Here is a 103154-nt window from a genome sequence, read left to right as displayed (position 1 = left end):
CCGCCGCCCGCCCGCCCGCCGCCCGCCCGCCCGCCGGCTGCCCGCTGCGTGGCAGGCCCGCTATCGGCTGACGCCGTGGTGGGGCAAGGTGATCGTGGTCTGGGCGCTGTCGCGCGTGGTCACGACGAGCCTGGTCCTCATGCTGGCGAGCGTGCAGGGCCCCAACGCCTGGACCGGCGCGAGCCCGAAATACACCGACTTCGCCAATATGTGGGACGGCAACTGGTACAACATCGTCGCCGTTGTCGGCTACCCGAGTGTGTTGCCGGAAACCTCGACCGGCCAGATCGGCGAGAACGCCTGGGCGTTCATGCCGGGGTCCCCGGTACTGGCGCGCCTGCTTATGGAACTGACCGGGTTATCCTGGGCGCCGGTGGCGGTGTTCGTCTCGGTCGCCTTCAGCCTCGGCACCGCGCTGCTGTTCTACCGGCTGATGGCCCGGGTTCAGTCGCCGGCCACGGCCCTGTTCGCGGTCGTTCTGTTCTGTGCCGCCCCGCTGTCGCCCATGCTGCAGTTCGCCTACGCCGAGTCGATGTACCTCTTCTTTCTGACCCTCGCGCTCTACCTGCTGCTCGAACGCCGCTACTGGCTGCTGTTTCCGGTGATCGCGGTGATGGCCCTGACCCGGCCGAGCGGGCTGGCCTTCGCGCTCGCGCTCGGGCTGCACGTGATCTATCGCTTCGTCACGCGCGCGCGTGATCCTTTTGCGCCTCGAGAGCGGATGCTGGCGGCATCCGTTACCCTGTTCAGCGCTCTGATGGGACTGGCCTGGCCGCTCGCAGCGTGGGCGGCGACCGGCGACCTGATGGCCTATACCGACACGGAACTGGCTTGGCGAGCACCGTACATCGGCTATCAGGAGCTCGTGCCGTTCACGGCCTGGTTCCAGAGCGGCGTCTGGTGGCTCGGCAGCCCGTTGGGTATCGTCGTGGTGACCGCCCTGATTCTGGCCTTCGCGCTACTGCTGTTCACCCCCGCCGTGCGACGTCTCGGCGTTGACTTGCGGCTCTGGCTGGCGAGTTACGCCCTATACCTGCTTGCGGTGTTTTTTCCGCAGTCCAGCACGTTTCGGCTGCTCATGCCGATGTTTCCGCTGCTCGGCGCGGCCGCGATGCCGCGTAACCGGACCTACCGCGTGGCGATCGTTCTGGTCTGCGTGGCCGGGCAGTGGGGCTGGCTGCTGATCTGCTGGGGCGTCGACGGCTACGACTGGACACCGCCTTAAACGACCGCGATCAGGCCCTAATTTACGTCTCGGGCCGAGATAGTCGATAATGGATATACAAAGACGAATGGAAGGGGAGTTCATGGCGGCCATGAAGCCACGAACCGGAGACGGTCCAATGGAGGCGGTAAAAGAGGGGCGCCTGATTATCGTGCGTGTACCGCTCGAAGGTGGGGGTCGGCTCGTTGTATCAGTCAACGACGCCGAGGCCAAGGAACTTCACGATGCACTCGCAGGGGTTGTCGCTGCGGCGAAGTAGCGTTCCTCTAGTTCGAAACAGAAAAGAACGGCTGCTCGCGCAGCCGTTCTTTTCTATGTGCGGTCGGTTAAGCGCTCAGCTTGGTGATCTGCAGCAGCCCATCGCCGACGGGGGAGAGCGCGCTGATCACGGCACTCGACCCGGCGATCTCGGTCAGCAGCGTGCGAAAACCGGTGGCCACGTCGTCGCGCTGCGCCGGGTCGGCGACGCGGCCGCGCCACAGTGCGTGCGCCACGAGTACGGTTCCGCCCGGTCGGGCCAGGCGCAGGCCGTGTTCAACGTATTCGATGACCGACTGCGGGTCGGCGTCAACGAACACAATGTCGTAAGAATTCTCGTTCATGCGGGGCAGCACCTCGCCGGCCTTGCCTGTGATCAGGCGAACCCGGTTGGCCGGAATCTTCGCCTCGGCGAAATTGGCTTTGGCGTGCTGTAGATGATCGACCTCGGTATCGATCGAGGTCAGGGTAGCGCCGGGCGCGCCGGTGAGCAGCCAGATCCCCGATACTCCGGCCCCGGTACCGACCTCGAGGATGCTGCGGGCCCCGGTGGCGGCGGCGATCACGGCGGACTGTGCGCCCACCGAGGGTGCAATCGCGTCGATCCCGAGTTCGAGGGATTGTTGACGCGCGCGCGCGATGGCTTCGGATTCGACGACACAGTCGTCGGAGAACTTCCAGTTTAATTCAATGTCAGACACAAATAACTCCAGTAGATGATTAGCTCAAGACTAGGGCCGAGGTGGACTGGTCCATGGATGCCCCGCCGGGCAGATATTCTAGGGACATGTTTGGGCTGACGTTCGAAAAGATTCTGCTGATCGGGATCATCGCTGTCTTCTTGCTTGGCCCAGACAAGTTGCCGCACTACGCCGCCCAGCTTGCTCGCCTGGTACGCCAGCTGCGCGACATGGCCAATGGTGCCAAAGATCGCATGCGCGACGAGATGGGTCCGGAGTTCGACGATCTGGACTGGAAAAAACTCGACCCACGCCAGTACGATCCCCGCCGCATCATTCGGGAAGCCCTCGCCGATGAAGACCCGGTCAAGGAGCAATCCGCGTCAATTTCCCGGGCCGAGCCGAACCCCGACGGCGCCTATTTGAAACGCAAACGTGCCAGGGAAGCCGCCCTGGCCGCGCTCGAGCCGGCCCCGTTCGACTCTGAGGCGACGTAACGCTCCAAGGAGAACGGATGAGCGAGTTGAAGCAGCCCAAGCGAGTAAAAAAGTCCATCTACGAGACCGAACTCGCCCGGCTGCAGGCCGAACTGGTCACGATGCAGCAGTGGGTGAAGGCATCCGGTGCCCGCGTCGTGGTGATCTTCGAGGGCCGCGATGCTGCCGGCAAGGGTTCGGCGATCAAGCGCATCACCGAATATCTCAATCCCCGGGTGGCGCGCATCGTCGCGCTGCCGATGCCGACCGAGCGCCAGCGCGGCCAGTGGTATTTTCAGCGCTACATCGAGCACCTGCCCTCGACCGGCGAGATCGTGCTGATGGACCGATCCTGGTACAACCGGGCTGGCGTCGAGCGGGTGATGGGCTACTGCACTTCCGATGAATACCGTCGGTTTCTGCACCAGGCACCCCTGTTCGAACGGATGCTGGTCGAAGACGGAATTCTGCTGGTCAAGTACTGGTTCTCGGTGTCTGACCTGGAGCAGGAACGACGGTTTCGCTCCCGGCTGAAAGACCCGATGCGGCGTTGGAAGCTCTCCGAAACGGATGTGCTGTCGATCACCCAGTGGGTCGAGTATTCCAAGGCGAAGGATGAGATGTTCGTGCACACCGACATCGCCGAAGCGCCCTGGTGGGTGGTCGAGAGCGAGGACAAGCGGGCCAGCCGGTTGAACGTGATCAGCCATCTGCTCTCGCTCGTGCCGTACGAGAAAACGGACCCGCCGAAGGTGCACATTCCGCCCAGGCCGCCGGCTTCGGACTATGAACGGCCGCCGCGGGAGGAGAACCACCAGGTTCCCGACCATGCCGCGACGCTGGTGAAGCCGAAGGAATAAGGATTCCCGGGCGGTTTCACCGGGCCGGCTAGCGCGGTGTGAGGCCCAGGCTGAGGCCGGCCAGTCCGCGGGCCCGCGTCTTCATACGGTGCGCGAGCTCCAGAATGGCGCGAGCGGCCGGGTCGTCGGGCGCGCCGAGCACGACCGGGAGCCCGGCATCACCGCCGCTGCGCAGGGCCAGGCTTAGCGGAACCTGCGCTAGCACCGGCACCGGCGCGGGCTGCCCGACGGAGAGGCGCCTGGCGACCTCGTCGCCGCCGCCCGAACCGAACAGCTCGAGCAAGCTGCCGTCGGGCTGCACCATCGCCGACATGTTCTCGATCACGCCGTAGACGCTCTGCCCGATCTGGCGGGCCACGACGCCGCTGCGTTCGGCCACATCGGCCGCTGCGGACTGCGGCGTGGTCACGACGATGACCTCGGCGTGGGGGAGCAGCTGGCCGACCGTGATGGCGACGTCGCCGGTGCCCGGTGGCAGGTCGAGCAGCAGCACGTCGAGGTCGCCGAAGTACACATCGGTGAGAAACTGCTTGATCGTGCGGTGCAGCATCGGTCCGCGCCAGGCGACCGCGGCCGACGCGTCGTCGATGAACATGCCGATCGAGATGACCTTCACGTCGTGCGCGATCGGCGGCAAAATCATGTCGCCGACCTGGGTTGGTTTGACCGCGAGGCCCTCGTGCACCAGGCCGAGCAGGCCGGGAATGCTGAAGCCGTGCACGTCTGCGTCGACGATTCCCACTCGCAGGCCTTCACCGGCCAGCGCCACGGCCAGGTTCGCGGTGACGGTGGACTTGCCGACGCCGCCCTTGCCGCTCGTGATCGCGTAAACGCGGGTGAGTGACTCCGGGCCGAACTGCACACTGCGTGCCACCTGGCCGCCGCGCAGCTTCTCAGTCAGCGCGGTGCGTTGCTCGCGGGTCATGATCGCCACCTCGACGCTCGCGCGCCCCGGCCCGGACACCGACTCGGCGGCGGCGAGAACGTCGCTCTCGATGTGCTGGGCGGCCGGACAACCGGCAATGGTCAAGCGGATGCCGACGCTCACTTGACCGTCATCGCTCACGCTCACCCCGGACACCATGTCGAGGTCGGTGATGGGCTTGCGAATCTCGGGGTCGGTCACCCGTGATAGGGCGGTGAAGACGCGGGAGCGGATGCTGTCGGGCTCTGGAGTCAGAGGGGCCGGAGGAAAAGGTGTAGAAGTCATGCGGTGGGGCGGCTTTCGTCGGTGCTGTCTGGGGCTGCTCGTTCGTCGCTGCGCTCATCACTGCGCTCATCCAGATGCTCGAGCAACGCACGCAGTTCCGCGCGGATGAAGTCTTTCGAGGCCATGTCCTTGATCGCAATGCGCAGGGCCACGACCTCACGGGCGAGATATTCGGTGTCAGCGAGGGTGCGTTCTGACCGCTGGCGGTCCTGCTCGAACTGCACACGATCACGGTCGTCCTGACGGTTCTGCGCGAGCAGAATCATCGGCGCGGCATACGAGGCCTGCATCGAGAGCACGAGGGTCAGGGCGATGAAGCCGAGCGCGACGGAGTCGAATCGCCAGGCAACCGGGGCGAGCGTGTTCCAGGAGATCCAGGCGACGGCGAACAGGGTGAGTCCGAGCAAAAACCAGGGGGTTCCCATGCCGCGGGCGATGGCCTCGGTGAAGCGGCCGAACCGGTCCCGGCTGTGGCCGCCGTTGCGCCCGAGACCCACGAGGTTGCCGGTTCGCAGCCCCTTGGGCGCATCGAGGCGCAGGTCGGCGCGATTATTGCGGGCCACGAGTCGTCCTTTGCGCTCCGGGGAGCGGGATGCTGCCGGTTCTCAGCTCGCTGCGGGCGGCGGCGCGGCGACGCACATCATCATTGCCGTCGTGGCTGCGCCAGTCGTCGGGCAGCAGGTAATCGAGCACGTCATCAATCGTCACCACCCCGACCAGTCGGTAATTCTCATCGACCACGGGCACCGACACAAGGTCGTAGCTCGCCAGAATACGGCTGACTTCGGCGGCCGACGTGTCGGCGGTCACCGGATCCAGACCTGCGTCGAGCAGCGTGCCGAGCCGCTCGTGGGGCGGGTAGCGCAGCATCCGCTGAAAATGCACCATGCCCAGAAAACGACCGGTGGGAGCTTCGTAGGGGGGCAGGGTCACGCAGATCGCCGCACCGAGTGCCGGGGCAAGATCATGACGACGGATGCGCGCGAGCCCCTCGGCGACGGTGGCATCGGCCGAGACGATGATCGGCTCGGTCGTCATGAGGCCGCCGGCCGTGTCGGGAGCGTAGGAGAGCAGAAACCGCACGTCTTCGGCTTCTTCGGGCTCCATCAGGTCGAGCAGCTGCTCGCCGCGCTCCTCGGGCAGCTGGGCGATGAGGTCGGCCGCATCGTCGGGCTGCATCTGATCGAGCACATCGGCGGCGCGGGCATCGCCGAGGCTGGTCAGAATGCCGACCTGATCGGTCTCTGGCATCTCTTCGAGCACGTCGGCGAGGCGATCGTCGGGCAGCTCGCCTGCCACCTCAAACATGCGCTCGCGCGGCAGGTCGAGCAGGGTATTGGCGAGGTCGGCCGGTTTCAAATCGGAATAGGTCGCGATGAGGTGTTCGGCGGACTGCGCCTGGCCTTCGGTCGCTTTCTCGCGCACCTCTGCCCAGGTTGCAAAGGTCGTGACGCCCTTGACGAAGGGGGAGGCGCTGGTCTTGGGGCGACGCACGAACAGCTGGCTGATCGCCCAGTCGGCCTCCGTGCCCTCCTTGATCGCGACGTCTTCAATGGTGGCATCGCCCGAGCCGTCGGTGAAGAGCACCTTGCGGCCGAGGAGTTCGGCGATGACGCGCACCTCGCCGCCGCGCTGCTCATAGCGGCGAACATTGATGAGGCCGGTCGTGATGATCTGGCCGCTGCCGATGCTGGTGACCCGGTTGATCGACACGAAGACGCGTCGTTTACCGGGGATCTCCACGATCAGGCCGACGACGCTGGGCGGGTCGTTTTTTCGATACACCACGAGAACATCGCGCACCTTGCCCACGCGGTCGCCCGCGGGGTCGAAAACGGTGCACCCGGCCAGTCGGGCGACAAAAACTCTGGTGGCACTCACAATATAAATGTAGGCCACTGGCCCGACATTGGTGGCCCGGCACGACTTCCCGTGTCGGGCACCAGCCCGACGATGGTGACCAGGCACGAATTGCCGGCACGGAATAGGGTTGCGCTCATGACCGTTTGCGAACTTGCCCATGATTCCCGACAAAAGTTCACTGCGCGGTGCTCGGCCGGGCCCGCTTTCCGGGCGCAGGGCGAACGTTGAGCTTTCCGGCGAAGGACGGCATTCCGCCGGCGAGGCGAGCCGTGCAATTGATCTGGAGCGGAGTGGCACCCGACTACGGCAAAGTCAAAGACAGCGCCGCCGCCGGCCGGGCGCTCACCGGTCTCCTGAACGCAGCGCACGACATCCTCGCCTATCGGCAATTATCGGTCAAGGCCGAATCAATCCACCTGGTCTCCGGCGACCGGATGAGCTACCTGAAATTTGCGGTCGCAACCGATCGCACCGCGGGCAATGCCGTTTCGCTGTCCCACCTCCTGGCGGTCAACGCTGAGGAGGCACGGGGTCTCGGCGACCTGATCGGCGGGAACCCGCCGTTTCGCTCGCTCCGAATCGTCATCCTCTCTTTGGAGGGCGACTTCGCCATCAACCGGCTCGACCTGGACCCCGAAAGCCCGGGCGGTGTCTCGTGGTACGGCCCGTTCGACCGCGAGCTCTTCAAGGACATTGCTCTGGGCTTTGCGCTCTTCGTCACCCACATGGTGGCCAATGTCTTTGACGACGACGACGGTGAGGAGACGTTCGCCGAGTCCATTGAATGGATTACCTGAGGTGGCACGATCGGGCATGTCAACAGGTCTGCGTGAAAGAATACCGGAATGAGCAACCAGAGTCTGTTTCCCCGGCGTCGCCCAGTTTTGCCTCCCGTGTTGCCGCGCGGAGAGGTGCTCGCGACGTACAGCACCTACGCCGATGCGCAGAGCGCGGTCGACACGCTCGCCAAGGCGGACTTTCCGGTGAAGCAGCTGGCGATTGTCGGCAACGACCTCAAGAGTGTCGAGCGAGTGACCGGCAAACTCACCTACGGCCGGGTCGCGCTCGCTGGCGCGGCATCCGGTGCCTGGTTGGGAATTTTCTTCGGGATTCTGTTCTTTTTGTTCTCGCCGACCGGATCGAGCCTACCGTTCGTCTTCGCCGCCCTGATTATGGGTGCCGGATTCGGCATGCTGCTCGGTATTGCGAGCTACGCGATCAACCGCCGCCGCCGCGACTTCACCTCGACCATGCAGGTCATCGCGACCAACTACCAGATCATCGTCGACGTCGAACTGGTCAACCGGGCCCGCAACCTGCTCTCGGGATTCCGCGAGGCCGAGCCAACAGCGCCTGCTGCGCCCCCGGTAGATCCTCCGATCCCCTCCGAATAGTCACGCGAGAGCGCAAAAAGTGCCCGATTGGGAGTCCCAATCGGACACTTTTTGCGCTCTCGCGAACCTGTTTAGCTTTGCTTCGCGGCGATCCAGGCTTCAACTTCATTCGCGGTGCGGGGAATAGCTGCGGAGAGGTTTTCGGCTCCGGTGGCGGTCACCAGGATGTCGTCTTCGATGCGCACGCCGATGCCGCGGAATTCGGCCGGCACCGTGAGGTCGTCGGGCTGAAAGTACAGGCCGGGTTCGATCGTGAAGACCATGCCCGGTTCGAGCACGCCGTCCATATACATGTCGCGGCGTGCCTGCGCGCAGTCGTGCACGTCGATGCCGAGGTGGTGGCTGGTACCGTGCACCATGTAACGGCGGTGTTGGCCGTTGTCCGGAAGAAGGGCCTCCTCCGCGGTGACCGGGAGCATTCCCCACTCCGCGGTGCGCCTCGCGATGACCTGCATCGCGGCGGCGTGCACGTCGCGAAAGATGGCACCGGGGCGAACGACGGCGAGGGCGGCATCCGCTGCCTCACGCACGGTTTCGTAGACCTGGCGCTGGACGTCGCTGTAGACGCCATTCACCGGGAGGGTGCGGGTAATGTCGGCGGTGTAGTAGCTGTCGAGTTCGACGCCGGCGTCGATGAGAATGAGGTCACCGGCGGCGACAACGCCGTCGTTGCGGGTCCAGTGCAGAATGCAGGCGTGCGGGCCCGAAGCGGCGATGGTGTCGTAGCCGACCGTGTTGCCGTCGCTGCGGGCGCGGGTGTTGAACACACCCTCGACGAGGCGTTCGCCGCGGGCATGCTGGCTGGAGCGGGGGAGGTCGGCGATGACGTCGTCGAATCCGCGGGCGGTGGCGGCGACAGCGAGGCGCATTTGCGCGATCTCCCAGGCGTCCTTCACGAGGCGCAGTTCGGACAGATCCCGGGCCAGGCCGGCGTCGGGCTCATGCTCGGCATTGATCTCGATGCTGAACGGAGAGTCGGTGGCGTTGCTGCTGAGCACCCGCTCGGCGGCGAAACGCAGGCGGGCCTCGTCGACCTGCTCGGTAAAGGTCGGATCGGCTTCACGCAACACGAGGGTTTCGCTGTCGACCGCCTTCAGCACTGCGGCGAAGTCGGCGATGCCGCGCACCGCGACGGCGAGGTCGCTGGCGACCTGGGCGACGGATGGACGCGGTCCGATCCAGAATTCGCCGATGTCGGGGTTGGCGTAGAACTCGTCGGAGTCGCGGCCGGCCCGCTCGCGAAAGTACAGGGTCGCGTCGTGGCCGACAGCGGCCGCTGGTTCCAGCACGAGCACGGCACCGGGTTCGCTGTCGCTGCCCCAGCCGGTGAGGTGGGCGAAGGCCGAGTGGGCGCGGAAGGCGTAGTCAGTGTCGTTGGAGCGCTGCTTGAGGCGGCCGGCCGGAATGATCAGTCGCTGGCCCGGGTACTGCGCGGATAGCCGGGCGCGACGTGCGGCGGCGAACGGTGCCTGCTCGCGAGCTGGCGGCAGAACGTCGGTGCGTTCGGCCCATCCGCTCGCGATGAAAGCTTTGAAGCCGGTAGACCCGGGAGTGGTCGAACGGTTCTCGTTCGAACGCGCGGCAGGAATAAGTGCGGGAGCAGTAGTATCAGCCATTCCCCCATTCTCACACCGCACTCTGGGCGGCGCCCGATCGGGTGCTGCAGATGCTGCGACGAGCGGATGCTGCGCGGCTGTCCGAAACTAACTGGCCGGCGTCAGCGTCGCCACGATCGGTCGGTGATCGCTTCCTGCCTCGTCCAGTGACTCGATCACCTGCAGGCCCAAGACCCGCCAGTTCGGGGTGGCCATCACATGATCGATCGGGCTGCCGAGCAGCGCGGGCATCGCGGTCGGCCACGTGCCGACGGATGCCGCACCGATTGACAGGGCAGCATCCGAGCAGTTGCCGAGAACCGAGCCGCCGCCGCTCGCGCGCCCCGCCATATGGTCGAGCGTGGAATTGAAGTCGCCCGCCATGATCACGTCGTCGCTCAGGCACTGGGTGGCGAGCCAGTCGAGATCGCTGCGCCAGTTCGACATCTCATACTGAATCGGTGCAACGGCATGCACCGCCACAATGGTCGGGCCGGTCCCGTCGACCGGTTCGGCCACCACGGTCGGCAGCACGTTGGTGTTGCCGGGCGGCCCGGACCCGGCCGCGTTGGTGACCGTGTAGTCGCCCAGGTCCGGGCTGATCAGCACGGTGGTGGAGCGGGCCTTGGAGACCAGATCGAAGGCCAGGGTGTGCACCCACATTGGGCGGCCGGCGTCGCGCATCGCTTCGGCGATCAGAATGCCGGTCTCTTCCGTCGTTTCGGGCAGGGTCACGACGTCGGCGTTTTGGGCCAGCGCTTGCGCGGCGATGACCGCGGCGCCGGGAGCGTCTCCGAGCGTGTTCCAACTGAGTACGGTGACGGAGTCGGCATCCGCTTCGGCGCTGAGCTGACCCTGGGTGGGCGAAACCGTGGTCGTGAAACCGCGGGAGGCCAGAATGCCGACGTTGGCGATACCGAACAGGGCGAGCAGCACCATGGTCATTCCCAATGTTCGACGCAGCGGGCGAATAAACCGCAGTACCCCGAGCAGGACGAGCCCGACGACCGCGCCGATGACGGCCACGGCGCGAAAGGACACCAGATGGGCGACGACCCAGCTGTTGTGCAGGCCGAACGCCTGCGGCCAGGTCACCACCAGCAGGATGACGGCGGCACCGATCAGAATCAGTGCCCGAAGGAGTCTGGAGAACATTGTTCTGAACCCTAGATCAGTATTCTGGGGAATCCCCAGTGCCGTGGTCAGCAATGAACGGGCGCAGGTGTCCAACTAGCATGGGAGCATGGCAGTCGCGCGGCAATTTCGGGGTCCGATCGACCTTCACGCACACTCGAGCGTGTCGGACGGCACCGAGACTCCGGCGGAGCTCGTGCACGCCGCAGCCGTGGCCGGGCTCGGCACGATCGCCCTCACCGACCACGATTCGACGGCCGGCTGGGCCGAGGCTTCCGCGGCCGCACGCACCGAGCACCTGACACTTATTCCGGGAATGGAATTCAGCACCCGCGTGCGGTACGCCAGTGTGCACCTTTTGGCATATCTTTTTGACCCTGACGATTCGGCGCTGCTGGCGGAGATGACCCGCGTGCGCGCAGCCCGGCTCAGCCGGGCCGAGCAGATGGTCGCCCGCATCGGCGTGGACTACGACCTGAGCTGGGACGATGTGCTCGCCCAGACCACCCCTGAGGCCACGGTCGGCCGGCCACATATCGCCGATGCCCTCGTGGCCCGCGGGCACGCCCTCAATCGCAGCGCGGCCTTCGCCGACATTCTGCACTGGAAGGCCGGCTACTTTCAGCCGCACTACGCTCCCGATCCGGTGCGAGCGATCGAGCTCGTGCGCGCCGCCGGGGGGGTGCCGGTCATCGCCCACCCCGCCACCCGTGGCATCGGCGACGTCGTCGCCGAATCCAGCTTGAAGACGATGGTTGAGGCCGGACTGTTCGGACTCGAACTGGAGCATCGCGAGAATAATCCGGAACCCACCAAACGGCTGTACGAGCTCGCCGCCAAATTCGGGCTGTCCGTCACCGGTTCGAGCGACTATCACGGCACCGGCAAGCCCAACCTGCTCGGCGAGAACACCACAGCCCCCGACGTTCTCGACCGCATCATCGCCGAGGGCCGCGGCGCGGCTCCGGTTTACGGTTGATCCCCTGAAGCGGATGCCGCAGCTCTGAACGCAAACGCGCCCGACCTCCGAGGCTGCCGAAGCCGAAGCGAGGGCAGCCCGGGTGCCGGGCGCGAGCGGTGCTGAGCAGCTATTAGATCGCGCTGCCGGTCTGCGGTGAGCGACGACGGGTGCGGCTGCGACGCAGCGGGGCGTTGTTTCCGTCGTGGTGCTCGGCTCCGCCGCCATCGTGCGTGCCGGCGGCCGGAGTTGCCGCCGGGGCGTCCGGGTTCGTGCTGGAGCCGACGCGGGTGCGCGACCGGGCGGGGCGACTGGCGTCGTCGGCAACCGGGCTCGTCGCTGGCCGGTCAGAACCGGTGCGCGCAGAGTCGCCACGGCCGGAGCCACGACCGCCCTCGGAGCGCCCGCTCTCCGAGCGACCAGAGCGTGCCGCGCCGGATCGGCTGCCCGCTCCGGCGGAACGCGACCCGCCGGTACGTCCGGCCCCGCCGGTGCGAGCGTCCCCCGCGGTGACCTCCTTCACCGGGGTGGCGCGCAGGCGGCCCTTGGAGCCGGCTGGAATGTTCAGGTCGGTGTAGAGGTGCGGTGACGAGGAGTACGTCTCCATCGGTTCCGGCTGGCCGAAGTCCAGGGCCTTGTTGATGAGCGACCACTTGTGCAGGTCGTCCCAGTCGACGAAGGTGACGGCGATTCCGTTCTTGCCGGCGCGACCCGTGCGGCCGACGCGGTGCAGGTACGCCTTCTCGTCTTCGGGGATGGTGTGGTTGATCACGTGGGTGACGTCTTCCACGTCGATGCCGCGAGCGGCGACATCCGTTGCAATCAGAATCTCTTTCTTGCCGCTCTTGAAGCTGGCCATGGCGCGTTCGCGCTGTTCCTGGTTCAGGTCGCCGTGCACGGCGGTGGCGTTGAAGCCACGGTCGCCGAGTTCTTCGACGAGCTTCGCGGCGGCACGCTTGGTGCGGGTGAAGATGATGGTCTTGCCACGGCCCTCAGCCATGAGGATGCGGCCGATGACCTCATCCTTGTCCATGTTGTGCGCGCGGTAGACCAGGTGTTCGATGTTGGCCTGCATGAGGCCTTCGTCGGGGTCGGTCGCGCGAATGTGAATCGGGCGGTTCATGAAGCGGCGGGCCAGGGCAACGATCGGTCCGGGCATCGTCGCCGAGAACAGCATTGTGTGGCGGGTCGCCGGGGTCTGCGCGAACAGCTTCTCAATGTCGGAGAGGAAGCCGAGGTCGAGCATCTTGTCGGCCTCATCGAGCACCATCTCGCGCACGTTGGCGAGGGTGAGCAAACGCTGGCCGGCGAGGTCGAGCAGACGGCCGGGGGTGCCGACGACGATCTGAGCGCCAGCCTTGAGCTGTTCGATCTGACCCTCATAGGCCTTGCCGCCGTAGATGGAGACGATCTTTGTATTACGGTTCGCCGCGGCGAGTTCGAGGTCTTCGGAGACCTGCACGCACAGTTCGCGCGTCGGAACGACGATGAGCGCCTGCACACCGGGCTCCGGGTCGAGTCCGAGGCGCTGAATCACCGGAAGCCCGAAGCCGAAGGTCTTTCCGGTGCCGGTCTTGGCCTGGCCGATGATGTCCTGGCCGGCGAGAGCGAGCGGGATGGTCTGGGTTTGAATGGGGAACGGTTCGAGGATGCCCTTGTCAGCAAGGGAGTCGACCATGTCCTGGTCAATATTAAGTTCGGAGAAAGTCACGAATGTATGCCTGTCATTAACTGGAAGCGAAGTGCGCCCGTTTTTGCGTCTCGGGCAGCGGCCGCCGATCCTTGTCGGCGACGTAATTCCACCTTACTGCCCCGTCTGGACAGCGGCCACAGGCGCGCTGTTCTAAGCTAAGCCCGTGGTCACGTGGTTCGGTCGGCGCCCGCAGCGCAATGAAGCTCCGAGGCTTTCGGCCCGCGGGGCACCCCAGCCAACCGAAAAAGTGGACATCAGTTCGCTCGCGCCGGGCGTGCAGCATTTTCTTGGTCAGGCCGCGTACAGCGAGCTCGGCGAATTCGAAAGCCTCGCCCGTGCGGTGGCGACCGCACCGAACCTCTTCGTTAAAGAAGGCCTCAGCTCCGCTGCCGGTCGGGCGCTTAGCAAGCACCACGGACTGATCACCGAGATTCGTCGCCGCGGCCACGAGCCGGCCGTTGAGATGGCCCCGTTCGTCGTGAGTCTCGATGCGTTCCGCGCGAAGACCGCCGGTGTCAACTGGCACGAATTACTGCTGACCTGCTACCTCGTCGGTGGCTTGCTCGATGACTTCTTCATTCGGCTGTCCGACGGCCTGCCGCGGGATATCGGGCCTCGCGTCGCGCAATTGCTCGGCGAGGATTCCGGTACCGACGTGCTCGTTCACGAGCTCCAGACCGCGATCGAAAACGACCAGGCGCTCGGCTCACAGCTGGCGATGTGGGGCCGTCGGCTCGTCGGTGACACCCTGCTCGTGGCCCGGTCGGCCATGCCGGCCACGGATCCCACTAATGGCCGCGCGGGCAGCAATGAGTCACGCATCGAACCGGTCTTCACCGAACTCATCGCGGCGCACACCCGTCGCATGGATGGCCTCGGCCTCACGGCTTAAGAATGTGAGATTAGGCCGTGCCGGTTTTGGCCAGGGCCTGCAGCATCCGCTGATCGGCATGAATGCGTTGCCGGCTGATCATAAGATTCAGCACAACGGATGCAGCGACGGCGGCACCGAGAGACATCCACCAGATCCACCCCCCGGCCCAATTCCAGCCGAGCCAGGTCAGCCCGACCCAGACCAAGGATGCCGCGGCCGTTCCGATCGCGGGGACCAGCACCGAGCCCTGGGTTGAGCGTCCGGGCAGGAAGTACCGTGCGCCGAGGCCGATGAGCGTGCCGAACAGCGCGACGAACAACAGCTCCATGGCGTTTTAGGCGACGAAGCCGACGCGGCGCGATTCTTCGCTGCCGAGTTCGACGTAGGCGAGCCCCACGGTCGGAACGATGTAGACGCGACCCTTGCTGTCGCTGAGCTTCAGATAGCCGGTCTGACCGGAGAGGGCCGCCGCAACGGTCTCCTCAATCTCGGTCGCTGGCTGCGAAGTCTCAAAACCGATCTCACGGGGAGAGTTGAAAATACCAATGCGAATATCCACCGAACTGCCTTTCGTAGCCTTGCGCCCAGATTACGACAGAACGCGCCCTCGCCCTGACCGATTTCACTGTCGGCGCAACCCGTTACCGTTGAAATGTGACCAACCACGACCTCGACGCCGACCAGCAGGCTGTTCTCGATCTCCCCGACGCGGTGAGCGCCGCCGTCATCGGCGCGCCCGGCTCCGGCAAGACCAGTACGCTCGTCGAACTCGTCGCCGACCGGGTGTTGAACCGGGGGTATTCGCCGAGCGCGGTGCTGGTGTTGGTGCCGACGCGCGCCGGTGCCACCGCGCTGCGCGACCGGATCGCGCTGCGCCTGGCCGTGCCGACCAACGGGCCACTCGCCCGCAGCGCCAACTCCGTGGCCTTTCAGATCGTGCGCTCCGCGGTCGCCCAGGCCGGTGGGCCCACTCCGACCCTGCTCACTGGCGGCGAGCAGGACCAGATTATCGCCGAACTGCTGCAGGGCCACCTGGACGACGAGACGGCCGGAGCGCCGAGCGGCCCGGTCTGGCCAGACACCCTGGGCGCCGACGTACGCCAGTTGCGGGGATTTCGTACCGAACTGCGCGATCTCATGATGCGCGCCGTGGAATATGGCGTCACTCCGGAACAGCTGGAGCGTTTCGGCCTCGGGCGGCCGGAGTGGGTGGCCGCTGCCGAGTTCATTCGCGGTTACGAAGAGGCCAAGGACCAGGCCCGCCCCGGGCAGTATGACTCCACCGAGCTGGCCCGCTATGCTGCGGCGATCGTGGCCGGAGCCGAGGTAGGCCCGGCCGGGGCGGCGACGCTCGGTACCCTGGCCGGACTGCGCCTGATCGTGCTCGACGATGCCCAGGAAGTCACCCAGGCCACGCTCACTCTGCTGGCCCAGTTTCAGGCGCGCGGGGTCGCGATCATCGCCGTCGGCGACCCGGATATCAGCACCGGATCATTCCACGGTGCGCATCCGGATGCCCTCGGTCGCCTCGGTCAGTACCTCGGCCTGGGCCCGGTCGGGGCGCCGGTGGGGTCATCGGCCGGCCCCGCGGCGGCTTCGCCGTCCGGCGGGATCGCACCGCCGATCGTACTCGGCACCGTCTACCGACACGGCGCGGGCATCCGTCAGGTGATTCAGCGGATCACGAGTCGCATCGGCGCGGCCGCGGCCGGCACCCAGCGTGCGGCGGGCAGCGCGCAGGCCGAACCCGACGCGGTGAGCGAGATTGCTTTCGACGGCTCCGATGATCCTGCGCTCTCGGCTCCTAGTGCCGTGACCGCGCCCGAGACGCTGACCGCGCCGGACGCCGTCCCCGAACCGTCAGTGCACACCGTCATCGCGACCAGCCCGGCCGACCAGCTCGCGGTGATCGCCCGGCTGCTGCGCGAACGCCACGTGATCGACGAAACTCCGTGGTCGCGCATGGCCGTGATCGTGCGCACCGGTTCACTCGTTCCCTCGATCTCCAAGGGGCTCGCCGCGCTCGAAGTGCCGACCCAGGTGTCGACCGCGAGCACGGCCCTGCGCGACGAGTACGCGGTGAAAGCGTTCATCGTAGCCCTCGAGGTCACCCTCGGACGCAAAGCGCTCGACTCCCAAGCGGCGATTGAGCTGCTGCGCGGTCCGCTCGGCGGCCTCGACCCGATCACCCTGCGTCGGCTGCGCGCGGCACTGCGTCAACAGGAATTGGCCACCGACACGCCCGCCCCGCGCAGCGCCGATGACCTGCTCGTCGCAGCTTTGTATGACCCTGAGCTGCTCGCCACCATCGACAACCGCACCGCCCGCCGCGCGGCCGGTTGCGGAGCGAGCCTGCGCCAAGCCGCCATCGAGTACGCGGCCGGCGCCACCATCGAAGAACTGCTCTGGGGCCTCTGGCAGCGCAGCGGTCTCGACCGCGAATGGAAGGAGCAATCCACCGGCACCGGAATCGTCGTCGACGAGGCCAACCACAACCTCGATGCCGTCGTCGCCCTGTTCTCCGCCGCCCAGCGTTACGTCGAACGCACCCCGTCGGCCCCGCCGGTATTGTTCCTTGAACACCTCGTCGACACCGACGTGCCCGAAGACACCCTGGCGCCGCGCGCCCTCGGCGCGGCCGTCACCGTGTCCACGCCGAGCGGCACCATCGGGCGCTCCTGGGATGTCGTCGTGCTCGCCGGTGTGCAGGCCAACGTCTGGCCCGACCTGCGCATTCGCGGGTCCCTGCTCGGTGCCGGCGACCTCGCCCTCATCGCTTCTGGGCAAGACGCATCCGGTACCGACGCCCGCACCGCGGTGCTGCACGACGAACTGCGCATGTTCGCTCAGGCGGCCAGCCGGGCCACGACCGAACTACTCGTCACCGCCGTCAACAACGAAGAGAACGAACCATCGGTGTTCTTTCGCCTGTTGCCGCAGCCTGCTCCCACTCTGGGCGCCGACGACCCCGCCCACTACCCCGTGTCGCTTCGCGGTCTGACCGGAAGGCTGAGGCGCGACCTGACCCGCGCCATCCACTCGCCGGGTCGGGTCGACTCCGCCACCCGGGCAGCGGATGCCGCAGCCACGCTCGCCCGGCTCGCCGACGAAAACGTGCCAGGTGCCTCGCCCGACGAATGGTACGGCCTGGCCGACCCGAGCACCGTGCGCCCACTCAACGACCCGGAGGCCGGCGACCAACCGGTGCGGGTATCGCCGTCGCGCATGGCAGCCTTTGAAACCTGCCCGCTGCACTGGCTGATCGGTCAGGTCGGTGGCGGCGATTCCAACACCGCAGCCAACCTCGGCACGATCATCCACAAGGTCATGGAAGACGCCACCGATCGGCGCCCAGAAGCCCTGTGGCAGGGGGTGGAGGCCCGCTGGAACGAGCTCGACTTCGACGCCGACTGGCAGTCCCGGGTGCAGAAAGTTGCAGCCAGGGAGCTCACCGATCGGCTCGCCTCCTACCTGCTGGATTTCGAGAACGGCGGCGGAGAGCTGTTGAGCGCCGAGGGCACCTTTCAGCTCGAAGTGAGCGGTGCCGTGCTGTCGGGCACCATCGACCGGGTCGAACGCCAGGCCGACGGCCGGGCCGTGATCGTCGACCTCAAAACGGGCAAGGGCGATGCGACGAGCGATACCGGAGTCGCGGAGCATCCGCAGCTCGGCGCGTACCAGCTGGCCTTTCAAGAAGGCGCCATCGACGGTGTGTCCTCGGACATGGCCCTGGCCGGTGCACGATTGGTCATCGTCTCCTCGGGCACCGTCAAGCAGAACTATCGCAATCCCACCCAGCCCGCTTTCACTCCGGAGCAGCTCGAGGCCTTTCGCACCCGCGTCGGTGACGATGCAGCCGGCATGGGCGGCGCCACCTTCATCGCCGAAATCACCTCGCACTGTCTCGACCCCAGATCCCACGGGTCCTGCCGCATCCACGTCATCAAGCAGGTCAGCTCATGAGTCTTCTCAGCACCGCCACCACGGTCTCCGCCCTCGATATCGCGGCGGCGCTCAACATGTTTGCGCCGACTATCGAGCAGCAGGCGGTCATTGAAGCGCCGCTCACGCCGACCCTCGTCGTCGCCGGAGCCGGCAGCGGCAAGACCGAGACCATGGCCAACCGGGTGCTTTGGCTGCTCGCCAACGGCCACGCCCGCCCCGACCAGATTCTCGGACTCACCTTCACCCGCAAAGCCGCCGGCGAGCTCAGTGAGCGCATCAACAAACGCATCAGCGATCTCGAAACGGCCGGCCTCATGCCGATCGCCGCCGACCCCAACTCCGCCCATGGCACGGCCGCCGAGTCGTCCGACCTGTTCAACACCCCGAGCGTGTCCACCTACAACTCCTTCGCCAGCCGCCTGTTCACCGACAACGCCCTGTTGCTCGGCCGCGAACCCGAGTCGGTGCTGCTGAGCGAAACCAGCGCCTGGCTCCTGGCCCGTCACGTCGTCATCGACTTCGGCGACGGGCGGCTCGTACCTTTCGGCAAAAGCCTCGACCTCGTCACCGATGCCGTGCTGCAGCTCAGCCGTGCCCTGGCCGAGAATCCGCCGGCCGTTCACCTTGGTCAGCCCGGAGCTCCCCACGACCTCAGGGCACTGGTCGACAGTTTCGGCTACCTGCCCGATTTGCCCTACGGTAATCCGCGCAAGAAGACACCGTACGGGTCGGTCACTGACTCCCTGGCCGCAGTCGCCCCGCTTCCGGTGCTGGCCGAGTTGGCCGCTCGCTACAGCAGCGAGAAGCGTCGCCTAGGACTCATTGAGTTCTCCGATCAAGTAGCCCTGGCACTGCAGGTCTGCCAAAAGGTCGACGCCGTCGTCGACCGCTACCGTGACCAGTACCGCGTGGTGCTCCTCGACGAATACCAGGACACCTCGGTCCTGCAAACCGAGCTGTTGCACACCCTGTTTCGCAACCACCCGGTGATGGCCGTCGGTGATCCCCACCAATCCATCTACGGATGGCGCGGCGCCAGCAGTGCAAACCTGCTCGGCTTCGGCCGAGACTTCAACACCGGAGACTTCAGCCCAGCAGCAGCCCCGACCATGTCGCTGTCCTTCACCTGGCGCAACCCGGCGCTCGTCCTCGACGCTGCCAACGCCCTCGTCGCCCCGCTGAGCGCCGCGCTTCGCGCAAAACCGGGCGGAATCCAGGTCGAAACGCTCAAGGTTCCCGCTGGCACCCGGCCCGGCGCGGTCGACGCGCTTATGGCTGAAACCATCGCTGAGGAGGCCGGAGCCATCGCCGACTGGTTCGCCACCCGTCTGGTCGGCGAACACAGCGGCGCGATGCTGTTTCGGGCCCGCCGCGAGATGGAATACTTCGCCGAGGTACTACGGGCGCACGGCGTGCGTGCCCACGTGCTCGGACTCGGTGGGTTGCTCTCCACCCCCGAGGTCGCCGACGTTGTGAGCGTGCTGCGAGTGGTGCACGACCCCGCCGCCGGCAGCGAACTCGTGCGTCTACTCAGCGGTGCCCGCTACCGTGTCGGTGCGCGCGACCTGCAAACGCTCGCCGACGTGGCGCGCTGGCTGGCCGGGCATGACTGGGCCCAGAAAGCGATCTCGGCCGATCTGCGCGGCAAGCTGCGGGCATCCGTCGCCGGCGATGAGGGCAGCTCGCTCGTGGATGCACTCGACTTTCTCGGGTCAGCGCCCGACTCGCACGGCCAGCTCGCCGGGTTCAGCGATATCGGCCGGGCCCGGGTGCAGTCCGCCGGCCGTCAGCTGGCCTGGCTGCGCTCCCGCGCTGGCCTGCCTCTGCTCGACTTTGTACGCCTGATCGAGCAGGAATTTCGGCTCGACGTCGAGCTGATCGCGAACGAGGCCAACGACCTCGGCCTGGCCAACCTGTATTCCTTCCACGACACCGTCTCGGCCTTTCTCGACAGCGACGAGCAGGGCACACTGGCGAGCTTTCTGCGCTGGCTCAAACGGGCCGAACTGCAGGACGATCTCGGCCCGCGCGCTGAACTGTCGGAGCAGGGCACCGTGCAGCTGCTGACCGTTCACGGCGCCAAGGGCCTCGAATGGGATTTCGTCACCATTCCCAACCTGACCGAGAAGAGCCTGCCCGCCGCCTCTCGCGATACGAGCGGATGGTTGCGCTTCGGCGAACTGCCTTATGCGTTCCGCGGCGACCGGTCCGAGCTGCCCGATCTCGATATCGTCGGCCACGACACCCAGTTCGACTTCGACCTGGCGTTCCAGGCCTACAAGGCTGAGCTGGCCGACCGGCACGACGACGAGGAGCGCCGCCTCATCTACGTCGCGACCACCCGCGCCAAGCACGAGCTGCTGCTGACCGGCTCATTCTGGGGCCCCGGAGTCACCGCTCGCAAGCCCAGCCGTTACCTCACGGAACTCGCCCTGGCCGGGCTGATCGCGAAGATCCCCGACGCGCCCGCCGAGTCTGAGAAACCCGTCTCGGCGTCCAGTGGCACCGAACTGTGGCCGTTCGACCCACTCGGCGGCCGACGGGCGCTGGTCGAGGCTGCCGCAGAGAGGGTGAGCGCGAGCGAAACGGATGTCCCCACTCGCTGGTCGCACGCCGTCACCCTGCTGCTTACGGAGCGAGCCCTGCGCCTCACCGGCGGCGCGGGTGCCCCGGTGCCCACCCGCATCCCGGCCTCCCGGTTCAAGGACTACGTCGACGATCCAGCCGGTGTCGCGGCGGAGCTGCGCCGCCCAATGCCGCAGCGTCCGTACCGGGCCACTCGGCTCGGCACGCTGTTCCATTCCTGGGTCGAGCGTCGGGCGGGAGGAGCCACCGGCACCGATCGCGTCGATGCCAGCCTGTTTGACCTCGATCTGACAGACGAAGACCAGGGCACCGGCACACTCGAGCAACTTGACGTGCCGGAGCAAGAGCAGTTCGCGGTTCTCCAGGCCACCTTCGAACGCTCCGAATGGGCCGAGCGCAAACCCGTCGACGTGGAGATTGAAATTCACCATGTGCTCGCCGGGCAGGTTTTCGTCTGCAAGCTCGACGCCGTCTACCGCACCGAAACCGGCTACCAGGTCGTCGACTGGAAAACCGGGCGGGCACCCAAAAGCGCTGCAGACCTGGAACTCAAGCAGACTCAGCTTGCGCTGTACCGGCTCGCCTACGCCCGCTGGAAGGGGATCGATCCGAGCATCGTCGACGCCGTCTTCTACTTCGTCGCCGACGACACCGTCGTCGCCCCCGAGCGGCTCTACTCGGAGGCTGACCTTTTGGCGGCCTGGTCAGGGGCGATGGCCCCGGTGCTGGAATCGTCAGAATCAGAATCTGAATCTGAATCTGAATCGACGGTTAGTCCCGAAAAGTTGTAGCTGTCGGTGTGCATCGCCGCGTGCTGGTCGTAATCGCGGGCGGCGCGCGGCATGTGGTCGAGCATATTCTCCACGTCGCCGACACTCATGATCGGGCCGGTTTCGGGGGAGAGCGGCTGCTGGGTGTGGCTGTGCACCGTGTCGACCAGGCCGTCGAGCATGGCGACGGCGTCATCGACGATGGACTGGTCGTGGCTGCTGGAGCCGTGCAGCAGCCAGCGGGCCAGTTCCAGCTCGGCATAGAGCATGGCGCGCTGGGTGATGTGCGTGTCGCTGCCCTGGCGGGCGCTGGAATAGGCGTCGATGGCCAGTTCGGCGGCGTCACCGCGCGCGGCGAGTAGCCAGTGCAGGTCGCGCGCCGGGTCGCCGACGGCCAGCCCGGACCAGCCGAGAATCCCCGACACGGCGTCGTCGGTGATCAGAATGGAATCGGCCGACATCGACCCGTGCACCACGGCCGGCGCAAACTGCCACAGGGCTTCGTCGTCGGTGGCCTGCTCCCAGCGGCGCAGCAACGCGGCGGGCAGGTAGCCGGTGCCCGCGGCTCGATCGATCAGGTCGATGGCGTCCTTGCGGCACTGTTCGGCGCTATGCTGCGGCAGCCCGGCGGTGCCGATGAAGGCGCTCGGCAACGAGTGGATGGCGGCGATCGCGCGGCCGATCGACCCGGCGACGCCCTCATGCCCGGTGAGGGCATCCGCATCAAAACTGTCACCAGCCAGCAGCTCATAGACCACAGCACGGGTGCCCTGAATCGGCGTCTGGCCGACATACTCGGGCACGTCGAACGGCAGCCGGCTGCGATTGCCAGTGGTGAGCGCGCGCAGCGCCACGAGGTCCGCGGACTGCTCGGTTTCGGCCGACTGGCTGGTGGGAACGCGAATAATGAGCGCCCGACCGGCCTTGTCGATGACGAGCGCCGAGTCGAAGAGTCCGTGCGCGCCGGCACTGTGCTTGCGGGCGTAGGCCACGTCGAGCCCCGGAACAGCGGAGGTGGCTAACGCGGCTAGAGTGAGTTGAGTTCTGGCCATGCCTACTAGGTTAGATCGACTTGCGGTCTGGCGGTTATTCGCCACGCCTCCACCCACGTTCTTGCAGAGCTCGGAGATATACCATGTCGTTCACTTTCACGACGCGGTTGCCGCTGTCTCGCCAGGCGGTCGACCGTGACCACCTCACCCGCGGCCTGCCGGACTTGTTCGACCAGCTCTGGGCGGATGCCGCCACCCGCGTTCTGCCCGTCTGGCACGGCAAAATTCTGCTCGCGCCGCACGATGCTGCCAGCACCGACCCGGCCAGCACCGACCCGGCCAACACCGGTGTGCACCTCGCCCTGCTGCCGCCCACGAGTCTGCACAATGCCGGCCTGCGGGTCTACCTCGGCCGGTCCCTTCCCGCCGACCTGCCCGAGACTGCCGGTACCCGCATCGTTGCCGTGCAGCTCGATGATGACGCTGCAGCCCGGCTGGAGCCCGAGGAGAGTCGCTGGGTGGGCCTGCGCACCGTTGCGACCGTGCTCGATGACCGTGACGCCGGCCTGTTCGCCGAGGCCCTCGGCGTGCTCAACTGGCACGCTTCGCACGGCCACTGCCCGCGCTGCGGCGCCGCCACCCTGGTCGAGGAAGGTGGCTGGGTACGCCGCTGCCCGGTCGACAACAGCCAGGTCTTTCCGCGCACCGACCCGGCCGTCATCGTGCTCATCACCGACGCCGACGACCGCATTCTGCTCGGCTCCAACGCTATGTGGGAGAACAACCGGTACTCGCTCCTCGCCGGATTCGTCGAGCCCGGCGAGGCCCTCGAAACGGCCGTGATCCGCGAAATGTTCGAAGAATCCGGTCTGCGCGTGACCGATCCGGCTTATGTCGGCTCCCAGCCGTGGCCCTTCCCGGCCTCGGTCATGTGTGGCTTCACCGCGCGCCTCGCCGACGACCAGGCGGCCCATGAGCTGCTGCCCGACGGCGCCGAGATTCTCGCGCTGCGCTGGTTCAGTCGAAAAGACCTGCTCGATGCCGGTGAGTGGATGTTACTGCCCGGCCCGTCCTCCATCGCGCACGCCATGATCGAGCGTTGGCTCGGCGCGCCGTTGCCCGCCGCGACGGAGTTGATTCGTCCGTGACGGCCACCGCCGACTCGCTGCTCCAAGGCCTCGATGAACAGCAGCGCATTGCCGCCGAAGCGCTGATCGGCCCGGTCTGCATGCTCGCCGGCGCCGGAACCGGCAAGACGCGCGCCATTACCCACCGCATCGCGCTCGGCGTGCTGACCGGCGCCTACGCCCCCAACCGGGTCATGGCGCTCACCTTCACGAGCCGTTCGGCCGCCGAACTGCGCGGGCGCCTGCGTCAGCTCGGCGCCGGGGGAGTGGCTGCGCGCACCTTTCACGCCGCAGCGTTGTCCCAGCTGAACTACTTCTGGCCGCACGTCGTCGGCGGGCAGGCGCCGCGCATCCTCGACGGCAAGGGCCGCATTCTCGGGCACGCCGCTGAGGCTCTGCACCTCAAACTCGACACCGCCACGCTGCGCGACCTCGCCGCCGAGGTGGAATGGCGCAAAACCAGCGGCCTGAGCATCGAGCAGTACGCGGCCGGCATAGCCCGCCGCAGCCTGCCGGGCCGACTCGACGTCGACCAGGTCGTCGCCCTGCAGCAGACCTACGAGAAGCTCAAAGACGATCGCAAGCAGATCGACTTCGAAGACGTACTGCTCGCCATGGCCGGCATGATCGAGGCCGAACCCTCCGTGGCCCTGCAGGTGCGCGAGCAGTACCGGTTCTTTGTCGTCGACGAATACCAGGACGTCTCGCCGCTGCAACACGACCTGCTCGCCCTCTGGCTTGGCGACCGCCGCGATCTCTGCGTCGTCGGCGACGCGAGCCAGACCATTTACTCCTTCGCTGGTGCTCGCAGCGACTACCTGCTGGACTTTCCGAAGCACTACGAAGACGCCACCGTGGTGCGGCTCGAACAGAACTATCGCTCGACCGCGCCGATCGTCGCCACCGCGAACCAGCTGATGCGTGGCCGGTCCGGCGCCCTGACCCTGCAGGCTGCCCAGACCGACAGCGGCCCCGACCCAACGGTGCGCGGCTACGCCTCCGACATGGCCGAGGCCCGCGGCGTGGCCGAGCAGATTCTGCAGCTCATCTGGGCTGGCACCAAACCCGAAGACGTGGCCATCTTGTTCCGGGTCAACGTGCAGGCCGCGCTGCTCGAAACGGCTCTGACCGAGGTGGGGGTGAGCTACCAGATTCGCGGTGCCAAACGGTTCTTCGACCTCCCCGAGGTGAAGCAGGCGGTGATGAGCCTGCGGGCGGCATCCGTTTCAATCATTGGGGAACCACTGTTCAAATCGGTCAGTGACGTGCTGCGGTCGCTGGGCTGGAGCCAGACCGCCCCGGAGACCCGCGGCGCCGTGCAGGCGCGGTGGGAATCGCTCAACGCACTGATGGGCCTGGTCGACCAGGCCGCTGCCGGAACCACGTTCCGACAGTTCACCGACGAGCTGATGGAACGTCAGGCCGGCCAGCACGAACCGACGGTGTCGGCCGTGACGCTCGCCACGATGCACTCCGCCAAGGGCCTTGAGTGGGACGCGGTGTTCGTGGTCGGCCTGAGCGAGGGCCTGGTGCCGATCAGCTATGCGAGCACGTTCGAGCAGATCGACGAGGAACGCCGGCTGCTCTACGTCGGCATCACCCGCGCCCGGAAGCGACTCGCGCTGAGCTGGTCATCCTCTGGGGCACAGGCGCGGGCAGCTCGCGAACGCTCGCGTTTTCTGGAAGAGCTTGGCAGCCGCACCGCTCGTGCAGCCGGTGTACGGAGCCCGTGACCGCACCGCCCCACGCGTCCAGTCGCAGTGACCGGGTGAACAACACGGATCGGCCTGTTTCCAGGCGATCCTGAACGAGTCCGGCCACCCGGGCGGCGAGCTCGAAGCTCAGCCGCGGAGTTTCGCTCGGGGCCTCGCGCAGCACGAGCTGACATGCCATGGCCGGCCAGGACGGATCCGTGTCGACGTGGGCGAGCCCCAGACAGGTCAGGCAGGGTCCGCGGCCAGGTTCGACGAGTGGACCCACCCGCGCGGCGCTGTCGCTGAAGACCACCGGCAGGTGCGGAATATCGCGGCGCAGCCAATGCCCGTGCCGTTCAGGCGCGAAGACGTACTGCCCGATCAACACGGCCAGCTCGGGGTCGTCTCCTGGAGCCGGCTCCTCGATTCCGAGGTTGGCCAGCAGCGCGTGCAGCCGGGTCGCGGTCGGTCCGTGGCCGTCAACCAGCACGGTGCGGGGCAGCGGGTTTACCGGTGCCGGCGCATCGTCTGGCACGTACAACAGTGCCGGTTCGAGCAGGTCGAGCAGGTGCGTCACTTCGACAGCGGATGCCCCGGCGGCCGTTCCGAGCAGCATCGCGCCCGATCGATGCACCCCCGCAGAAAGCGCGGACAGCACAGCCTCGTGAGCGGGCGTCAGCCCGCCGATCGTGACAATGGCTTGGTCGATGCCGAGCTGCACGCAATTCGGTGTGCGCCACACCAGCGGATACCGCGGATTCAGTCTGAGGGCCATGCCGACATGATGACGCGTCTGGCGGTCGCGCGTAAAAGTTATCCACAGACGGGTGCGGGCCCGCTTCCACCGAATATTGGGATTTGGTGGTCACGCGGCCCCCACCGTCAGATTTCTTCAGTAGCGGATGACGACGCGACCGTCGATCTTGCCGTGCTTCATCTCGTTGAGCACCTCGTTGACCTCGTCGATGCGGCGCTCAGAGACCGTGGGGTGGATCTGGCCGCGCGCGTAGAACTGCAGGGCTTCCTCCATGTCCTGGCGGGTGCCCACGATGGAGCCGCGAATGGTGAGGCCCTTGAGCACGATGTCGAAGATCGGGGCGGGGAAGTCTCCCGGCGGCAGACCGTTGAAGACGATGGTGCAGCCACGGCGGGTCATGCCGATGGCCTGGCCGAATGCGGCCGGGTGTACAGCGGTCACGAGCACGCCGTGCACACCACCGGTGGCTTTTTGAATGGCGGCGACCGGGTCTTCGTCCTGCGCATTGATTACGAGCTCGGCGCCGTGTTTGCGGGCCAGGGCGAGCTTGTCGTCGGCGATATCGACGGCCGCGACGCGCAGCCCCATCGCCTTGGCGTACTGCACGGCGATGTGGCCGAGGCCGCCGATGCCGGAGATGACGACCCACTGGCCCGGGCGGGCCTCGGTCATTTTGAGGCCCTTGTAGACGGTGACTCCGGCGCACAGCACCGGGGCGATCTCGATCGGGTCGGCGCCGTGGGGAATGCGCACGGCGAAGCGGGCGTCGACGAACATGTACTGCCCGAACGAACCGTCCACGCTGTAGCCGCCGTTCTGCTGCGCTTCGCACAGGGTTTCCCAGCCGGTGCAGCAATACTGGCAACTGCCGCAGGCGCTCCAGAGCCAGGCGTTACCGACCAGGTCGCCGATGTCGAGGTCCTTGACGCCGTCACCGAGGGCGACGACTTCGCCGACCCCTTCGTGGCCCGGAATGAACGGCGGGCTCGGCTTAACCGGCCAGTCGCCTTCCACAGCGTGCAGATCAGTGTGGCAAACTCCGCTGCTGATCAGTTTGACCAGGGCCTGGCCGGGGCCGGGGGTCGGAACGGGCACTTCGTCAATGGTGAGGCCCTGGCCGAACTCGTGCACGACGGCCGCGTGCATGGTCGTTGGCACCCGGGTGGATTCGTAGCGCGCCTTGAACTCGTCCGTCGCGCCGGTGGTGGTCTCGGTTATCGTCATTGCCAAACTCCTTCGTTTGGGACATTTCGTCCGTTGAACGACGGTAGATCGGCACAGGTTGCGGCAACGTTGCGCGCCGTTACTCCTCGTGCGGGCGCTCGGCTCCGTCGTCGCGCAGCAGGTCTTCGAGAGCCTGGTCGACGTCGTCGAGCACCTCGGGCCCCCCGCGGGCTGCACTGGTCAGCCGAATGATCAGCGGCTGGGGATCGTCGATGTCTTCCGAAGTGGGCAACAGGTCGGGGTGCGACCAGAGCGCGTCGCGCGCCTCATTGCCAACGGCATCCGTCACGGCCTGCCACATCGCTGCGGCCTCCCGCAACCGGCGGGGACGCAGTTCGAGACCGACCAGCGTCGCGAAAGCGGACTCCGCCGGACCGCCTGAGGCCCGGCGGCGTTTGACCGTCTCGGCGATGGCATCCGCTTTGGGAAGTCGAATCGTGGCACGAGCGGTGACGACGTCGACCCAGCCCTCGACCAGGGCGAGCATCGTTTCTAGGCGGGACAGAGCCGCAAGCTGCGACTCGGACTTCTGCTGAATGAGGGAACCGTCGACCATTGCCTGGCGCAGGTCTTCGGGGTTGGACGGGTCGAAACTTCCGGCCAGGTCTTCGAGCCGGCTGGAGTCGATGCTGATGCCGCGTGCATAGGCGGTGACCGCGCTGGTCAGGTGCAGGCGCAGCCAGCGGGCGTGGCGGAACAGTCGCGCGTGGGCGATCTCGCGCACGGCGAGGTAGATCTGCACCTGGTCGGCCGGAACGTCGATGCCGGCTCCGAAGTCGGCAACGTTCTGGGGGAGCAGGGCGGCCTGCTGCTCACCGAGCAGTGGAATGCCGATATCGCCGCCGCTGACGACCTCGCTCGCCAGCTGGCCGACGACCTGGCCGAGTTGCATGGCGAACAGGGTGCCACCGATGCTGCGCACGAGCTGGCTCGCGTTGGCGACCATGCCCTGCATCTCTTCGGGAACCTGTTCGGCGAAGACCCGGGTGAGGGAGTCGGAGATGCTCGTGGCGACGGGTTCGGCGAGCTGGGTCCAGAGCGGCATGGTCACGGTGACCCATTCGCGGCGGGTCATCAGGCGCGGTTCGACGGTGAGTTCGGCCACGGTAATGACGTCATCGAGCCAGAGAGCCGCAATGTGAAAGGCCTGGCGCAGCTGGGTCTGCTGTTCATTGGTCGCGCTGAGCTGACCGGTGGCCGCTCGCTGTTCACCCTGGGTGAGGGCGATCTTCCAGTCGACGCCGGTGCCCTGGGAGTTCATGGCGCCCTGCAGCTGCTGCATGAGCGCGGCGACGCTGGCCGGGTCGTTGGGCAGACCGGCAGCGCCGGCGAGCTGGCTCGGGTCGATGCCGCTCTTGCCGCTCAGGATGTCGCGCAGCATGTCACGAAACTCGTCGCTGGGTTCGCCGGGATTCTGATTGTTCGGGTTCTGATCGTTCGGGGGTAGGGAGTCGTCGGCCACTTCAGGCCCCTCTCAGTCGCATACTTCTACGCTAGTGCGAGTAGCCCGCTCGGGGCTGGGAAATATCCTAGGCTGAATGGCTTGCTGTGCGCCCGTCGCGAACACGACCCGCAACCTGGCACGAATCAACACTCAAAGGACCACGATGGCGCTCTTCACCAATGCACCGGCACCTCGACGTGCCGGACGCTCTGGCCCGTCCCTCGGTTGGACGGCACTGCTGATCGCCCTCGTCGCCGGAGTGATTCTCGGTATCATGCCGGCGCCTTATGTCATCGAGAAGCCGGGTCCGGTGTTCAACACCCTCGGCACCGCCACCTACGACGACGTCGAAACCGCTCTCATCACCATCCCCGACGAGACCGTCTACCCGACCGGCGGCACCCTCGATCTGCTCACCGTGTCGCTCTTCGGCAACCGGGAAGACCGGCCGAGCTGGCTCGCCGTGGCCAGTGCCTGGCTCGACCCGAGCGAGGCCGTCCTCCCCATTGACCAGGTTTTTCCCGATAATGTCAGCACCGAGCAGCGCGACGCTCGCAGCAGCGCCGACATGATTAATTCCCAACAGGATGCCATCGCCGCCGCACTCACTCATCTCGGCTACGACTACCCCACGACGGTGTCGGTGGTGAGCCTGCCCGACGGTTCTCCGGCCGCGGGCGTGATCGAGCCCGACGATGAAGTGACCGCCGTGAACGGTACCGCGGTGGCCAATGTCGCCGAACTGCGCGCGGCTTTGCGGGACAACGGTGCCGAGACCGCGGCGAGCGTCGACATCGTGCGGGGCGGCCTCGCCCGGACCGTCGAGGTCACCCCGATCGACAACGACGGCACGATCGTGGCCGGTGTCAACGTGTCGGTCGCCTACGAATTTCCGTTCGAGGTGCAGATCCAGCTCGACAAGGTCGGCGGCCCGAGCGCCGGCATGATGTTCGCCCTCGGAATCATCGACAAGCTCACTCCCGGCGAGCTGCAGGGCGGCGAGAACGTGGCCGGCACCGGAACCATCGACCAATCCGGCGCAATCGGCCCGATCGGCGGCATCCAGCAGAAGCTCTATGGCGCGCTCGAGAGCGGCGCGACCTGGTTTCTCGCCCCCGCCGAGAATTGCGGCGAGGTAACCGGAAATATCCCCGACGGCCTGACAGTGTTCTCGGTCGCCACCCTCGACGAAGCGCTCGACGCGCTCGACGCGATCAAGACCGGTGCCGACACGAGCGACCTGCCGAGCTGCCCGGCCAGTTGACCCGTGGCGAACGAGCAGTAGTGATGACTCTCTCAGGGCCGCCAAAGTATGATGGTGGCAGACCCTGATCCTGCAGCAAATGATCACCCTGTATCTAATAACTGAGCGCAAGAGGCCAATTCGTGACTTCATCATCAGCCGACAACGTCCCACGGCGCAGCCGAGCCCCGCTAGCAATTACCGCAGCCATTATCGCAGGGTTGGTGATCCTGTTCTTTATATTCGCCGGACTGTATACCGATGTGCTGTGGTTCGACCAGCTGGGGTTCGTCAACGTTCTGACCACCCAGTGGATCGCCGGCACCGTGCTGTTTTTGATCGGCTTCGTCACGATGGCCGTTCCGGTCTGGGTGAGTATTCAGCTGGCCTACCGTCTGCGCCCGGTCTACGCGAAGCTCAACTCGCAGCTTGATCGCTACCAGCAGGTCATCGAGCCGCTGCGTCGCCTCGCGATGTATGGCATCCCGGCCCTCCTCGGGCTGTTTGCCGGTGTGGCCGCTGCCACCCGCTGGCAGACCGTGCTCATGTGGCTCAACCGCACCGAAACCGGGCGGGTTGACCCGCAGTTCAACTTCGACATCTCCTTCTATCTGATGGACCTGCCGTTCTACCAGGCCGTGCTCGCCTTCGCATCCGCTGTTGTGCTGATTTCGGCGCTCGTCTCGGTCGCGACCAGCTACCTGTACGGATCCATTCGGGTGTCCGGGCGTGAAGTGCTCATCTCCAAGGCCGCGCGCGTGCAGATCGCCATCACCGCAGCCCTCTATCTGCTGCTGCAGGCCGTGAGTATCTGGTTCGACCAGTACTCTACCCTGACCAACAACAACGCCCTGATCACCGGTGCCGGCTATACCGACGTCAACGCCACCATCCCCGGCCGCGCGATCCTTGCCGGCATTGCCGCCGTCGTAGCCCTGCTCTTCATCCTGACGGCCATCATCGGTCGCTGGCGTCTGCCGGTCATCGGCACCGCGCTGCTTATCGTGTCGAGCCTGCTCATCGGTTCGCTGTACCCGTGGGTCGTGGAGCGCTTCCAGGTGGAGCCGAGCGCAAAGGCACTCGAGGCCGAATATATCGAACGCAATATCGACCTCACCCGGGATGCCTACGGCGTCGCGGACATCGAGGAAATTGCCTACGACGCGAAGACCACCGCCGAGCCGGGCGCGCTGCGCGCCGACGCCGCGACCACTGCCAACATTCGTATTCTCGACCCGGCCCTGGTCAGTGACTCCTTCGGCCAGCTTGAGCAGTTCCGCCAGTACTACCAGTTCCCGGACAACCTCGACGTTGACCGCTACGTGATCGACGGTACTTCGCAGGACACCGTCGTCGCCGTGCGTGACCTGAATATCGACGGCTTGAACACCGGTAACACCTGGGTCAACTCGAAGACCGTTTATACCCACGGCTATGGCATGGTCGCCGCGTACGGCAACCAGCGCTCGGTCGACGGCCAGCCGGTGTTCCTGGAATCCGGCATTCCCACCAGCGGTGCGCTCGGCAAGTTCGAACCGCGCATCTACTTTGGTGAGACCTCGCCCGAATACTCCATCGTCGGTGACGAAGAGGGCGCCAACCCGATCGAGCTCGACTATCCGTCGGGTGAAGAGGGTGCTGGCCAGACCTACACGACGTTCTCCGGAGACGGCGGACCGAAACTGGACAATGCGTTCAAAAAGCTGATCTACGCGCTGAAGTTCCAGTCGGAGCAGATCTTCCTCGCCGCCTCGGTCAACGACAAGTCGGAGATTCTCTACGACCGTGACCCGGTCACCCGCGTGCAGAAGGTCGCGCCGTACCTGACGCTCGACTCCGACGCCTACCCCTCGGTCGTTGACGGTCGGGTTATGTGGATCGTTGACGGCTACACCACCTCGGCGGATTACCCCTATTCCACCCCGGTGAGCCTCAGTGAGGCCATCGCCGACACGCAGACACCGGCCCAGCCGTATGCGCTGGACAGCATCAACTACATGCGCAACTCGGTCAAGGCCACCGTCGACGCCTACAGCGGCGAGGTCACCCTCTACGCCTGGGACGACGAAGAGCCGCTGCTGCAGACCTGGCAGAAGATCTTCCCGTCGTCGCTCAAGCCGATGAGCGAGATGAGTGGCGACCTGATGAGCCACGTGCGTTACCCGGCCGATCTGTTCAAGGTGCAGCGTTCCATTCTTGGTCAGTACCACGTGACCGACCCCGGTTCGTTCTACTCGAAGGACGACGCCTGGATCTCGCCCAACGACCCTGACTCGCCGGCGACCAACCCGACGCTGCAGCCGCCGTACTACCTCACCATGCAGGTACCCGGCTCGGACCAGCCGTCGTTCTCGCTGTACTCCACTTTCCAGCCGGAAGCGACGGGTGAATCCAGCCGTAACGTGCTCTACGGTTACCTCGCTGTAGACGCAGACGCCGGATCGGTAGACGGCGTCAGAGCGGATGGCTATGGCCAGCTGAGGCTGCTCAACCTGCCCAAGGACGGCACGGTACCTGGCCCCGGTCAGGTGCAGAACGTGTTCAACGCCGACCCGACAGTGTCGACCGAGCTCAACCTGCTGCGTCAGGGCTCGTCGACCGTGCTGAACGGTAACCTGCTGACCCTTCCGGTTGGTGGCGGACTGCTCTACGTGCAGCCGGTTTACGTGCAGTCCACGGGTGAGACCAGCTATCCGCTGCTGCAGAAGGTGCTTGTGGCTTTCGGTGACCAGATCGCGTTCGAGGATACCCTCGACGGCGCCCTCGATGTGCTGTTCGGCGGTGACTCTGGTGCCACCGCTGGTGATACCGACGTGCCCGAAGATGCCACCACGAATAACGGTGGATCGCCCGACCCGAGCACCGACGGTTCGACCGGCGGCAGCACCGACGTACCGACCGGGTCGACCGGCGATGCCACAACGGATGCCGAGCTCAAGTCGCTGCTCACCGTCGCCAAGACGGCGCTGGCAGAAAAGGCGGCTGCACTCGCCGACGGTAACTTCGCCGACTATGGCACCGCCGACGCGAAGCTCGAAGACACGATCGCGAGCATGCTCGCCCTGCTCGGCGAGTAGCCAGACCGCACCACACAGGCCGCAAGCCTTCACTCTCTGGGGGGGGCTTGCGGCCTTTGGTATTGGAGGGCAGAGTGCGCCCGCCAGACGTGAGCGAGCGATGTGAGAAGCCGAAGATTCGGCCGGTCTCGACAACGGCGCCCTTCCACTCTCCGAGGCTGCCGAAACCGCCACAGTCACGAAACTTACCAATCTCGACAACGCCACCATTCCGTCGGTCGTCTCTCGACAGGCTCTACAACCGGGTCGAGACCTCCATAGCCCTGCGCTGGCTGTATGCTCAGCCCGGCCATCCCGTTGGCCGCGCACGCGACCGCGCGGGCCTACTTTTCCCAGTTGGGTTTCTCGGCCGGAGTGGCGGCACAGTTTTGTCCGGCGGGGCGCCAGGTGTGAGTGGGGTCGAAGATGAGAGGTCCGCGAACCCAGGGGCGGCCGTCTCTCATGTCAATGTCCCAGCCGGATGTTTCGATGCTCGCATGCCCGGCGTTACAGATCAGTACGGCGTTGTCGATGTTGGTCAGGCCGCCCTTCCGCCAGGGCACGACGTGGTGCGCTTGGGTTAGCTGCGGTGGCACGGTGCAACCGGGGATGACGCAGCCGCCGTCGCGGGCGGCCAATGCGCGGCGTTGCTGGGCGGTGAAGAACCGGTTGGAGGTGCCGAGGTGCAATACCTGACCCTGGTGGCCGAACAGCACGGGCTGATACCCGCCGGCGCAGAGCAGCTCATCGACGTGTTTGACGGTGAGGGGGCCGTCGATGCCGTCGATCCAGCCGGCACCGCGGCCGGCGAGGAGGTCGTTGATATTGATGTGCACGAGTACAGTCGGTGCCGCGCCGCCCATCGTTGGGGTGCCCGGCTGTCGGGCGGCCGCTTCGAACACCGCGCGGAGGATCCCGGCCTGCTTCTCACTGATCGAGCGGGTATCGGCGGGTTCCTGCGGGCAGGGGCTGAGGGCCCGGCCCGCGTTTGCTCCGGTCCGCTCGTCGTAGCCCTGTTCGTAGCCCTGTTCGTAGCCCTGGGCGTGGCCGATCGGGCCGTTCTCGTCGTCGGCCTGCCCGTGCTGGCCCCCGGTCTGCTCGCCGCTTTCGCAGTGCTCGACCGGGACGTCGTTCGAGGCCTGCGCGCCACGGTCATCGTTGGCGCCAATCGCGAGGACGTCGCTGGCGCTGCTATCAGTGCTGGTGCTTGCTTTGATGTCATTACCGTCGCTGTCCGTGATGCCGTCGGTTTCATCGTTGTGCGTGCTGTCCGCATCGGATAGTTCGCACGGTTCGGTTTCGTGGAAGGCGACCGTGGCTCGGGGTACCGCGCCAGGAACGGGGTTGGCTGCAGCGGAGGAGAGGTACGCGTCGAAGACGGTGCCGATGATGGCGCGGTCGAGGGTGGTCAGCCAGCCGTTCAGGCTGTAGCCGCCGTTATTCAGTCCACCGAAGGCGAACCAGCTGCGCCCTTCCGCCGTGGCCTCGCCCGGAGCGCACCCGTCGGGCGCGAGGCGCGCCTGCCACGCGATGCCCTGCTGCCGGAGTAACTCCGGCGCAAATGCGATACCGGAACCGGGCAGTCCCTCGGTCTCCGGGGTGATGGCACCGGACCCGCTCGCTACCAAGGAGCGCTCGACGCGGTCGAGGTCGTCCACCAGCACCGAGGCGCGCAGGCCGTCGAGCACGGACACGATGACGCGGGCTTGCTCCACTCCGAGCTCCCCGCCCTGCAACGCCTCACCCACCACGGGGTAGGTCGGTGCGAGGGGCCGGCCGAGCAGCATCCGCTCGCCGGCATTCTTGCCGAGCGACGCGCGCTGCCGCACCTCACTGCGCGACAACCGCGCCAGGGTGGACACCAGCACGAGGCCGCTGCGGCAGCCGAGCCGGCGGGCCAGAGACACCGCGCCAGTCGCTTCTATCTCGGTCTGATCGGCCGTCTTTGCCGCAGCAGTCTTAGCAACGGACGCATCAAGGTATTCGGAGCGGCGCAGCACATCCGTCGTGGACAGCACCCGGGCACCATCAACAACCCGGCCGACGCTCTCGAGGGCGAGCAATATGCTCAAGGATTCTTCATCACCCAGCGACCCGAACGACACCGAACCCAACGCTTTCAGGAGAATCTCCCGAGCCTGCCCGACCGCCACAATGACAGCATTCGAACTGGCCTCACCGGTGTTTTCCATGAACATGGGCGCCATTGGCTCCTTCGCAATGATTCTACTCCGAATCGAACACAAAAGCGAGAGCAACTCATTTTCGATGCGTGCGGAGAAATTTCAAACTCCAGAGGCTTGATCCGCAGTTCTACGTGATTCACCCTTGAGTGAGTGCGAGTTCACTAGCGGTCATCATCTGTGGCGGTTGGTCAAGTTGATAGTAAATCGAATATATAAGTGAAACATTTACATTTTTTGTTTATATGGCCAACACCGTGGAGTAATGCATTCCACGCCACACTTCGGGAGCGCTGAGACGCCCGGAAGCGGTGCACTGGGAACGCTGCGGATCCGTGGCGTGCAGCGGCAAGGTGGAAGGCCGTGGATCTTCCCGTGAATCGATTCCGACTTCACCGGGTTAGAGCATCTGTCCATACCTGAACACCTGTTGGTGCGGAGACTGGCGATCCCTTGCGGCTGTCCTGCTTGATGGTGTTTGATGCCAGTAGAGCAAACCATTTTCGGTGCCCAATTGGCGATATCGCCACAAGTGGTCGACCGAGCTTTCAAGGTGTGCTAAATTTGTACTTGTAGCGCGGGGTGGAGCAGTTCGGTAGCTCGCTGGGCTCATAACCCAGAGGTCGTAGGTTCAAATCCTGCCCCCGCAACAGATGCCCCCGGAACCCTTGGTTCCGGGGGCTTTTTTGTGCCCGCCGTGGCAGCTGCCGACCAGGACGCCCACCGCTCGTCCGCTGATCCAGCCCGTCGAGATCGCCATCGACTAACGCGAGCAAATGTTGCCGACTCGGCCATTCTGCTGATCGGGCCGGACCGTCCGCGGATCGAGCATGCCTATCCGCAGATCGAAATGTCGACAAGCGCAATCCGAGGCTGGTCCAGATCGCCATCGACCACGGGCGCAATCAGGGTGACCCGGCACGTCCGCATCCGCTCTAAAATATCCACTTGTGAATATGTCATGACATTAAGCGTAAAGAGCGCTACTGTGGAGATACCGGCGACCGTGTCGGTCCCTCCTAGCTCAGAAAGTTGTACATCGGAGTATGACGACTTCACCTCGCACCCCGCACGATGTGCTGACCATTGGCCGCGTCAGCGTTGACATCTATCCCTTGCAGGATGGCGTCGGCCTCGAAGACGTCTCAACCTTCGGCAAATACCTCGGTGGCAGTGCCACCAACGTTGCCGTCGCTGCGGCACGGCACGGACTGAACTCGGCGGTGGTCACCCGCACCGGAAACGACCCGTTCGGCAACTACATCCACCAGGAACTCCGCCGCCTCGGCGTGAGCGACGAGTACGTCTCTGGAGTGCCCGACCTGAACACCCCCGTCGTGTTTTGCGAGATCTTTCCGCCGGACGACTTTCCGCTCTACTTCTACCGCGCGCCGAAAGCCCCTGACCTTGTCATCAACCCCGACGAACTCGACCTCGAGGCCATCAAGAACGCCCGTATCTATTGGTCAACCGTGACCGGCCTCAGCGAGGAGCCCAGCCGATCCGCTCATTTCTCTGCCTGGGAAGCTCGCGGTCGTAGCCCGCTGACCATTCTCGACCTCGACTACCGACCCATGTTCTGGGCATCGCCCGCCGAGGCCAGCGCCCAGGTGGCACTGGCCCTCGGCCACGCCACGGTCGCGGTCGGCAATAGAGAGGAGTGTGAGGTCGCCGTCGGTGAGACCGAACCGCTGCGCGCCGCCGACGCCCTGCTGGAACGCGGCATCGAACTCGCCATCGTCAAACAGGGTCCCAAGGGCGTGCTGGCGAAAACTCGCACCGAAACCGTCGAGGTGCCGCCGTACTTCGTCGACGTCGTCAACGGTCTCGGCGCCGGCGACAGCTTCGGCGGGGCACTCTGCTACGGGCTGCTGCAGGACTGGCCGCTGCGCCGCATCCTGCAATTCGCCAACGTGGCCGGCGCCATCGTCGCCAGCCGCCGGGAATGCTCGACCGCCATGCCCACAACCAATGAGGTCGAAGAGATTCTGAAGGGACTGCCAGCATGACCAAGCTTGACTTCGACGCGCTGCGGCAGGCCCGTGCGGCGCACCCCGAGCGCATCGGCGAGATTCTGGCCAGCCGCAACAGGCGCGAGCTGATTCGCGGCGACGGCCGGCTGTTCATCGTCGCCGCGGATCACCGTGCGCGTGGCGCACTGGGTGTGCGTAAGGACGCCACAGCTATGGCCAACCGCTACGCCCTGCTCGAAAGCCTCGCCACCGCGCTTCGCCGCCCGGGCGTTGACGGTGTGCTGGGCACCCCCGACATCATCGACGACCTGGCCCTGCTCGGTCTGCTCGACGACAAGATCGTCGTCGGTTCGATGAACCGTGGCGGGCTGTGGGGTTCCTCCTTCGAGATGGACGACCGCTACACCGCCTACGACATCGACAAAATCCAGCGCGACCGCCTCGACTTTGCTAAGAACCTCGTGCGCATCAACCTCGAAGACGCCGGCTCGCTGGCCACCCTCGAGGCGACAGCCCTCGCCGTGAGCGAAGCGGCAAAGTCCGGCATTCCGATCATGCTCGAACCGTTCATGAGCTCCTGGGTCAACGGTCGGGTTAAAAATGACCTGACAGCGGATGCCGTCATCCTCTCGATTGCCATCGCCGAGGGCCTCGGCAACTCCAGCGCCTACTCGTGGCTGAAGCTGCCGGTCGTCCCCGACATGGCTCGCGTGATGGCCGCCACGACCCTACCGACCCTGCTCCTGGGCGGTGACCCGGTAGGCGATCAGAACGAAACCTTCGAATCCTGGCGCGACGCGCTCGAGCTTCCCGGCGTGCGCGGCCTCGTCGTGGGCCGCAGCCTGCTCTACCCGCGCGACGGCAACGTCGAGGCAGCCATCGATACCGCTGCCGAACTCGTGCACGGCGCCTAAAAACCTCTCATTCATTCCACTCTCGTTCAGAAGGAAGCAACCATGCCCGCAACTGCAACTGATTTAGCCCTCGTCGCGCACTGGATCGACGGAAAAGAACAGCCGGGAGTCTCCGGTCGCACCGCGCCGATCTTCGATCCTGCCCTCGGCACGGTCACCAAGAACGTGTCGCTCGCCAACCAGGCCGAGATTGCGGCCGCCATCGCCAGCGCCAAGGCCGCCTTCCCGGCCTGGCGCGACCTGTCCATGGCCAAGCGCCAGCAGGTGCTGTTCAGCTTTCGTGAACTGCTAAACGCCCGCAAGGGTGAAATGGCCGAGATCATCACGAGCGAGCACGGCAAGGTGCTCTCCGACGCCCTCGGCGAGATATCGCGCGGCCAGGAGGTCGTGGAATTCGCCTGCGGCATCCCGCACCTGCTCAAGGGCGACTACTCCGAGAACGTCTCCACCGGCGTCGACGTGTACTCCACCCGTCAAGCCCTCGGCGTCGTCGCCGTGATCAGCCCGTTCAACTTTCCGGCGATGGTGCCGATGTGGTTCTTCCCCCTCGCCCTCGCGGCCGGCAACACCGTCATTCTCAAGCCGAGCGAGAAAGACCCAAGCTCCGCCATCTGGATGGCCAAGCTGCTCCAGGAGGCCGGCCTCCCCGACGGTGTATTCACGGTGCTGCAGGGCGACAAGCAATCCGTCGACGGCCTGCTCGAACACCCCGACGTGAAGGCCATCTCCTTCGTCGGATCGACCCCCATCGCCCAGTACGTCTACGAAACCGGAACCCGCCACGGCAAGCGCATCCAGGCCCTTGGCGGAGCCAAAAACCACATGCTCGTGCTGCCCGACGCCGATCTCGACCTCGTCGCCGACTCCGCCATCAACGCCGGCTTCGGCAGTGCGGGGGAGCGCTGCATGGCCATCAGCGTCATCGTCGCCGTTGAACCCGTCGCCGACGTGCTGATCGAGAAGATCGTCACCCGCATGAAAACCCTCACCGTGGGTGACGGCCGTCGCTCCTGCGACATGGGCCCGCTCGTCACCGAGGTGCACCGGGACAAGGTCGCCAGCTACATTGACATCGCCGCCGAGGACGGCGCGACGATCGTCGTCGACGGCCGCGGCATCGAGGTGAACGGCGACCCGAACGGGTTCTGGCTCGGCCCGACCCTGATCGATGCCCTACCGGTGACCTCCAAGGCGTACACGGAAGAGATCTTCGGACCGGTACTCTCAGTGGTACGCGTTGCGAGCTACGAAGAGGGCGTCGACCTGATCAATTCCGGCGCTTTCGGCAACGGAACCGCCATCTTCACCAACGACGGCGGCGCGGCTCGCCGTTTTCAGAACGAGATTGAGGTGGGCATGATCGGCATCAACGTTCCTATCCCTGTGCCCGTTTCCTACTTCTCCTTCGGTGGCTGGAAGAACTCGCTGTTTGGCGACACCAAAGCGCACGGCGTCGAGGGTGTGCACTTCTTCACGCGCGGCAAGGCCATCACCAGCCGCTGGCTCGACCCGAGCCACGGCGGCATCAACCTCGGCTTCCCGCAGAACGCCTAGGCCACGCCATGACAACGCCATCCGCTGACTGGTTCTATGCCCGGGGCTCCCTCGAGCGTGACGGCTGGGAAACCGTCGTCGACACCGCTATCAGCGGATGGCGTTATACCGGTATCCGCGTCGCCTCCCTGGCCGAGGGTAACTCCGCGGCCCTGGCAGCTGAAGCCGTCGAACGCATCGTGGTTCCCCTCGCCGGGTCGTTCACGGTGCGCTACACCCTGGCGGGGGAGACCGAGGTGCGAGTGCAGGTTCTCGCAGGACGGGCTTCCGTTTTTCACGGACCCACCGACACGCTCTACCTGCCCACCGGCACGGCTCTTTCGATTGAAGGCGCTGGGCGGGTGGCGGTGGCCGAAGCGCCGACCGACCAGGTGCTGCCGGTGACGTATATTCCGAAAGCGGATGTCCCGATCGAGTTGCGCGGGGCCGGTCGCTCCAGCCGTCAGGTGCACAACTTCGGCACCCCGGCCAGCCTCACGGCCGACCGATTGATCGTGTGTGAGGTGATCACCCCGGCCGAGAACTGGTCGAGCTACCCGCCGCACAAGCACGACGAATACCAGGAGGGCGTGGAGTCGCGCCTCGAGGAGATCTACTACTTCGAGAGTGCCGTCACCCGCGGCCAGAATGCGCCGGAGACGGCGCTCCCCTTCGGCCTCATGCGCACATACTCTTCCAAGGCCGGAGCGATCGACATCATGGCTGAAGTGCACACCGGCGACGTCGCACTCGTTCCCTTCGGCTGGCACGGGCCCTGCGTCGCAGCGCCTGGCTATGACCTCTACTACCTCAACGTGATGGCCGGGCCGGATCCCGACCGATCATGGCGCATCAGCGATGATCCGGCGCACGGCTGGATTCGGGATACCTGGGTGGGTCAGGAATTCGATTCCCGGCTTCCTTATACTTCCTAACTTCACCGCAGCACCCCGAAAGGACACAGCGTAGTGACTACCCGTCGCATGACAGTCAGCCAGGCACTCATCGAGTTTCTGGCCCACCAGTACACGGTCGATGGCGATGTGCGTGAGCGCACGATCGTCGGCACCTTCGGCATTTTCGGTCATGGGAACGTCGCCGGCATCGGCCAGGCCCTCAAACAGCTCTCCGTCCAGGACCCCACGCTGATGCCGTATCACCAGGCGCGCAACGAGCAGGGGATGGTGCACGAATCCATCGCCTACTCGCGTATGACCCGCCGCCGATCCACTTTCGCCTGCGCGGCATCCGTCGGTCCGGGCGCCACCAACATGCTGACCGGTGCGGCCGTCGCGACGACCAACCGGCTGCCGGTGCTGCTGCTGCCCTCTGACACTTTCGCGACTCGCGTCTCTGACCCGGTGCTGCAGCAGCTCGAGTTGCCGCACGACGCGAGCATGAGCGTCAACGACGCCTTCAAGCCGCTGTCGCGATTCTTCGACCGGGTGAACCGGCCCGAGCAGCTGTTCTCGGCCGCGCTCGGCGCGATGCGTGTGCTCACCGACCCGGTGGAGACCGGCGCCGTCACCATCTCCCTCCCCGAAGATGTTCAGGCCGAACTCGTTGAGGTGCCGCCGGAATTCCTCGCCGACCGGGAATGGCACATCCGTCGCCCCCGACCCGACCGTGGCATCATCGCCGAGGTGGCCAGGGCCATCTCCCTCGCGAAGCGCCCGATGATCGTCGCCGGCGGCGGCGTGATCTACTCCGACGCTGCCGCAGCCCTGCGCGAATTCGTCGAGGCAACGGGCATCCCGGTGGGCCTGTCGCAGGCCGGCATGGGGTCGCTCACCTGGGACCACCCGCAGAACCTCGGTTCGGTCGGCGCCACGGGCACCACGGCGGCGAACCGCGCCGCGGCCCAGGCCGATCTGATCATCGGCATCGGCACGCGTTACAGTGATTTCACCGCCGCGAGCCGCACAGCGTTCCAGAACGCGGACGTGCGCTTCATCAACATCAACATCGCCTCCTTCGACGCGTTCAAGCACGGCAGCGCCATTCCGGTCGTAGCGGATGCCCGTGAGTCACTTCTTGAGCTCACCGAGGCCCTCGATGGATTCCACGTCTCGGTCGATTTCGTCTCCGGCTACACCCGCGAGAAGGCCACTTGGGATGCCGCCGTCGACGATTCATTCGTGGACCGGCGGCTGGCGCTGCCGAGTCAGGCCGAGATCATCGGCGCCGTGCAGCAGGCCTCAGACCCTCGCGACGTTATTGTGTGCGCCGCCGGTTCGCTCCCCGGCGACCTGCACAAGCTCTGGCGGGTGCGCGACGACCTCGGCTACCACGTGGAATATGCCTTCTCCTGCATGGGTTACGAAATCGCCGGCGGAATCGGAGTGGCCCGGGCCGACACGACCCGCGACTCCATCGTGATGGTCGGTGACGGTTCGTACCTCATGATGCACTCCGAGATCGTCTCGGCCGTTGCCGAAGGCATCAAATTCATCATCGTTCTCATTCAGAACCACGGCTACGCGTCGATCGGCCACCTCAGCGAAGACGTCGGTTCGCAGCGCTACGGAACCCTGTACCGCTACCAGGACAAAGCCGGTAACAACTTCGAGCAGGGCGAGATTTTGCCGATCGATCTGGCCGCGAACGCCGCGAGCTACGGCCTCGACGTCATCTCCATCGAACCCACCGCCAACGCGATCACCGAGCTCTCCGCCGCCATGAAGACGGCCAAGGCTTCGACCCGCGCCACCATGATTCACATCAACAACGACCCGCGGCTCTATGCACCCGATGGTGAAGGCTGGTGGGACGTTCCGGTGGCCGAAACCTCTACCCTCGACAGCACCACGGCCGCTCGCATCGAGTACCTCGGACACAAGACCAACCAGAAGCCGCACCTCGGTGCTGGCGCCGTTGAAAGGAACAACTAGTCATGTCGGAATCACAGATTCGCATCGGCACCGCTCCCGACTCGTGGGGCGTCTGGTTTCCGAACGACCCCAAGCAGATTCCGTGGGCACGATTTCTCGACGAGGTGCAGGCGGCCGGCTACCACTGGCTGGAACTCGGCCCGTTCGGGTACCTCCCCACCGACCCGGCCCAGCTCGCGGATGAGCTGGCCAAGCGTGACCTCAAGCTGTCGGCCGGCACCGTCTTCACCGGTTTTCACAAGGGGGAGGACCAGTGGAAGCGCGCCTGGGACCAGGCCCTCGACGTTGCTGGATTGGTCTCCCAGTTGGGTGTCGAGCACCTCGTCGTGATCCCGGACCTGTGGCGTTCCGATGCCACGGCTGAGGTGCTCGAATCGCGCAACCTTGACAACGACCAGTGGAAGAAGCTCGCCGCCGGCCACGACAAGCTCGGCCAGGCCCTGCTCGAAGAGTACGGAATCAAGCAGCAGTTCCACTCGCACGCGGACAGCCACGTCGGCACCTACCGTGAGGTCGAACGCTTTCTGCAGGAGACCGACCAGGCCTTCACAAACCTGTGCCTCGACACGGGACACTTTGCGTACTACCTGGGCGACAACGTCAAACTCATGACGGCGTACCCCGACCGCATCGGCTACCTGCACCTCAAGCAGGTCGAACCCAACATTCTGGCCGACGTGCTGAAGAACGACATGCCGTTCGTTGAAGCCGTGGCGCTCGGCGTCATGACCGAACCCGGTTTCGAGGGCGTGCCGGAGCTGGCACCGATCATTGAAAAGGCTGCCGAAATCAACCCGGACATGTTCGCCATCATCGAGCAGGACATGTACGGCTGCGCCATCGACTTTCCGTTCCCGATCGCCCAGCGCACGCGCGAGCACATCTTCAGCTGCACCCAGGCCGCGCGCATCCGCTAAGCCGCAGCATCCGTTCTCTTCCCATCCCCAAAAGTTTCGAAGGAAAAATCATGTCTGATCTGAAAATTGCCGTCGTCGGTGCCGGTCTCATGGGGGCCGACCACGTCATCCGCATCACCGAACGCATCGCTGGAGCTCGTGTGAGCGCCATCGTCGAACCCGATGAAGGGCGCGCCCAGGCTGCCCTCGCGCACGCCCCCGGCGCGGTGCACTTCACCAAGCTGGAAGACGCCCTCGCTGCCGGAATCGTCGACGCCGTGCTTATCGCCACACCCGGCCAGTTTCACGAACCGGTGCTTTTCCCCGCTCTCACGGCTGGCATCCCGATTCTGTGCGAGAAGCCGCTGACTCCGACGCCCGAGGCGTCACTGCGCATCCTCGAAGCGGAGCAGGCGACCGGCAAGAAGCTTATCCAGGTGGGTTTCATGCGCCGGTTCGATGCGGAGTACATGGAGCTACGCGACCTGATCGCCGCCGGCACTGCGGGGGAGCTCCTTGCCCTCAACTGCGCCCACCGCAATGGAAGTGTGCCCGACGCATACACCAACAGCATGCTCATTGAAGACTCCGTCGTGCACGAGATCGACGTGGTGCGCTTTCTCACCGACTCGCCGATTGTCGCGATCGAGGTCAAGCACGGCAAGCGCAACACGCTCTCGCCCGATCACCTCAACGAGCCCATCTTCGTGCTGCTGTACACCGCGAGCGGTGTGCTGGCCAACGTCGAGATGAACGTCAGCGTGCAGTTCGGCTACCAGGTCAAGACCGAGGCTGTCTTCCAGAAGGGGATCGCCGAGATCGGCCGCACCGCCGGAATGACCCTGTGGCAGGACGGCCGTTACGGTGGAGTCGAAAACGCGACCTTCAAGACCCGGTTCGCTGCCGCATACGACAGCCAGATCCAGCGCTGGGTGAACGCCACCAAGCGCGGCGAGATCGACGGGCCAAGCGCGTGGGATGGCTACCTCGCTTCCGCCGCCTGCGCCGCCGGAGTGACCGCCCTGACGACGGGTGAGCTCGTCGACGTTGTCTACGCCGAGCGCCCCGCCTTCTACAACTAGCCTTCACCTACCAGCTTTCGAAAGGCCACCCGTGAAGATCGCACTCGACCCCACCCCGTTCCACCACTCGCATTCGCTGCTGGAGTTTCCCCGCCTCGCCGCTGACCTCGGCTATGAGTGGCTGCAGCTCACGCCGCACGCCGATTTCATCCCGTTCTTCAACCACCCGAAGGCCGACGACGAGCTCGTGCAGGCGTTCAAGAAGGCGTGCACGGATGCCGGGGTGAGCGTCGCATCCGTTCTGCCGGTTCTGCGTTGGTCGGGCCCAGACGAAGACGCACGGGAGGCAGCGGTGCGGTACTGGAAGCGCGCGATCCAGATCACGGTGGAGCTCGGGGTCGACACCATGAACACTGAATTCAGCGGTCGGCCCGAGCTCGCGGAGGAATCGGAACGGGCGTTCTACCGATCGATGGAGGAGCTCGTTCCCATCATCGAGCGCGAGGGAATCCGGGTGCTGATCGATCCGCACCCCGACGACTTCGTCGAAGATGCCCTCGCGGCGCTGCGGGTGATTCGCGGCATTAACTCGAAGAACGTCGGGTTTGTTTATGTGGCGTCACACACGTTCCACTACGGCAACAGCCCCCTCGAGATCATGCGTGCCGCCGGTGACAGACTCGGCCTGGTGCACGTCTCCGACACCATGAACCACCACGCCTCCCACGGCCTGCGCTACATCACCAACCCGCCCGGTAATGCCGTGCGGGTGCACCAGCACCTGAAAATCGGCGACGGCGACGTGAACTGGAGCGAATTCTTCGGTGGCCTGAAGGAGATCGGATTCCTCGACCGTGCAGACACGGTCATGGTCTCAAGCGTCTTCGCCGAGGACGAAACTGCCGCCGCGACCGCTATTTACCAGCGCGAAGTGATGACGGATTCGATCACCTAAATCCATGCGTCGGCTTAAAGGGAATCCGAGCAGGTCATGAATCGCAAATGTCATTCGCGCGCGCTGGTGAAACGATTGCTTTATCTACTAAATCTCGATCTCGATCTCGATCTCGAAACGAACGCATTATGATCGCCTGGGCCAGGTATCCCTATGACGGAACTCGTCTACTGGTCACCGGCGCTGGGTCGGGGATTGGACGCGCGATTGCGCGGGCGTTTCTCGAACAGGGTGCACGAGTAACGGTTGCGGGTCGCCGCGCTGAGGCGCTCCGAGAGACCGTGAAGGACTTCGCCTCCGACTGTTCCCTGATCATCGAGGGCGACATGGCGGTGCGCGCCGATGTCGAGATGGCGGTGCGCGCCGCCACTGAGGTCTGGGGCGGACTCGATGCCGTTATCGCCAACGCCGGCCTGTCTGAGCCTGGAACCATTGATGAACTCACGAATGAATCGTGGGAGCGAATGCGGTCGATCAACATTGACGGAATGATCCACCTAGCCCGAGCCGCTGTACCGGCGTTGCGGGAGTCTCGCGGGTCGTTCACAGCGATCTCATCAATCGCAGGCATCGGTGGTGACTGGCAGCAGGTGGGCTACAACGCAACGAAAGGCGCCGTCAATGCCTTCGTGCAAAGCCTGGCACTTGACCTTGGTCGTGACAGGGTGCGAGTCAACGCCATTGCGCCGGCTTTCACATCGACTCAGCAGACGCAGGAACGGCTGGACGACCCGGTTTTCTGGTCAGCACTGCGTGACCGACTGGCACTGGACCGACCCGCCACACCGAACGACATCGCCAGGGCCGCCTTGTTTCTGGCCAGTCCTGACGCCGCCTACATTACGGGCGTCATACTGCCCGTCGACGGCGGCACGACGGCTTCCAGCGGGACTCCACGACCTCCCTCCTAGGGTTCGCTGGTCAATCGCAGCGTTCCTATCACCCGAGCGTGAAATATCACGCTGGTACCCCACATTGCCGCGAAGGAGCGTCATGACAGAAAATCCTCAGCTAGGAGCCGCCGGGCACGGATGTCCGCATCTCGAAGCCACGCTCCCCGAAGTAATTGGTGAGTCCGCGAGGCCGCTGGAAACCGATACTGTCACTACACAGGGCGCCGTTCGACCGTCGGATCTCACGGTTCACTACGACCCGTTGTCCTACGCGGTCTATGACCACCCCTACGACACGTATAAACGGTTGCGCGATGCTGCCCCGGTCTATTTCAACCCGGACCGGGAAATATATGTCGTCTCCCGCTACGACGATGTGCGAGCCGGCCTGGCCAACAACGCCCAGCTGGTGAACTGTCTCGGGAACGACATCGATGGAACGCATGACTCTTACGGTGCCGGAATGCTCGTCGCCGAGGACCCTCCCCGCCACACCAACCTGCGAGCAGCCATCCGTCGCACCTTCGCAGCTCGCGAAATCCTGGCCAAGGAAGAGGGCGTTCGCACGTTCACGCGCAGCCTTCTGGCTGACATGTATGCCAAGGGTGGCGGCGATTTCGCCACCGACTTCGCACTGCCCATGTCTATCGGTATGGGCATCTCTTTGCTCGGCTCGCCGGCAGAGGACAACACAGCCTTCGTGGAACACCTGTGGCGCGCAATGGAACGAACGGTAGGCAAATACGGCATCCCGGCTGACGCGGCGGTAGCAAACGGAGAAACCGAAGAACTTCTCGCGCGCCGTTTCGCCGAACGCCGTGCCGCGATCGAGGCTGGCGCCGAGACAACCGGCTCTGACGCGTACACCCAGATTTTACTGGCCTCCCAGAAGGGGAAAGTCTTCGAAGCTGAGCAGGACGGCTTAGCCCATCTCATCCTCTCTGCCGCCAGCGATGCCCCGGCAGCCCTGCTCACCAATCTGGTTTATGTCTTGGATAAATTTCCGCGTCTGCAAGGACATTTGCGCGCTCACCCCGAGTTGATTACAGCGTTTGTTGAGGAGACGTTGCGGTACGAAACACCGGGCCAGAATGTGTCGCGACAAACCACGGAGGAGATCGTGATCGCCGGGGTCACCATTCCGGCCGATTCCCGGGTGATGTATTTGCAGGGGTCCGCGAACCGGGACGAACGCGTGTATCCGGACCCGGACGTTTTCGATATCAGTCGGGAATTCACGCCGAAGAACCGCATCATGTCGTTCGGTGAAGGCATTCACGCTTGCATGGGCGCGCCGTTCGCCCGTTTGGCTGCAAAAATCATGGTCGAGGAGCTGGTGACGGGGCCCGATATTCGTATTGTCGGCTCTCCTGAACGGTGGGTGAAGCAGTTGGTGCGTGGTTTCTCCGTTCTTCCTGTCGAATTTGCCGCGCCCGGCAGCGGCGTCGCCCATCAGCACTTCACTCTAGGAATTGGACGGTAACCCCCATGCAATATCGCTCTTTTGGCAAAACAGGATGGGATGTCAGCGAGATCTCGTTCGGCGCATGGCAGCTCGGCGGCCAATGGGGCCAGGTCGATGATGAAGAGTCAATCGCGACCCTTCTGACGGCGTACGCCCTCGGCATCAACTTTGTCGACACCGCCGAGTTCTATGGCGCCGGACACAGCGAAGAAGTGATCGGCGAATCTCTTCGCCGCTGGGATGGGGACCGCATCTACGTTGCCACCAAAATTCAGCCGACCCGCTGGCCCAACGCCGACGAAGACAACCCACAGATGCGTGGCCGCTATCCCGAATGGCACCTGCGCAAAGGCGTAGAGCTCGCGTTGAAGCGGCTCGGTGTCGAGCAGCTTGATCTTCTCCAACTGCACTGCTGGGTCACCGATGGACTGAACAATCTCGACTGGCTGGAAACCCTCAACGCCCTGCGTGTTGAAGGAAAGATCGACAAGATCGGGGTCTCCATTCGGGACTACCGCCCCGATGAAGGGGTCGAGCTGGCACGCCTCGGCCTGGTCGACTCCATTCAGGTTATTTTCAACTTGTTCGAACAACGCCCGGTCACCAACTTGTTCCCTGCAGGAGCTCGAACGAACACCGCATTCATTGACCGGGTTGCTTTTGACTCGGGTTCCCTCAGCGGTGCGTGGACTCCCGCCACCTACGACTCGTGGGAGGTCGGCTCGCAGCAGCATGAAATGTTCCGTGGTGGCCGGTTCGCCGAAACTCTGGAACACGTCGAAGCGTTGAAAGCAGTGTGCGCACCGTATTACCCGACCCTCGCAGAGGCGGCGATGCGATATACCCTGAGTTCGCCCGAGGTCTCGACCGTCATCGCGGGAATGAGCACCCGGAAAAACGTAGAACGTAACGCCGCGTACTCCGATGGCCAGCCGTTCCGCCAGGAACTTCTCGACCAGCTCGCGCAGCACAACTGGACCAGAAACTATTACAAATGAGCGACGCGAAACCCCGACAGGTTCAAGTCGAATACCTGTCTCCCGCCGAACTCGACGCCGCCGTTGCTCAGGCACCGATTGTGTATCTGCCGCTGGGAACGATTGAATTTCATAGTTCGCACCTGCCGGTCGGCCTCGATGCTCTGACCGCCCATGGTCTGTGTATGGACGCCGCGCGATGCACTGGCGGCTTGGTCCTCCCGCCGTTGTATCAAGGCACCGGAGGAGGGCATTCCGCTTATCCGTGGACGATCATGATGCCAACAGAGAGCGCGATCCGGTCAAACCTGCAGCACACCCTGCAACGATTGAGTGATTTCGGTGTGCAGCAGGCTGTGCTGTTTACTGGTCATTTTCCAAACGAACAGCTCGACCTGATCGACGCGCTGGCTGCCGAGTGGAACAGCGCGGGGACCCCCACCATGCGGGTCTTGGCCACCGGAGTGAACCGGTGCACCGATGCACCTATCTCCCCCGACCACGCCGGAGTGTTCGAGACGACCCTGTTGCACTCGTTCTGGCCCGAGCTGGTGCACCTCGACCGGCTACCGGCTGTTGACACTAATCCAGCGGTTGACCCGAATGATGACGACCAGGGTCTTCATCGCCATGACTCCACGCATCCGTTGTGGGGAATTTTCGGTCCGGACCCGCGACGTCTGGAACTATCAAGCAGCGGTCTCCTACGCGAGTTTCTTGTCGGGTGGCTCAGCAATCAGGTTGTAAAGCACATGGCTTGATCGGTGCAACAACGCCAAATGCAGATCTACCCTGACGGCAATTTTACCAATCACTAGCACGTGCTAGGAAATAATGCTATGTTGACCTGACAAAGTTTGAATTGGTGTTTTCGTCGGATCTGAAAATCGTCGATTTCACCCCTGAAACACTGCAAGGGAGCAGCGCGTATGCCCAGGAGCGAAATCTCGGCCGTCACCGGGGTATCCGTCGTGCCCACTCGTGCAGCGCACTCCGTCGCCATTGTCGGTAGTGGGCCGGCGGGCTGTTACGTGGCGCATTTCTTGCGCAAGCACTGGCCAGCTTCCGAAATCGTGATCTTCGATCGACTGGATCTGCCATACGGTCTCGTGCGCTATGGGGTGGCGCCAGACCACGTCGGCACGAAAGCAGTGACCCGTCAGTTTGACCGCCTGTTTGAACAGGGCGGCGTGCGTTTTCTCGGGGGCACCGAAATCGGCCGTCATTTAAGCGTTGACCAGCTGCGCGCAGCGTTCAGCGTCGTTGTGCTGGCCACCGGGCTGTCGGCGGATCGGGCCCTCGACATCCCCGGCTCGGTGGCGAACGGGCCGCTGGTCGGTACAGCCTTAGCCGGAGTCTACGGCTCCGGGCGGCTCACTCGCCTCATCAACGGTCACCCAGACGAGAGTGCTGCTGGTGTGGTGTTGGGATCGCGAGTGGCGATCGTCGGGCAGGGCAATGTGGCCATCGATCTGGTGCGAATGCTTCTGATGTCGGCGGATGATCTTCGAGGTCATGGGGTGCCCGACGACGTTGTCAACGCCATCACCGCCGGGCCAGTTCGCCACATTGACGTCATTGGTCGATCCAGCCTGCCCCGGGCCAAATTCGATTCCGCCATGATTCGCGAACTGGAAAAAATAACTAGCGTGCGTTTTTTGGCCGACCCCGGTGAGCTGGACGGCGTGGATTCCGAGCCGGGGGACGCAGCGCCAGGGGACGCCGCGAAACGGGATGCCATCGTCAGCCTCATCGAGCAATCTGATCAGGCGGATGTGCGCACCGTACGTTTTCATTTCGGCTGGGTGCCAGAAGGAATCGACGGAGTCGACTCGGTTGCGGGCGTTATGCTGCGCAGCACTGATGTAAGCCGGCCGAAAGTGCGCCTGGCAGCGGATTCCGTTCTCACGGCCATTGGATTTCTCGAATCAGCGGATGCTCCGCTGCGTCGCCAAGCGCACGAATCGCACGACAGTAACCTCGAAATTGGACGTCTCGGAGCGGGCTTGTACTGCGTCGGCTGGCTCCGCCGGGGGCCGCAGGGCACCATTCCGGCCAACCGCACCGACGCGAAGATGGTGGCCGACGCAATCGTTGTCGCTGCCGACACCGGCGAATTTGCTCCGGGGAAGCCCGGGTTCGTCGGACTGAAGTTTTGACCCTGAAATGCCAGCACTGCCATCGCACATTCACCCATCAAAAAAGGAACGTTCATGAGCACAACCGTCATCCTGTACGGAACCGAATCCGGCAACGCCGAATTGGTCGCCGAAGACCTGGCCGCCGAGTTGGAGGGAGACCGCGACGTCTCCGTCTACGACATGTCGGATTTCGACGTCGCCGACTTCAGCACCGAAGACTTCTATCTCGTCGTCTGTTCCACCCACGGCGACGGAGAGCTCCCGGGCGGTGCCAAGCCCCTGCTGGAGGCACTCAATAGCGAGATGCCGGACCTGTCCGGCATCCGCTATGCAATGTTCGGACTCGGTAACAGCACCTACGAAACGTACAGTCAGGGCAGTGAAATCATTGACCGTCTATTCACCGAACTTGGCGCCGAGCGCGTGGGGGTCTACGGCCGTCATGACGCCTGCGATGGATCGCTTCCGAACGACGGCGCGATCGAATGGGCCCGCGAACTTCTCGTAGTGGTCTAAAAACTCGCGGGCGGCCGTGACGGTACGGCTGTGCTGCCGCGAACGACGAGCCGGGCGCTGGTGAAGACTTCGGTGCCCGTCACACGAGTGCCGGTGATCCGGCTTATGGCGGCAGCTATGGCAGCCTCGCCGACCTCTCTTGGGTCTTGGCGAACCGTCGTGAGATTCATGAACGACAGGCGGGCGACGCGACTGTCGTCGAATCCGGTGATCGAGACATCCGCTGGAATACACACCTCGGCGGCCGCCAGGGTGTGGCTGAGACCGAGGGCAGCCTGGTCGTTGCTGCAGACGATGGCGGTCGGGAGAACCTCGCGGGCGAGCAGGATGCGCGCAGCTCTCGCCCCGCATTCTTCGGTGTAGTCTCCCCGAACTTCGAGGATCTGCTCGGTGAGGGCGAGCCGCTGCGCAGCCGTACGGTAGCCGGAGAGTCGCAAGGCGCCATCCAACATGTCGACGCCGTGTACGTAGACGATGTCGGTATGGCCGAGGCCAGCCAGGTGCACGACGACGGATTCGATTCCGCTGTCGCCCTGCGAGCGAACGAGGTCGAATTCACTGTCGGGGATGCCCCGACCGATGACCACAATGGAAATTTGCCCGGCAACGCGACGCAGCAACTCCGGTGACGAGCGTGGGGCGATCAGGATGAGCGCTTCGCAGCGATGGCCGACGATCTCGGTAATCGCCTCGCTTTCGTCCCTGATCGGTGTCAGCGCACTCACCACAAGCTGGTAGCCGGATTCGTGGGCGTAAGCATAGAGCCACTCGATGATTTCGACCGGGGCTGAATGGGCGGGATCGAAGATGACCCCGATGTATTTGGTCGAACCGGCGCGCAGGGCGCGGGCCGCCGTGTTCGGACTGTAGCCCATTACCCGCGCGGCCTCCAAAATTCTTTCGCGGGTATCGGCGCCGACGCCGGCAGCGTTTTGAAACACGAGCCCCACGAGCTGGCGAGACACGCCGACCCGTTCTGCGACATCGGCCATTGTTGCGGGCCGCGGGCCATCGCGCGGCGATGGCGCGGATGACGATTCGGTCACTGTGGTTCCTTTCGGTGCAAAGTTCATCGTAACGTCCCCGTCCTGAGGCGGAGTTTTGGCAGATTTTGCCGTGCCGTTTGTCACCGTTTGGTAACGGAATCTCAACTGGGTAATTTCAGGACTTGTGCCGCTCGAGTTTATGACGTAAGAATGTCCTAACAAAGAATCTGTCGCCACCCGGTCCCCCCGTTACCGTCAGTTATTTGCAGTGCAGCTGCTCTTCCCCCGGCAGGACAGTACAAATCACACTCCGTTCTTTTGAAAGGGACACAACGACGTGAAACTCAATCTCAACACCAAGCGCGGCCTGGTCGCCGTGGCTATCGCAAGCACGGCCATGCTTGGCTTGGCCGCCTGCACTGCAACCGAAACGACATCGGCCGCTTCCAGCACTTCCGGCCTCGAGTCGGGATTCGGCTCCCGCGCCGAAAACCGCGATGCTTACTTCATTACCTACTACAACCCGGCATCAGACGCCTTCTGGGCGCAGATTCTCGCCGGTGCCGAGGATGCCGCCAAACTCGGCAACCTCAAGCTCACCCACCAGACTGCCGATGCCGACCCGGCAACCATGGTTACCTTGGTTCAGACCGCAATCGCTACTAATCCAGCCGTGATCTTCATGCCGTTCAACGAGGGCGAGGCCTGGGTCGATGTGGCCTGTCAGGCACACGATGCCGGCATCACCGTGGTCTCCTACAATGTTCCGGCCCCCGATACTGCCGGCGAATGTGTCTCCGGATTTGTCGGCCAGGACTTCTACGAGGTCGGCGGCATCGTTGGTCAGGCGCTCCTCGACTCCGGCAAAGTCAGCAGTGGTGACAAGGTGCTGATCACGGCAGAAGAGCCCGACCAGCCGTACGCACTCCAGCGTGGAGGCGGAGCCTTTGACGTTCTCGACGAGGCCGGCATCGGCGTACTTCCCCAGGACCAGTGGCTCCGTGTCGGCGGCGACGACGCCGGTGCGCTCGACGCACTGACCTCGTGGCTCGTTGCGAACCCCGACGTCAAGGCTGTTATCCCGGTCGGTGGCACGCCGCACCGCAACCTGCCTGCCGCTCTCGAGGCCGCTGGCCTCAGCGACGTGGCGGTCATTGGTTTCGACACGGCTCCCCAGATCGTTCAGGGTCTCAAGGACGGCGTCATTCTCGCCACCGCCGACCAGCAGGGCTATGTTCAGGGCTTCCAGTCCACCATGCAGGGTGTGCTCTCGATGGACTTCGGCTTCTCGCCGGCCAACATCAACTCTGGTGGTACCGGTCTGATCACGAAGGACAACGTCGGCAACATCGAAGCTGAGGACCTTCAGGGCATCCGCTGGTAGTTAGTGGCGCGGCATGGCTGGCATTAGTCAGTAGCTCCACGCGTTTGTAGTTCAATCACAGAGGCCAGGGCCGATCGCCAGTTCGTCGATCGGCCCTGGTTCCAGCCCACACCTCAAAAACTTCCCGGCACCTTCATCTCGTGTGCTCAAAGGAAAGAAGCCATGTCAGACAAAACCCCCGGCCGTAGAGGCCCCATCCTCGAAGTGCCGCTTCCGACCGAGGCTATCTCGCTCAGGCAAAAGCCGTCCGGTGAACCAGAATCGTTCTTCGGCCGGATGAACTATAACCTGCAGTTCATTCGAGGTCGTGGCGCACTCGAAATCAGCATCGTGCTGATCGTGCTCCTCGCCGGATACGTCACCGCCAGCCTGATCTCTCCCACCGGCTTCGCCTTCCTCAACCCCAACAACCTGTCTGGCGTGATCTCGCAGAGTGTGCCAGTGCTGGCCATCCTGGGTCTCGCTGCCGGCATCCTCATGATCGCCGGGGAATTTGACCTCTCGCTGGGCGCGAACATCACCTTGAGCGCCATTGTGTTCATCAAAACTTCGGAAGGCGCTGGGCTTTGGCTCGGAATTGCCGCCGGTATTGCCACGGGTATCGCCGTCGCGCTCGTCAACGGCATTATCGTTGTCTACACAAAGATTCCTTCCTTCATCGCCACGCTGGGCATGAGCTTCTTCTGGATGGGTGCCGGAATCTTCATCAACGGCACCTCACCCGCCGCGTTGACTACCTCGCGCGAGGGCACCATGGAGTACCTGTTCGCGCACAACTTCGGTTCGTTCCGGTCCCAGCTGGTGTGGCTGCTGATCATCGGTGTTCTGGCCTGGTTCTTCATGCACCGCCACAAGCTCGGCAACCACATCTTCGCCGTTGGTGGCAACCCGGCCGCGGCCGAGGCCATCTCGATCAAGACCAAACGCGTCAAGCTCATGTCGTTCGCCATTTTTGGCGGGCTGGTCGGCTTCGCAGCCATCCTGATTGCCGTGCGCACCTCGTCGATTCAGCCCGGTGGTACCGCCACCGAAGACTTCACGCTCTTCGCGATCGCCGCCGCAGTCGTCGGTGGCACATCGCTGACGGGTGGGCGCGGCAGTGTTATCGGCATCATCGTTGGTGCTGCGCTGATCGAACTCATCCGTAACGGACTTCTGCTCGCCAAGGCACCTGGCTTTTACATCACCCTGTTCGTCGGTGTCACCATCGTTATCGCGGCGATCTTCAACAAGCTCATGGAAGGGAAAGCGCGATGAGCGAGGCACTGCTTCGAATCGAGGGCGTATCCAAGAAATACGGTCCCAACACGGTACTCAAGGACGTGTCGTTTGAAATTGGCAAGGGCGAAGTTGTCGGCCTGCTCGGTGATAACGGTGCCGGAAAGTCCACCTTGGTCAAGATCATGTCGGGCGTCGTGGATTCAACCGTCGGCGATTTCTTCTGGGACGGCCAGAAGATCGAAAAAATGAACCGAAACGTCACCGAGAAGTTGGGCGTGGAAACCATCTTTCAGGATTCCGCCCTCGTTCCCCAGATGACGATTACCCGCAATATCTTCATGGGCCGTGAAGTCACCAACCGGTTCGGCTTCATGAGGATGAGAGAAATGGATGCTGTTGCTGCCGACGTTCTCGACAGCGTCGTCACCATCGAGGGAATCAAGAGCCCCAAGCAGCTCGTGAGCTCCCTCTCAGGTGGTCAGGCGCAAGCCGTGGCGATTGCCCGTGCCGTGCACTTTAAGCGCAGCCTGCTCATTCTCGATGAGCCGACCTCCGCCCTGGCCGTTCGTGCCACCGAGGCTCTGCTCGGCTACCTGACCCAACTGAAGGGCGAGGGAGTGAGCTCCGTGCTCGTCACCCACAACCTGCACCACGCCTTCCAAGTGTGCGACCGTCACATCGTGATGAACCACGGTAAGAAGATCATGGACGCCCGTCGCGAAGACACCAGCGTCGAGGAACTGACCGCCGCCGTTGTCGAGGGCGCAGTCGGTCTGGCGCGATTCCGTGAGGGATCGTTCTAGGAGAAAAATTTGCTGACAGCGGCCCCTGCGGAAACGTCGGGGCCTTTGTCAGTTGTGCGGCAACAGATTTCAGCCTTACTTTGAACGATCATTCCTGGAGATGAACATGAAACTCGGCGTATATACAGCAATCCTGCACGACCGCGATCTGCCGGAGGCGCTCGATGCCCTGGTCGAACTCGGCTTGAACGGTGCTGAGATTAACTCCGGCGGATTCCTCCCGCCGCGGCATCTACCGATCGATGCTGTCATGTCCAGTGACAGCGCTCGAGACGACTATCTCGGCCTGTTCGCCGAACGAAACATCAAGCTCACCGCCCTGAACTGCAACGGCAACCCCCTCCATCCCGATCCTGAGGTCGGCTTGGTTCAGGGTCAGGATGTCTTCACCTCCATCTCGGTGGCGCACCGTCTCGGAGTGAAACGCGTGATCACGATGTCGGGGCTGCCAGCGGCGCACGACGGGGGACTGCGCCCGGCTTGGGCGGTCAACCCGTGGAACAGCGTCGATATGGACACGCTCGACTACCAGTGGCACGACGTGGTGATTCCCTATTGGCGCCGCGTCAACGAGTTCGCCGCAGCGCACGACGTGAAGGTAGCCATCGAAATGCACCCGCAAAACGTCGTGTTCAACCCCTCGACACTCGTGCGCCTGGTCGACGCCATCGATGCGACCCACGTGGGGGCCGAAATGGACCCCTCACACTTGTTCTGGCAACAGATCGATCCGATTAAGGCCATGGAATACCTCGGTGAGCTTGTCTACTGCGCTGCCGCCAAAGACATTCGAATCAATGAGGCGGTCAGTATCCACGGTGTGCTCGACGATCGGTTTCGTCGAGTGCCCGCAGCGGAGTATCCGCTGTCTCTCGGCGGAAAATACACGCTGTGTGAATGGCCGAAAGACTCAGCGTGGGATTTCGTGGCTGTCGGTCTCGGACACGATCAGGATTTTTGGAATCGTTTCGTCGCGACGCTCGCCCGGGTTGCTCCCGAGACCGACCTTGCCATCGAGCACGAGGATGCGTCCTTGGACAGGCTCGAGGGGCTTCGCGTTGCGGTCGATACTTTGAGCGTCGCCTTCGCCGGGGTGCCGATCGCGGAGCAGCGCGGGGCACGGTAGTGGTCGCCAGAAAATGAGTCGCGTGCCGAGGAACAGGCGTCGGCTCTGTCGAGAAAGTATCGGACCCGAGGTTGTGATTTGGATTGAGTGCGTCGATTTCATGATCGACAGGCGACAATTGATGCAACGAAGGTTGCAGACATGAAGAAGAACAGAAACTGGCTCGCCGCGCTCATCGTCATTCCCCTGGCGCTGGCAGGATGCACGGCCAATTCGGCAGACACGACGACCGCCGCATCCGCGGAGATTGTCATCGCCGTCGTCACGCACGGAACACCGGGCGACACCTTCTGGGACGTCGTCAAGAGCGGCGCGGAGCAGGCCGGCACCGACCTGGGGGTTACCGTCACGTACCAGGGCGATGGCGACCCGGTGAAGCAGAGCCAGCTGATCGCTGCAGCCATCGCCACGAATCCGGATGGCCTCATCGTCTCGATGGCCAACCCCGACGGCGTTCGGAATGCGGTTGAAAAGGCGGTCGCCGCCGGTATTCCGGTGATAACCATCAACTCCGGCCTTGAGCAGTCCAAGGAATTCGGTGCCCAGACCCACATCGGTCAGAGTGAGTTCATCGCCGGCCAGGGCGCGGGCGAGCAGCTCGCCGAAGCTGGTGTCGGCAACGTCATCTGCGTCATTCACGAGGCCGGCAACACCGGGCTGGAAGAACGCTGCGATGGAGCAGCTGACACCCTCGGCGGCACGGTCACCAACGTTCAGGTTGACGTCGCGAACATCGCGGACGCTCAGAACACCATCAAGAGCAGCCTTCTGGCCGACTCGTCCATCGATGGCGTGCTCACCCTGAACCCGGGCATCGCCGTCGCGGCCAGCCAGGCCATCGAGGAAGCCGCCAGCACGGCGCAACTGGCAACCTTTGACGTGTCCTCCGACGTGACGCAGCTGATCCTCGACGACAAGATCCTGTTCGCCGTCGACCAGCAGCCCTATTCCCAGGGCTACCTCCCGGTGACCTTCCTCACCCTGCAGGCTCGCAACGGCGATGTTGTCGGCGGCGGTCTGCCGGTCTACTCCGGCCCCGGCTTCGTCACCAAGGACAACGCAGCCGAGGTCGCGAAGTTCGCGAAGAATGGAACGCGATGACCCGTACCGCACCCGCGGTGACTGATGAACGGATGATCGATGAAAGGCTCAAGCCAGCCGGTCTCATCATCACGCTGCTGCGCCGACCCGAGGTCGGCGCAGCGGTGGCCGCCCTCGCCATCTTTATCTTCTTCTCGGTCTCGACGCAGGCGTTTCTGACGCCTGCCGGCATGGCCACCTGGCTCTACTCGGCATCGCTGTTCGGCATCATGGCCGTTGCGGTTGCCCTGCTCATGATCGGCGGGGAGTTCGACCTCTCCGCCGGCGCCATGGTCGGTACGACCGGACTGATCGTCGGAATCGTCACAACCGAGTGGGGCGTCACTATCTGGCTCGCCCTCGTGATTGCCCTGGCGATTGCCCTGGCCATCGGTGCGGCGAACGCCTTCGTGGTGATGAAGACAGGGCTGCCGAGCTTCATCGTCACCCTCGCCACCTTCTTCATTCTGCAGGGAGTGAACCTGGCGGTCACCAAGATCATCACCGGCACGGTGTCGATTCAGGGCATGAGCGCCGTTCCCGGCTTCGATGCTGTCAAGGTGTTCTTCGGCTCCTCGTTCGCATTGTTCGGCATGGACGTGAAGATCTCCATTGTCTGGTGGATCGCGATAACCGCTCTCGCCACCTGGATTCTGCTGCGTACTCGCTCCGGAAACTGGATCTTCGCGGTTGGTGGCCAGATCGAAAGCTCACGCCAAGTGGGCGTGCCGGTCATGAAGGTCAAAATGGGCCTGTTCATGACCACCGCCGGCGCGGGCTGGCTCGTCGGAATGCTCCAGCTGTTCGATGTCTCGACGGTGCAGGCCACGACCGGAATCGGCCAGGAATTCATCTACATCATCTGCGCTGTGGTAGGCGGATGCCTGCTGACCGGCGGCTACGGATCGGCCATCGGTGCGGCCCTCGGCGCTCTCATCTACGGCATGACCCTGCAGGGCATCGTCTTCGCCCAGTGGGATAACAACTGGCTCAAGGCGTTCCTCGGTGGGATGCTGCTGCTGGCCGTGCTCGTCAACCTTTATGTACGCCGCCAGGCAGGAGTTCGCTCATGACGCCGGGAGACACATCCGCTGCCCCGCCCATTCTTGAGGTTCGGGATATCGGCAAGACATATGGTTCGATTCTGGCGCTGCGGGGAGTATCGGCCTCGGTCGGGGCAGGTGAGGTGCTCTGTGTGCTGGGGGACAACGGTGCCGGCAAGTCGACCTTCATCAAGATCCTCTCCGGGGCGCACGCGCACACCCACGGCAAGCTTCTCGCCTACGGTGTCGAGCGCACCTTCGGCAGCCCGCGCGAGGCGCTGGACCTGGGCATCGCCACGGTGTATCAGGACCTCGCCGTGGTTCCGCTGATGCCGGTGTGGCGCAACTTCTTTCTCGGCTCCGAATTGACGCGCGGGTTCGGCCCGTTCAGCCAGCTGGACGTCAAGGGGATGCGCCGGATCACCAAGGAAGAACTCGCCAAGATGGGCATCGACTTGCGCGATGTCGACCAGCCGATCGGCACCCTGTCGGGCGGTGAACGCCAGTCGGTGGCCATCGCCCGAGCCGTGTATTTCGGCGCGAAGGTTGTCATCCTCGACGAGCCGACCTCTGCTCTGGGAGTCAAGCAGGCCGGTGTCGTGCTGAAATACATCGCTCAGGCCCGCGATCGCGGCCTCGGCGTCGTCTTCATTACGCACAACCCGCACCACGCCTACCCGCTCGGCGACCGGTTTCTGCTGCTGAAGCGTGGAACCAGCCTCGGCGGTTTCAAGAAGAGCGAGATCACGATCGAAGAGATGACCAAGCTCATGGCCGGGGGAGCGGAACTTGACGCTCTCGCCCACGAACTCGCTCGCGCCTAACCCGCTGGATCCACAAAAAAGTCTGGCCGTCTGACCCTTTGGGGTTAGGTGACCAGACATTTTTTTTGGTGCTTTTGGCAGGACTGCTACTTCTCGACCAGCGTTACTTCGAAGGAGTACAGGTCGGGGCGATAGCAGTGCTGGCCGAACTCGACCGCGCGTCCGGAGTTGTCGAAGGCCGTGCGGTCCATCGTGAGCAGCGCCGCATTCTTCTCGATCTCCAGCAGCACGGACTCCTCGTTGGTGGATTTGCGTGCTCCGATGTGCTGGCGGGCGACCCGCATCGTCACACCGCGCGAACGCAGCACCTGGTAGAGCCCGTGCGCGACGAGATCGTTGGGTTCGATTCCGATGAATTCCTCGGGGAGCCAGTTTTCCATCACGGCGACCGGCACGTCATCGGCCAGGCGCACGCGCCGAATGTACAGGGTGGGACTGCCCTCGGCCACGCCGAGTCGCTCAGCCGTTTTCGCATCCGCTACCCGGGTTTCGAGAGCGAGAAGGTGCGTCGAGGGAACCTTATGCGTGTTGGTGAGGTCGTCGTAGAGACTGGTCAGTTCGACCTTGCGCGTCACCTGGCCGTGCACGACCTGGGTTCCGATGCCGCGACGGCGCACCAGCAGGCCCTTGTCGACGATTTCTTGGATGGCGCGGCGCACTGTTGGGCGGCTGAGGCCCAGGCGCTGGCCGAGGGCGACCTCGTTCTCCAAGCGTGATCCGGCCGGCAGCTCACCACTGAGAATGGCCTTCTCGATGCGCTGCGAGACTTGAAAATACAGCGGAATCGGGCCGGACCGTTCCAGATCCATGAACATTCCCATGGGGAGCGTGTTTTCTTCCTTCGCGCTCATGTGACCCCTTCACTGACATGCCAAGAGCTTTGGCTGATTGTCATGACAATATCAGGTCATAGCGACGTTGTCAGGAGGCGCGGCAGGTCACATTCATGACGCCCTCCGCGGCGCCGGTGGCGGTGTTATTGCATTCGACAATATTGCTGAGCTCCGGCGTCATCGAATAGCCAAAGCCCGGACCGTTCACGGCGGCGGTGTTATTGCGGAAGATATTGTCTGTGCCCCACCCGTCGAGGATCTCGTGGGTCTGAAAACCGTCACGGAGCGAATTCGTGCCGGTGTTCGAGTCGATGACCCAGCCGTTTCCCTTGATATCCACCCAGGAGTCGGCCTCGCTCAGCGCCGACCCGTCGAAGGTATTGTGGCTGACAATTCCGTTGCTTGTGCCCTCCTTCACATCGACGGCTTCCGAGGTCGTCTGCGAGAACGAGTTGCCCGTCACCGTGTTGCGATCGCTCCGGTCTGGCTGGCATCCGCTGATATCGCACCAGTTGCTGTCGGCTGTGCCGATATAGACACCCTCGCCGAACTTCGGTTTGCGCAACCCGGTGTCGAAAACGATATTGTCGGCGACGGTGTTGTCGGTGCTGAACCGGCGAAGGTGGATGGCTTCGTCGCCGATCGTAGAGACGGTCAATGCGCGAATGGTGGACCCGACAGTACCGTCTGCCATGACACCTTTTTGCCCGTTTGTGACAGAAAACCCCACCAGATTCCAATACTGGGCGCCGTCGAGATGCATCACGTAGCCGTTCATCGGGTCGCCGCCGTCGAGCACACTGTCGGTTCCGCCGCACAGAGTGATCGGCTCGTCGACGGTGCCTGACGTCGTCGCGACGAAGTTGCCCTGATAGTTTCCGTCCGCCAGCCCGATGACGTCCCCGGGTGCGGCGTCGATGAGTGCTGAGGACAGCTCGTCAGCCGATAGTACGTTGATCGTCGCGCGCGGGCAACCTGCCCCTGGTTGGGGCCGCACAGAGTCCTGTTGCGCGGCTGTGGCGGAGGGCGAAGGCACGGGGGACGCGCCCGCCGTCGGCTCCGCAACGGTGGCTGCAGGGGCAGGCCGGGCTATTGAAACGGATGCCCAGACCAAGCCGACGGCCAGTGCGCCTCCCAGAAATGCAGCGCCTAAGGCGAACCAAGGTCGGTTGGCGAGCAGCTGTTTCACGTAGTAAGTTCCATTCCGTCTGGTTCGAACGCCCGTAGAACGCGTTCAGGCGGCTGCTCGGAGCGGTGTGCGCCGAACTTCGGGTCAGCGATCGCAGCTGGAGGCGTTCGCACTTGATTCAGGTCGGCGGCATCGACCACGCCCAAGGTTAGGGTACTCATCGGAGCCAGGTTGGCATAAGGATGCACAATTCCCGTGCGCTTGCGTCGCATTCCGGTGCCGGCGGTGATGAGCACCAGAAGTCCCAGGCTGAGCCACAAGACGGTGAGCGGCTGAAAAATGCTCCGCAACAGGACATCCAGCGGTTTCGTGCTCCTCCAGTCGTCGAGATCGTTCTCGGCCCGAATCGTCCCCTCGGTGCGGGACACGTCGATGCCGCTCGGTCCCGTACCCGACACAGTGTTGTGGCTCACCGTCGATGGTGCCGCGATGCCCACAAGTGTGATCGCGTGGTTGTTGACCTCTTCGACGACGTTTCGGTCGATGAGACCCGAGGAATCCCGCAGATAGATGCCGATGCCGCCTCCGACCACGGTATTGCCCTGCACCGTGGCGTTTTGCACCAGATCGCGCAGTGCTATTCCCTGGAGGTCGGAGCGTTCCACGAGGTTATTCTTGACGATCACGCTATCTGTCCCGCCGCGGATCACAATGCCCATCGTGTGGTTCTTGACGGTATTGCCAGAAAGAGTGATGTTAATGCCGCCGACAACGTCGATGCCATACCGACCATTCGCGGTAATTATCGAATTATTGATTGTGTTGTTTCCAAACGTGCCAGTGGGGTTGCCAGTGGCGTTCGGCCCCTCTGCGAGGGGACGGCCGTCGATGGAGACGCCATTGCGGCCATTTCCCGATGACGTCAATCCGTCAAAGATGACCCCGGTGGTCGCTCGGGAGAGAGCAAATCCGTCAAGCGCATTGTTCGTCGATGCGGAGCTCGAGACTCGGCTGTTTGTCACGTGGCGATGAAACACCAACCCATTGACTATGTTGTCGCTGAACTCGGAGTCGTGGACATCGACACCTTCGGCACTCGTGACAAACAGCCCAAAGGCGTTGTGGTCGAAATGAGACGACGTGATCGACGCCGACACATAGCTGTAACCCCTCAGGTCCGGCTCGAGGTCCAGCGTTTGCGCCTCATCCGGTCTAGCCGGAATGAGCTCCTGCCCGTACACGATCGGGTTACCATCGTCCGATAGAGCAAGGTCGCCTTTGCTCTCCGTCGTGGTGGCTGGAAGCTCGGTTCCGGTCAGGGATACGCCGCCGGTCATGCCGGACCAAAAACCGAGATGATGAAAATTCGCGTTCGAAAAGCTTGCATGGCCGCCGATGACACGAATGTAAGCTCGTCCATCCGACGTGTCCGTGTCTACCGTTCCGGTGTCTGGATCCCAGCTTGAGACATCCAGCGGTTCATCGGCTGACCCTCCCAGGGTGAGGGAGCCACCCATTGTGACAATGGACACGAAGAGATCAGAGCTGCTGACCAGACGCAGTGCCAGCCCATCGTTGCTGTGAAAGTTGAGGGTTGCGCCCTCCTCGACGACGATGTTCTCTGAGAGCAGGTAGGAACCGTCGGGCTGACGCACCAACCCTCGTGGGAAAAGTTTGAGGAGATCGTCAAACGAGTAGTCGGCCTCACGGCTGGTCAACACCAGTGTGTATGAACTGCCGGTAGCCAGTCGATACGGCTTGAATTGATTGACGCCGGTCCATTCGGCTGCGTTGCTAATTGCCCGAACGTCAATGAGCCGTCGGTCCTCGGCGGCAACGAGCAGGGCTTCGGCGGTCGGATCGCCTGGATAGGGCGCGGCGGTGGCGGTTGCCTGGTCGTCTGCGGCGGCCGGAAGCACCGGAAACACAGGTAGGGCGACGATGGCCCCGAGTGCTATCGCCAGCACCGCGGGAAGCAACCGCATTAGTGCACCGGTTCCGCGATAAGCGTGCGGGCCGTTTGCCCGTCGCCTCCGACGCTATCGGCGTGGCGCGTCAACCAGCCCTGTTTGTTCATGGTCACGAAGGCAAAAACCTTGATGGGGAGCGCGATGAAGATTACGGTCAGAGCTACGATCGGTAGAAGAAAAATTTCAACGGGGTGTCGCCGCAGGTGTGAGAAACCGCGGATTCCGCGCCCCAGAAGTAGCCAACCGACCGTGGCCACGATGCCCAGCGTGCTCAATTCCAGTCGGCTGAACAGCAGATATCCGATGGTCAGTCCCATCGTGACCGGCGTGAGGAGAATCTGCAGCACCGTAATTTTTGTGACGAAGGGAACGCGCCAGAGCCACCCCTTCGCAATTGCGGTGAGATAGCAGCGGTAGGAGTTGCGGCTCCAGCGCACACGTTGCTTGACGAACGCAGCAAAGCTGGACGGGAACATTGAGAGCGCACGGGCGGAGGATTGGTGCACGGTTTTATAACCGGATGCCAGAACCAGCCACGTGAGACGGCCGTCATCTCCCGAGATGCAGCGTCGACCCAGAAAGAATTCATTCTCAAGATTGTCGAGGACGGGCAGTACCGCGTCACGACGATAGACCGCGGTACGGCCAGAAACGCAGGGCACGGCACCAGCGCGCCCCATAGCCGGAACGTAGTCGTAGTAGCGCAGATTGACGAGCCAATCAGCGATCAGGCGCCACAAACTGGTCTCGCGCTGGTAGACATTCTGTTGGGTACTCACGCCGCCCACCAGCGGATCAATGAATGGTTTCTGAGCGGCCTCCAGAAAGCCATCGGTCCAGGACGTGTCTGAATCAGTTAGAAAGAGCAATTCTGAGTCGGCCAAACGAATGCCGGCACCGAGTGCTGATCTTTTACCAGCATGGTGAAACAGAATCGGTCGAATCAGCGGGTCGCTCAAAGCCTCGATGCGCTCGTAGGCCTCGATGTCGGCGACATCGAGCACGATGATGATCTCGGTCGGGTCTTGCGCGCGCCAGGACGCCAAACAGCGCAGGAGAATTTCCGGATCCTCATGGAACGACGGCACGACGACAGAGCACGTCGTACGAAAAGTACTCTCGATTGCGTGGGCCCGGCGGGACAAAACCACACGATAGAGCCAGAGAGCCCAGACGATTGATCCGGCGATGGCGATGGGAAAGTACGGGGCGAGACTGGCAAGGGTGTCGGTAACGACGTGCCAACCATATTGCAGGAGTGCGGGTTCCGAAGCGAAAAAAGCGGATGGGGGCATGGTGACGGGTGTCCTTGCCTAAGCATTGCCGGGTAAGCAAGCCAAAGACAGTCCCGGGACGGGGCCCGATCGACGGAGATCGAGATCGCGGTTGACCCGACACGCAGCGGCCATAACCTGACGATCTCTCGGCTATTGACTTGACCCTAGGGGAGGTGAAATGCCGGAGGCCACCCCCAGACTAGGGGGGAGTGCGCTGTACTCGATCGAGGGGGTTGGCGTTGGTGGGCCGCCGACGGGAAGCAGCGCTCTAGCTGCAAGCGATGTTGGTGAGTCCCTTCGTGGCCGTCGAAGAATCGCATTTCACGGTGTTTCCGGCAGTCTTCGACGCAATGTTAACTTCGTAGCCGGGTACGCCCCCCGTTACGGTGTTCCAGCTGAATGCATTCTGCCCGCCCCAGCCGGTAAGCACTGAATGAACCTGAAAAGCATCCAGCAGGGTTGAATCCCCTGTATTGCCGGAGATGGTGTAGCCATTGCCCTTGATGTCCACCCAGGAGTCGGCAGAGTTTTCTGCCGACCATCCGGCGCGGTGGAAGGAATTTTGAATTATGCGACCGCCCGTGGTGCCTTCCTTGGTGTCGATACCTTCGGCCGTGGTGTTGGTAATGGTGTTTCTCTCAACGACGACGTTGTCCGAGCGGTCTGGCGTCGTTGATGATCCCATGACGGAGCCCCAATTGCTCTTGGCGCTGCCGACGTAGATGCCTTCCCCGTACGCCGGAGTCTTGAGCCCGGTGTCGTGAATGAGGCTGTTGCGAATGGTGACATTGCTGCTGCTCGTTCGCACATGCACGGCTTCCTGGCCGATCGATCCCACGTTCACACCGTCGATGACGCTGAAGTCGGAATTGTCCAAAACGATTCCCTTGGCTGCCTGTGTAACGCTGAATCCGGACAGGTTCCAGTACGGTGCGGTCAGGTGCAAGGCGTAGCCGGATTGTGTTGCAGAGCCCGTGGTGAGCACGGCGCGTCGGGAACCCGTCACGGTGATCGGTGCACCAGCTGTGCCGGATTGCGCGCCCGTAAACTTACCGAGGTACTTGCCGTCGGCCAGTGTGATGACGGTACCGGGTGTGGCGCTGGCAAGCGCGGACGTGAGCTGGGCCACGGTTGATACTGTGACGGCCGTGGCCGCTGAGGCCGAAAGAGGCGTGGCAACGGCGCATATGACGAGTACAGCAGACGCGAGTATGGGCAGAGTGCGTGCGGGCAGAGCGCGTTCGGGGGTAACTGTGCTGGCAAAACGGGGTGAACGTGACACGGTGGAGGTGCTCCTTGCTGAAATGGCCGAGTTGGCTATCCACGGTGACAATGATGGGCCGAGTTGAACGGGCATATCGTGTCATTCCCCATTGTGGGGGTGTTGGCTAGTGGTCCCCAGAATCGGTGAAGCGCAGACCAATGTCAAGCTTTTCTCATGTATCCCAGCCGGAGCACAGGGTTCGCGTCAGGTACCGAGACTGGCGACCGCAGCTACCGCTGCACGAACGGATGCCGCCGCCTCGGCCGCCTCCGCCGCCGACGTGCCAGCACCCAGCGTGAACCGAACAGCGGTCAACGCCACGTCGGCCGATAGGCCCATGGCAGTGAGCACATGCGAAGGCTCGCTGCTGCCGGCCGCGCAGGCGGACCCGCTCGAACAGACGATGCCGCGCGCTTCGAGCTCGAGCAACACAGCCTCGCCGCTGGTGCCCGGAAATACGAACGATGCGGTGCCCGGCAGGCGGTCGGTCGGGTGCCCGGTGAGCCGGGCCGACGGCGTCTCGCGCAGCACCGTGCCGATGAACTCGTCGCGGAGGGCGCTGGTGCGCTGGGCAGTGAGAGCCCGTTCCTCGCCGGCCAGGCGCAGCGCCACGGCCAGGGCCACCGCACCGGCGACGTTCTCGGCGCCGCTGCGCTTGCCGCGCTCTTGGCCACCGCCGTGCAGTAGCGGCTCGATCACGAGGCGGCCGCGCAGAAAGACGGCGCCGATGCCGGGGGGAGCACCGAGCTTGTGGCCGGAGAGGCTCAGTGCGTCCACGCCGAGGGCTTTTACGTTGAGGTCGAGCCAGCCACCGGCCTGCACTCCGTCGGTGTGAAAGGGCACACCCTGCGCGACAGCGGCCAGTTCAGCCAGGGGCTGCACGGTGCCGACCTCGTTGTTGGCGTAGTGCACCGACACGAGGGTGGTGTCGGGGCGGAGCGCGCGGGCCAGGTCGGCGGGGTCGAGGCTGCCGGCGGCATCCACTGGCAGCAGGGTGATCTCAAAACCGTGCAGCCGGCGCAGGTAATCGCAGGAGTCGAGCACGGCCTCGTGTTCGATCGGAGTCGTGACGATGTGGCGGCCGCGCGGGGCGCCGAGGGCGATCCCCTTGACGGCGAGGTTGTCGCTTTCGGTGCCGCCGCTCGTGAAGGTCACTTCGCCGGGGCGACAGCCGAGCGAGCGGGCGACGCTGCGCCGCGCCTCCCGCAGCACGGCGGCGGCCGCCTCACCGACCTGGTGGTGACTCGACGGGTTACCGAAGCCGCTGGTGAGGTGCGGCCACATCGCCTCAAGTACTTCGCGGCGTACCGGGGTCGTTGCGGCGTTGTCCAGGTAGATCATGGGTTCGCAAGTGCGAACCCGGCCGGCGTGCTGACCCGAATGGCCACGTCGAGCCCGAGGTCGAGCGAGTGCACGCTGTGGGTGAGAGCACCGACCGAGATGACGTCGACACCGGATGCCGCGATGGCACGTACCGTGTCGAGCGAGACTCCGCCGCTGGCCTCGACGATGGCCCGGCCGGCGATCTGCTGAACCCCTTGAATCAGGTCCTCGGGGCTGAAGTTGTCGAGCATAATCGTGTCGATGCCGGCCGCGAGCACGTCGTCGATCTGGTCGAGCCGGTCGACCTCCACCTCGAAGTGGGTGGTGTGCGAAAGCTTCGCCCGCACTTCAAGCAGGGCCTCGGTCAGGCCGAGCGGGCCGGCCGCGAGGATGGCGAGGTGGTTGTCCTTGGCCATCACCGTGTCGGAGAGGCTGAACCGGTGGTTGTGGCCGCCGCCATCGCGCACGGCCTGGCGCTCCAGGGCGCGCAGCCCGGGCGTGGTCTTGCGGGTGTCGACGATGCGGGCCGTGGTGCCGGCCGTCTCGGCGACGTACCGGGCGGTCAGGGTGGCGATTCCGCTCATCCGCTGCACGAAGTTCAGCCCGATGCGCTCCCCCTGCAGGATGCCGCGGGCGGGGCCGGTCACCTCGGCCAGCGTGGCGCCGGTGTCGAACCAATCGCCGTCTTGGACGAACGGACGCACCTCAATGCGCGGGTCGGTCAGGCGAAAGGCCGCCGCGAAGACGGCGGTGCCGCTGAATACGCCCGGTTCGCGCGCCTCGAGCCGGGCGGTCGCGACGGCGTCTTCAGGAATGAGCACGGCCGAAGTGAGATCGCCCCAGGGCGCGTCCTCGTCGAGGGCGGCCTGCACGACAACGTCGATGGAGTGATTGCTCAGCATGCGATGGCCTCCTTGGCCGGAATGAGTGAGCGGGATTGCGAGTAAGACATGGCGAGTTCGGGCCGGGTGTCGGTGAAGTCGGAGCGGTAGTGCGCGCCGCGCGACTCCTCGCGGGCCAGGGCTGCGCTCACGAGTAGGCGGGCCAGGTCGAGCAGGTTGCGGTCCTCGAGGGCGGCGACGTCGGGGCTGGTCGCTGGCGGCGAGACCCACTGGGTGAGGCTGTGAGCGGCGTGCCTGAGGCCGACGCCGGAGCGGTGTACTCCGGCAGAGTCCCAGAGGAGCTGCTGCAACGTTTGGCGGTTGACCAGCGTGCCGAGACCGGCCGGCGGTGTTCTCGTGGCGGTCTCGGCAGGCTCGACCAGCGAGGGGGAACTATCCGCAGGTTGGCTCGCGTTGGCCGGGTCGAACAGCGGGTGGGGGAGGTATTCAGAGCGGGTCGCGTTGGCGAAGCTGCGGGAGAGCACTGTGAATGGGGACAGCGTCGTGCTCGCCCGCCAGGGCTCGCCGAGCGCGCGTACGGCTCGGTCCGCGAACACGGCCGCCTCGAGCAGGGAGTTGGAAGCGAGCCGGTTGGCGCCGTGCGCCCCGGTGCGGGCGACCTCGCCGACGGCGAAGAGGCCGGGCAGGCTGGTGCGACCCCAGGCATCCGTTTCCACGCCGCCCATCCAGTAGTGCGCGGCCGGGGCCACCGGAATCGGATCGACCGCCCAGTCCAAACCGGCAGCCCGGCAGGCCGCTGTGATCGTGGGAAACCGGGTTTCGAGCAGCTCGCGGCCCAGTGCGGTTGCGTCGAGCAGCACCGGCGTGCCGCCCTGCTGCTCCATCTGGCTGGCGATCGCCCGGGCGACAACGTCGCGCGGCGCGAGCTCGGCGTCGGCGTGCTCGGCGAGCATAAAGCGATCGCCGAGTTGATCGCGCAGCACGGCGCCTTCACCGCGCACCGCCTCCGACACGAGCGGTGTGCCGGGCACGGCGAGTGCGGTCGGGTGAAACTGGTAAAACTCCAGATCGGTAACGGATGCTCCCGCTCGCCACGCCGCCGCCACCCCGTCCCCGGTCGCGACCGAGGGATTGGTGGTGTGCGTGAACAGCGCGCCGGCCCCGCCGGTGGCCAGGATCACGGCGTCAGCGGCCAGCGAAAGCTGCACGCCGTCCGGGCCGAGCACGCGGGCGCCCGTCACCCGGTCATCGTCCACGATCAGGTCGACCAGCATGGTGTGCTCCCGCACCTCGATCGTGGCGCGGCGTTGCACGGTCGCCACGAGCGCTGCCTCGACCGCGGCGCCGGTGGCGTCACCGCCGGCGTGCACGACGCGGGAGCGGGAGTGGGCGGCTTCGAGGCCGCGGGCCACGCCGGATTCATCCCGGTCGAAGTCCACGCCGAATCGAATCAGGTCGCGCACCCGCGCCGGACCCTCCTCACAGAGCACGCGCACGGCCGCCGGGTCGCACAGACCGGCGCCGGCGCGCAGCGTGTCGACCACGTGGGTGTCCACCGAGTCGTCGCGAAACAGGGCGGCGGCGATTCCGCCCTGGGCATAGCGGGTATTACTTTCGGGCAGTACCGACTTGGTGACCAGCACCACCTGGTGGCCGGCATCCGCTGCCCGCACTGCGGCCAGCAGGCCGCCGAGGCCGCTGCCGATCACGAGGATCGCGGCCATGTCAGGCGCCGACCAGGTGCGAGTCCAGCAAAGCAGTGGGCGCAATGGATGCCGGCGGTCGGGCCGCCAGCATCCGCTCAAGGGCGACGCGCGCGTGTACAGCGACATCGGCCGACACCGTGATCTGGTTGAGGACCTGGCTCGGCGCCTCACCGCCCCCGACGAGCGCCTCGAGCACCCAGGCCAGGTAGCCGGCGTGGATGCGGTACATGGTCGAGCAGGGGCAGATCACCGGGTCGAGGCAGAATATCTTGTGCTCGGGGTGCTGGGCGGCGAGCCGGTTCACGAGGTTGATCTCGGTGCCGATGGCGAACGTTGTACCGGCCGGAGCTGCGGCGATGGCCTTGGCTATAAAATCGGTGGATCCGGCCGAGTCGGCGGCGTCGACGACCGCCATCGGGCATTCCGGGTGCACCAAAACCCGCACGCCGGGGTGCTCGGCGCGGGCGGCGTCGATCTGCGGCACGGTGAAGCGGCGGTGCACGCTGCAGAAACCGTGCCAGAGCACGACGCGGGCGGTGTCGAGTTGCTCGGCCGTGTTGCCGCCGAGCGGCTTGGTCGGGTTCCACATCGGCATTTGGTCGAGCGGCACCCCCATCGCCTTGGCGGTGTTGCGGCCGAGGTGCTGGTCGGGGAAGAACAATACGCGCTGGCCGCGTTCGAAGGCCCACTCGAGCACGGCCTTGGCGTTCGAGGAGGTGCAGACGATGCCGCCGTGCTCGCCGCAGAAGCCCTTGAGCGCGGCGGAGGAATTCATGTAGGTGACCGGAATTACCGGAACCCGGCCGGAGGCATCCGCTTCGGTGCCGTAGAGGTCTTCGAGCTGTTCCCAACACTCGGTGACCGAGTCGATGTCGGCCATGTCGGCCATCGAGCAGCCGGCGGCGAGGTTCGGCAGAATGACGGCCTGATCGGGCCCGGAGAGCAGGTCGGCGGTTTCGGCCATGAAGTGCACGCCGAGAAACACGATCGCGGCGGCGTCGGGGCGGCTCTGGGTGGCCTGGGCGAGCTGAAAGCTGTCGCCGACGAAATCGGCGTGCCGCAGCACCTCATCGCGCTGGTAGAAGTGTCCGAGAATGACGACCGAGTCGCCGAGCACGTTCTTGGCCTCGACGATGCGGGCGCTGAGTTCCTCCGGCGAGGCAGTGCGGTAACGCTCGGGCAGTGCGCCCTGGCGGGGAGAGCCGGCCGGAATAACGTCACCCATCGACGATCCGGGGCCGTAGCCCGGGGCTCGGGTGTCGAATTCCCACGGATCTGTTGCCAGGTCGGGGCTGCACGTGCTGCCGGCGGCTTTGCCGGTGCCGATGAGACGAATGGTGGTCTCGACCGAGGGAATAGTCATGGTCGTGCTCCTAGGAAAGTGATGGGAAGTGAGAAGGAGGTTAGAGCGTCGGCCCCGGCGGGTCGTGCTCGCTGGCGCGACCGTCATAGCGGTAGAGCCGCGCCGGTCGATGGCGGGCACCGGCCACGTGCTGATCGGTGCTGATCAGGGTGCCGCTCGACTCCATCGATCGCCGAAAATTGGCCGGGTCGAGTGCTTTCTGCAGCACGGCCTCGTGTACCTCGCGCAACTGGGCGAGGGTGAACGTGTCACCGAGAAAGGCGTGGGCGATGCGGGCGTATTCGACCTTGGTGCGCAGCCGCCAGAGCGCGTATTCCACGATGCGGTTGTGGTCAAACGCCAGCGGCGGCAGTTGGTCGGCCGCAAACCAGCGCACGTTTTCACCAACGGATGCCCGTTCCGCGACCTCAGAGCGCACCAGCGCCCAGTACACGACGGAGACCACGCGCAGCCCGGGGGAGCGGTCGATATCGCCGAAGGTATAAAGCTGCTCGAGGTAGCGCGGCGACAGCTCAGTGGTCTCGCGCAGGGTGCGGGCTGCGGCTGCGGCAAGTTCTTCGTCGGCCGGCAGCCATCCGCCCGGCAGCGCCCAGAGGTCTCGGTGAGGGTCGCGGGTGCGCCGAACGAGGGGCAGCCACAGGGTCTTGAGCCCGGACTCGTCGTCGGGGCGCAGGGCGAAGATCACGGTCGACACGGCCAGGCTTGAACCCGCAGCGACTGACCCCGCAGCGCTCGCCCGGGCGTCTCCGACGGCGAGCGGGCTCTGCTGCGCGATCGGGGGTGTCTGTACGGAATGTTCCAGCACGGGGATCCAGTCGTAAAGGTCTAGTTGACTCTAACTGCTGGATCCATCATATAGTCAAACTGACTCAAACACCCGAATGTGACGAAAACCCGTCGTTGTCCGGCTGGCACAACTCATCCACGGCGGTCGTCCGTTGTTGTTGCGCACACAGGTCCGCAACGAAATTCGTTGGGAGTCAGGCTCCGCGGGCTGCGGCAGCTGCGCGCGCGCCGGCCCGGCTGATGCCCATGCCTGTCACACCCCAGAGCGTCACCCGAGCCATCGCCTCGATCGCGATGCGCGGGTTCATCTTCGACGACCCGCGCACCCGCTCGACGAAGGTGATTGGCACCTCGACGACGCGCAGGTCGGCGCGCACGGCGTGCAGCAGCATCTCGATCTGAAAGCAGTAGCCGAGGCTGTCGACGCTGGAGAGGTCCATGCGTGACAGGGCGCGGGCCGAATACACCCGGTAACCGCCGGTGGCGTCGTGTTGGGGCAGTCGCAGCAGTATCCGGGAGTAGAAGGACCCGCCGCGGGAGAGAGCGCGTCGATGCCAGGGCCAATTCTCGATGGCCCCACCCGGTACCCAGCGCGATCCCAGCACCACGTCGGCCGTTTCGGCCGCGGTCAGCAGACTGGCGAGTTGCTCCGGCCGGTGGGATCCATCGGCGTCGAGTTGCACAAGCTGGGTATAGCCGTGGCTGAGAGCCCAGCCGAAACCCTCGAGGTAGGCGGCGCCGAGGCCGGTCTTGTCGGTGCGATGCAGAACGTGTACGGCCGAATCCGAGACGGCAAGCTGATCGGCGAGGCTGCCGGTGCCGTCGGGGGAGGCGTCATCGACGACCAAAATGTGCGCCGCGGGGACGCTCGAGCGAACGCGTTCAACAATGCTGGCCACGTTCTCGGCCTCGTTGTAGGTGGGAATGATGACCAGCGTGGTGGTTGCTGAGTTCAGGGGCACTGGCTTACCTCGTCATTTCAATAATGATGGTGCGGTTGACCAGCGTCGTCTCGGCGACGCGGAATCCTTGCAGTTGCAGCGTGCGGACATCCGTTTCATGTCGCCAGTCCGCACTCCCCGAGTATTGCAGCAGCCAGACCGTGTTGAGGTTCGCTACGGCCGGAAGCGCGTCGGGCAGTGGGGCTACTTCGTCCCAGAGCCAGGCCGTGTCGCTGTAGGCACGGGTCAATGTCACGTCGTGCAGGCCGGCGAACGCCTCGGGGTAGAGGTGCATGGCCAGCCGCGGAATGCGCGACGGGCGCACGCTCTGGTCGAAGACGACGCCGTCGCCGGGCAGCGCCTCGGCGGCCAGCACGGCCGCCGCCTGACGCCAGTCGCTGCCCTCGTTCTTGCCGAATTCACCGCGTTGCACGGTGTAGGCGGGCACGATGGTGGCCACGAGCAGGGCAACGCTTGCGGCGCGCAGCCAATTATTGGCCAGAGCGGCCAGCCCCACGGCGATCACGATGGCCACCGCCGGGGCGCAGATCGACAGGTAGCGCGTCGAGTACATGGGGGTGACTAACTCGTTGCCGATCAAGAGGATGCCGCTCGGCAGCAGCATCCAGGCCAGGAAAATGCTCAGCGCACCGCGGCTGGGCAGACCAGCCTGATATTGCGTGCCGCGGAGCCGAAAAAATACGGCCATTACGGCCACGATAATGAGCGCCCAGGCCATGATCGCGACCGGAACGGTGTCGAACCACTGCATGACCGCGGCTTCAGAGACGGTGACCCTTGGGCGGCGGCCGATGAACGCGATCTGCTCCCGCTGGGCTGAGCCCGCGAGCAGAATGGGCAGGGCCAGCAGCAGCCCGAGCAGGCTTGCCCCCAGCCAGAGTGCCAGGCTCCACCAGAGTCGGGCAGTGGGTCGGCGAAGCGGATGCCGGCGGGCCAGCGCCACGACCGCCACGGCATGTACCGGAAGCAGCAGGGCCAGGTAAAGGAAGACGTATATTCCCAATGCGAGCAGCAGGGAGTAGCCACCCCACAGGGCGATCTGCCGTCGGCGACTCGCGGTGCGGCTGCGCACCGCGAGCACCAGCAGCACGGTCAGCCACACGGCGATCGCCGTCGCGATCGCCGTCGATCGCGCCTCAGACCCCATGTAGGTCACTCGGGGCAGCACAGCGAAGATCAGGCCGGCGCCGATCGCGGCCGGGCGGGAGATGAATTTTTCGGCCAGAACGACGGTGCCGGCGGCGGCAGCGCCGATCGCGATCGCGCTCGGCAGCCGGGTGGAGAACTCGGAGGCGCCGAACAGGTCAATCCAGCCGTGCAGAAACAGGTAGTAGGCGCCGTGCACCGCATCGATGTTGCCGAGCATTAGGAACAGTGAGGGCAGTGAGCGCTCGGCGGACATCACACTGGCCGCTTCATCGCCCCAGTACGACGGCTGCCAGGACCAGGCGACCGACACGATGAAGGCGACGAGACCCACGAGAAAGGCTGACCATCCGGTTGACCGGAGGGTGAAATCGGGTCGGGCCAGCGCGCGAGAAGCCAAGGGATGAGGCGCGATAGCGGAGGTCACCCGGTCAACCTACCCAGCAATTGTTAACGGTAGCCATCGAAACGCCCCGAATTTGCTGCAAAGACCAATCCGTTTGCCCCACGGTGTCGGCATCGGCTGCCAGCTAGGCTTTCGCCATGAGCCCAACAGCGCAGCCAGACCAGCCAGCCGCGGTGGGCGTTGCCGTCGCCCAGTTCGCGCCGGGGACCGATAAAGCGCAGAACCGGGCCGTGATTCGCCAGCTGGCCACGACCGCAGCCCGGCGTGGTGCCCACCTGGTCGTGTTCCCGGAGTACTCGGCCTTCTTCGAGCCCAAACTCGGGCCGGCCTTCGTGGCCGCCGCGGAGCCGCTCGATGGCCCGTTCAAGACGGCGCTCGCCGCGCTCGCAGCCGAGCTGGGCATCCACATTGTGGCCGGCATGCTCGAGACAACGCAGGACCCGGCCCGGTTTTCGAACACCCTCGTCGCCGTCGATCCGACCGGATGCCTCGTCGCGAGCTATCGCAAACTGCACCTCTACGACGCCTTCGGCGATCGCGAATCCGACTGGGTGTTGCCGGGGGACATCGACGATCCCGAGATCTTCGAGGTCGGTGGACTGCGGGTGGGCCTGCAGACCTGTTACGACGTTCGCTTTCCCGAAGTAACCCGTCGCCTCGTCGATGCCGGAGCGACCCTGGTGCTGGTGCCGGCCGAGTGGGTGCGCGGTCCCCTCAAGGAGCACCATTGGCGCACGCTGCTGACGGCCCGGGCGCTCGAGAACACCGTGTTCGTGGCCGCCGCCGATCACACGCCGCCGATCGGCGTGGGTACGAGCATGATCATCGACCCGATGGGCGTCGCGTTGGTGAGTCTTGGTGAGGCAGCGGATGTCGCGATCGCCTTTCTGGAACCGGCCCGCGTTGCAACGGTGCGCGCGATCAACCCGGCCCTGGCGCTGCGCCGGTTCGCCGTCGTGCCGCGCTGATTCTGACGGCGCTGACCCGGCTAGCGTTCGCTGACGCTCGCCTTGGTCGCGCGGGTCTGGGCGGCCGCCCGAATGCCGATGGCCGGTTCAATCTTGGGTGTGTGGGTGGCGTCGACGGCCGCACTCTCTTCGGCGGTCACGACGAGCCCCTGGGAACTGTTCGCCGAACGGCTGAGTTGAGCGACCCAGTTCGGATTGATGGTCGGGGCGTGGTCACCGGCGAACTTGAAATAGAGCGGAATTGCCGGGTTCAGCCAGGCCGAACTCCGCCCGTCGCCGATCACGGTGGTATCGCGCCAGGAGAGCAGAAAACTCTCACCGTGGCGCAGTTTCTGAACGATCACGAGTTGCAGATGTGCCAACATTCGGTCTTCGAATTCTACGACGACTCGATCATATGTAAGCGAGCCCATGAGTGCTACTTTCGGTCGGTCGGTCGTGCTGCCCTCAGCGAGAAGCGAAGGGTGTTGAAACACTGGAGCCGGAACGATTGAAAGCGAAGCCTGCACTTTTACGTGGAACCGGGTAATGTTCCTCACTGTCCTCCGTTGGGGGGACAAATACAAGCAGTTCAGCAAGTGCCCAGCGCATTGTCACGTTGTGGCGGGGTCGACCGGCAGCGGAGCGGCGAATTCGAGCCGGAGCAGCACTTCGAGCGGGCGTTCGATCTGACCGAAATGCCCGGCTCCCGCAATCGTGCTGATCACACATTGGGGCACAACCTCGCGCAGCTTCGCGTCGTCGGCCGCCGTGACAAATACGTCGTCGTCACCGTGCACGGCGCGCACCGGGCACACGATCTGAGCCCACCGCCGGGTTGCGTCGTAGGCGCCGGCGCGGACAGCGGCCAGCACGAACCCGGCTGGACGCAGTTCGGTTCCGATCGCGGCGACCACGGCCCCGTCGATGATTCCGGGGCGGCGAAACAGCGGCGCAACGAGGCCGCGCAGTAGATTCAGTCGGGCGAGGGCCGTGATCAGGCTACGGCTGGCGCTGCCGCCCAGCCGCAGGATCCGCATCGTCAGCAGCAGCGTGGTGAACGCCGGCAACACGAAGAAGTGGCGAATCGGGTGGCGCACGCTGTCCTGGATTGAAAACGACGTGGCCGAGACCAGACCGACGGATGCTGTCGCCCGCGTCTCGCTCGCCGCCAGCTGCAACGCGATGAACCCTCCCATGGAATGACCCACGACGTTCCACCGCTCATAGCCGAGGGCACGCGCCACCTCGGCGACTGTCTCGGCCATCGACTCGACGGTCAGGCTTGCTTCATCCGCGGGAAGCGGCGAGTCGCCCCATCCTGGCAGGTCGGGAATGATCAGATCGGGTAGATCACGTTCGGTGGCGTGGGCCGCCTGCAGCAGGGGCGTCCAGGTCGTCCAGGATCCGGCAGCACCGTGCAGCAGAATGGTCGCGGTCTGGCTGGTCGTGCGGCGCCCATGCCGCACGACGACGGTGCCGCCGCGCAGCCGCATCGAACTGGTCGTCAGCCCAAAATGACGCGCATCCGGGTCGAGCGCGAACGGGCTGTAGCCCAGCACGGTCGCCGGGGGTGCCGGTCGGGGCTGGGCGGCCGGCTCGGGGATCGGTGCCGGCACGGGTTGCGCCGGGCGCGGACCGGGCTTCGGCCGCGGCCCCGGAGTATCAAGGGCGGTCGCGACGGAGAGGCTTCTGCTCGTTGGTCGGGTCATCAAGATGCTCATGTGCATAGTTCGGTGCGCAGACCGCGCCGGATTGCTCCCAGCCCTGACAAAGATGGGGCACGAAATCTCAACGCGCAGGAAGCGCACGCGTTGAGCCAATTAACAGGCAGGAATATCGAGTGCGCCGCGGCCGTTGCCGCCTACGGGCGAAGAGCGACGACCGCCCGCCAGTCCTCCCTGAACCTGTCGATCTGACTGACCGGCTGACTCGTTATTTTCAGAAAGAAGTATCCGTGAACCTCTTTTCCCCGCTGACCCTCGGCGACCTGCAGCTGCCCAACCGCCTCGTGATGGCGCCGCTGACCCGCATCCGTTCTGGCCAGTCTGGGGTCCCNTCCGTTCTGGCCAGTCTGGGGTCCCCGGCGAGCTGGTGGCCCTGCATTACACGCAGCGAGCCACACTCGGCCTGATCGTGAGCGAGGGCACCTACCCGAGCCACGCCGGCCAAGGCTTTCCCGGCCAGCCCGGTCTGGTTGAACCGGAGCAGCTCGCTGGCTGGCAGGCCGTGACCGACTCCGTGCACGCCGCCGGCGGACGCATCGTCGCCCAGGTCATGCACGCCGGCCGGGTCACGCACGAAGCCACCACCGGCGGCTACCGCGTCGTTGGGCCCAGCGCGATCGCCATCACCGGAAGTACTCGCACCTACGACGGCAAGCAGGACTTTCCCGTGCCCCACGCACTGACCGCCGAGGAATTGCCCGGCATCATCGAGGACTTCGTGCGCGCGTCGAAGAACGCCATCGCGGCCGGATTCGACGGCGTGGAGCTGCACGGCGCCAACGGCTACCTGCTGCACGAATTCCTCTCGCCGGCCTCCAACGTGCGGGGCGACTCCTTCGGCGGTTCGCCCGAGAATCGTGCCCGTTTCGTCATCGACGTTGTCACGGCGGTCGCCGCGGCGATCGGTGCCGGCAAGGTGGGCCTGCGCATCTCGCCCGAGCACAACATTCAGGATGCCCTCGAAACGGATGCCGACGACCTCGCGGCCACCTATGGCGCCCTCCTCGGCGGGATCGCCCCGCTGGGCCTGGCTTACCTGAGCGTGCTGCACGCCGACCCGGCCGGGGAGTTCGTGCAACACCTGCGGGCGCGCTTCGGTGGCAACTTCTTGGTGAACAGCGGATTCGGTGTGATTACCTCGCGCTACGAAGCCCTCGCCCTGGTTCGTGACGACGTCGCGGACGCCGTCGTGGTCGGTCGCGCGGCCATCGCGAACCCCGACCTGCTGCGTCGCTGGCAGGAGGACCTGCCGGTCAACGAGCCCAACCCGCTCACCTACTACGCCGACGGCGCCCGCGGCTACACCGACTACCCCGCCCTGGCTTCCTAACTACCCCGCGAGAGCGCAAAAAGTGCCCGATTGACACTCTCAATCGGGCACTTTTTGCGCTCTCGCGAAACTTAGCGTGGTTTGAGGGCGGCCAGCTCGGCCGACGCCTGTTCCAGAAGTTCTATTTTCTTGCAGTAGGCGAACCGCACGAGCGGCGCATATTCGCCCCGGTGCGCGGGGGAGCAGAACGCCGCAATCGGCACCGCGACCACCCCGGCCAGTTCGGGGAGCCGGCGGCAGAGGTCGGCACCGTCGGTGAAACCGAGCGGTGTGGCGTCCGCCACGATGAAGTACGAGCCCTGCGGCACGCTGATGGCGAATCCGGCCGCGCGAAGCCCCGTGGCCAGGACATCACGCTTGCCCTTCATCTCGGCGGCGATGTGCGCAAAATACGCGTCCGGCAGGTCGAGCCCCACCGCGATGGCCGGCTGAAACGGCGCCGCGTTCACATAAGTGAGAAACTGCTTGACCGCGAGAATGGCGGTCACGATTTTGGCGGGTGCACTCAGCCACCCCACCTTCCAGCCGGTAAGGCTGAACGTCTTGCCTCCGGATGAAATGGTGACCGTGCGCTCCCATGCCCCCGGCAGCGTCACGATCGGAATGTGTGGCGCCCCGAACGTGAGGTGTTCGTACACCTCATCCGTGACGATCAACGCGTCGTGCTGGTGCGCGAGCTTGACAATCAGCTCCAAAGTCTCCCGGGGAAATATCGCGCCGGTCGGGTTGTGCGGATCGTTCACGATGATCAGTCGGGTGCGATCGGTCACGGCGGCGCACAGGGCGTCGAGGTCGGGCTGGAAGTCGGGAGCACGCAGCGGAACCGTTCGATGGATGCCGCCACCCAGGCCGATCAGTCCGCCGTAGGCATCGTAGAACGGCTCGAAGGTCACGACCTCGTCACCCGGTTCGATCAGCGCCAGAATGGTCGCCGCAAGCGCCTCGGTTGCGCCGGCCGTGACCAGAATCTCACTGCCGGGGTCGAGCTTCAGCCCGTAGAACCGCTGCTGGTGCCGGGCAATCGCCTCGAGGAGGACCGGCTGGCCGCGCCCAGGCGGATATTGGTTCACCCCGTCGCTGATCGCCTGGCGGGCGGCCTCGAGAACCTCGGCCGGTCCGTCTTCATCCGGAAAGCCCTGTCCGAGATTGATGGCACCGGTGCGCGCGGCGAGCGCGCTCATCTCGGCGAATATACTCGCTGCAACGCTGCCGTCTTCCGCGAGGAGCCCGGCCCCGCAGGCTGTGCGTCGCCAGGCACCCGAGACGATCGGGGTATGTTCTGTGTGGAAAGAGTCCTGCATGGGCTCCAAACTATCGCCTCGGCAAGGTCTCGGCTTGATCATTGAATGCTCTCAGGCCGTACATACCGAACGTTCAGGTTCGGGCGCAAAGCTGGCAACGCTTGGAAGGAGCACCCGATGACCGACAACAATAAAGATTCTGGCACCACCCCCGATCCGGCTGATGACGCAGCAGCCTTTGCCGTGAATGAGTCCGGCGAGGCTACTCCGCCCACGGTACCGCCGGTGCCACCCACCGAAGCGCCGGCCGCACCCTCGGCCCCGACCGCCCCGCCGACGAATTCCGAGCCCGCCGTGCCGGTCGTCAAGGCACCAACCCAGCCTGCCGCGACTGAGACCGGCTACCCGGCCGCGAACCCGACCTCCACTTACCCGACGGATGCCTTCGGTCGCCCCGTCGAGACCGCCACAGCCTCTGCCTACGCCCCCAGCGTCGCCCCGCAGGACTACGCCACCGCTAATTCCTACCCCGGGCAGCCGTTCACGGCCGGCAAGACCAAGGAATCCGGTCGCCGCAAAGGCAGCGTCGCGCTCATCGCCGCCCTCGCCATCGGCGCCCTGGTCGGCGGATCATCCGGTGCCGGCATCACCGCCCTGATGATGAGCAACCAGAGCAACGGAGTCCGGGTCAGCGAAGCCTCCGGCCCGAGCAACGTCGTGGTCAATGACTCCACGAGCGTGAATCAGATCACCGCCGTCGCCGCGAAGGCCTCGCCGAGCGTCGTGACCATCGATGTCGCCAATGGCTCCTCGGGCGGTACCGGCTCAGGGGTCATCCTCACCGAAGACGGCTACGTGCTCACCAACACCCATGTCGTCACGCTCGACGGAGCCGCCTCGGACGTCACGATCGAGGTCAAGAGCAACGACGGCAAGCTGTACACCGCTACGCTCGTCGGCACCGACCCCATCTCCGACCTCGCCGTCATCAAACTGACCGACGCCAGCGGCCTGACCCCGATCACCTGGGGTGACTCCTCCGAGCTCAACGTCGGCGACAGCGCCATCGCCATCGGCGCCCCCCTCGGCCTGTCCGGCACGGTCACTGACGGCATCGTCAGCGCCCTCAACCGCAGCATCACCGTCGCAAGCTCGGCCGCACCGAGTTCGCCCGACCAGACGGTACCCGACGAGGGCGACAGCCAGAACCCGTTCTTCTTCGACTTCCCCAACCAGAACGGCGAACAGTCGCAGGGCTCCCAGGGTGCCACCGCGAGCATCTCCCTCCCCGTGATTCAAACGGATGCCGCCATCAACCCCGGTAACTCCGGTGGCGCCCTGCTGAATGACGCCGGTGAGCTGATCGGCATCAACGTGGCCATCGCGAGCGCCGGCAGCACGACCGCGTCGTCGGCGGCCGGAAGCATCGGCGTGGGATTCTCGATCCCGTCGAACTTCGCCCAGCGCATCTCCGATGAGATCATCGCCAATGGAACGGCCACGCACGGCCTGCTCGGTGCGAGCGTCAGAGACGCGTCGAGCTCGACCAGCAGCACGGTGGGTGCCCTCATCGTCGAAGCCAGCTCCGGTGGTGCGGCCGAACAGGCCGGCCTGCAAGCTGACGACGTGATCACCAACTTCAACGGTGTGCCGATCACCGACGCGATCGACCTCACCGCCCAGGTGCGGGTACTCCCGGCCGGTGGAACCGCTGACCTCACCTATGTGCGGGACGGCAAGTCGTTCACCGTCTCGGTCACGGTCGGCGAGCTGACCAGCTAAGCCCCGCTCCCTTCCTGCACATCGCGTCGCCGGCTCGCCGGCGGCGCGATGTGTTTGTCTGCAGGCGGGTGACGGAACGTCGGCGCGTGGCGAATTGCCGGGCTGGTAGGCTCGATCGTCCTACCCCCTTATCGGAAAGCTGGCCAGCCAGGTGCACCAAGGTAGTACGGGATTTCTGCCCGGGGTCTCGTACGTGATGCCCGTGCTGAACGAGGCGACACACGTGCGAGCTGCAGTCGAGAGCCTGCTGGGGCAGGACTACCAGGGACCGTTCGAGGTCACCCTGGCGCTCGGACCGAGCATCGACGGAACGACCGAACTGGTCGAGGAAATGGCCGCCGTAGATGCTCGTATTCGTGTCGTGGCCAACGATGTGGGGTCGACTCCGGCAGGCCTGAACACGGCCATTCGCGCCTCCCAATATGCGGTCGTCATTCGCGTGGACGCTCACTCGGTGTTGCCCCCCGAGTACGCCCGCGTCGCGGTTGAAACGCTCGAACGCACCGGCGCCGACAACGTCGGCGGCATCATGGATGCTCGCGGAATCAGTGCCTTTGAACGGGCCGTAGCCCGCGCCTACGGCACCCGCATCGGCCTCGGCGGCACACCGCATCACGTGGGCGGAGCGGAAGGGGCCGCAGAAACGGTCTACCTGGGCTGTTTTCGCACCCAGAGCATCCTCGACGTCGGGCTCTTCGACGAGGGTGTGAAACGCGGCCAGGACTGGGACCTCAACCGTCGGCTGCGCGAGGCCGGTGGCTTGGTCTGGTTCACGCCGAAGCTGCGGGTGCTCTACCGGCCCCGGCCGACCCTGGCCCAATTGGCGCGGCAGATGCTGTCGACCGGGCTGTGGCGCGGAGAACTCGCGCGGCGCTACCCGGCGGCCAACGGCATCCGTTATTTCGTGCCGCCGGCCATGGTGCTCGGTGTGACTCTCGGGGTGCTCCTCGGCCTCGGGGGGCTCCTGCAGCTGGCTCTCGGCGCAACGCCGTGGCTGCTCCTCAGCCTGATTGTTCCGGCCGGGTACCTGCTCATCGTCGTCGCCGCGACTCTCGCGGTGGCCCGACCAGACGGATTTCGTGCAGGACTGCATTTTCTCGTAGTCTTGCCGTGCATTCACTTCTGCTGGGGAATCGGCTTCGTCCTCGGATATCTCAAGCTCACCAGCAACATCACGGCACACACGGGAAGGTGAGCAGATGACCAGTTCGCCCCACATCTCGCCCAACCGGCCGGCCCGACCGGAGTCCATCGCCCAGCTCCGAGCCGTCGCCCAGCCGCCGGAGGTGCGCCTGCGTGCCAACGCCGAGCACTGGACGGCAAGCCTGTACCTGCGCGACCTGTCGCCGTACCTGACCTGGATGCTGCTGAAAACCCGCATCTCCGCCAACGGCGTGACCGCTCTGATGATCCTGGCTGGCTGGTCGACCGCCGCAGCGCTGCTGATTCCGGGAATCTGGGGCGCACTGCTGGCCCTCGCCCTCAGCCAGGTGCAAATGCTGATCGATTGCTGTGACGGTGAAGTCGCCCGCTGGCGCGGCACGTCCTCACCCGCGGGGGTGTTTCTCGACAAGGTCGGGCACTATTCCACCGAGTCGCTCATTCCCATTGCCCTCGGCTTTAGGGCAGCCGCGTACCCGTTCGAGTCGCCCGAGGATTTTCTCTGGACCAGCCTCGCGCTGCTGCTCGCCCTGATCATCGTGCTGAACAAAGCGCTCAACGACATGGTGCACGTCGCCCGCGCCAACGCCGGCCTGACCAAGCTCGCCGACACCCACGGCGAGAAGACCCCGACGCCCCGCCTGATCGCCCGCGTTCGCCGTCTCGCGCGCTTCGTGCCCTTCCACCGGCTGTACCACTCGGTCGAGCTGACCATGGTCATCTTCGCCGCGGCCGTCATTGGGCTGGTGATCGGGCAGCCGATCGTCGACCGGGCCGTGCTGAGCATCCTGGTTCCGCTCGCATTTCTGTCGCTCATCGGTCATTTCGTGGCCATTATGGCGTCCAAGCGTGTCCGTTCCTAGCTTTGGCTCCGCTACCCCGACGGTCGGTGTCGTGGTGCTCACCCAGGGCACCCGGCCAGAGGACCTCGACCGCGGAATCCGCTCGGTGCTGGCCCAGCAGGGGGTTACCCTCGACGTAATCTGTGTCGGCAACGGCTGGCAGCCGACCGGCCTGCCTGGCGGCGTGCAATCGCTCGGGCTGCCGACGAACCTCGGCATTCCGGCCGGACGCAATCGCGGGGTGTCGCTCGTCACCGGGGAATACCTGTTCTTTCTCGACGACGATGCGAGCATTCCCGACCCGAACTTTCTGATCAACGCGATCGGCAAGCTGCGCGCCGACCCCACGATCGGCCTGCTGCAGCCGCGGGTCGAGGACCCGACCGGCGTCGAATCGCCCCGGCGGTGGATTCCGCGCATCCGCAAGGGCGAGGCCGCCACGCCCGGACCGGTGTTCTCGGTCTGGGAGGGCGCCGTGTTGCTGCCGCGGACCGTCTTCGACGCGACCGGCGGCTGGGCCGAGCCGTTCTTCTACGCCCACGAGGGCATCGAACTGGCCTGGCGGGTCTGGGACCAGGGCCGGGTCGCCTGGTATGCCGGCGACCTCGTGGCCAACCATCCGGTGATCCTGCAGACCCGGCACGCCGACTACTATCGCCTGAATGCCCGCAATCGGGTTTGGCTCGCCCGTCGCAACCTGCCTGCCCTGTTGGTGCCGCTCTATGTCGGCGCCTGGACGGCAATTCAGGTGCTGCGCTGGGCCCCGAACAACCGGCCGGCCCTGCGCGCCTGGTTCGGCGGCTGGCGCGAGGGCTGGCGCAGCGATCCGGGGCCGCGGCATCCGCTTCGAGCACGCACGATCTGGCGCATGACCGTCGCCGGGCGACCGCCGATTATCTGAGGGACGGTAGGCTGGTTCGGTGGTAATTCGGAAAGACATCAGGCGTGCCGTCAAGCTGGTCAAGGATGTTGTGGCATCCCGCAAGGCGCAACACGCGCTGCGCGGCCCGCTGAAATCGCGGGAAATACGCGAGGACAACCACTTCAAGATCGCCGTCTACTTTGCTGACGGGCCGGTCAACATGTACCAGATGCGGCAGTGGTACCGGCCGCTCGCCACCCTCGCCAAGACCTGGCCGGTGCTGGTGCTCAGCCGCACCGGCGGCGGCACCCTCAAGCTCATGGACGAGTCGCCGGTTCCAGTCGCCTACGCGCGCACGGTGCCGCAGCTCGAGCGGATCGTCGCCGAGCAGGACATCCGCATCGTGTTCTATGTCAACCAGAACCCGCGCAACTTTCAGATGATGCGCTACGGGCGCTGCTGGCACGTTTTCATCAACCACGGTGAGAGCGACAAGATGTATATGATCACCAACCAGTTCAAGGCCTACGACTACTCCTTCGTCGCCGGGGACGCCGCGCTGGCCCGACTGGACCGGGTGCTCTGGGACTACGACTTCGACAAGCGCGCCATCAAAATCGGGCGCCCGCAGGCCGACTATTTCAGCGGCGAACTGCCGTACACGCGCGACGAACGCCAGGTCGTGCTCTACGCCCCCACCTGGGAGGGCGATCGGGCAACCGCCGCCTATGGCTCCGTCGCGACCCACGGGGTCGCGCTGGTCAGCGCCCTGCTGGCCACCGGAACGCATCGGGTCATCTATCGTCCGCACCCGCGCAGCGGCGTTGTCGACCACCTCTACGGTGCCGCCAATAAGACCATCATCAGCGCCATCGCCGCGGCGAACGCCCGCGATCCGCGCGCGCAGCACGTCTACGATTCCGGCCCAGACCTCGGCTGGCAGTTGGCCGTCGCTGACGTCGCCATCGTCGACATTTCGGCGATGGTGTACGACCGCCTCGCCACCGGCAAGCCACTTATTATCACCCGCCCGGTGAACCCGACGGCCGTGATCGACACGAGCGGGTACCTCTCCGACTGCGAGTGGCTGCCCGCCGAGAAGGCCGGGGACATCGTGGCCGCCGTCGACCGGCTCACCCACGATGGCGCGGCGGTCGAACGACTGCAGGGCTGGGTGCAGCGCTATTTCGGCGACACCACCCCCGGCGTCGCAACGGAGCGCCTGCACACGGCCGTGCAGCACCTCATGGACGAATGGGATCGGTTCGCGGCCGCGCACGACCACGATGCACCCATCGTGCCCGATCCCACCACGATCCCCGACGACGAGCTATAGCGTCGGGTTCTGACCGGGTGTTGGGCCTCCCAGCGAACATTGCGCGCTGCTGTGCTGCACGGGCGCCCGATTGTGGCTCGCGCGCCGGGCAGGCCGCGCGCGCGAGCGGCTTGGGGTTGCGCGAGCAGCACCAGCACGACCGACGCGCTACTCCCGTGCGGGGTCGAGCGGCGATTCGAGCTGCTGCGGCTGCGCAGTCGGCCACGAAGCGGATGCCAGAGGCTCGGCCGGTCCGGCCGCCACCGGCTTGCCCCGGTGCGTTTCCAGCACCCGGATTTCCCGAACTCGTGGGTCCAAATCCGGCTGAAACCCGGTGGGCGGCGGGCCGAACGCGAGTCGTGACGCGTGCATGACCTTATTGCCCAGAATGTGATTGCCGACACCGCCGATGACCGCTCCGATGCCAAACGGGAGGACTTTGCCGAGCAGGCTGGCGCTGCCACGGGTGGCGAACTGACGCAGAAAAGCGCTCTTGAGCCGGTCAGTCAGGGGGCCCAGAACCGCTCGGGGGAGGCTGTTCGTGATGAGTTCGCCCCAGTAGGTGGTGCGGGCCGTGCCCGAACCGGTGACCTGGCCAGCGAGCTGACGCACCAGATCGCTGCCCTCCCGGCCCAGCATCATGGTCATGACCAGGGCGCGGGCTCGCTCCGGATCCTCCACGGCGATACCGTGTACCTCGCTGACTGACTGCGTGAACAGCGCCGTCGCCTCGAGAAAGCCGGCGGTCTCCAGGCCAGACAGGGCGATGGTCACGCCCGTGCCGACCCCGGGAATGACGGCGGTCGCGCCCACTGCTGCGCCCCCGGCGGTGACCGCCGCGAGATAGCGCTTCTCCAGGATGCGCACGATCTGCTCCGGCGAGGCGTGGGGATTGCGGCGACGGATGCTGCGGATATGGGCCAGGACGACTGGCCGGTGAATGGCCAGAACCCGGTCGATTCCCTTCACAAACCCGGTCGGTAGGGCACCGCCCTGCGGATTCCCGCCGGTCGACGACAGCATCGGTGTGCTTTTCCTGGCCATTGATCGCTTTCCCCCTCGCCCGTCTCGTCGAGTGTACGTGGTGCGCCGGGGCACACGCTGTGCCGCGCGGCGACTCCGGCAAGACATCAAATACCACGTCTGGGCAATTGTCCAGCCGCTAGTCAAGACCGGGGCGGGCGGCTACAACTGAGGAATGCCCGAGCCGAAATCAGAAGCATCCAGACTGCTTGGCCGCCGTCTGCGCGAACGGCGCCTGACTCTTGGCTTCAATCAGGAGTCGGTGGCCCTGCTCGCCGGACTCAACGTGTCGAATTATGCCCGGATCGATCGGGGGTATGGAAACCCGACTATGTACACCCTCATTCGACTTGCCGCCGTCCTGCAACTCGAACTCAGTGAGCTGGTAATCGGCCTGGAGGTCGAACAGCTTCCGCCCACCCGGGACGCCTACCTGGCCATCAACTTTCGCTGACGATGCTTCTGGTCAGGCCTTGGGCTTGACGGCGTAGTCCGTGTTGTAGCGCTCAAGCACGTCGGTGATCGGGGCATCGAGCACAAGATCGCCCCGGTCGAGGTAGAGGCCGCGGGTGCAGAACCGACGCAGGTCTCGCTCATTGTGCGACACGATGAACAGCGTTCGGCCGCCGGCGAGAAGCTCTTCGATGCGCTGATAGCACTTCTCCCGAAAGGCCTTATCTCCCACGGCCAGTACCTCGTCGACTAGCAGAATCGGTTCTTCCAACCGGGAGATCACGGCGAAAGCGATGCGCACCTTCATGCCGCTGGACAGATGCTTGTACGGCGTGTCGATGAAATCGGCGATCTCGGCGAAGTCGATGATCTCGTCAAAGCGTTCGGCAATTTGCTTGCGGGTCATGCCGTGCAATCCCGCAGTGAGATAGACGTTGTCGCGTACGCTCAGGTCGTCGACGAATCCGCCGGTGATCTCGATCAGCGGTGCGACGCCTTCGGTCACGTGCACCGTTCCCGTATCGGGAAGTACGACTCCGGTGACGAGTTTGAGCAGGGTGGACTTGCCCTGGCCGTTGCGGCCGACGACACCGATGGCTTCCCCCGGCTGCACGGTGAAGCTCACGTGCTGCAGGGCCCAGAATTCGCCCGGGCGGCTGCGCCGGTTTCTGGCACCGAAGAGGTCCTTGAAATTGCGACGACCGCGACGATTCCTGCGAAAGCGGATGCCGACATCCACTAGCGCAATCACCGGCAGCACCGCGGCTGTCTGGTTCACCATTAGATCTCCTTCAGAACGGCGCGCTCGGTGCGGCGGAAGACCAGCAGCCCCAGCCCGAGAAAGACCAGGGACATGACAACGCTGATCGCAACGGCGAACCAGTCGAGTTGCTCCGGAAAAAACGCTGCCCGGTAGAGGCTGAAGATGCCGGTCAGTGGGTTGAAAGCAGCCCAGAACTGCAGTTCGGGCGGAAGATCGGTGGTGCTGTAGATGATGGGGGAGGCGTAGAAGAGAAATCGAAGGATGAGTTTGACGGCCCGTTCCAGGTCTCGAAAGAACACGACGAGCGGTGCGACGAGCAGGCCGACCCCCGCGGTCAGCGCTGCCTGAATCACCATGGCGAGGGGAAAGAACAGCGCGTCGATGTGCAGTTGCGCGCCGTACACAATGGCGAAGAGAACCAGTACCGGTATCGAAGCGAGAAACTCGATGCCCTTGGAGAGCACGAGGCGGTTCACCCAGATGGTGCGGGGAATGCGGGTGGAGCGGATGAGCTTGGCCTCGCGCAGAAATGCCCTCGTGCAATCGGAGACAGCCCCGTTGAACCACATCCAGGGCAGCAGGGCGGCCAACAGGAACACGATATAAGGCTCGGTGCCGACGTTTTTGTCAAATACCTGGGTGAAGACGAACCAGTAGATTCCGGCCATCACGAGCGGATCGAGGATGGACCAGAAGTAGCCGAGTACCGAGGTGGAGTAGCGCACGCGAAGATCGCGCTGCGTCAGCAGCCAAAGGGAATGCCGATACCGCGCGATCGGCGTGCGCTGTTCGGGGCGCACCAGGGCGTAACTACTCACGCCGTCTATCGTATGGGAGCCGGACTTGGTCTCGTGCCAGCCCACACTTACTGGGCTCTGACCCAAACACCCCCAAAGAGTGGTCGTCAGCCCCGCAGTCGCATAGGTTAAGGATCAGCGGGTTGCGTGGATTGGTGCTTGTCGACGCAGCCACCCGCACACTAGCAAGGGAGCCCGCATGGCCTACAACGTCGCCCAGAAATTAATTTCCTCGCATCTGATAGTCGGAGAGATGATCCCCGGCACCGAAATCGGCATCCGCATCGACCAGACCCTCACCCAGGATGCAACGGGCACCCTGGTCATGCTCGAGCTGGAAGCTCTCGGCCTGGATTACGCACGCACAGAGGTTTCCGTGCAGTATGTCGACCACAACCTGTTGCAGGCCGACAGCAAGAACGCCGAAGACCATGACTTTCTGCGTTCTGCCTGCCAACGCTTTGGCATCTGGTTTTCCAAGGCCGGCAACGGGGTATCGCACCCGACGCACATGCAGCGCTTCGGTATCCCAGGCAAGACCATGGTCGGCTCGGACAGCCACACCCCGGCGGCTGGCTCCCTCGGCATGCTCGCCATCGGCGTCGGCGGCACCGAGGTCGCGCTGGCGATCGCCGGCGAACCGCTCTACATTCGCATGCCCGAAATCTGGGGGATTCGTCTCACCGGACAGCTGCCGCCGTGGACGAGCGCCAAGGACGTCATCCTTGAAATGCTCCGTCGCCACGGTGTGAAGGGCGGTGTCAACCGGATCGTCGAGTACTACGGTCCGGGGCTGGCATCGCTGACCGCGATGGACCGGCACGTGATTGCCAATATGGGCGCAGAGCTCGGAGCAACGACGACGGTGTTTCCCGCCGATGATCAGGTTCGCACATTCTTGCGCGCGGAGGCGCGTGAGGACGACTTCGTCGAACTGCTCGCCGACGCTGATGCGACCTATGACGTGAACGAGGAGATCGATCTCGCGACGATCGTGCCGTTGATCGCGCTGCCGAGTTCTCCGGGCAATGTCGTTCCGGTGAGCGAGGTCGCCGGCCGGCCGGTCGAGCAGGTGGTGATCGGGTCATCCGCTAACCCGGGTCTGCGCGACTTCGCGATCGTCGCGGCGATCACCAAGGGACGTCAGTCCTTCCCCGGGCTGAGCCTCGACGTCAATCCGAGTTCACGCCAGATTCTGCAGGACCTGACCAAAATGGGGGCAACCCTCGATCTGATCGGGGCCGGTGCGCGGCTGCACCAGTCTGGCTGCATGGGCTGCATCGGCATGGGGCAGGCACCCGCCAACGGCAGCATCAGCCTGCGTACCATGCCGCGCAACTTTCCGGGTCGCTCGGGCACCCAGGAGGACTCGGTCTACCTCTGTTCGCCGGAAACCGGGGCTGCGGCCGCGTTGACCGGAAAAATCACCGATCCGCGCGACCTCGCCGACTTGTTCGGTATGGACTATCCCGAGATCGTCCTGCCCGAGTTCTCCAGTGTGAACCTGACCATGCTTGAGGCGCCGCTGCCGGCGGCGGAATCGCTCACCATCGCGCTGGTCAAGGGCGAGAATATTTCATCTCTGCCGGTCTTCGGCCCGCTCGCCGAGCGTATTGAGGCGCCCGTTGCGCTGATCGTTGGCGACGATATTTCAACGGATGAGATTCTTCCGGCCGGTGCGCGTGTCTTGCCGTTTCGCAGCAACGTGCCCAAACTTGCCGAATTCACCTTTGATCAGGTCGACCCGACCTACCCGACCCGCGCCGCGCTCAGCCGGGACACGACCGGCCATATGATTGTCGCCGGTGCCAACTACGGGCAGGGTTCCTCCCGCGAGCACGCCGCGATCACGCCCCGATTCCTAGGCCTGCGGGTGGTGCTGGCGGTGTCATTCGCGCGAATCCACTGGCAGAACCTGGCCAACTTCGGCGCGCTCGCGCTGCAATTCACGGATGCCGCCGACCACGATCGCATCCAGCGTGACGACGTCCTGGTGCTCGATGGCATTCGGGAGGCGCTCGCCAACGGCACCGAGATTCTCGTTCGCAACACCACCCGCAACGAGACCTATACGGTGCGGCACGAACTCTCGACCCGCCAGATCGAGATGCTCTTGGTCGGCGGTCTCATTCCGTGGCTGCGTGCCCGGCACGCACAGGGCGAGCCCGAGATCGGCGCAGCGGAGTAGCGGTACAAAGAACGGGACCGGCTCCAGCCGGCCCCGTTCTGGTTATTCGGTGCTGTCGACCACGTATCGGTAATACTCGACGCCCTCATCGAAGAAGTCGGGTCCGTTCGATGTTCCGACATGATCGACCACGAACTCGTCGTGGGCGGGCGGGGTGACGTCGATCAGGCGTCCCGCGTGCACGTCGATATATTGCGTTTCGTTCAGATCGACAGCTCCGAGCAGCGCGCGGTCGAAATTGATTCGCGCCGCCGCGTCTTGCCACCCGGCCACAACCCGCAGCGGCAGGGCCTCCGCCGCGTCGCCACTGCCATAGCCGAGGGCCAGCCAGTCCTGATCGGCCAGATCCAGGCCGTCGGTCAGGGCCTGGTGCAGGCCAGCGGCGAGCCAGGCCGGCAGGGCAGCGGTGTAGAGATTACCGAGGTCGCGCATGGCTTCCGAGCCTAGTCCGAGCTTTTCCCGAACGAGGGTGTCCCAGAGCGGGGTTTTGCGCAGCTGGTTGCGCGCCCGGCGCGCCAGCGGAAAGGCATCGCCGGTGTTTTCGGCGAGCTGCGCACCGGTGATTCCGAATGGTTTTGGAGCCAGCAGCTCAGCGCTCAGCCGATCGGCGTCGACGCCGGCTCCGGCGGCGAGTGCGCGCAGCTCGTCGTGACCGTCGGTATCGTGCGCGAGAGTGAACAGGTAGGCCATGACCCACCCGGTGGTGGGCATCTGGTGGTACGGGCGGTGCATGAACACCGCGTCGATGTCGTGAAAATAGTCGAGATTTCGGCCGGGGCGTTTGTCGAGCATCGCCGTCATCGCGTGGTGGGTGGCATCGATGTAGCAGCTGGTGGAGTAATGCCCGTTGAACATGGGCAGGTCCTGCAGCTGGCCGTCGTCGCGGTCGGGCTGATTGCGAAAACGTGTAAACGGCTTGCGAAAGTCGGCCACCCGATAGTCGGAGTCGCTGCCAGCCCTGGCGAGGTCCACCTCCAGTAGCCGTGCGTCGCTCTCCAGCAACATGGCGACGGCCCCTGCTCCCTGGGTGGGCTCGCCGCTGCCACCGCGCGCGTACTCGGCGATGTCGGCGCAGACGACGATGGCCTGGCGACCGCGGCCATCCGTTGCCAGATAGCGCAGCGCAGCTTTCATGCCGTACACGCCGCCGAGGCAGGCCTGCTTGAATTCAGGCACTTCGCAGTCTCTGGCCAACAGTGGCAGGCCGGCGGCGGCGAGGGCCTCATTGACCATGCCCTTCACGATGACAGCACCGGCCGAATTGTCGGTGCTTGATTCGGTTCCGAGGGCGAGCAGCCCGACCTGGGTCGGGTCGATGTCGTAGTCCCTAATCAGCCGCCAGACCGCGGTAGCCGCGAAGGTATAGACACTCTGCCGAGGTGCGCGCATGCGAAAACTGCGTCCGACCACCGAACGGAATTTCTCCCACGGTTGGTCATTCCACTCGCACCACGATTCGAGCTGAACGCGATACGGCGGGAGGTACAGGGAAAAACCACTAATTCCAGGAGCCAACTGTGTCCACTTAACTTTCAGGTGATTGCGGGGCCGCGACGGTCACGCTATTTTAGTCGGCCAAGCTGCGAGTCGGGGCGCGGGCCGGTTCGAACGGATAACATCGGGGGCCCGTCTAAAATGGAGGCAGAACCGATCGGAGCAGTCCTGTGTCACAGACCCTTGAGGCCGGCGCTACGGCCCGCGCCCGCGCACACAGCAATATTGCACTGGTCAAGTACTGGGGCAAGAACGATGCCGTTCTCAATACCCCGGCGGTCGGGTCGATCTCGATCACCCTCGACGCCCTCTACACCGACACCCGAGTGACCTTTCGCGCCGGGCTCGCGACCGATGAATTATGGCTCAACGGATGCCGGCACGACGCCACCAAGGCCAGTCGCGTTCTCGACCTGGTGCGTTATTCCCGAGGTGCCACCCTATGCGCGATCGTGGAGTCCACGAATAATTTCCCGACCGGAGCCGGGCTGGCCTCGTCGGCGTCCGGTTTCGCCGCTCTCGCCGTCGCCGCGACCGGCGCAGCCGGGCTCACGCCGACCGCGCGGGAGCTGTCCATCCTGGCCAGGCACGGCTCCGGTTCGGCCGCCCGTTCCATTTTCGGCGGTTTCGCCGAGATGCACGCCGGCAGTGCCGCCGACGGTTTGGACTCCTACGCTGAGCAGCTGCTGCCCGGCGCGGACTGGCCGCTCGCCATTTTGGTCGCTATCACCGCGCACGGGGCGAAGCCGATCAATTCGACCGTCGGCATGGGCGCGACCGCGGTCAGTTCGCCGTTCTACCTGGCCTGGCTGGCGACGGCCCCGACTGATCTCGCCGATATGCGGGCCGCGATCGCCGCTTTCGACTTCGTGCGTGTCGGCGAACTCGCCGAGTACAACTGCCTCAAGCTGCACGCCCTGATGCTCACCACCCGGCCAGCGTTGATCTATTGGAACGCCGCGACGGTCGCCGTGATGCACGCCGTTCGCGACCTGCGCGCGTCCGGCATTGCGGCCTACTTCACCATTGATGCCGGACCGCAGGTGAAGGTGCTCTGCCTGCCGACCGATGCGTCCCGGGTGCACGCCGCACTGTCGACCGTGGGCGGCGTGCTCGAGGTGCGCCAGAGCGCGCTCGGCCCCGACGCCTACCGGCTGGACTGACGTGACAGCGATAACGTCATCGGCCCCTGGAAAACTTTTTCTGCTCGGTGAATACGCGGTTTTGCACGGCGCACCGGCGCTGCTGGCGGCCGTCGATCGCAGAGTCACCGTCACGGTCGTACCGGCCGGGTCCTGGCGGCTGCACGCCCAAAGCATTGGCATCCAGCACCTCGACCTCGACGATGAGGGGCAACTACCGGCCGCTCTCAACGCCCAGACCCGGTCGACCCTGCGCCTGTTCGATACGGTGCGAGCGGCAGTGCGAGCCCGAGCCGGCGGCGGCCCGTTCGAGATCAGCATCGACAGCGCGGAACTCTCCCGCGATGGCCACAAGTTGGGACTCGGGTCGAGCGCTGCGGTGGCCAGCGCGCTCACGGCCGCCTTGGCCACGGCCTCGAGGCTGTACCTCGATCGCGCGGCGCTGTTCACGCTGGCCCAGTCGGCTCATCGGGCCGCCCAAAACGGCACGGGTAGCGGCGGAGATGTCGCCGCAAGCGTCTACGGCGGTCTGCTCTCCTATGCCGTCGGCGCGACGCCGGTGCCGTTGCAGTGGCCCAACGATCTCACCATGCTGGTCGTGGTCACCGGTGAAGGGTCGGTGACAACCGACCTGGTCGGTCGGGTGAACGACTTTGGTGCCGCGCATCCGCTGCAACACGCCCAGGACGTGGCGAGGCTGACCCGGCTCGCGCACACGGCACAGTCAGCGCTCGCCGACCGCGCCGAATTTCTGCGCCTGATCGACGACTACTTCACCGCGCTGGCCCGGCTCGACAGCCACGCCGAGGCCGGCATCGTTACCGCGCGTCACCGGGAGCTGCGCGTCGTGGCCCAGCGGGCTGGTGGCGTGTTCAAGACTTCCGGAGCTGGCGGCGGCGATGTCGGACTCGCCTTCAGCGCGAGCGGCTTGGCCGCCGAACGGCTCGCGGCAGCACTGACCGACGCCGGCGCATCCGTTGTACCGCTGGTCCTTGGCGCAGAGGGGACAAGGTCATGAGCGGCTCACGCATCGCGAAGTTCTATCGGAAGTCGGTTCAGAAACGACTGGAGTTGCTACACGAACGCGGAACGTTGAATGATGCTGACTACGCCATGCTGCAGCCCGGTGCGGGCCTGCTGAACGCCGAAACCGCCGATCGTCTCACTGAAAACGTGATCGGCGTATTTTCGATGCCACTTGGGCTCGGACTGAATTTTCAGATCAACGGCCTGGACTATCTGGTTCCCATGGTGGTGGAGGAGCCGTCCGTCGTGGCTGCGGTCAGTTCCACCGCGCTTCTGGTGCGCCAGGCGGGTGGGTTCGCCAGCAGATCCGACGAGCCGCTGCTGATCGGCCAGGTGCAGATCGTCGACGTTGCCGACCCGGCGCGTGCTCGCCAGGCTCTGCTTGCGCAATCTGAGCACATTCTGCAGCTGGCCAACAGCGGCCACGCGAACATGGTCGCCCGCGGCGGCGGCGCGCGCGGTATCGAGGTGCACCTGCGCGGAGCGACGGCGCAAAACGGCGAGCTGCTGGTGGTACATCTGCTCGTTGACACCCGCGATGCGATGGGCGCGAACCTGGTCAACTCCATGTGCGAAAGCATCGCACCCCTGGTCGAGCAGATCAGCGCTGGTCGGGTGTTCTTGCGCATCCTCTCAAACCTGACCGATCGCGCCCTCGTGCGTGCCCGGGCGGTCATCCCGGAAGCCCTGCTGGCAACCCGGGACTATCCCGGCGACCGGGTGCGCGACGGGATCATTCTGGCCAGCGAATTCGCCGCCATGGACCCCTATCGGGCCACCACCCATAACAAGGGCATCATGAACGGCATCGACGCCGTCGCGATCGCCACCGGCAACGACTGGCGCGCCATCGAGGCCGCCGCCCACGCGTACGCCGCCCGCGGGCCACGTTATGCACCGTTGTCGACCTGGAGCGCCAACGACGCCGGCGACCTGGTCGGCGAACTGACCATGCCGCTGAAGGTCGGCACGGTCGGCGGTCAGGTGGAATCGAACCCGGCCGTGCGCATCGCCCATACAATTTTGGATGTCGCCTCGGCGCGCGAACTGGCCGAGGTAATGGCGGCCGTCGGGCTGGCCCAGAACCTGGCTGCGCTCAAAGCGCTCTCGACCACGGGGATCCAACACGGCCACATGCGCCTGCACGCCCGAGCGGTCGCGGTGGCCGCCGGTACCGGCCCGGCGCGGTTCGATGAGGTCGTCGAGCGACTCCTCGTCGGCGGCGAGATCAAGGTGTGGAAGGCGCGGCAGATTCTGGCCGAACTCGAAGCCCGGCCGTCGCCGGTCCTCGCGCCCCCGACCGCAGTGCCCCAGGCCGCAGCGATGCAGGCCGCAGCGATGCCGGCCGCAGCGATGCCGGCCGCAGCGATGCCGGCCGCAGCGATGCCGACGCGTGCACCGCTCGGTGCCCGCTCGCAGGTCGGCTACGGAAAGATCATCCTGCTCGGCGAGCACTCCGTGGTCTACGGCCGCCGCGCTATTGCCGCGCCGATCGGCCTCACAGTGCGAGCCGAGGTCGTTCGCGGCGAACCTGGGCAGGCGCCGGTCATCACCGACTGGAACGTTGATGGTTCGGCGCAGGAAACGATCAGCCCCGACGTCTCACATCAGGTCGCCGCGTTGATCGCGGCGCGTCTCGGGCTGCCCGAATCCGGCGTGCGGGTCGACGTGTTTTCCAAGCTTCCGCGCGCGAGCGGCCTGGGAGCGTCGGCCGCGTTCGCCGTCGCACTGATTCGAGCGACCGCCGAGTGCTTCTCGATCGAGCTCAGCGACGAACAGGTGTCGAGCCTGGCCTTTGAGTGCGAACAGATCGTGCACGGCACACCCTCGGGCATCGACAACACCGTTGCCACCTTCGGTCGGCCGATCCTGTTTAAAAAAACGGATGCCCCGAGCGGTCACGAAATAAGCGACATTGTCACACCGCATCCGATCCCGATCGTGATCGGTCTCAGCGGTGTGCACGCCCTGACCGCGCACACCGTGGCCGCGGTGCGCGCGGCGTGGCTGCACAACCGCGCGCGTTACGATGCGATCTTCGATCAGATCGACTCCCTGGTGGGGGAGGGGGCCGACGCCCTGCGCCGGGGCGACACGGCCGAACTGGGCGAGCTCATGAACATCAATCAGGGCCTGCTCAATGCACTGCAGGTGTCGAGCCCTGAGCTCGAGCAGATGGTCGCCATCGCGCGCCGGGCCGGTGCGCTCGGTGCCAAGCTCACCGGCGGGGGCGGCGGTGGCGCGATTATCGCCCTGGCCGGGCCCGCTGGCGCCGAACCGATCCGTACCGCTCTGCACCAGGCCGGCTACACCACCTATCTCACCGAGATTAGATAATCGATCGCCGCCCCGGGTGTGGGTGATCGCTGGCTCCGTCAGGTTCACCGGCGTGCGCTGCGTCGCGAACGGAGGCTCCTGGCTACGTCACCGGGGTGCGCTCTCCTCGGCGACCTGGTCGCCCGATGCGCGCTGCAGCTCGCCCTGCAGTTCCTGGAAGTACGCGACTTCCTTCTGAATACCGGCGGCCTCGCGGGGCGAATATCCGGCGGCCGCCAACTCATGCGCGATGTGGGAATAGGCACGACCATACTCGGCCACCGCCGCGTACAGGGCAGCTCTACGCGGCTCGTTCTTCGACACGACCTCGGTGTTGTCGAGGTTTCTGGCGCAAAAATAGTTTCGGTAGTCGAGGGTACGTTTCGGCGGGGAAACCGGCTCGCACAGCTCACGAAGCGCATCCTCCGCTGCATCCAGCATTGAGCGGTTGTCCTTCAATCGATTCTCCGGCATGTCAGCCCATCCTTTGCGAAGTCGGTCCTTCCAACCTACTCGGGGCGACGGGCGGTCTCGGCGCACGCGGTACGTTTGATGAGCGGAGCATTTATTGCCCGCATGACTGGTAGCTCAGAAAGAGACCCCCATTTATGCGCATTCGCGCCCATTCAACATCCTGGCTGCGCGCCGCAGCCGCCGTCCTTGCCACCGTCGCCCTGGTCACCGGGTGCACTGCCACTACCCCCACAACCGCCGCCGACGCGAACACCCTCACCTACGCCATCAACGGCGGCACGCTCAGTGGCGGCAAGATGGACATCCACTCGTCGGCGTTCCAGGCCACTGCCCTCGTGATGCGCAACTCCTTCGACTCCCTCGTCTATGAGAAAGCCGACGGCTCGTTCGTGCCATGGCTCGCCACGTCCTGGCAGATCTCGGACGACGGCCTGCACTACACGTTCGATCTGCGGGGCGATGTCACGTTCCACGACGGCGAACCCTTCAACGCCGAGGCCGTCAAGGCCAACTTTGAGCACGTCGTCGCCCCAGAGACGGCGTCAGCGGATGCTGCCAGTCTGATCGGGTACGCCGAAACCGGCGGCTTCTACGCTGGCACCGAGGTTGTCGACGAATTCACCGTTCGGGTGAACTTCAGCCAGCCATACGCGCCATTCCTGCAGGCGGTGAGCACCGCCAAGCTTGGCTTCTACTCGCCGGCCACTCTGCGGGACAACGCGGCGCAGCTGCCGGCCGGTGGACCGGGCATTTCGGTGGGAACCGGACCTTACGTGCTGAGCGAATATACGCCAGACCAGGGCATCGTGTTCACCGCAAACGAAGACTACGACTGGGCGCCGGAGGGGAGCTCCCATCAGGGCGCGCCCGCCATCGACACGCTCGAGTTCCGCATCCTTCCCGAATCCTCGGTGCGTACGGGCGCCCTCACGAGCGGCCAGGCGCAGATCGCCAGCGACATCACCCCGAACACAGTGAGCCAGATCGGCGACGACTTCTCGATCGAGAACGTGACTATGCCGGGCCTGCCGTACACCCTGTTCCTGAACGAGGCGCACGGCGTCTTCGCCGACGAGAACGTGCGCCGTGCCTTCGCGCTCGGGGTCGATATCGGTCCGGCCGTCGAGACCATCTACCAGGGACAGGCGGAGCGCGCCTGGAGCATCCTCTCCCCGGCCACGCCCAACTCCTACGACCCGAGCCTCGAAGACAGCTGGGCGTTCGACCCAGATCAGGCCAATGCGCTGCTTGATGCGTCCGGCTGGACCGAGCGCGACTCCGAGGGGTACCGCACCAAAGGTGGAGCCCGACTGAGCGCCCAGTGGCTCGCCTACACCCCGGTCTCCGACGCCAACGCAAGCCTCGGCGACGTGGTGCAGTCTGACCTGCGCGACATCGGGTTCGAAATCGTGCGCGACAACCGTGAGATCGCCCAATACTACGAGGCCTTCGACGCACGCGACTATGACCTGTCCGACTGGAGTTTCCCCAGCGTCGACGCCGACGTCCTGCGCGCCCACCTACACAGCGGCGGCTATAAGAACGGCTCGTCTACGGCCGACCCGGTCGTCGACCAGCTGCTCGACGACGCCATCGCCACGAGCGATCCGACCGAACGCGAAGCGCTCTACCAGCAGCTGCAGAAGTGGAACGCGACCCATGTGGTCATGGTTCCGATCACGGTGCCCACCGCCATCACCGCCTACAGCAAGACCATCGAGAACCTGAGCTTCGATCTGTACGGGCAGCCGCTCTTCTACGAGGCGGCCCTCACGACCGCGCCGTGACCGCGCACCGCGAAGGCCGTGCGCGTCGATCCGGCCGACCGGGCGCCCGCCTGGCCGGCCGGATCGGCGGCATGATTCTCGTGGTGTGGGGCGCCGCCACCGTGGGCTTCTTCTCGCTGCGGTTGATCCCCGGCGACCCGGTGAACGTGCTCGTGGGGCTCGGCAACGTGTCGCAGCGAGTGCGCGACCAAATCCGAGCAGACTGGGGCCTCGTCGACCCGCTTCTCCTGCAGTATTTCCACTACCTCGGCCGCCTGCTGCAGGGTGACCTCGGCACGTCGTATCGCATGCAGCAACCCGTCGCCGCGGTGATCGGCCAGCAACTCGCGCCGACGATGCAACTGATGGGCCTCGCCATCTCGTTCGCCGTGCTGATCGCGTTCGGGTCGGCGCTGCTCGGCCGCGGCAGGCGCACCGGTCCGGTGGCTGGCCTGTTCGAGCTCGTGGCGGTGTCCTCGCCCACGTTTTGGATCGGCCTGGTGCTGATTGGTGTTTTCGGCTTCGGACTGGGTTGGTTCGCCGTGGTCGCCACTGCCGGGTTCGGCGCGCTCGTGCTGCCCGCCGTGACCCTCGCCATTCCGGTGGCCGGCATTCTCAGCCAGGTGTTGCGCCAGGGCCTCGACGACGCGGCCGCTCTGCCCTTCGTCGACACCGTGCGCGCCCGTGGAGCGAGCCAGACCCGCCTCGTGCTGCGGCATACCCTGCGCCACGCCGCAGCAAACAGCGTCACCCTCACGGGTTACATCGTCGGTTCCTTGCTCGGCGGTTCGGTGCTGGTAGAGACCGTCTTCGCCCGTCCCGGACTCGGACGCGTGGCCCTGAACGCCATCGTCAATCGGGATGTGCCTGTGGTGCTGGGCATTATTGTGCTCGCCGCAGTGTCGTTCTCGTTGGTCAACCTGCTGGTCGACTTCGTGGCCGACCGTCTCGACCCGCGCCTGGCGACCGAGCAGGCCTACGCGTGAGCATTCTCACCGCCGCGCGCTCCCGAACCGCCCGCACCCGACACGTGACCCGGATGCCCACACCGGCCCTCTGGGTGGCCGCCGGCTTCCTACTGATTGTCTTGCTGTCCGCATTGTTTCCTCGGTTGTTCACCGGGGCTGATCCCGTGCGCACGGACATCGGCGCTGCGCTGCTGGCGCCCGGCCCTGGGCATCCGTTTGGAACCGACCAGGCCGGCCGCGACGTGTTCGCACGTGTCATCTATGGCTCGCGCTACTCGCTCGCGATCGGCTTCGGGGCTACTCTGATTGCGCTCCTGGCGGGCCTGGTGATCGGCTCTCTGGCCGGGCTGATGCGCCGGGTCGGCGACGGTGTATTGAGCCGGGCGATCGAGATCGTGATGGCGTTTCCGGAGTTTCTGCTAGCGCTGATCGTGATAGCGATCATCGGGCCGGGGGAGGCGAGTCTGCTGATCGCGGTCGCCATCGCGGTGATTCCGTCGTATGCCCGCGTCGCCCGGGTACAGACCCTGGTGGTGAAGCGGGCCGGCTACGTGGAGGCCGCCCGCACACTCGGGGTGTCGCCGGCGGTCACCGTGCTGCGGCACGTGGTGCCGAACACGCTCGGGCCGTTGCTCGTGATGGCCACAATGGGAATCGGCACGGCCATCACGGCCGCCGCCGGCCTCAGTTTTCTCGGCCTCGGGCCGAAGCCGCCCACACCGGAGTGGGGGCTCATTCTCTCCGAGGGACGCAACTTTCTCGCTACAGCCTGGTGGATCGCTGTGTTCCCTGGACTCGTGATCACCGCGACCGTGGTCTCGACGAGCGTTCTCGGACGGCACCTGCAGGCCAGCGCGGCGGGGCGGCAACGATGAGCGTCGTGAGTGTGCGCAACCTGCGCGTCGTCGTGCCGGGCGGGGCCGCCGTGGTCGATGGGGTGTCGTTTCGCATCGAGGCTGGGCAGTGCCTCGGCATCGTGGGGGAGTCCGGTGCCGGTAAGACCCTGACCGCGCGTAGCCTGATTGGGCTCGCCGGCACCGGGGTCACCGCCGACGAACTGACGGTGGCCGGCGTCGACGCCCGCGCCCTCTCCCCTCAAGTCTGGCGGGGCCTCCGCGGGGCGCGGGTGGGGCTCGTGAGCCAGGACGCCCTGGTCTCTCTCGACCCGCTGCGCCGAGTGGGCGCCGAGGTGGCCGAACCGCTCGAGGTGCACGAACCGCAGCTCGGCCGTGTCGACCGTTCTCGCCGCGTGCTGCAGCTGCTCCGGCAGGTTGCCATGCCCGATCCGGCCCGGCGTGCCCGGCAGTACCCGCACGAGCTCTCCGGCGGACTGCGCCAGCGCGCGCTTATCGCCGCGGCACTGGCGGCATCGCCGTCGCTGCTGATCGCCGACGAACCCACGACAGCTCTCGACGCGACGGTGCAGGCGCAGGTCGTGCGACTGCTGCGTGAGCTGAAGGAATCTGGCCTCGCCCTGTTGCTGATCAGCCATGACCTGTCGATCATCCGCCAGCTGGCCGACCAGGTGGCGGTCATGAAGGACGGCCGATTCGTGGAAGTGCAGGCCGCGGCCGCCCTGTTTGCCGCGCCGCAGCATCCGTATACTCGTCAGTTGCTGGCCGCTGCCGCGTTGGGCACGGCCACGGCGCCGAAGCCGGGCCCTGTGGTGCTCGCCGCACATGACCTCGCTAAGGCATACGGAACGCTGACGGCCGTCGATGGGGTCTCGTTCGAACTGCGAGCCGGCCACACCGTGGGTATCGTGGGCGAGTCAGGCTCGGGAAAGAGTACCGTGGCACGGATGCTGCTGGGCACGCAGTCGCCCGACCATGGTTCGGTGCTGCTGAACGGCGAGCCCTGGAGCGGCCTGCCGGAATCCCAGCGCCGGGCCCGGCGGGGACGTCTCCAGATCATTCACCAGGACTCGCTGAGCGCTTTCGACCCGCGGGCGACGGTGCTGCAGATTCTGTCAGAGGCTATCGCTCTCGACGGGATTTCGCGCCGGTGGCGCACGGCTCGGGCGGTGGAATTGCTCGCGCAGGTGGCGCTGGCGACCGGGCTGCTTGGCCGGCGCGCGCACGAGCTCTCCGGTGGGCAGCGGCAGCGGGTGGCGATCGCCAGGGCGCTCGCCCGGCGGCCGAGCATCCTGGTATGCGACGAGCCGGTCTCGGCGCTCGACGCGCAGATTCAATCCCAGGTGCTCGCGCTGTTGGCCTCTCTCCAGGAATCCACCGGACTCGCCATGGTGTTCATCTCGCACGACCTTGCCGTAGTTCGGGCACTCAGTCACGAGGTCCTCGTGATGAAGGACGGCGTTGTTGTGGAGCAGGGGCCGGCGGTCGATCTCTTTGCGGCGCCGCAGCATCCGTTCACCCGCGAGTTGCTCGCCGCCCACCGGTAAAACCGGTGTTTCTGCGGTGGAATACCCTGTCGTCCTCTGTGGCGCTAGCCAAAGAGCGCCGCAACTTTGGTGAGGGTCTGGTAAACGCCGTAGAGCAGCGGAATTGCGACGAGGATCCAGCCGAGCGCAAGTCGTGCCTTCTTCATGTCAGGCCTCCGGCAAAGTCAAGTGGTCAGGGCAACGCGGGGGTTTTTGCTTCGAGAAGTAGCTGGTTGAGGCGGTAGGCGGGGGTTTCGAGGTTGAGG

84 protein-coding genes, 1 tRNA gene and 1 pseudogene are annotated in these 103154 nt (G+C 65.0%); 52 read left to right on the top strand and 34 right to left on the bottom strand.

The genetic code is table 11. From position 1 onward, the window contains the following. Window positions 1-1225: hypothetical protein (locus CXY80_RS06015; protein WP_369828642.1), on the top strand; the 1225-nt coding region annotated here is incomplete at its 5' end. Window positions 1226-1307: 82 nt separating this feature from the next. Then, a complete protein-coding gene (locus tag CXY80_RS06010) occupies window positions 1308-1484 on the top strand; it encodes a DUF3117 domain-containing protein (protein WP_092108645.1) in 177 nt (58 codons plus the stop codon). A gap of 67 nt (window positions 1485-1551) precedes the next feature. On the opposite strand, the gene CXY80_RS06005 is transcribed toward CXY80_RS06010, so the two are convergent. Then, window positions 1552-2184: an O-methyltransferase gene (locus tag CXY80_RS06005; RefSeq protein ID WP_092450256.1), complete on the bottom strand. Its 633-nt coding sequence runs from the start codon at window positions 2182-2184 to the stop codon at window positions 1552-1554. 86 nt (window positions 2185-2270) lie between these two features. Here CXY80_RS06005 and CXY80_RS06000 point away from each other — a divergent pair, with 86 nt between their 5' ends. Next, window positions 2271-2660: a sec-independent translocase gene (locus CXY80_RS06000; protein ID WP_092450254.1), complete on the top strand. Its 390-nt coding sequence runs from the start codon at window positions 2271-2273 to the stop codon at window positions 2658-2660. A gap of 17 nt (window positions 2661-2677) precedes the next feature. After that, complete coding sequence (gene ppk2, locus CXY80_RS05995; RefSeq protein ID WP_092450252.1) at window positions 2678-3499, top strand: polyphosphate kinase 2; 822 nt, start codon at window positions 2678-2680, stop codon at window positions 3497-3499. Between the two features lie 28 nt (window positions 3500-3527). Here ppk2 and CXY80_RS05990 read toward each other — a convergent pair whose 3' ends face one another. The 3 genes from CXY80_RS05990 to CXY80_RS05980 are packed head-to-tail and all read right to left on the bottom strand — an operon-like array spanning window position 3528 to window position 6590. Continuing rightward, window positions 3528-4709 (bottom strand): Mrp/NBP35 family ATP-binding protein, encoded by a 1182-nt coding sequence (locus CXY80_RS05990; protein WP_104131940.1) that lies wholly within the window; start codon window positions 4707-4709, stop codon window positions 3528-3530. Then, window positions 4706-5272 (bottom strand): DUF1003 domain-containing protein, encoded by a 567-nt coding sequence (locus CXY80_RS05985; RefSeq protein ID WP_092450248.1) that lies wholly within the window; start codon window positions 5270-5272, stop codon window positions 4706-4708. The genes CXY80_RS05990 and CXY80_RS05985 overlap by 4 nt, the downstream gene beginning before the upstream one ends. Beyond that, complete coding sequence (locus tag CXY80_RS05980) at window positions 5259-6590, bottom strand: magnesium transporter MgtE N-terminal domain-containing protein (RefSeq protein WP_092450442.1); 1332 nt, start codon at window positions 6588-6590, stop codon at window positions 5259-5261. The genes CXY80_RS05985 and CXY80_RS05980 overlap by 14 nt, the downstream gene beginning before the upstream one ends. Before the next feature lie 251 nt (window positions 6591-6841). Between CXY80_RS05980 and CXY80_RS05975 the strand changes: the two genes are divergently transcribed. Continuing rightward, on the top strand, window positions 6842-7369 hold the full coding sequence (locus CXY80_RS05975) for a hypothetical protein (RefSeq protein WP_134495359.1): 528 nt from the start codon (window positions 6842-6844) through the stop codon (window positions 7367-7369). Window positions 7370-7417: 48 nt separating this feature from the next. Further along, window positions 7418-7966: a general stress protein gene (locus CXY80_RS05970; RefSeq protein ID WP_092450244.1), complete on the top strand. Its 549-nt coding sequence runs from the start codon at window positions 7418-7420 to the stop codon at window positions 7964-7966. A gap of 71 nt (window positions 7967-8037) precedes the next feature. Here CXY80_RS05970 and CXY80_RS05965 read toward each other — a convergent pair whose 3' ends face one another. Next, window positions 8038-9582 (bottom strand): aminopeptidase P family protein, encoded by a 1545-nt coding sequence (locus CXY80_RS05965; RefSeq protein ID WP_104131939.1) that lies wholly within the window; start codon window positions 9580-9582, stop codon window positions 8038-8040. A gap of 87 nt (window positions 9583-9669) precedes the next feature. Beyond that, on the bottom strand, window positions 9670-10716 hold the full coding sequence (locus tag CXY80_RS05960) for an endonuclease/exonuclease/phosphatase family protein (RefSeq protein WP_104131938.1): 1047 nt from the start codon (window positions 10714-10716) through the stop codon (window positions 9670-9672). An 88-nt stretch (window positions 10717-10804) separates the two neighbouring features. On the opposite strand from CXY80_RS05960, the gene CXY80_RS05955 reads away from it, so the two are divergent. After that, complete coding sequence (locus CXY80_RS05955; protein WP_092450239.1) at window positions 10805-11674, top strand: PHP domain-containing protein; 870 nt, start codon at window positions 10805-10807, stop codon at window positions 11672-11674. 112 nt (window positions 11675-11786) lie between these two features. Here CXY80_RS05955 and CXY80_RS05950 read toward each other — a convergent pair whose 3' ends face one another. Beyond that, window positions 11787-13364, bottom strand: coding sequence for a DEAD/DEAH box helicase (locus tag CXY80_RS05950; RefSeq protein WP_092450238.1), 1578 nt, complete (start codon window positions 13362-13364; stop codon window positions 11787-11789). Between the two features lie 229 nt (window positions 13365-13593). On the opposite strand from CXY80_RS05950, the gene CXY80_RS05945 reads away from it, so the two are divergent. Further along, window positions 13594-14238 (top strand): ferritin-like fold-containing protein, encoded by a 645-nt coding sequence (locus tag CXY80_RS05945; protein ID WP_233195046.1) that lies wholly within the window; start codon window positions 13594-13596, stop codon window positions 14236-14238. Between the two features lie 10 nt (window positions 14239-14248). Here the strand turns inward: CXY80_RS05945 and CXY80_RS05940 are convergent, their stop codons facing one another. Further along, complete coding sequence (locus tag CXY80_RS05940) at window positions 14249-14548, bottom strand: hypothetical protein (RefSeq protein WP_092450235.1); 300 nt, start codon at window positions 14546-14548, stop codon at window positions 14249-14251. Window positions 14549-14554: 6 nt separating this feature from the next. Then, window positions 14555-14779: a DUF3107 domain-containing protein gene (locus tag CXY80_RS05935; RefSeq protein ID WP_092108379.1), complete on the bottom strand. Its 225-nt coding sequence runs from the start codon at window positions 14777-14779 to the stop codon at window positions 14555-14557. 95 nt (window positions 14780-14874) lie between these two features. Here CXY80_RS05935 and CXY80_RS05930 point away from each other — a divergent pair, with 95 nt between their 5' ends. Next, window positions 14875-18183: an ATP-dependent DNA helicase gene (locus tag CXY80_RS05930; protein ID WP_104131936.1), complete on the top strand. Its 3309-nt coding sequence runs from the start codon at window positions 14875-14877 to the stop codon at window positions 18181-18183. Beyond that, complete coding sequence (locus CXY80_RS05925) at window positions 18180-21542, top strand: ATP-dependent DNA helicase (protein ID WP_104131935.1); 3363 nt, start codon at window positions 18180-18182, stop codon at window positions 21540-21542. The genes CXY80_RS05930 and CXY80_RS05925 overlap by 4 nt, the downstream gene beginning before the upstream one ends. On the opposite strand, the gene CXY80_RS05920 is transcribed toward CXY80_RS05925, so the two are convergent. Continuing rightward, window positions 21425-22573, bottom strand: coding sequence for a phosphotransferase (locus tag CXY80_RS05920; protein ID WP_104131934.1), 1149 nt, complete (start codon window positions 22571-22573; stop codon window positions 21425-21427). The two genes, CXY80_RS05925 and CXY80_RS05920, sit on opposite strands and share 118 nt — an antisense overlap. 83 nt (window positions 22574-22656) lie before the next feature. Between CXY80_RS05920 and nudC the strand changes: the two genes are divergently transcribed. Both nudC and CXY80_RS05910 read left to right on the top strand, forming a co-directional pair. Beyond that, a complete protein-coding gene (nudC, locus tag CXY80_RS05915; protein ID WP_104131933.1) occupies window positions 22657-23661 on the top strand; it encodes an NAD(+) diphosphatase in 1005 nt (334 codons plus the stop codon). Next, window positions 23658-25373: an ATP-dependent helicase gene (locus CXY80_RS05910; protein WP_092450225.1), complete on the top strand. Its 1716-nt coding sequence runs from the start codon at window positions 23658-23660 to the stop codon at window positions 25371-25373. Before nudC ends, CXY80_RS05910 begins: the two co-directional genes overlap by 4 nt. Before the next feature lie 853 nt (window positions 25374-26226). On the opposite strand, the gene adhP is transcribed toward CXY80_RS05910, so the two are convergent. Further along, complete coding sequence (gene adhP / locus CXY80_RS05905) at window positions 26227-27237, bottom strand: alcohol dehydrogenase AdhP (protein ID WP_104131950.1); 1011 nt, start codon at window positions 27235-27237, stop codon at window positions 26227-26229. 157 nt (window positions 27238-27394) lie between these two features. Next, window positions 27395-28696 (bottom strand): zinc-dependent metalloprotease, encoded by a 1302-nt coding sequence (locus CXY80_RS05900; protein ID WP_104131949.1) that lies wholly within the window; start codon window positions 28694-28696, stop codon window positions 27395-27397. 226 nt (window positions 28697-28922) lie between these two features. Between CXY80_RS05900 and CXY80_RS05895 the strand changes: the two genes are divergently transcribed. Continuing rightward, a complete protein-coding gene (locus CXY80_RS05895; protein ID WP_104131932.1) occupies window positions 28923-30023 on the top strand; it encodes a PDZ domain-containing protein in 1101 nt (366 codons plus the stop codon). Window positions 30024-30145: 122 nt separating this feature from the next. Then, window positions 30146-33079, top strand: a complete 2934-nt coding sequence (locus CXY80_RS05890) for a UPF0182 family protein (protein WP_199182233.1) — start codon at window positions 30146-30148, stop codon at window positions 33077-33079. A 323-nt stretch (window positions 33080-33402) separates the two neighbouring features. On the opposite strand, the gene CXY80_RS05885 is transcribed toward CXY80_RS05890, so the two are convergent. Continuing rightward, complete coding sequence (locus CXY80_RS05885) at window positions 33403-35265, bottom strand: HNH endonuclease signature motif containing protein (protein WP_104131931.1); 1863 nt, start codon at window positions 35263-35265, stop codon at window positions 33403-33405. 552 nt (window positions 35266-35817) lie between these two features. Between CXY80_RS05885 and CXY80_RS05880 the strand changes: the two genes are divergently transcribed. The 15 genes from CXY80_RS05880 to CXY80_RS05810 all read left to right on the top strand — a co-directional run bounded on the left by CXY80_RS05880 (window position 35818) and on the right by CXY80_RS05810 (window position 51417). After that, window positions 35818-35891, top strand: a tRNA-Met gene (locus tag CXY80_RS05880). A 396-nt stretch (window positions 35892-36287) separates the two neighbouring features. After that, window positions 36288-37250, top strand: coding sequence for a 5-dehydro-2-deoxygluconokinase (gene iolC, locus CXY80_RS05875; RefSeq protein ID WP_104131930.1), 963 nt, complete (start codon window positions 36288-36290; stop codon window positions 37248-37250). Continuing rightward, the gene (locus CXY80_RS05870) at window positions 37247-38128 is read left to right on the top strand and encodes a class I fructose-bisphosphate aldolase (protein ID WP_104131929.1); all 882 of its coding nucleotides are present in this window, start codon (window positions 37247-37249) and stop codon (window positions 38126-38128) included. The genes iolC and CXY80_RS05870 overlap by 4 nt, the downstream gene beginning before the upstream one ends. 42 nt (window positions 38129-38170) lie before the next feature. Further along, window positions 38171-39682, top strand: a complete 1512-nt coding sequence (locus CXY80_RS05865) for a CoA-acylating methylmalonate-semialdehyde dehydrogenase (protein ID WP_104131928.1) — start codon at window positions 38171-38173, stop codon at window positions 39680-39682. A gap of 8 nt (window positions 39683-39690) precedes the next feature. Beyond that, window positions 39691-40596, top strand: coding sequence for a 5-deoxy-glucuronate isomerase (gene iolB, locus CXY80_RS05860; protein WP_104131927.1), 906 nt, complete (start codon window positions 39691-39693; stop codon window positions 40594-40596). Window positions 40597-40644: 48 nt separating this feature from the next. Continuing rightward, window positions 40645-42552: a 3D-(3,5/4)-trihydroxycyclohexane-1,2-dione acylhydrolase (decyclizing) gene (gene iolD / locus CXY80_RS05855; RefSeq protein WP_104131926.1), complete on the top strand. Its 1908-nt coding sequence runs from the start codon at window positions 40645-40647 to the stop codon at window positions 42550-42552. Between the two features lie 2 nt (window positions 42553-42554). Then, window positions 42555-43469 (top strand): sugar phosphate isomerase/epimerase, encoded by a 915-nt coding sequence (locus CXY80_RS05850; RefSeq protein WP_104131925.1) that lies wholly within the window; start codon window positions 42555-42557, stop codon window positions 43467-43469. 47 nt (window positions 43470-43516) lie between these two features. Then, on the top strand, window positions 43517-44530 hold the full coding sequence (locus CXY80_RS05845; RefSeq protein ID WP_104131924.1) for a Gfo/Idh/MocA family protein: 1014 nt from the start codon (window positions 43517-43519) through the stop codon (window positions 44528-44530). A gap of 31 nt (window positions 44531-44561) precedes the next feature. Beyond that, window positions 44562-45425 carry a sugar phosphate isomerase/epimerase gene (locus tag CXY80_RS05840; protein WP_104131923.1) on the top strand — a complete coding sequence of 288 codons (864 nt, stop codon included), beginning with the start codon at window positions 44562-44564 and terminating at the stop codon, window positions 45423-45425. A gap of 128 nt (window positions 45426-45553) precedes the next feature. Continuing rightward, window positions 45554-46336 (top strand): SDR family NAD(P)-dependent oxidoreductase, encoded by a 783-nt coding sequence (locus CXY80_RS05835; protein WP_104131922.1) that lies wholly within the window; start codon window positions 45554-45556, stop codon window positions 46334-46336. An 82-nt stretch (window positions 46337-46418) separates the two neighbouring features. Further along, the gene (locus CXY80_RS05830; protein WP_104131921.1) at window positions 46419-47801 is read left to right on the top strand and encodes a cytochrome P450; all 1383 of its coding nucleotides are present in this window, start codon (window positions 46419-46421) and stop codon (window positions 47799-47801) included. 5 nt (window positions 47802-47806) lie between these two features. Next, window positions 47807-48781: an aldo/keto reductase gene (locus CXY80_RS05825; RefSeq protein ID WP_104131920.1), complete on the top strand. Its 975-nt coding sequence runs from the start codon at window positions 47807-47809 to the stop codon at window positions 48779-48781. After that, window positions 48778-49521 (top strand): creatininase family protein, encoded by a 744-nt coding sequence (locus CXY80_RS05820; protein WP_104131919.1) that lies wholly within the window; start codon window positions 48778-48780, stop codon window positions 49519-49521. Before CXY80_RS05825 ends, CXY80_RS05820 begins: the two co-directional genes overlap by 4 nt. Window positions 49522-49689: 168 nt before the next feature. Further along, complete coding sequence (locus CXY80_RS05815) at window positions 49690-50919, top strand: FAD-dependent oxidoreductase (RefSeq protein ID WP_104131918.1); 1230 nt, start codon at window positions 49690-49692, stop codon at window positions 50917-50919. Between the two features lie 54 nt (window positions 50920-50973). Next, window positions 50974-51417: a flavodoxin domain-containing protein gene (locus tag CXY80_RS05810; protein WP_104131917.1), complete on the top strand. Its 444-nt coding sequence runs from the start codon at window positions 50974-50976 to the stop codon at window positions 51415-51417. Here CXY80_RS05810 and CXY80_RS05805 read toward each other — a convergent pair. Continuing rightward, window positions 51414-52463 (bottom strand): LacI family DNA-binding transcriptional regulator, encoded by a 1050-nt coding sequence (locus tag CXY80_RS05805; RefSeq protein ID WP_158251578.1) that lies wholly within the window; start codon window positions 52461-52463, stop codon window positions 51414-51416. The genes CXY80_RS05810 and CXY80_RS05805 overlap by 4 nt on opposite strands. 277 nt (window positions 52464-52740) lie before the next feature. Between CXY80_RS05805 and CXY80_RS05800 the strand changes: the two genes are divergently transcribed. The 7 genes from CXY80_RS05800 (at window position 52741) to CXY80_RS05770 (ending at window position 59884) form a co-directional block, all read left to right on the top strand. Next, window positions 52741-53787 carry a substrate-binding domain-containing protein gene (locus CXY80_RS05800; RefSeq protein WP_104131915.1) on the top strand — a complete coding sequence of 349 codons (1047 nt, stop codon included), beginning with the start codon at window positions 52741-52743 and terminating at the stop codon, window positions 53785-53787. 162 nt (window positions 53788-53949) lie between these two features. Beyond that, window positions 53950-55044, top strand: coding sequence for an ABC transporter permease (locus tag CXY80_RS05795; RefSeq protein ID WP_104131914.1), 1095 nt, complete (start codon window positions 53950-53952; stop codon window positions 55042-55044). Then, complete coding sequence (locus CXY80_RS05790; RefSeq protein ID WP_104131913.1) at window positions 55041-55811, top strand: ATP-binding cassette domain-containing protein; 771 nt, start codon at window positions 55041-55043, stop codon at window positions 55809-55811. The genes CXY80_RS05795 and CXY80_RS05790 overlap by 4 nt, the downstream gene beginning before the upstream one ends. Window positions 55812-55917: 106 nt before the next feature. Next, the gene (locus CXY80_RS05785; protein ID WP_104131912.1) at window positions 55918-56937 is read left to right on the top strand and encodes a sugar phosphate isomerase/epimerase; all 1020 of its coding nucleotides are present in this window, start codon (window positions 55918-55920) and stop codon (window positions 56935-56937) included. Between the two features lie 141 nt (window positions 56938-57078). Continuing rightward, window positions 57079-58038 (top strand): sugar ABC transporter substrate-binding protein, encoded by a 960-nt coding sequence (locus tag CXY80_RS05780; RefSeq protein WP_104131911.1) that lies wholly within the window; start codon window positions 57079-57081, stop codon window positions 58036-58038. Then, a complete protein-coding gene (locus CXY80_RS05775; protein WP_199182232.1) occupies window positions 58035-59090 on the top strand; it encodes an ABC transporter permease in 1056 nt (351 codons plus the stop codon). Before CXY80_RS05780 ends, CXY80_RS05775 begins: the two co-directional genes overlap by 4 nt. Continuing rightward, window positions 59087-59884 (top strand): ATP-binding cassette domain-containing protein, encoded by a 798-nt coding sequence (locus CXY80_RS05770; RefSeq protein ID WP_092450217.1) that lies wholly within the window; start codon window positions 59087-59089, stop codon window positions 59882-59884. The genes CXY80_RS05775 and CXY80_RS05770 overlap by 4 nt, the downstream gene beginning before the upstream one ends. 86 nt (window positions 59885-59970) lie before the next feature. Here the strand turns inward: CXY80_RS05770 and CXY80_RS05765 are convergent, their stop codons facing one another. From CXY80_RS05765 to CXY80_RS05710, 12 genes are all read right to left on the bottom strand, one after another. Beyond that, window positions 59971-60735, bottom strand: coding sequence for a GntR family transcriptional regulator (locus CXY80_RS05765; RefSeq protein ID WP_092450215.1), 765 nt, complete (start codon window positions 60733-60735; stop codon window positions 59971-59973). A 70-nt stretch (window positions 60736-60805) separates the two neighbouring features. Next, a complete protein-coding gene (locus tag CXY80_RS05760; protein WP_146070686.1) occupies window positions 60806-61906 on the bottom strand; it encodes a right-handed parallel beta-helix repeat-containing protein in 1101 nt (366 codons plus the stop codon). Next, a complete protein-coding gene (locus CXY80_RS05755; RefSeq protein ID WP_104131910.1) occupies window positions 61903-63831 on the bottom strand; it encodes a right-handed parallel beta-helix repeat-containing protein in 1929 nt (642 codons plus the stop codon). The genes CXY80_RS05760 and CXY80_RS05755 overlap by 4 nt, the downstream gene beginning before the upstream one ends. Beyond that, window positions 63831-65111, bottom strand: coding sequence for a glycosyltransferase (locus CXY80_RS05750; protein ID WP_104131909.1), 1281 nt, complete (start codon window positions 65109-65111; stop codon window positions 63831-63833). Before CXY80_RS05750 ends, CXY80_RS05755 begins: the two co-directional genes overlap by 1 nt. Before the next feature lie 250 nt (window positions 65112-65361). Next, entirely contained in the window at window positions 65362-66222 is an 861-nt protein-coding gene (locus CXY80_RS05745; RefSeq protein WP_104131908.1) for a right-handed parallel beta-helix repeat-containing protein, read from the bottom strand. 339 nt (window positions 66223-66561) lie between these two features. Beyond that, window positions 66562-67698, bottom strand: a complete 1137-nt coding sequence (locus tag CXY80_RS05740; RefSeq protein WP_104131907.1) for a cysteine desulfurase family protein — start codon at window positions 67696-67698, stop codon at window positions 66562-66564. Continuing rightward, window positions 67695-68582, bottom strand: coding sequence for a carboxylating nicotinate-nucleotide diphosphorylase (gene nadC / locus CXY80_RS05735; protein WP_104131906.1), 888 nt, complete (start codon window positions 68580-68582; stop codon window positions 67695-67697). The genes CXY80_RS05740 and nadC overlap by 4 nt, the downstream gene beginning before the upstream one ends. After that, window positions 68576-70246, bottom strand: coding sequence for an L-aspartate oxidase (gene nadB, locus CXY80_RS05730; protein WP_104131905.1), 1671 nt, complete (start codon window positions 70244-70246; stop codon window positions 68576-68578). The genes nadC and nadB overlap by 7 nt, the downstream gene beginning before the upstream one ends. 1 nt (window position 70247) lies before the next feature. Then, window positions 70248-71591, bottom strand: a complete 1344-nt coding sequence (gene nadA, locus CXY80_RS05725; RefSeq protein WP_104131904.1) for a quinolinate synthase NadA — start codon at window positions 71589-71591, stop codon at window positions 70248-70250. Window positions 71592-71631: 40 nt separating this feature from the next. Then, window positions 71632-72291, bottom strand: a complete 660-nt coding sequence (locus tag CXY80_RS05720) for an NUDIX domain-containing protein (RefSeq protein ID WP_233195049.1) — start codon at window positions 72289-72291, stop codon at window positions 71632-71634. Between the two features lie 280 nt (window positions 72292-72571). Next, window positions 72572-73339 (bottom strand): polyprenol monophosphomannose synthase, encoded by a 768-nt coding sequence (locus CXY80_RS05715; RefSeq protein WP_104131903.1) that lies wholly within the window; start codon window positions 73337-73339, stop codon window positions 72572-72574. A gap of 4 nt (window positions 73340-73343) precedes the next feature. After that, entirely contained in the window at window positions 73344-74885 is a 1542-nt protein-coding gene (locus CXY80_RS05710) for a glycosyltransferase family 39 protein (RefSeq protein ID WP_139226646.1), read from the bottom strand. Window positions 74886-75028: 143 nt separating this feature from the next. Between CXY80_RS05710 and CXY80_RS05705 the strand changes: the two genes are divergently transcribed. Next, window positions 75029-75859, top strand: a complete 831-nt coding sequence (locus CXY80_RS05705) for a carbon-nitrogen hydrolase family protein (protein ID WP_092450195.1) — start codon at window positions 75029-75031, stop codon at window positions 75857-75859. Between the two features lie 20 nt (window positions 75860-75879). Here the strand turns inward: CXY80_RS05705 and CXY80_RS05700 are convergent, their stop codons facing one another. After that, the gene (locus tag CXY80_RS05700) at window positions 75880-76224 is read right to left on the bottom strand and encodes an ATP-dependent DNA ligase (protein ID WP_233195045.1); all 345 of its coding nucleotides are present in this window, start codon (window positions 76222-76224) and stop codon (window positions 75880-75882) included. Between the two features lie 228 nt (window positions 76225-76452). Beyond that, a complete protein-coding gene (locus tag CXY80_RS05695; protein ID WP_104131902.1) occupies window positions 76453-77457 on the bottom strand; it encodes an alpha/beta fold hydrolase in 1005 nt (334 codons plus the stop codon). Between the two features lie 395 nt (window positions 77458-77852). On the opposite strand from CXY80_RS05695, the pseudogene CXY80_RS05690 reads away from it, so the two are divergent. Next, window positions 77853-78895, top strand: a pseudogene (locus CXY80_RS05690) (alkene reductase). A gap of 71 nt (window positions 78896-78966) precedes the next feature. Here the strand turns inward: CXY80_RS05690 and CXY80_RS05685 are convergent. Continuing rightward, window positions 78967-80196, bottom strand: a complete 1230-nt coding sequence (locus tag CXY80_RS05685; RefSeq protein WP_104131901.1) for an aminotransferase class I/II-fold pyridoxal phosphate-dependent enzyme — start codon at window positions 80194-80196, stop codon at window positions 78967-78969. A gap of 117 nt (window positions 80197-80313) precedes the next feature. Here CXY80_RS05685 and CXY80_RS05680 point away from each other — a divergent pair, with 117 nt between their 5' ends. The 5 genes from CXY80_RS05680 to CXY80_RS05660 all read left to right on the top strand — a co-directional run bounded on the left by CXY80_RS05680 (window position 80314) and on the right by CXY80_RS05660 (window position 86119). Next, on the top strand, window positions 80314-81918 hold the full coding sequence (locus CXY80_RS05680; protein ID WP_104131900.1) for a S1C family serine protease: 1605 nt from the start codon (window positions 80314-80316) through the stop codon (window positions 81916-81918). 139 nt (window positions 81919-82057) lie between these two features. Then, window positions 82058-83113 carry a glycosyltransferase family 2 protein gene (locus tag CXY80_RS05675; RefSeq protein WP_369828643.1) on the top strand — a complete coding sequence of 352 codons (1056 nt, stop codon included), beginning with the start codon at window positions 82058-82060 and terminating at the stop codon, window positions 83111-83113. A gap of 4 nt (window positions 83114-83117) precedes the next feature. Then, window positions 83118-83942 carry a CDP-alcohol phosphatidyltransferase family protein gene (locus CXY80_RS05670; protein ID WP_104131899.1) on the top strand — a complete coding sequence of 275 codons (825 nt, stop codon included), beginning with the start codon at window positions 83118-83120 and terminating at the stop codon, window positions 83940-83942. Further along, window positions 83929-84822, top strand: coding sequence for a glycosyltransferase family 2 protein (locus CXY80_RS05665; protein WP_104131898.1), 894 nt, complete (start codon window positions 83929-83931; stop codon window positions 84820-84822). The genes CXY80_RS05670 and CXY80_RS05665 overlap by 14 nt, the downstream gene beginning before the upstream one ends. A gap of 19 nt (window positions 84823-84841) precedes the next feature. Further along, window positions 84842-86119, top strand: a complete 1278-nt coding sequence (locus tag CXY80_RS05660) for a CDP-glycerol glycerophosphotransferase family protein (RefSeq protein WP_104131897.1) — start codon at window positions 84842-84844, stop codon at window positions 86117-86119. Window positions 86120-86266: 147 nt separating this feature from the next. On the opposite strand, the gene CXY80_RS05655 is transcribed toward CXY80_RS05660, so the two are convergent. Then, a complete protein-coding gene (locus CXY80_RS05655; RefSeq protein ID WP_199182231.1) occupies window positions 86267-87142 on the bottom strand; it encodes a hypothetical protein in 876 nt (291 codons plus the stop codon). 154 nt (window positions 87143-87296) lie between these two features. Between CXY80_RS05655 and CXY80_RS05650 the strand changes: the two genes are divergently transcribed. Then, a complete protein-coding gene (locus tag CXY80_RS05650; RefSeq protein WP_092450179.1) occupies window positions 87297-87575 on the top strand; it encodes a helix-turn-helix domain-containing protein in 279 nt (92 codons plus the stop codon). A 12-nt stretch (window positions 87576-87587) separates the two neighbouring features. On the opposite strand, the gene CXY80_RS05645 is transcribed toward CXY80_RS05650, so the two are convergent. Next, a complete protein-coding gene (locus CXY80_RS05645) occupies window positions 87588-88355 on the bottom strand; it encodes an ABC transporter ATP-binding protein (RefSeq protein ID WP_199182230.1) in 768 nt (255 codons plus the stop codon). Then, window positions 88355-89155, bottom strand: coding sequence for an ABC transporter permease (locus CXY80_RS05640; protein ID WP_233195044.1), 801 nt, complete (start codon window positions 89153-89155; stop codon window positions 88355-88357). The genes CXY80_RS05645 and CXY80_RS05640 overlap by 1 nt, the downstream gene beginning before the upstream one ends. A gap of 178 nt (window positions 89156-89333) precedes the next feature. On the opposite strand from CXY80_RS05640, the gene CXY80_RS05635 reads away from it, so the two are divergent. After that, on the top strand, window positions 89334-91322 hold the full coding sequence (locus CXY80_RS05635; RefSeq protein ID WP_092450177.1) for an aconitate hydratase: 1989 nt from the start codon (window positions 89334-89336) through the stop codon (window positions 91320-91322). A gap of 42 nt (window positions 91323-91364) precedes the next feature. On the opposite strand, the gene CXY80_RS05630 is transcribed toward CXY80_RS05635, so the two are convergent. After that, window positions 91365-92837: a hydroxymethylglutaryl-CoA synthase family protein gene (locus CXY80_RS05630; protein WP_104131896.1), complete on the bottom strand. Its 1473-nt coding sequence runs from the start codon at window positions 92835-92837 to the stop codon at window positions 91365-91367. 149 nt (window positions 92838-92986) lie between these two features. Between CXY80_RS05630 and mvaD the strand changes: the two genes are divergently transcribed. Genes mvaD through CXY80_RS05615 form a run of 3 tightly spaced genes read left to right on the top strand, consistent with a single transcriptional unit; the run spans window position 92987 to window position 97321 of the window. After that, on the top strand, window positions 92987-93979 hold the full coding sequence (gene mvaD, locus CXY80_RS05625) for a diphosphomevalonate decarboxylase (RefSeq protein ID WP_104131895.1): 993 nt from the start codon (window positions 92987-92989) through the stop codon (window positions 93977-93979). A 1-nt stretch (window position 93980) separates the two neighbouring features. Beyond that, window positions 93981-94976 carry a mevalonate kinase gene (locus CXY80_RS05620; RefSeq protein WP_158251577.1) on the top strand — a complete coding sequence of 332 codons (996 nt, stop codon included), beginning with the start codon at window positions 93981-93983 and terminating at the stop codon, window positions 94974-94976. After that, the gene (locus tag CXY80_RS05615) at window positions 94973-97321 is read left to right on the top strand and encodes a hydroxymethylglutaryl-CoA reductase, degradative (protein WP_104131893.1); all 2349 of its coding nucleotides are present in this window, start codon (window positions 94973-94975) and stop codon (window positions 97319-97321) included. Before CXY80_RS05620 ends, CXY80_RS05615 begins: the two co-directional genes overlap by 4 nt. A gap of 87 nt (window positions 97322-97408) precedes the next feature. Here CXY80_RS05615 and CXY80_RS05610 read toward each other — a convergent pair whose 3' ends face one another. Then, the gene (locus CXY80_RS05610; RefSeq protein ID WP_104131892.1) at window positions 97409-97774 is read right to left on the bottom strand and encodes a hypothetical protein; all 366 of its coding nucleotides are present in this window, start codon (window positions 97772-97774) and stop codon (window positions 97409-97411) included. A 134-nt stretch (window positions 97775-97908) separates the two neighbouring features. Between CXY80_RS05610 and CXY80_RS05605 the strand changes: the two genes are divergently transcribed. From CXY80_RS05605 to CXY80_RS05590, 4 genes are read left to right on the top strand one after another with little or no spacing between them, the layout of a single operon-like run. Continuing rightward, window positions 97909-99561, top strand: coding sequence for an ABC transporter substrate-binding protein (locus CXY80_RS05605; protein WP_092450165.1), 1653 nt, complete (start codon window positions 97909-97911; stop codon window positions 99559-99561). Then, entirely contained in the window at window positions 99558-100526 is a 969-nt protein-coding gene (locus tag CXY80_RS05600; RefSeq protein WP_233195042.1) for an ABC transporter permease, read from the top strand. Before CXY80_RS05605 ends, CXY80_RS05600 begins: the two co-directional genes overlap by 4 nt. Continuing rightward, window positions 100523-101383: an ABC transporter permease gene (locus CXY80_RS05595; protein WP_233195040.1), complete on the top strand. Its 861-nt coding sequence runs from the start codon at window positions 100523-100525 to the stop codon at window positions 101381-101383. Before CXY80_RS05600 ends, CXY80_RS05595 begins: the two co-directional genes overlap by 4 nt. Beyond that, window positions 101380-102909 carry an ABC transporter ATP-binding protein gene (locus tag CXY80_RS05590; RefSeq protein ID WP_104131891.1) on the top strand — a complete coding sequence of 510 codons (1530 nt, stop codon included), beginning with the start codon at window positions 101380-101382 and terminating at the stop codon, window positions 102907-102909. Before CXY80_RS05595 ends, CXY80_RS05590 begins: the two co-directional genes overlap by 4 nt. The last annotated feature ends 245 nt before the right edge of the window (window positions 102910-103154 follow it).

This window comes from Cryobacterium sp. M91 (genome assembly GCF_002929615.1).
Lineage (GTDB): Bacteria > Actinomycetota > Actinomycetes > Actinomycetales > Microbacteriaceae > Cryobacterium > Cryobacterium levicorallinum.
The sequence above is the reverse complement of the archived record's forward strand: the minus strand, read 5'-3'. Positions and strand labels throughout refer to the sequence as shown.

Excerpts from the sequence above, each read along its gene's own strand:
- CXY80_RS06010 (WP_092108645.1), top strand. The coding sequence starts at position 1,308 with ATGGCGGCCATGAAGCCACGAACCGGAGACGGTCCAATGGAGGCGGTA.
- CXY80_RS06000 (WP_092450254.1), top strand. The coding sequence starts at position 2,271 with ATGTTTGGGCTGACGTTCGAAAAGATTCTGCTGATCGGGATCATCGCT.
- ppk2 (WP_092450252.1), top strand. The coding sequence starts at position 2,678 with ATGAGCGAGTTGAAGCAGCCCAAGCGAGTAAAAAAGTCCATCTACGAG.
- CXY80_RS05990 (WP_104131940.1), bottom strand. The coding sequence starts at position 4,709 with ATGACTTCTACACCTTTTCCTCCGGCCCCTCTGACTCCAGAGCCCGAC.
- CXY80_RS05970 (WP_092450244.1), top strand. The coding sequence starts at position 7,418 with ATGAGCAACCAGAGTCTGTTTCCCCGGCGTCGCCCAGTTTTGCCTCCC.
- CXY80_RS05965 (WP_104131939.1), bottom strand. The coding sequence starts at position 9,582 with ATGGCTGATACTACTGCTCCCGCACTTATTCCTGCCGCGCGTTCGAAC.
- CXY80_RS05960 (WP_104131938.1), bottom strand. The coding sequence starts at position 10,716 with ATGTTCTCCAGACTCCTTCGGGCACTGATTCTGATCGGTGCCGCCGTC.
- CXY80_RS05955 (WP_092450239.1), top strand. The coding sequence starts at position 10,805 with ATGGCAGTCGCGCGGCAATTTCGGGGTCCGATCGACCTTCACGCACAC.
- CXY80_RS05940 (WP_092450235.1), bottom strand. The coding sequence starts at position 14,548 with ATGGAGCTGTTGTTCGTCGCGCTGTTCGGCACGCTCATCGGCCTCGGC.
- CXY80_RS05925 (WP_104131935.1), top strand. The coding sequence starts at position 18,180 with ATGAGTCTTCTCAGCACCGCCACCACGGTCTCCGCCCTCGATATCGCG.
- CXY80_RS05920 (WP_104131934.1), bottom strand. The coding sequence starts at position 22,573 with ATGGCCAGAACTCAACTCACTCTAGCCGCGTTAGCCACCTCCGCTGTT.
- nudC (WP_104131933.1), top strand. The coding sequence starts at position 22,657 with ATGTCGTTCACTTTCACGACGCGGTTGCCGCTGTCTCGCCAGGCGGTC.
- adhP (WP_104131950.1), bottom strand. The coding sequence starts at position 27,237 with ATGCACGCGGCCGTCGTGCACGAGTTCGGCCAGGGCCTCACCATTGAC.
- CXY80_RS05900 (WP_104131949.1), bottom strand. The coding sequence starts at position 28,696 with ATGCTGCGCGACATCCTGAGCGGCAAGAGCGGCATCGACCCGAGCCAG.
- CXY80_RS05895 (WP_104131932.1), top strand. The coding sequence starts at position 28,923 with ATGGCGCTCTTCACCAATGCACCGGCACCTCGACGTGCCGGACGCTCT.
- CXY80_RS05885 (WP_104131931.1), bottom strand. The coding sequence starts at position 35,265 with ATGGCGCCCATGTTCATGGAAAACACCGGTGAGGCCAGTTCGAATGCT.
- iolC (WP_104131930.1), top strand. The coding sequence starts at position 36,288 with ATGACGACTTCACCTCGCACCCCGCACGATGTGCTGACCATTGGCCGC.
- CXY80_RS05870 (WP_104131929.1), top strand. The coding sequence starts at position 37,247 with ATGACCAAGCTTGACTTCGACGCGCTGCGGCAGGCCCGTGCGGCGCAC.
- CXY80_RS05865 (WP_104131928.1), top strand. The coding sequence starts at position 38,171 with ATGCCCGCAACTGCAACTGATTTAGCCCTCGTCGCGCACTGGATCGAC.
- iolB (WP_104131927.1), top strand. The coding sequence starts at position 39,691 with ATGACAACGCCATCCGCTGACTGGTTCTATGCCCGGGGCTCCCTCGAG.
- iolD (WP_104131926.1), top strand. The coding sequence starts at position 40,645 with ATGACAGTCAGCCAGGCACTCATCGAGTTTCTGGCCCACCAGTACACG.
- CXY80_RS05850 (WP_104131925.1), top strand. The coding sequence starts at position 42,555 with ATGTCGGAATCACAGATTCGCATCGGCACCGCTCCCGACTCGTGGGGC.
- CXY80_RS05835 (WP_104131922.1), top strand. The coding sequence starts at position 45,554 with ATGATCGCCTGGGCCAGGTATCCCTATGACGGAACTCGTCTACTGGTC.
- CXY80_RS05830 (WP_104131921.1), top strand. The coding sequence starts at position 46,419 with ATGACAGAAAATCCTCAGCTAGGAGCCGCCGGGCACGGATGTCCGCAT.
- CXY80_RS05825 (WP_104131920.1), top strand. The coding sequence starts at position 47,807 with ATGCAATATCGCTCTTTTGGCAAAACAGGATGGGATGTCAGCGAGATC.
- CXY80_RS05820 (WP_104131919.1), top strand. The coding sequence starts at position 48,778 with ATGAGCGACGCGAAACCCCGACAGGTTCAAGTCGAATACCTGTCTCCC.
- CXY80_RS05815 (WP_104131918.1), top strand. The coding sequence starts at position 49,690 with ATGCCCAGGAGCGAAATCTCGGCCGTCACCGGGGTATCCGTCGTGCCC.
- CXY80_RS05810 (WP_104131917.1), top strand. The coding sequence starts at position 50,974 with ATGAGCACAACCGTCATCCTGTACGGAACCGAATCCGGCAACGCCGAA.
- CXY80_RS05795 (WP_104131914.1), top strand. The coding sequence starts at position 53,950 with ATGTCAGACAAAACCCCCGGCCGTAGAGGCCCCATCCTCGAAGTGCCG.
- CXY80_RS05790 (WP_104131913.1), top strand. The coding sequence starts at position 55,041 with ATGAGCGAGGCACTGCTTCGAATCGAGGGCGTATCCAAGAAATACGGT.
- CXY80_RS05785 (WP_104131912.1), top strand. The coding sequence starts at position 55,918 with ATGAAACTCGGCGTATATACAGCAATCCTGCACGACCGCGATCTGCCG.
- CXY80_RS05780 (WP_104131911.1), top strand. The coding sequence starts at position 57,079 with ATGAAGAAGAACAGAAACTGGCTCGCCGCGCTCATCGTCATTCCCCTG.
- CXY80_RS05775 (WP_199182232.1), top strand. The coding sequence starts at position 58,035 with ATGACCCGTACCGCACCCGCGGTGACTGATGAACGGATGATCGATGAA.
- CXY80_RS05770 (WP_092450217.1), top strand. The coding sequence starts at position 59,087 with ATGACGCCGGGAGACACATCCGCTGCCCCGCCCATTCTTGAGGTTCGG.
- CXY80_RS05765 (WP_092450215.1), bottom strand. The coding sequence starts at position 60,735 with ATGAGCGCGAAGGAAGAAAACACGCTCCCCATGGGAATGTTCATGGAT.
- CXY80_RS05755 (WP_104131910.1), bottom strand. The coding sequence starts at position 63,831 with ATGCGGTTGCTTCCCGCGGTGCTGGCGATAGCACTCGGGGCCATCGTC.
- CXY80_RS05750 (WP_104131909.1), bottom strand. The coding sequence starts at position 65,111 with ATGCCCCCATCCGCTTTTTTCGCTTCGGAACCCGCACTCCTGCAATAT.
- CXY80_RS05740 (WP_104131907.1), bottom strand. The coding sequence starts at position 67,698 with ATGATCTACCTGGACAACGCCGCAACGACCCCGGTACGCCGCGAAGTA.
- nadC (WP_104131906.1), bottom strand. The coding sequence starts at position 68,582 with ATGCTGAGCAATCACTCCATCGACGTTGTCGTGCAGGCCGCCCTCGAC.
- nadB (WP_104131905.1), bottom strand. The coding sequence starts at position 70,246 with ATGGCCGCGATCCTCGTGATCGGCAGCGGCCTCGGCGGCCTGCTGGCC.
- nadA (WP_104131904.1), bottom strand. The coding sequence starts at position 71,591 with ATGACTATTCCCTCGGTCGAGACCACCATTCGTCTCATCGGCACCGGC.
- CXY80_RS05705 (WP_092450195.1), top strand. The coding sequence starts at position 75,029 with ATGAGCCCAACAGCGCAGCCAGACCAGCCAGCCGCGGTGGGCGTTGCC.
- CXY80_RS05700 (WP_233195045.1), bottom strand. The coding sequence starts at position 76,224 with ATGTTGGCACATCTGCAACTCGTGATCGTTCAGAAACTGCGCCACGGT.
- CXY80_RS05685 (WP_104131901.1), bottom strand. The coding sequence starts at position 80,196 with ATGCAGGACTCTTTCCACACAGAACATACCCCGATCGTCTCGGGTGCC.
- CXY80_RS05680 (WP_104131900.1), top strand. The coding sequence starts at position 80,314 with ATGACCGACAACAATAAAGATTCTGGCACCACCCCCGATCCGGCTGAT.
- CXY80_RS05670 (WP_104131899.1), top strand. The coding sequence starts at position 83,118 with ATGACCAGTTCGCCCCACATCTCGCCCAACCGGCCGGCCCGACCGGAG.
- CXY80_RS05655 (WP_199182231.1), bottom strand. The coding sequence starts at position 87,142 with ATGGCCAGGAAAAGCACACCGATGCTGTCGTCGACCGGCGGGAATCCG.
- CXY80_RS05650 (WP_092450179.1), top strand. The coding sequence starts at position 87,297 with ATGCCCGAGCCGAAATCAGAAGCATCCAGACTGCTTGGCCGCCGTCTG.
- CXY80_RS05645 (WP_199182230.1), bottom strand. The coding sequence starts at position 88,355 with ATGGTGAACCAGACAGCCGCGGTGCTGCCGGTGATTGCGCTAGTGGAT.
- CXY80_RS05635 (WP_092450177.1), top strand. The coding sequence starts at position 89,334 with ATGGCCTACAACGTCGCCCAGAAATTAATTTCCTCGCATCTGATAGTC.
- CXY80_RS05615 (WP_104131893.1), top strand. The coding sequence starts at position 94,973 with ATGAGCGGCTCACGCATCGCGAAGTTCTATCGGAAGTCGGTTCAGAAA.
- CXY80_RS05610 (WP_104131892.1), bottom strand. The coding sequence starts at position 97,774 with ATGCCGGAGAATCGATTGAAGGACAACCGCTCAATGCTGGATGCAGCG.
- CXY80_RS05605 (WP_092450165.1), top strand. The coding sequence starts at position 97,909 with ATGCGCATTCGCGCCCATTCAACATCCTGGCTGCGCGCCGCAGCCGCC.
- CXY80_RS05590 (WP_104131891.1), top strand. The coding sequence starts at position 101,380 with ATGAGCGTCGTGAGTGTGCGCAACCTGCGCGTCGTCGTGCCGGGCGGG.